This is a genomic window from Thauera aminoaromatica (genome assembly GCF_000021765.1).
GTDB classification, from domain to species: domain Bacteria; phylum Pseudomonadota; class Gammaproteobacteria; order Burkholderiales; family Rhodocyclaceae; genus Thauera; species Thauera aminoaromatica.
On the sequence record NC_011662.2, the window covers coordinates 114497 to 229839 of the forward strand.

Annotated in this window: 94 protein-coding genes and 1 pseudogene; 47 read left to right on the forward strand and 48 right to left on the reverse strand. The window is 69.0% G+C overall.

Annotated elements, in window-relative coordinates; genetic code table 11:
- Positions 1-26: 26 nt before the first annotated feature.
- Entirely contained in the window at positions 27-548 is a 522-nt protein-coding gene (locus tag TMZ1T_RS00455; protein WP_004302896.1) for an Lrp/AsnC family transcriptional regulator, read from the reverse strand.
- Positions 549-667: 119 nt separating this feature from the next.
- On the opposite strand from TMZ1T_RS00455, the gene ipdC reads away from it, so the two are divergent.
- The gene (ipdC, locus tag TMZ1T_RS00460; protein ID WP_012584242.1) at positions 668-2296 is read left to right on the forward strand and encodes an indolepyruvate/phenylpyruvate decarboxylase; all 1629 of its coding nucleotides are present in this window, start codon (positions 668-670) and stop codon (positions 2294-2296) included.
- Between the two features lie 600 nt (positions 2297-2896).
- On the opposite strand, the gene TMZ1T_RS00465 is transcribed toward ipdC, so the two are convergent.
- Together TMZ1T_RS00465 and TMZ1T_RS00470 are read right to left on the reverse strand one after the other, a co-directional pair.
- Positions 2897-3367: a Dps family protein gene (locus tag TMZ1T_RS00465; RefSeq protein WP_004302900.1), complete on the reverse strand. Its 471-nt coding sequence runs from the start codon at positions 3365-3367 to the stop codon at positions 2897-2899.
- A 116-nt stretch (positions 3368-3483) separates the two neighbouring features.
- Positions 3484-4440, reverse strand: a complete 957-nt coding sequence (locus TMZ1T_RS00470) for a hydrogen peroxide-inducible genes activator (protein ID WP_004302901.1) — start codon at positions 4438-4440, stop codon at positions 3484-3486.
- 129 nt (positions 4441-4569) lie between these two features.
- On the opposite strand from TMZ1T_RS00470, the gene TMZ1T_RS00475 reads away from it, so the two are divergent.
- Positions 4570-6606: a TonB-dependent receptor plug domain-containing protein gene (locus TMZ1T_RS00475; protein WP_012584243.1), complete on the forward strand. Its 2037-nt coding sequence runs from the start codon at positions 4570-4572 to the stop codon at positions 6604-6606.
- 148 nt (positions 6607-6754) lie between these two features.
- Positions 6755-8224: a DegQ family serine endoprotease gene (locus TMZ1T_RS00480; RefSeq protein ID WP_012584244.1), complete on the forward strand. Its 1470-nt coding sequence runs from the start codon at positions 6755-6757 to the stop codon at positions 8222-8224.
- Between the two features lie 81 nt (positions 8225-8305).
- Here TMZ1T_RS00480 and TMZ1T_RS00485 read toward each other — a convergent pair whose 3' ends face one another.
- Positions 8306-9928, reverse strand: coding sequence for a methyl-accepting chemotaxis protein (locus tag TMZ1T_RS00485; RefSeq protein ID WP_004304667.1), 1623 nt, complete (start codon positions 9926-9928; stop codon positions 8306-8308).
- Between the two features lie 271 nt (positions 9929-10199).
- Here TMZ1T_RS00485 and TMZ1T_RS00490 point away from each other — a divergent pair, with 271 nt between their 5' ends.
- On the forward strand, positions 10200-10652 hold the full coding sequence (locus TMZ1T_RS00490; RefSeq protein ID WP_004304669.1) for a c-type cytochrome: 453 nt from the start codon (positions 10200-10202) through the stop codon (positions 10650-10652).
- Positions 10653-11020: 368 nt separating this feature from the next.
- Positions 11021-16657, forward strand: a complete 5637-nt coding sequence (locus TMZ1T_RS00495; RefSeq protein ID WP_012584245.1) for a CHAT domain-containing protein — start codon at positions 11021-11023, stop codon at positions 16655-16657.
- A gap of 51 nt (positions 16658-16708) precedes the next feature.
- On the opposite strand, the gene TMZ1T_RS00500 is transcribed toward TMZ1T_RS00495, so the two are convergent.
- On the reverse strand, positions 16709-17389 hold the full coding sequence (locus TMZ1T_RS00500; protein ID WP_012584246.1) for a cytochrome b/b6 domain-containing protein: 681 nt from the start codon (positions 17387-17389) through the stop codon (positions 16709-16711).
- Positions 17390-17457: 68 nt separating this feature from the next.
- Positions 17458-23511 carry an excinuclease ABC subunit UvrA gene (locus tag TMZ1T_RS00505; protein WP_012584247.1) on the reverse strand — a complete coding sequence of 2018 codons (6054 nt, stop codon included), beginning with the start codon at positions 23509-23511 and terminating at the stop codon, positions 17458-17460.
- Between the two features lie 376 nt (positions 23512-23887).
- Between TMZ1T_RS00505 and TMZ1T_RS00510 the strand changes: the two genes are divergently transcribed.
- Entirely contained in the window at positions 23888-25075 is a 1188-nt protein-coding gene (locus TMZ1T_RS00510) for an ATP-binding protein (protein WP_004304677.1), read from the forward strand.
- 420 nt (positions 25076-25495) lie between these two features.
- Here TMZ1T_RS00510 and TMZ1T_RS00515 read toward each other — a convergent pair whose 3' ends face one another.
- From TMZ1T_RS00515 to TMZ1T_RS00550, 10 genes are all read right to left on the reverse strand, one after another.
- On the reverse strand, positions 25496-26020 hold the full coding sequence (locus TMZ1T_RS00515) for a hypothetical protein (protein ID WP_222702380.1): 525 nt from the start codon (positions 26018-26020) through the stop codon (positions 25496-25498).
- A 157-nt stretch (positions 26021-26177) separates the two neighbouring features.
- Positions 26178-26954, reverse strand: coding sequence for a sensor histidine kinase (locus TMZ1T_RS20375; RefSeq protein WP_012584249.1), 777 nt, complete (start codon positions 26952-26954; stop codon positions 26178-26180).
- Positions 26955-27629, reverse strand: coding sequence for a hypothetical protein (locus TMZ1T_RS20935; RefSeq protein WP_012584250.1), 675 nt, complete (start codon positions 27627-27629; stop codon positions 26955-26957).
- A 70-nt stretch (positions 27630-27699) separates the two neighbouring features.
- Positions 27700-28587 carry a hypothetical protein gene (locus TMZ1T_RS00520; protein WP_012584251.1) on the reverse strand — a complete coding sequence of 296 codons (888 nt, stop codon included), beginning with the start codon at positions 28585-28587 and terminating at the stop codon, positions 27700-27702.
- A gap of 363 nt (positions 28588-28950) precedes the next feature.
- Positions 28951-29574: a glutathione S-transferase gene (locus tag TMZ1T_RS00525; protein ID WP_012584252.1), complete on the reverse strand. Its 624-nt coding sequence runs from the start codon at positions 29572-29574 to the stop codon at positions 28951-28953.
- An 82-nt stretch (positions 29575-29656) separates the two neighbouring features.
- Positions 29657-30091 (reverse strand): Fic family protein, encoded by a 435-nt coding sequence (locus TMZ1T_RS00530; RefSeq protein ID WP_261789120.1) that lies wholly within the window; start codon positions 30089-30091, stop codon positions 29657-29659.
- Between the two features lie 448 nt (positions 30092-30539).
- Complete coding sequence (gene istB / locus TMZ1T_RS00535) at positions 30540-31316, reverse strand: IS21-like element helper ATPase IstB (protein WP_012584253.1); 777 nt, start codon at positions 31314-31316, stop codon at positions 30540-30542.
- Complete coding sequence (gene istA, locus TMZ1T_RS21450) at positions 31313-32662, reverse strand: IS21 family transposase (protein WP_012584254.1); 1350 nt, start codon at positions 32660-32662, stop codon at positions 31313-31315. The genes istB and istA overlap by 4 nt, the downstream gene beginning before the upstream one ends.
- 264 nt (positions 32663-32926) lie before the next feature.
- Positions 32927-33577, reverse strand: coding sequence for a hemerythrin domain-containing protein (locus tag TMZ1T_RS00545; protein ID WP_012584255.1), 651 nt, complete (start codon positions 33575-33577; stop codon positions 32927-32929).
- Positions 33578-33944: 367 nt separating this feature from the next.
- The gene (locus TMZ1T_RS00550) at positions 33945-34859 is read right to left on the reverse strand and encodes a LysR family transcriptional regulator (protein WP_012584256.1); all 915 of its coding nucleotides are present in this window, start codon (positions 34857-34859) and stop codon (positions 33945-33947) included.
- Between the two features lie 64 nt (positions 34860-34923).
- Between TMZ1T_RS00550 and TMZ1T_RS00555 the strand changes: the two genes are divergently transcribed.
- From TMZ1T_RS00555 to TMZ1T_RS00570, 4 genes are all read left to right on the forward strand, one after another.
- Positions 34924-36132, forward strand: a complete 1209-nt coding sequence (locus TMZ1T_RS00555; RefSeq protein ID WP_012584257.1) for a YbfB/YjiJ family MFS transporter — start codon at positions 34924-34926, stop codon at positions 36130-36132.
- A gap of 164 nt (positions 36133-36296) precedes the next feature.
- On the forward strand, positions 36297-36683 hold the full coding sequence (gene sdhC, locus TMZ1T_RS00560; protein ID WP_004304692.1) for a succinate dehydrogenase, cytochrome b556 subunit: 387 nt from the start codon (positions 36297-36299) through the stop codon (positions 36681-36683).
- Positions 36680-37021 (forward strand): succinate dehydrogenase, hydrophobic membrane anchor protein, encoded by a 342-nt coding sequence (gene sdhD, locus TMZ1T_RS00565; protein ID WP_012584258.1) that lies wholly within the window; start codon positions 36680-36682, stop codon positions 37019-37021. The genes sdhC and sdhD overlap by 4 nt, the downstream gene beginning before the upstream one ends.
- Before the next feature lie 17 nt (positions 37022-37038).
- Positions 37039-37734, forward strand: coding sequence for a succinate dehydrogenase iron-sulfur subunit (locus TMZ1T_RS00570; RefSeq protein ID WP_012584259.1), 696 nt, complete (start codon positions 37039-37041; stop codon positions 37732-37734).
- Positions 37735-37791: 57 nt separating this feature from the next.
- Here TMZ1T_RS00570 and TMZ1T_RS00575 read toward each other — a convergent pair whose 3' ends face one another.
- Together TMZ1T_RS00575 and TMZ1T_RS00580 are read right to left on the reverse strand one after the other, a co-directional pair.
- On the reverse strand, positions 37792-38367 hold the full coding sequence (locus tag TMZ1T_RS00575) for a DUF1282 family protein (RefSeq protein ID WP_004304698.1): 576 nt from the start codon (positions 38365-38367) through the stop codon (positions 37792-37794).
- Between the two features lie 182 nt (positions 38368-38549).
- Positions 38550-38987 (reverse strand): Rrf2 family transcriptional regulator, encoded by a 438-nt coding sequence (locus tag TMZ1T_RS00580; protein WP_231570591.1) that lies wholly within the window; start codon positions 38985-38987, stop codon positions 38550-38552.
- Between the two features lie 324 nt (positions 38988-39311).
- Between TMZ1T_RS00580 and TMZ1T_RS00585 the strand changes: the two genes are divergently transcribed.
- The gene (locus TMZ1T_RS00585; RefSeq protein WP_004304702.1) at positions 39312-40988 is read left to right on the forward strand and encodes a hypothetical protein; all 1677 of its coding nucleotides are present in this window, start codon (positions 39312-39314) and stop codon (positions 40986-40988) included.
- 9 nt (positions 40989-40997) lie between these two features.
- On the opposite strand, the gene TMZ1T_RS00590 is transcribed toward TMZ1T_RS00585, so the two are convergent.
- Both TMZ1T_RS00590 and TMZ1T_RS00595 read right to left on the reverse strand, forming a co-directional pair.
- Entirely contained in the window at positions 40998-42146 is a 1149-nt protein-coding gene (locus TMZ1T_RS00590; RefSeq protein WP_012584260.1) for a glutaredoxin family protein, read from the reverse strand.
- A 29-nt stretch (positions 42147-42175) separates the two neighbouring features.
- Complete coding sequence (locus TMZ1T_RS00595; protein WP_012584261.1) at positions 42176-42748, reverse strand: hypothetical protein; 573 nt, start codon at positions 42746-42748, stop codon at positions 42176-42178.
- On the opposite strand from TMZ1T_RS00595, the gene TMZ1T_RS21250 reads away from it, so the two are divergent.
- Positions 42747-42899 carry a hypothetical protein gene (locus TMZ1T_RS21250; RefSeq protein ID WP_156147754.1) on the forward strand — a complete coding sequence of 51 codons (153 nt, stop codon included), beginning with the start codon at positions 42747-42749 and terminating at the stop codon, positions 42897-42899. The genes TMZ1T_RS00595 and TMZ1T_RS21250 overlap by 2 nt on opposite strands.
- On the opposite strand, the gene efp is transcribed toward TMZ1T_RS21250, so the two are convergent.
- Both efp and earP read right to left on the reverse strand, forming a co-directional pair.
- The gene (efp, locus tag TMZ1T_RS00600) at positions 42892-43449 is read right to left on the reverse strand and encodes an elongation factor P (RefSeq protein WP_004311867.1); all 558 of its coding nucleotides are present in this window, start codon (positions 43447-43449) and stop codon (positions 42892-42894) included. The genes TMZ1T_RS21250 and efp overlap by 8 nt on opposite strands.
- A 65-nt stretch (positions 43450-43514) precedes the next feature.
- Complete coding sequence (gene earP, locus TMZ1T_RS00605; protein ID WP_012584262.1) at positions 43515-44702, reverse strand: elongation factor P maturation arginine rhamnosyltransferase EarP; 1188 nt, start codon at positions 44700-44702, stop codon at positions 43515-43517.
- Positions 44703-45069: 367 nt separating this feature from the next.
- Between earP and TMZ1T_RS00610 the strand changes: the two genes are divergently transcribed.
- The gene (locus TMZ1T_RS00610) at positions 45070-46032 is read left to right on the forward strand and encodes a hypothetical protein (protein ID WP_004311863.1); all 963 of its coding nucleotides are present in this window, start codon (positions 45070-45072) and stop codon (positions 46030-46032) included.
- 263 nt (positions 46033-46295) lie between these two features.
- Here TMZ1T_RS00610 and TMZ1T_RS00615 read toward each other — a convergent pair whose 3' ends face one another.
- Positions 46296-47042: a 16S rRNA pseudouridine(516) synthase gene (locus tag TMZ1T_RS00615; RefSeq protein WP_004311861.1), complete on the reverse strand. Its 747-nt coding sequence runs from the start codon at positions 47040-47042 to the stop codon at positions 46296-46298.
- A gap of 126 nt (positions 47043-47168) precedes the next feature.
- Here TMZ1T_RS00615 and TMZ1T_RS00620 point away from each other — a divergent pair, with 126 nt between their 5' ends.
- The 7 genes from TMZ1T_RS00620 to TMZ1T_RS00655 all read left to right on the forward strand — a co-directional run bounded on the left by TMZ1T_RS00620 (position 47169) and on the right by TMZ1T_RS00655 (position 51856).
- Positions 47169-47636: an SRPBCC family protein gene (locus TMZ1T_RS00620; protein ID WP_004311859.1), complete on the forward strand. Its 468-nt coding sequence runs from the start codon at positions 47169-47171 to the stop codon at positions 47634-47636.
- Positions 47637-47828: 192 nt separating this feature from the next.
- Entirely contained in the window at positions 47829-48824 is a 996-nt protein-coding gene (locus TMZ1T_RS00625) for a recombination-associated protein RdgC (protein ID WP_012584264.1), read from the forward strand.
- Positions 48825-49316: 492 nt separating this feature from the next.
- A complete protein-coding gene (locus TMZ1T_RS00635; RefSeq protein WP_004311856.1) occupies positions 49317-49772 on the forward strand; it encodes an NfeD family protein in 456 nt (151 codons plus the stop codon).
- 20 nt (positions 49773-49792) lie between these two features.
- Positions 49793-50662 (forward strand): SPFH domain-containing protein, encoded by an 870-nt coding sequence (locus tag TMZ1T_RS00640; protein ID WP_004311854.1) that lies wholly within the window; start codon positions 49793-49795, stop codon positions 50660-50662.
- Between the two features lie 67 nt (positions 50663-50729).
- Complete coding sequence (locus TMZ1T_RS00645; protein WP_012584265.1) at positions 50730-51110, forward strand: hypothetical protein; 381 nt, start codon at positions 50730-50732, stop codon at positions 51108-51110.
- A 20-nt stretch (positions 51111-51130) separates the two neighbouring features.
- Complete coding sequence (hemG, locus tag TMZ1T_RS00650) at positions 51131-51652, forward strand: menaquinone-dependent protoporphyrinogen IX dehydrogenase (RefSeq protein ID WP_012584266.1); 522 nt, start codon at positions 51131-51133, stop codon at positions 51650-51652.
- A 24-nt stretch (positions 51653-51676) separates the two neighbouring features.
- A complete protein-coding gene (locus TMZ1T_RS00655) occupies positions 51677-51856 on the forward strand; it encodes a hypothetical protein (RefSeq protein ID WP_261789131.1) in 180 nt (59 codons plus the stop codon).
- 275 nt (positions 51857-52131) lie between these two features.
- On the opposite strand, the gene TMZ1T_RS00660 is transcribed toward TMZ1T_RS00655, so the two are convergent.
- Together TMZ1T_RS00660 and TMZ1T_RS00665 are read right to left on the reverse strand one after the other, a co-directional pair.
- Positions 52132-53289 (reverse strand): M20 aminoacylase family protein, encoded by a 1158-nt coding sequence (locus TMZ1T_RS00660; RefSeq protein WP_012584268.1) that lies wholly within the window; start codon positions 53287-53289, stop codon positions 52132-52134.
- Between the two features lie 144 nt (positions 53290-53433).
- Positions 53434-54902: pseudogene (locus TMZ1T_RS00665) on the reverse strand (MFS transporter).
- A 196-nt stretch (positions 54903-55098) separates the two neighbouring features.
- Between TMZ1T_RS00665 and TMZ1T_RS00670 the strand changes: the two are divergent.
- Positions 55099-55989, forward strand: a complete 891-nt coding sequence (locus TMZ1T_RS00670) for a LysR substrate-binding domain-containing protein (protein ID WP_012584269.1) — start codon at positions 55099-55101, stop codon at positions 55987-55989.
- Positions 55990-56049: 60 nt separating this feature from the next.
- Here the strand turns inward: TMZ1T_RS00670 and TMZ1T_RS00675 are convergent, their stop codons facing one another.
- From TMZ1T_RS00675 to TMZ1T_RS00685, 3 genes are all read right to left on the reverse strand, one after another.
- Complete coding sequence (locus TMZ1T_RS00675; protein WP_004311843.1) at positions 56050-57657, reverse strand: peptide chain release factor 3; 1608 nt, start codon at positions 57655-57657, stop codon at positions 56050-56052.
- Between the two features lie 136 nt (positions 57658-57793).
- Positions 57794-58012, reverse strand: coding sequence for a glycine zipper 2TM domain-containing protein (locus TMZ1T_RS00680; protein WP_012584270.1), 219 nt, complete (start codon positions 58010-58012; stop codon positions 57794-57796).
- A 236-nt stretch (positions 58013-58248) separates the two neighbouring features.
- Positions 58249-59631 (reverse strand): class II fumarate hydratase, encoded by a 1383-nt coding sequence (locus TMZ1T_RS00685; RefSeq protein WP_012584271.1) that lies wholly within the window; start codon positions 59629-59631, stop codon positions 58249-58251.
- A gap of 137 nt (positions 59632-59768) precedes the next feature.
- Here TMZ1T_RS00685 and TMZ1T_RS00690 point away from each other — a divergent pair, with 137 nt between their 5' ends.
- The 7 genes from TMZ1T_RS00690 (at position 59769) to TMZ1T_RS00720 (ending at position 67397) form a co-directional block, all read left to right on the forward strand.
- Complete coding sequence (locus tag TMZ1T_RS00690) at positions 59769-60923, forward strand: sugar diacid recognition domain-containing protein (RefSeq protein ID WP_012584272.1); 1155 nt, start codon at positions 59769-59771, stop codon at positions 60921-60923.
- Positions 60924-61035: 112 nt separating this feature from the next.
- A complete protein-coding gene (locus TMZ1T_RS00695; RefSeq protein ID WP_012584273.1) occupies positions 61036-62181 on the forward strand; it encodes a glycerate kinase in 1146 nt (381 codons plus the stop codon).
- 184 nt (positions 62182-62365) lie between these two features.
- Entirely contained in the window at positions 62366-63301 is a 936-nt protein-coding gene (locus TMZ1T_RS00700; protein WP_004316073.1) for an AEC family transporter, read from the forward strand.
- Positions 63301-64251, forward strand: a complete 951-nt coding sequence (locus tag TMZ1T_RS00705; protein WP_012584274.1) for an AEC family transporter — start codon at positions 63301-63303, stop codon at positions 64249-64251. Before TMZ1T_RS00700 ends, TMZ1T_RS00705 begins: the two co-directional genes overlap by 1 nt.
- A 138-nt stretch (positions 64252-64389) precedes the next feature.
- Entirely contained in the window at positions 64390-65370 is a 981-nt protein-coding gene (locus TMZ1T_RS00710; protein WP_012584275.1) for a Bug family tripartite tricarboxylate transporter substrate binding protein, read from the forward strand.
- Positions 65371-65447: 77 nt separating this feature from the next.
- The gene (locus TMZ1T_RS00715; protein WP_004316079.1) at positions 65448-65891 is read left to right on the forward strand and encodes a tripartite tricarboxylate transporter TctB family protein; all 444 of its coding nucleotides are present in this window, start codon (positions 65448-65450) and stop codon (positions 65889-65891) included.
- A 3-nt stretch (positions 65892-65894) separates the two neighbouring features.
- Positions 65895-67397, forward strand: coding sequence for a tripartite tricarboxylate transporter permease (locus TMZ1T_RS00720; protein WP_012584276.1), 1503 nt, complete (start codon positions 65895-65897; stop codon positions 67395-67397).
- A gap of 138 nt (positions 67398-67535) precedes the next feature.
- Here TMZ1T_RS00720 and TMZ1T_RS00725 read toward each other — a convergent pair whose 3' ends face one another.
- The 4 genes from TMZ1T_RS00725 to TMZ1T_RS00740 all read right to left on the reverse strand — a co-directional run bounded on the left by TMZ1T_RS00725 (position 67536) and on the right by TMZ1T_RS00740 (position 71500).
- Positions 67536-67952, reverse strand: coding sequence for an acyl-CoA thioesterase (locus tag TMZ1T_RS00725; RefSeq protein ID WP_004316083.1), 417 nt, complete (start codon positions 67950-67952; stop codon positions 67536-67538).
- A 200-nt stretch (positions 67953-68152) separates the two neighbouring features.
- Complete coding sequence (locus TMZ1T_RS00730) at positions 68153-69196, reverse strand: porin (RefSeq protein ID WP_012584277.1); 1044 nt, start codon at positions 69194-69196, stop codon at positions 68153-68155.
- Positions 69197-69318: 122 nt separating this feature from the next.
- Positions 69319-70809, reverse strand: a complete 1491-nt coding sequence (locus TMZ1T_RS00735) for a sensor histidine kinase (protein WP_012584278.1) — start codon at positions 70807-70809, stop codon at positions 69319-69321.
- Between the two features lies 1 nt (position 70810).
- Positions 70811-71500 carry a response regulator gene (locus tag TMZ1T_RS00740; protein WP_012584279.1) on the reverse strand — a complete coding sequence of 230 codons (690 nt, stop codon included), beginning with the start codon at positions 71498-71500 and terminating at the stop codon, positions 70811-70813.
- A gap of 143 nt (positions 71501-71643) precedes the next feature.
- Between TMZ1T_RS00740 and TMZ1T_RS00745 the strand changes: the two genes are divergently transcribed.
- Both TMZ1T_RS00745 and TMZ1T_RS00750 read left to right on the forward strand, forming a co-directional pair.
- Positions 71644-72750, forward strand: a complete 1107-nt coding sequence (locus TMZ1T_RS00745) for an ABC transporter substrate-binding protein (RefSeq protein WP_012584280.1) — start codon at positions 71644-71646, stop codon at positions 72748-72750.
- 125 nt (positions 72751-72875) lie between these two features.
- Complete coding sequence (locus tag TMZ1T_RS00750) at positions 72876-73934, forward strand: AbrB family transcriptional regulator (protein WP_004316095.1); 1059 nt, start codon at positions 72876-72878, stop codon at positions 73932-73934.
- Positions 73935-73973: 39 nt separating this feature from the next.
- Here the strand turns inward: TMZ1T_RS00750 and TMZ1T_RS00755 are convergent, their stop codons facing one another.
- From TMZ1T_RS00755 to TMZ1T_RS00770, 4 genes are read right to left on the reverse strand one after another with little or no spacing between them, the layout of a single operon-like run.
- Positions 73974-75050 carry an alkene reductase gene (locus TMZ1T_RS00755; RefSeq protein ID WP_004316096.1) on the reverse strand — a complete coding sequence of 359 codons (1077 nt, stop codon included), beginning with the start codon at positions 75048-75050 and terminating at the stop codon, positions 73974-73976.
- Entirely contained in the window at positions 75047-76390 is a 1344-nt protein-coding gene (locus TMZ1T_RS00760) for a polysaccharide pyruvyl transferase family protein (RefSeq protein ID WP_012584281.1), read from the reverse strand. The genes TMZ1T_RS00755 and TMZ1T_RS00760 overlap by 4 nt, the downstream gene beginning before the upstream one ends.
- A gap of 13 nt (positions 76391-76403) precedes the next feature.
- Complete coding sequence (locus TMZ1T_RS00765; protein ID WP_004325594.1) at positions 76404-77204, reverse strand: ABC transporter permease; 801 nt, start codon at positions 77202-77204, stop codon at positions 76404-76406.
- Positions 77198-77875, reverse strand: a complete 678-nt coding sequence (locus TMZ1T_RS00770; protein ID WP_012584282.1) for an ABC transporter ATP-binding protein — start codon at positions 77873-77875, stop codon at positions 77198-77200. The genes TMZ1T_RS00765 and TMZ1T_RS00770 overlap by 7 nt, the downstream gene beginning before the upstream one ends.
- Before the next feature lie 193 nt (positions 77876-78068).
- Between TMZ1T_RS00770 and TMZ1T_RS00775 the strand changes: the two genes are divergently transcribed.
- Positions 78069-78455 (forward strand): hypothetical protein, encoded by a 387-nt coding sequence (locus TMZ1T_RS00775; RefSeq protein ID WP_004325598.1) that lies wholly within the window; start codon positions 78069-78071, stop codon positions 78453-78455.
- A gap of 38 nt (positions 78456-78493) precedes the next feature.
- Here the strand turns inward: TMZ1T_RS00775 and mscK are convergent, their stop codons facing one another.
- Positions 78494-81826, reverse strand: coding sequence for a mechanosensitive channel MscK (mscK, locus tag TMZ1T_RS00780; protein WP_012584283.1), 3333 nt, complete (start codon positions 81824-81826; stop codon positions 78494-78496).
- Between the two features lie 216 nt (positions 81827-82042).
- Here mscK and TMZ1T_RS00785 point away from each other — a divergent pair, with 216 nt between their 5' ends.
- On the forward strand, positions 82043-83236 hold the full coding sequence (locus TMZ1T_RS00785) for a YbfB/YjiJ family MFS transporter (protein WP_012584284.1): 1194 nt from the start codon (positions 82043-82045) through the stop codon (positions 83234-83236).
- Here TMZ1T_RS00785 and nudC read toward each other — a convergent pair.
- Positions 83212-84063: an NAD(+) diphosphatase gene (gene nudC / locus TMZ1T_RS00790; protein WP_012584285.1), complete on the reverse strand. Its 852-nt coding sequence runs from the start codon at positions 84061-84063 to the stop codon at positions 83212-83214. The two genes, TMZ1T_RS00785 and nudC, sit on opposite strands and share 25 nt — an antisense overlap.
- 301 nt (positions 84064-84364) lie before the next feature.
- Here nudC and TMZ1T_RS00795 point away from each other — a divergent pair, with 301 nt between their 5' ends.
- The 3 genes from TMZ1T_RS00795 (at position 84365) to TMZ1T_RS00805 (ending at position 88503) form a co-directional block, all read left to right on the forward strand.
- Positions 84365-86605, forward strand: a complete 2241-nt coding sequence (locus tag TMZ1T_RS00795; protein WP_004323643.1) for an NADP-dependent isocitrate dehydrogenase — start codon at positions 84365-84367, stop codon at positions 86603-86605.
- Between the two features lie 168 nt (positions 86606-86773).
- A complete protein-coding gene (locus TMZ1T_RS00800) occupies positions 86774-87910 on the forward strand; it encodes a hypothetical protein (protein WP_004323642.1) in 1137 nt (378 codons plus the stop codon).
- Between the two features lie 23 nt (positions 87911-87933).
- Positions 87934-88503: a hypothetical protein gene (locus tag TMZ1T_RS00805; RefSeq protein ID WP_261789144.1), complete on the forward strand. Its 570-nt coding sequence runs from the start codon at positions 87934-87936 to the stop codon at positions 88501-88503.
- A 28-nt stretch (positions 88504-88531) separates the two neighbouring features.
- Here TMZ1T_RS00805 and TMZ1T_RS00810 read toward each other — a convergent pair whose 3' ends face one another.
- From TMZ1T_RS00810 to TMZ1T_RS00820, 3 genes are all read right to left on the reverse strand, one after another.
- On the reverse strand, positions 88532-90895 hold the full coding sequence (locus tag TMZ1T_RS00810) for an nSTAND1 domain-containing NTPase (protein ID WP_012584287.1): 2364 nt from the start codon (positions 90893-90895) through the stop codon (positions 88532-88534).
- On the reverse strand, positions 90892-91992 hold the full coding sequence (locus TMZ1T_RS00815; RefSeq protein ID WP_012584288.1) for a toll/interleukin-1 receptor domain-containing protein: 1101 nt from the start codon (positions 91990-91992) through the stop codon (positions 90892-90894). The genes TMZ1T_RS00810 and TMZ1T_RS00815 overlap by 4 nt, the downstream gene beginning before the upstream one ends.
- A 138-nt stretch (positions 91993-92130) precedes the next feature.
- Entirely contained in the window at positions 92131-93258 is a 1128-nt protein-coding gene (locus TMZ1T_RS00820; RefSeq protein WP_012584289.1) for an extracellular catalytic domain type 2 short-chain-length polyhydroxyalkanoate depolymerase, read from the reverse strand.
- A gap of 209 nt (positions 93259-93467) precedes the next feature.
- Between TMZ1T_RS00820 and menA the strand changes: the two genes are divergently transcribed.
- The 5 genes from menA to TMZ1T_RS00845 all read left to right on the forward strand — a co-directional run bounded on the left by menA (position 93468) and on the right by TMZ1T_RS00845 (position 100032).
- Positions 93468-94385, forward strand: a complete 918-nt coding sequence (gene menA, locus TMZ1T_RS00825) for a 1,4-dihydroxy-2-naphthoate octaprenyltransferase (RefSeq protein ID WP_012584290.1) — start codon at positions 93468-93470, stop codon at positions 94383-94385.
- Between the two features lie 9 nt (positions 94386-94394).
- Entirely contained in the window at positions 94395-95342 is a 948-nt protein-coding gene (locus TMZ1T_RS00830; protein WP_004314873.1) for a bile acid:sodium symporter family protein, read from the forward strand.
- Positions 95343-95491: 149 nt separating this feature from the next.
- A complete protein-coding gene (locus tag TMZ1T_RS21455) occupies positions 95492-96748 on the forward strand; it encodes a sensor histidine kinase (protein ID WP_012584291.1) in 1257 nt (418 codons plus the stop codon).
- The gene (locus TMZ1T_RS00840; protein WP_012584292.1) at positions 96745-97386 is read left to right on the forward strand and encodes a response regulator; all 642 of its coding nucleotides are present in this window, start codon (positions 96745-96747) and stop codon (positions 97384-97386) included. Before TMZ1T_RS21455 ends, TMZ1T_RS00840 begins: the two co-directional genes overlap by 4 nt.
- A gap of 432 nt (positions 97387-97818) precedes the next feature.
- Entirely contained in the window at positions 97819-100032 is a 2214-nt protein-coding gene (locus TMZ1T_RS00845; protein WP_012584293.1) for an EAL domain-containing protein, read from the forward strand.
- A 42-nt stretch (positions 100033-100074) separates the two neighbouring features.
- Here TMZ1T_RS00845 and TMZ1T_RS00850 read toward each other — a convergent pair whose 3' ends face one another.
- The gene (locus TMZ1T_RS00850; protein WP_004314868.1) at positions 100075-100614 is read right to left on the reverse strand and encodes a CYTH domain-containing protein; all 540 of its coding nucleotides are present in this window, start codon (positions 100612-100614) and stop codon (positions 100075-100077) included.
- Positions 100615-100853: 239 nt separating this feature from the next.
- Between TMZ1T_RS00850 and parA the strand changes: the two genes are divergently transcribed.
- Both parA and TMZ1T_RS00860 read left to right on the forward strand, forming a co-directional pair.
- Entirely contained in the window at positions 100854-101519 is a 666-nt protein-coding gene (parA, locus tag TMZ1T_RS00855) for a ParA family partition ATPase (protein WP_004314867.1), read from the forward strand.
- A complete protein-coding gene (locus tag TMZ1T_RS00860; protein WP_004314866.1) occupies positions 101516-102013 on the forward strand; it encodes a hypothetical protein in 498 nt (165 codons plus the stop codon). Before parA ends, TMZ1T_RS00860 begins: the two co-directional genes overlap by 4 nt.
- Positions 102014-102171: 158 nt before the next feature.
- Here TMZ1T_RS00860 and TMZ1T_RS00865 read toward each other — a convergent pair whose 3' ends face one another.
- The 4 genes from TMZ1T_RS00865 to TMZ1T_RS00880 form a co-directional block, all read right to left on the reverse strand.
- Positions 102172-103689, reverse strand: coding sequence for an AarF/UbiB family protein (locus TMZ1T_RS00865; protein WP_004314865.1), 1518 nt, complete (start codon positions 103687-103689; stop codon positions 102172-102174).
- A 29-nt stretch (positions 103690-103718) separates the two neighbouring features.
- The gene (locus TMZ1T_RS00870) at positions 103719-104150 is read right to left on the reverse strand and encodes a hypothetical protein (RefSeq protein WP_004314863.1); all 432 of its coding nucleotides are present in this window, start codon (positions 104148-104150) and stop codon (positions 103719-103721) included.
- 84 nt (positions 104151-104234) lie between these two features.
- Complete coding sequence (locus TMZ1T_RS00875) at positions 104235-104444, reverse strand: hypothetical protein (RefSeq protein WP_004314862.1); 210 nt, start codon at positions 104442-104444, stop codon at positions 104235-104237.
- 77 nt (positions 104445-104521) lie between these two features.
- Positions 104522-106261 carry a PHA/PHB synthase family protein gene (locus TMZ1T_RS00880; RefSeq protein ID WP_004314860.1) on the reverse strand — a complete coding sequence of 580 codons (1740 nt, stop codon included), beginning with the start codon at positions 106259-106261 and terminating at the stop codon, positions 104522-104524.
- Between the two features lie 329 nt (positions 106262-106590).
- Between TMZ1T_RS00880 and TMZ1T_RS00885 the strand changes: the two genes are divergently transcribed.
- From TMZ1T_RS00885 to TMZ1T_RS00895, 3 genes are read left to right on the forward strand one after another with little or no spacing between them, the layout of a single operon-like run.
- On the forward strand, positions 106591-108519 hold the full coding sequence (locus TMZ1T_RS00885) for a DUF47 family protein (protein ID WP_012584295.1): 1929 nt from the start codon (positions 106591-106593) through the stop codon (positions 108517-108519).
- On the forward strand, positions 108516-110201 hold the full coding sequence (locus TMZ1T_RS00890; RefSeq protein ID WP_261789156.1) for a PEP/pyruvate-binding domain-containing protein: 1686 nt from the start codon (positions 108516-108518) through the stop codon (positions 110199-110201). Before TMZ1T_RS00885 ends, TMZ1T_RS00890 begins: the two co-directional genes overlap by 4 nt.
- A gap of 26 nt (positions 110202-110227) precedes the next feature.
- On the forward strand, positions 110228-110476 hold the full coding sequence (locus TMZ1T_RS00895; RefSeq protein WP_004324820.1) for a hypothetical protein: 249 nt from the start codon (positions 110228-110230) through the stop codon (positions 110474-110476).
- 22 nt (positions 110477-110498) lie between these two features.
- Here the strand turns inward: TMZ1T_RS00895 and leuA are convergent, their stop codons facing one another.
- Positions 110499-112211, reverse strand: coding sequence for a 2-isopropylmalate synthase (gene leuA, locus TMZ1T_RS00900; protein WP_012584297.1), 1713 nt, complete (start codon positions 112209-112211; stop codon positions 110499-110501).
- 170 nt (positions 112212-112381) lie between these two features.
- Between leuA and TMZ1T_RS00905 the strand changes: the two genes are divergently transcribed.
- Together TMZ1T_RS00905 and hmpA are read left to right on the forward strand one after the other, a co-directional pair.
- A complete protein-coding gene (locus tag TMZ1T_RS00905) occupies positions 112382-112852 on the forward strand; it encodes an Lrp/AsnC family transcriptional regulator (protein ID WP_231570607.1) in 471 nt (156 codons plus the stop codon).
- A 154-nt stretch (positions 112853-113006) separates the two neighbouring features.
- A complete protein-coding gene (hmpA, locus tag TMZ1T_RS00910) occupies positions 113007-114206 on the forward strand; it encodes an NO-inducible flavohemoprotein (RefSeq protein WP_004324814.1) in 1200 nt (399 codons plus the stop codon).
- Between the two features lie 198 nt (positions 114207-114404).
- On the opposite strand, the gene TMZ1T_RS00915 is transcribed toward hmpA, so the two are convergent.
- Entirely contained in the window at positions 114405-115241 is an 837-nt protein-coding gene (locus tag TMZ1T_RS00915) for an extracellular solute-binding protein (RefSeq protein ID WP_004324812.1), read from the reverse strand.
- Positions 115242-115343: the final 102 nt, after the last annotated feature.

Here is a 115343-nt window from a genome sequence, read left to right on the forward strand (position 1 = left end):
CGACGCCCGTCTCTCCTGCGAAAGCTTCAGCTCACAGTGAAGCGCACGCCGCGGCGGGGCCGGCCGGGGCGGGCGATGTGCTCGAGCGGCAGCACGTGGGTCTGCTTGACCTTGCCGAGCACGATATCGGTCTTGATGTTGGCGATGCCGGGCAGGCGCAGCACGCGCTTCATCATCAGCTCGGAGAAGGCGGCGAGGTCGGGCGCGACGATGCGCAGCACGTAGTCCGCATTGCCGCTCACCGAAAAACACTCCAGCACCTCCGGCAAGGCCGCGACCCCGTCCTCGAAGGCCTCGGTGCGCACGCCGCCGTGGCGCTCGAGCACCACATGGGCGAACGCCATCACGTCCAGCCCGAGCGCGGCAGGGTCGAGCAGCGCCGCGTAGCCGGTGATCAGCCCGGCCTCCTGCAGGCGCTGCAGACGACGGCTGACCTGCGAGGCGGACAGGTGCACCGCCTCGCCGAGCGTGGCGTTGGTCGCGTCGCCGCTGCGCTGCAGTGCGTCGAGAAGCGCAAGATCGTGGCGGTCTATGCTCAGGGTGCTCATCATCCGGCCTCAGAATGCACGAAACGTGCGTATCGGCAGAGTTTATACCCGCATGATGCGCACACGGTGCGGAGCAGGCCAACCATAATGCCCGTCACCAGACCAAGGAGGAGACGAGCATGAACCTGACCGAATCGCTGCTGCACGCGCTGGTCGACCACGGCGCACGCCAGATCTTCGGCATCCCGGGCGACTTCGCCTTGCCGTATTTCCGCATCATCGAGCAGACCGGCATCCTGCCGCTGCACACGCTGTCGCACGAGCCCGGCGTGGGCTTCGCCGCCGACGCGGCCGCGCGCGTCCAGGGTGGCATCGGGGTGGCGGCGGTCACCTACGGCGCCGGCGCGCTCAACATGGTCAACGCGGTCGCCGCCGCGTATGCCGAGAAGTCGCCGCTGGTGGTCATCTCGGGCGGACCGGGGCTGGGCGAATCGCAATCCGGCCTGCTGCTGCACCACCAGGCCAAGACGCTGGACTCGCAGTTGCGCATCTTCCAGGAGATCACCTGCGACCAGGTGCGGCTCGACGACGCGGCACGCGCGCCGGCCGACATCGCGCGCGTGCTCGGCAACTGCGTGCGCAATTCACTGCCGGTGTACATCGAGATCCCGCGCGACATGGTCGCCCGGCCATGCGCGCCGGTAGTGCGCGAGGCGCCGCGCGCGGTCGATGCCGACGCGCTCGCGGCCTGTGTGGACGAGATCCTCGCACGCCTGCGCGCGGCCCGTGCCCCGGTGCTGATGGCCGGCGTCGAGGTGCGCCGCTTCGGGCTGGAGGACAAGGTCGCAGAGCTGTCGCGCCGGCTCGGCATCCCGGTGGTGACCAGCTTCATGGGCCGCGGCCTGCTCGCCGACCAGGACGCCCCGCTGATGGGCACCTACATGGGGCTCGCCGGCCTGCCCGAGGTGAGCGCGCTGGTGGAGGATTCCGACGGACTGTTCCTGGTCGGGGTGATCATCTCCGACACCAACTTCGCCGTCTCCGGCAAGCACATCGACCTGCGCCACACCATCCAGGCGCTCGAGGCCCGGGTCACGATGGGCTACCACACCTATGCCGACATCCCGCTCGACGCCCTGATCGACGGGCTTCTCGCGCGCGTTCCGCACGCCGACGCGCACTTCACGGTCGACCGCCCCGCCTTTCCGCACGGCCTGCAGGCGGACGAAGCGACGATCGCGCCCGCCGACATCGCCTGCGCGGTAAACGACCTGATGGCGGCCCACGGCAAGCTGCCGATCGCCTCCGACATGGGCGACTGCCTGTTCACCGCGATGGACATCGAGCACACCGCGCTGGTCGCGCCCGGCTACTACGCCACCATGGGCTTCGGCGTGCCCGCCGGTCTCGGTGTGCAGGCCGCCACCGGGCAGCGGCCGCTGATCCTGGTCGGCGACGGCGCCTTCCAGATGACCGGCTGGGAGCTCGGCAACTGCCGGCGCTACGGCTGGGATCCGATCGTGCTGTTGTTCAATAACGCGAGCTGGGAGATGCTGCGCACCTTCCAGCCCGAGTCAGGCTTCAACGACCTCGACGACTGGGGCTTCGCGCAGATGGCCGCGGGCCTGGGTGGCGACGGCGTGCGCGTGCACACGCGCGCGCAGCTGAAGGCTGCGCTCGACAAGGCGATCGCCACGCGCGGACGCTTCCAGCTCATCGAGGTGATGATCCCGCGCGGCGTGCTGTCGGAGTCGCTGTCGCGCTTCGTCAACGCGGTCAAGCGCCTCAACGCCGCCAAGGCCGCCTGAGTCCGCTGTAATCGCGACTTGCGTCGCTCCTCCGAGAACCACTGCGCTCTGGGAGACGTGCGTAGGAGCGACGCGAGTCGCGATCGGGCGGTTCCGATGCGTCAGCGCGGGTCTTGTGCGCCGCAATCGCGACTTGCGTCGCTCCTACGAGAACCACTGCGCTCTGGAAGACGTGCGTAGGAGCGACGCGAGTCGCGATCGGGCGGTCCCGATGCGTCAGCGCGGGTCTTGTGCGCCGCAATCGCGACTTGCGTCGCTCCTACGAGAACCACTGCGCTCTGGAAGACGTGCGTAGGAGCGACGCGAGTCGCGATCGGGCGGTTCCGATGCGTCAGCGCGAGTTTTGTGCGCCGCAATCGCGACTTGCGTCGCTCCTGCGAGAATCACTGCGCTCTGGGAGACGTCCGTAGGGGCGACGCGAGTCGCGACCGGGCGGTTCCGATGCGTCAGCGCGAGTTTTGTGCGCTGTAATCGCGACTTACGTCGCTCCTGCGAGAATCACTGCGCTCTCGGAGGCGTCCGTAGGAGCGACGCGAGTCGCCACAGATACAGGAACGGGCCCCGCGGGCCCGTTCATTTGCTGCACAAGCGCGGCGGGAATCAGCCTTCGAGCAGGCTGCGCAGCATCCAGGCCGTCTTCTCGTGCACCTGCATACGCTGGGTGAGCAGGTCGAGCGTGGGCTCGTCGCTCGCCTTGTCGGCGATCGGGGCGATGCTGCGGGCGGTCTTGACAACCGCTTCCTGACCCTGCACCAGCAGGCGGATCATCTCCTGCGCGTTCGGCACACCTTCCGGCTCGGCCATGCTGGTGAGCTTCTGGAATTCCTTGTAGGTGCCCGGCGCCGGGAAGCCGAGCGCGCGGATGCGTTCGGCGATCTCGTCCACCGCGAGCGCGAGTTCGTTGTACTGCGTCTCGAACATCAGATGCAGCGTGTTGAACATCGGCCCGGTCACGTTCCAGTGGAAGTTGTGCGTGGTCAGGTAAAGCGTGTAGCTGTCGGCGAGCAGACGCGACAGGCCCTCCGCGATCTTCGCGCGGTCCTTTTCCTTGATGCCGATGTCGATTTCCATGCTGGTTCTCCTGTGTATGCAGGCTTCACACCGCCCGCAGGGGTTTGCGCTTCATGTTAGCGCCTGAGGGATGCATTGATCAAACCGATTACCCTGATGGATTCGATCAAGAATTTTCATCGCGAATCCACCCACGGCACCTGCCCGGGCGGCACGGCGCGGCCCACCGGACGCACGCCCGGCAGGGCGCTGTCGAGGATCGCCGCGCGCAGCACGTCGATCGCCCCGTTGCGCGGATAGGTCACCCGCCAGGCGAGCGCGACGCGACGCGAGGGCTCCGGCATGGTGAAAGGCCGCACCGCGACCAGCGGATTCTGCGTCGCCATCTCGTCCGCTGCCGAGCTCGGCAGCACGGTCACGCCTAGGCCGGTGGCCACCATGTGGCGGATGGTCTCGAGCGAGCTGCCCTCGAGGGTGCGCTGCAGCCCGCCGATGTTGCGGCAGCTCGGGCACACCTCCAGCACCTGGTCGCGGAAGCAGTTGCCGGCACCGAGCAGCAGGAGCTGGTCGTCGGCGAGATGCTGGGGGTCGATCTCGCTTTCCGCATTCCACGGATGGTCGGCCGGGATCAGCACGCGGAAGGGCTCGTCATACACGGGCTGCGCCACCACGCCCGCCTCGTCGAAGGGCAGGCTGATGATGATCACGTCGAGTTCGCCGCGCTTGAGCGCCTCGGCCAGACGCGCGGTGAAGTTCTCCTGGATGATCAGCGGCATCCGGGGCGCGAGCTGATGCACGCGCGGAATCAGCCGCGGCAGCAGGTAGGGTCCGATGGTGTAGATCACGCCCACACGCAGCGGCCCGGCGAGCGGGTCCTTGCCTGCGGCGGCGATCTCCTGGATCTGGCTCGCCTCCATCAGCACCCGCTCGGCCTGGGCGACGATCCGGCGCCCGGTCTCGGTGATCTTGACCTCCGAGGCGCTGCGCTCGAAGAGCTGGATGCCGAGTTCCTCCTCGACCTTCTTCACCGCCACCGACAGCGTGGGCTGCGACACGTGGCACTTCTCGGCGGCGCGGCCGAAATGACGCTCGTGGGCGAGCGCGACGAGATAACGGAGATCGGTCAGGGTCATGGCTTCGACACGATGGAAGGGCGTGCACCCGGAGTCGACGGTGCCCGATGTTACCCCGACTGATCGTTGCTGCGCGCCCCGAAAGCGCACTGGGTATACTCGCGCATTCTGCGCAGCCGCCCGCTTCCGATGCACCTCCACCGCCCCCCCACCGCTCTCGCCCTGCTGTCGCTGCTGGCTGCCGGCACCGTCGAAGCGTCGTCCGCAGATGCCTTCTTCGAGCCCCTGCCGGTGGTGCTGAGCGCCTCGCGTCTGGCGCAGCCGTTGCAGGACAGCCCGGGCGCGGTCACCGTGATCGATGCGGACCTGATCGCCGCGACCGGCTACCGCGAGCTCGCGCGCGTGCTGCGCCTGGTGCCCGGATTCCAGGTCGGCCAGGAGCGCGGCAATCTGCAGTGGGTGACCTACCACGGCCTCGGCATGGACTCGCCGATGCAGATCCAGCTGCTGGTCGACGGACGCGCGTCGCTGACGCCATCCTTCACCGCCAGCGCCGAGCGTGCCCTGCCCGGAGACATCGAACGCATCGAGGTGGTACGCGGCTCGAACTCGGCCGCCTACGGGTCCAACGCCTTCCTCGGCATCGTCAACATCATCACCGACGACGCCAGCCGACATCCCGGCACCCGGCTGAAGCTCGCCACCGGCGCACCCGGCATCCGCGACGCGAGCCTGCGACACGCCGTGCAGAGCGGGCCCCTCAGCGTGCGCATCGGCGCGCATCATGAAGAAGACGAAGGGTTTGCCGACCTGTACGACGGTCGCCGCACCGACGTCCTGAACCTTCGCGCCGACCTGCAGGTGGGCGAACACGATGCGGTCGCCCTCAACGCGGGGGTCGCCGAGAGCACCCACGAACTCGGATACGCCGGCTCGATCTTCGACATCGCGGCCCAGCGCGAAGGGCGCGACACCAACCGATCCCTGCATCTGCGGTGGCGGCACGGCCCCGAGGACGACGCGATACGCGTGTCGGCCTACTGGAGCCGGCAGAGTCGCGACGACCTCTGGCGCTACGATTCCGCGGCAAACAGCCGGACCCTGGCGAACGCCTTCCCCGAGCGCCTGCGCGGCACGGTCGGCAACAGCGCCACCTTCGTCCAGCACAACCTGGAGATCGAGCGGCGCGAGCGCGTGGACGAGGCCACGCGGCTGATGTGGGGCGCGGAATGGAAGCGCATCGAGCACGACTCGCCCTTCTGGTATCACGAGCGCCGCAACCATGCGCGGGACGAACACCGCCTGTTCGCCAATCTCGAGCTGCGAACGGGCACCGCCTTCCTGTGGAACGCGGGCGGCATGCTGGAGCAGTTGCAAGGCGACGAGGCGCGGCTCGCGCCACGCGTGTTCCTGAACTGGCAGGCCGCTCCACGGATCACCTGGCGCATCGGCCACTCGCGCGCATGGCGACAGCCGGACCTTTTCGAGCGCAACGTCGACATACGGATCACCGACGACAAGGGCGAGCTGGTCCAGCGCCGGCAATACCCCAATCCGGACCTGCGCCCCCAGCGCATCGACGCCAGCGAGATCGGCTTTCTCGGCGTTTTCGGCGACAGCCGCAGCACGCTCGACGTCCGCCTGTTCCGCGAGCGCATCGAAGACCTGATCGTGCGCAACGCCGTTCCCTCCGACTGGCCGATCGAGGGCAAGCTCCCCGAGGCGATCTCGCGAGGGCTGGGCAGCACGCGCTGGGAGAACCACAGCGGCCGCGTACAACTCAACGGCATCGAAACCCAGCTCCACCTGAAGCCCTGGCGCGGCACCGAGTTCCTCCTCGCGCACAGCCTCATCGACCGCGACGTCGACGACCCACGCATCCGCCGCAACGTCGCCCCCTACACGGCCAGCCTGAGCTGGCTGCAGCGTGCAGGGGCGTGGCGCTCGCTGCTCAGCGTGCTGCGCATGGGGCCGATCGACGCCGGCTTCAGCTACGTTCCCGGCTTCGACTACACCGTGCCGTCCTACACCACGGTGGACTGGAGCGTCTCGCGCAACCTGCGGCTGTTCGACATGGCGGTGGAGCTCCGCCTGACCGGCATCAACCTGCTCGGCCGCCACCAGGAACTCGCCAATCGCCCCCTGCAGGCCCAGCCCGAGTTCGCCGGCCGACCCGCCAACGAGGTGAGCCGCCAGGCCTGGCTCGCGCTCGAAACCACTTTCTGAACGCAGCCTCTTGAAGCGCCCGCGCCCGACCCGATTTGAAAACGCAGGTTTCGTCGGGAACGGCGCACGCCAGGCCGCGTCCACGACAGGTGGCCGCCGGGACTCCGGCGCCGAATCTTTCCGTTGCCGAACAAGGATGCCCGACAACATGCGCAAACTCCTGACCGTCACCGCCGTCGCGCTCGCGCTCGGCACCCTCTTTCCCCAAGCCTCGGCGCTGAGCGCCGCGCACGCCCAGGCGGCCGCCCCGTCGATGGTCTCGCCCAACCGCTTCGGCCTGCCCGACTTCGGCGACCTGGTCGAGCAGGTGGGCCCGGCGGTGGTCAATATCCGCGTGGTGCAGCGCGCGGCCCAGGGCACGGCGGGCGAGAACCCGCTCGCCAACGACCCCTTCTACGACTTCCTGCGCCGCTTCGGCGTGCCCATGCCGGGCTTCCCCGGCCAGCCCGGCATGGGGCCGCGCGCGCGCCAGGGCATCGGCTCGGGCTTCATCGTCAGCAAGGACGGCTACGTGCTCACCAACGCCCACGTGGTCGCCGGCGAGGATGGCGACGCCGCGCTCTCCGAGGTCACCGTCACCCTGATCGACAAGCGCGAGTTCAAGGCCAAGGTGGTCGGCATCGACCGTCGTACCGACGTCGCCCTGCTCAAGCTCGACGCCAGCGGCCTGCCCGCGGTGAAGATCGGCAACCCCGACCAGGCCCGCGTGGGCGAATGGGTGGTGGCGATGGGCTCGCCCTTCGGCTTCGACAACACGGTCACCGCCGGCATCATCTCGGCCAAGGCGCGCCGCCTGCCCGACGAGACCTACGTGCCTTTCATCCAGACCGACGTGGCGATCAACCCGGGCAACTCCGGCGGTCCGCTGTTCAACCTCGCCGGCGAGGTGATCGGCATCAACTCGCAGATCTACTCGCGCTCGGGCGGCTTCATGGGGATCTCGTTCGCGATCCCGATCGACGTCGCGATGAACATCAAGGACCAGCTCGTCAGCCACGGCCGCGTGCAGCGCGGCCGCCTCGGCATCGCCATCCAGAACGTCGACAAGGACCTCGCCCAATCCTTCGGCCTCACCGATCCGCGCGGCGCGCTGGTCGCCAGCGTCGAGCCGGGCAGCGCCGCCGACAAGGCCGGGCTGCAGGCGGGCGACGTGGTGCTCGCGGTCGATGGCCGCCGCATCGACGACTCTGCCGAGCTGCCGCGGGTGATCGGCGAGAAACGCCCGGGCACGCGCGTGAAGCTGGAGCTGTGGCGCGACGGCCGCAGCCGCGAGGTCGCCGCCACGCTGGACGAGCTCAAGGCCGAGACCGTGGCCGGCAGCGCACCGGCGCCCAGCCAGGTGGAGCGTATCGGCGAGCAGTTCGGACTGAGCGCGCGTGCGCTCACCGCGGAAGAGACCGCCCGCCTGCAGCTGCGCGGCGGGGTGGTGGTGGAGGGCGCCGACGGCGCCGCGGCCCGCGCCGGCCTGCAGCGCGGCGACGTCATCCTGGCGATCAACAACCAGCCGGTCGCCAGCGTCGCAGACCTGCGCGCCCAGCTCGAGCGCGCCGGCAAGCGCTTCGCGCTGCTGATCCAGCGTGGCGAGGCACGCATCTTCGTGCCGGTACGCCTGGAGTGATGGCAGCGCGCTGAAGGGCGAGCGGGCAAGAGGGCGGGACCGGCGACGGTTCCCGCCCTTTCCACGTCCGCCTGGGCGCACTCAGAAACGGAAGCGCGACACGGATTCCTGCAGGCGCAGGGCGAGTTCGCCGAGCTCGCGCGCCGAACGCACGGTGTGGGCGAGCGCGTCGTTGTTGCTGCGCGCCATGCCGGCGATCTCGCCGATGCGCGCGGTGACCGACTCGCTCGCACTGCGCTGCGCACCCGTGGCGCCGGCGATGCGGTCGAGGCCTTCGCCCACCTCGACCACGAGCGAATTCGCCGCGGTCAGCACCTGCATCACCGCGTCGGCCATCTGCCGGCTGGAGGCGAGGTGACCGAGGCCGTCGTCGAGCGCGCCGCGCACCGAGCTCGAACGCCGGGCCACCTCGCGGGTGATCTGGTCGATCTCGCCCGCCGAGCGCGCGGATTTCTCCGCCAGCTTGCGCACCTCGTCGGCCACCACCGCGAAGCCGCGGCCCTGCTCGCCGGCGCGCGCGGCCTCGATCGCAGCGTTGAGCGCGAGCAGGTTGGTCTGCTCGGCGATCTCGCGCACCTCGCTGGTCATGCGCGAGATCGCCTGGGTGGAGTCGACGAAGGCGACCACCGCGTCGGCCATCTGGCGCACCGCGGCCTCGACCTCGCCGACCTCGCCGACCAGACGCTCCAGGCTGCGCTGGCCCTCGCGCGAGCGTTCCAGGCTGTCGTGCGAGCGCTCGCGCACCGCCTCGGCGTGCTCGGCGATCGCGGAGATGCTGCCGACCATCTCGTCCACCGCGTCGGCCGCGCCCACCGAGCTCTCGTTCTGGCGCTGCGAGCTCGCGGCGACCGCCTCGGCGTCGGCGGCCAGCCGGCTCGCCGCCTCGGTCACCGCGCTCGCCGAGTCGCCGACCTGGCGCACCAGCCCGCCGAGCGTGCCCATCATGTCGTTGAAGGTGCGCGCGCTGCGGCCGATCTCGTCGCGGCCGCGCACCGGCAGTTGCAGGCGCAGGTCGCCGCCACCCTCGGCGATCCGCCCCAGGCCCCGGTTGAGGCCGTCGAGCGGACGGGTGACGAAGCGGGTGATGAAGAGGTAGATGAACAGGATCAGCGGGATCGACACCAGCGCGGCGAACATCGCGCTCTGGTTGCGGAACGCATTCACCGCGGCATTCGCCTTGTCGAGCGAGATGCGCATCGACACCGCGCCGAGCGGCGTGCCCTGTGGCACCTGATGGCAGGCGATGCAGTCCTTGCCGAGCCAGGCGGGCGAGGCCAGCGAGGGAATCACCACGCGCAGATGCTCGCCATGCTCGGCGTCGTGGTCGACCCGCATCGTGGCGCGGCCCTCGACCAGGGCCAGGCGCTCGTCGGCGTCGCGCGCCGCGTCGCGCGCACCGCCCGCCCCGAACACCCGGCTCACCGCCTCGCCGCGGATCACCTCGAGGTCCTGCACCACGCTGAGCTCCTTGATCTGGTCGAGGAAGACGTCGCGCTGCGCCACCGTGCCGGTGATCATCATGCCGGTGAGTCCGGCCATCGTCATCTCATTGACCGTGCCGGCGAAGTCCTTCGCCTGCTCGATCGCCATGTCGCGGTTCACCCGGGTTTCCCAGACGATCATGCTGCCGAACGCGGCCACCATCATCAGCCAGATCGCGCCGGTGAGACGCAGCCATATCGGGGTGTCGGAAAATCGGATCATGTCGGTTCTCGCGGTCCTGCGGACGGTCGGCGGCGTGGGGACAGGCAGCCTCTACTCCTTCCTTACGGCCGCGCACGGCCCGGCTTGAGCGCACTTCTTCCGCGCCGCAACACGAGCGGACGAAGGAATATCGACCGAATTTGTTATAAGTCGGGTGCCGGCAGGCGGATCCCGGCATGCAACACGATGGAACTGGCGCGGCGCATCCTGGTCTGCGCAGTTCCCCGCAAGGTTTGTTCCTTCCTTCAACCCCCGACTCAGGAGGCTCACGATGAAAAAAGCGATCGCCCTCGGCATCCTCTCCCTTACCCTCGCCACCGCGGCTTCGGCCCAGGTCAAGCCCGAGGACCAGATCAAGTTCCGCCAGGCCGGCTACAGCTTCATGAGCTGGAACATGGGCAAGATCAAGGCCAACCTCGAGGGCGAGTACAACCCCCAGCAGGTCCAGGCCGCCGCCACCGCGATCGCCGGCATCGCCGGCTCGGGCATGGGCGCGCTCTACGGCCCGGGCACCGAGAAGGACATCGGCAACCTCAAGACCCGCGTCAAGCCGGAGTTCTTCCAGGAGATGCCGAACGTCGGCAAGCTCGCCACCGACTTCAACAACGCCGCCGCCAACCTCGCCAAGGTCGCCGCCACCGGCGACAAGGCCGCGGTGCAGAAGGCCTTCGCCGACACCGGCAGCACCTGCAAGGCCTGTCACGACAAATACCGGATGGAGTGAGGCGTCAGATATCGAACGACAAAGCCACCTGCGGGTGGCTTTGTCGTTCCTGACACGGATGCGCGCCTAGGCCGGCATCGAGCCGCCGCCGGCAGGCCGGCGGGATCGCCACACTCCCCGCCATCGAACATCCCCGAATGCCGGCTGCAAATACGCCGCGGATTCACAGCGGACAACGCTACCCGCATCGTCTATATGTGAATCAGGATTCGTCGCCATGGGTCGAGGCGGGTGCTTCTCTTCAGGGACTGCACACGCCGCACCCGGGTATCTGCCTCGACCCGCGGCCTGCGCGCGCGGGCTGCCGTGGCAGCGGCCGACGACGAGCATCTGTTCAACGCTTGAAGATCGGAGCGGGAGCCCATTCCATGAGCAATCAGCCCAAAGTCACCATCGTCCGCATACCGGGTCGGGTGCGGCCCGACGAACCGCTTCGGCTTGCGAGCTGGATCGGGGGTGATTCGCCCTTGTTCGCCGGTGTGGCGCCGGCGCGTTCCTTTCGCCTCGGCGCGACCGGCAGTCGCGGCACGGCCGAAGACACGGTCGCCGAGGCGATTCCCGAGGACGCCCTGGTCGAGATCGAGTTCGAAGGCGGCGCATGTTTCTGGACCGTGGGCGCGGATCTGCGCAAGCGCCTGCAGGAGGCGGGCGGCGCCAGCGCACGGGGTGGAAGCGGCGCGGACGATGGCGCCTGGGATCTGCCGTCCAGCATCGCCGCGCCGGTCACGGGTACGCGCGGGCTCGCCGGGAAACTGACCATCCGGGCCCTGCGCTGGATGGGCTTCGATCCGGTGAAGGCGGGTCTGGACAAGATCGTCGACCTGGCCGAGACACGCTCGGTGCCGCGCGAAGGGGTGTTTCTCGTGGGCGACGACGGCATCCGGGGCGAACCCCTGAAAACGCCGATTCCCGATGGCGAGCGCACCCTCATCCTGCTTCACGGCACGGCATCGAACACGCGCGGCAGCTTCTCCAAGCTGTGGCTGCGCCAGCCCAAACAGTGGGCGCGCCTGCGCGCATGCTACGGCGAGCGCATCTTCGCGCTCGAGCACTGCACCCTGACCCGCAGCCCGATCGAGAACGCGCTCAAGCTCGCGCGCCTGCTGCCACGCAGCGGTTCGCTGCGCCTCCTGTCGCATTCCCGTGGTGGCCTGGTCGGCGAACTGCTCGCGCTGGATCCGGCTCGCGTCGATCGCGCCGGCATCACCGCGGTGCTGGCTGCAGCGCAGCGGGAGAATCCGCCTGCGGCGGAGGCGCTGATGCAGCAGGAGGCACAGCTCTTCGCGCTGCTGCGCGAACTCGAGGCGCGCCCGGCGCTGCAGATCGAGCGTTTCGTGCGCGTGGCCTGCCCGGTCATCGGCACCTCCCTCGCCGGGGAGAAGCTCGACCAGTGGTTCTCGCTGCTGGTGCTGGCCGCGATCGCCGACGAGATGCGCCGCAGCAACAGCCGCGGCATGATCACGAGCGGGCTCGCCTCCCTCGCCAGCCATGGGCTGGACATGCTGGCGGAAACCGCGGCGGCCATCATCGGCAGCCGCAAGCGGGCCGACCAGTTGCCCGGCCTCGAGGCGCAGATGCCCGGCTCCGCGCTGGTCCGCATCCTCAACGGAAACCCGGGACGCGGAGAACTGTTCGTCGTCGCGGGCGACGCCGCCCCCCGGGAACAGGACTGGCTGGCCGAGCTGCGCTTCTGCCTGATCGACCGCTACTTCGAGCAGGACCACGACCTCGTGGTCGACACGCGCGCCATGCTGGACGGCCCCGACCGCCCGGTACGCAAGGTGTTCTTCCGCGCCGGCCCGACCGTCAATCACTTCAGCTACTTCGGTAACGAGGACAGCGCAGCCGCGGTCGCCGCCGCGCTGACCGACGCCGTCGACACCGCCACGCTGTTCCACGACTACGCAGGGGAATGGCCCCTGCCCGCCGAGACCGCGCGCGGCCTCTTCGCACCGCGTGCGCTCGCCGACCCCCCGCTCCAGGGCGCGCGAGGCATCGTGGTGCTCGTACCCGGCCTGTGCGGCTCCGAACTCCAGGTCGCCGGCCGCGAAGTGTGGGCGAGCGTGCCGGCCCTGGCCTGCGGCGGCTTCCGCAAGACGCTGCGCATCGACAATCCGGCGGTCGAGCCGGGCGATCCGCTGGCCGGCAGCTACCTCGCGCTGGCCAATGCGCTGCGCAGCAGCGGCTATGTCGTACGCATGCATGGCTACGACTGGCGCAAGTCCGTCGTCGACTCGATCAAGGGGCTCGGCGACACCCTGTCCACCGCGCTGGGCGATGCCACGGCGGGCAAGCTGCCGGTGCACGCGATCGTCCATTCGATGGGCGGCGTGCTGATCCGCGCCGCCTTCGCCCAGGACCGCGGGCTCTGGAAGCGCTGGAAGGAACAGCCGCGCCCCGAGGCGCGCGTCATCATGCTCGGCACGCCCAACCAGGGCTCGCACGCGGTGACGCTGCTGCTGACCAAGCGCGACGAGTTCTTCGCCAAGCTGGCGATGCTCGACCTGCACAACTCCGAGCGCGAGCTTCTCGAGATCGCCCAGCACTTCCCCGGTGTGCTCGAGCTGCTGCCGAACGCCGCCGATGAAAACGGCGAGGAGATCCGCCTGCCCGCGACCTGGCAGCGCTACTGCACCGCCGACGGCCAACGCTGGCCCGTTCCGCCGGAGGCTGCGCTCACCCAGTCCGGAGAACTGTGGCGGACGCTGCTCGCAGGCGATCCCCTGATCGACGACGAGCGCCTGATCTATGTCGCCGGCACGGCGAAGGAAACGCCCCGCCTCGCCGAGATCGCCGAGGACGGACGGTTCCGCCTGCTCAAGACGGCCGACGGCGATGGCCGCGTCACCTGGGCAAGCGGAATCCCCGCGAAGTGCCGGGAAGGCGGACGGCTCTACTACATGAACGCGGTGCATGGCGACATGCCGGCGCACACGCCGGCCTTCCCGGCATTGCAGGAGCTGCTGGAGAAGGGCGAGACCGGGCGCTCCGCGCTGACGCGCAAGCCCGTCCCCATCCAGGCCCGCGGCGCCGTCGAAGCCCCCGGGGAATATGCCCCCGTCAGCCCGGCCATGCTTTCACACTACCCGACGCGCTCCGACCTGCTGGCCGCGGCGACCGGCGCCACGCTCCGCGCCCCCCGCACCGAGCGCGAGGAGGAGATGCGGACGCGGGTCCGGGTCATTCACGGCGACCTGATCTTCGTCGACGCACCGGTTCTGGTCGGCCACATACAGGGCACCAACAATCTCGAGCAGGCGGAATACATCCTCGACCGCGCCCTCAACGGTCGCATGCAGAACCGCCTGGATGCCGGCATCTATGCGGGCCCGCTGGGCAGCTATGCCCTCTTCCCACCCCAGCCCGAGGAGCGCTTCGCCGCCGGCGCCATCGTCATCGGCATCGGCCGCGTCGGCGAGCTCTCGCCGGGAAGCCTGTGCGACGGCGTGGCGCGCGCGCTGGTCGCCTATGCGATCACGCGGCACGAGGAGCGCAAGCGCACACACGACCGGCAGGCCGCCACCGCCGGCAAACCGCTGCAGTTGCCGGTGTGTGCGCTGTTGATCGGTGCGGCGATCGGCGAGCTGAGCCTGCGCGATTCGGTCACCGCCATCCTGCGCGGCCATCGCAAGGCGCGCGAACGCCTCGCCGACGCGAAGCTCGACGACCGCATCGAGTTGACGCAGCTGGATTTCGTCGAGCTGCTGGAGGACCGTGCGATCCAGGCGCTCAACGCGGCACGCGACGCGGTGACGCTCGACGGCGAGCTGCGCAGGCATTTCTGCATCGAGGACACGCTGGCGAAGAACGAGGGCGGGCGCCAGCGTGCCTACGCCGAGCTCGGCGAAGATGCATGGACCCGGATCGCGATCAGCGCCGTCAGGATCGCCGACGGCAGCGGCACCCAGCTGCTGTTCAATGTCCATGGCGACCTTGCGCGGACCGAGCAGCTCTACAACGGCATTGCGCTCGGCAGCATCGAGCGCTTCACCCGCCAGCTGATCGACACGGAAAGCGACAACGAGGAAGTCGGCCGCACCCTGTTCGAACTGCTTCTGCCCAACTGGCTGAAGGACCAGGCACCGGACCGCCGCCGCGCCCAGCTCATCATCGATTCGGCCGTCGCCGGCATTCCCTGGGAGTTGCTGCGCGATCGCATGGAAGACGACCGCAGCGATCGCGGCGGCGCCCCGCTGTCGGTGCGCAGCGGCCTCGTACGCCAACTCTCGACGGGCCGCTTCCGCCAGCGCATCCAGCGCGCGGACGGCTTTCACGCGCTGGTCGTGGGCGATCCGGACCTCGGGCGTCTGGGCGACTACTTTCCGCAGCTGGCCGGTGCGCGCGAAGAAGCCGCCGAGGTGGCCCAGCTGCTCAAGGACGGCGGCTTCGACACGCCGCCCGCGCTGCTCGGTGGCAGTGCCGAGCAGATCCAGATCGCGCTCTACCAGCGCGACTGGCGCATCCTTCACCTGTCGGGCCATGGCATCTATCGTGAAACCCTGCCGACGATCGATGCCGACCACAGCGCCAAGCCGGCCGACGAGGCCGTCACTGCGACCGGCATGCTGATCGGCGAGAACAGCGTGCTCACCACCGCGCACATCGAGCAGATGCGGGTGGTACCCGATTTCGTGTTCATCAACTGCTGCTCCCTCGGTCGCATCGAGGCCGAGCGCGCGATGCTCGGCGAGAACCGGCCCGGCAATCCGATGCTCGCCGCCAACCTCGCGACCCAGTTGATCGAGATGGGCGTCCGTGGCGTCATCGCCGCCGGATGGCGGGTACTGGACGACGCGGCGAAGCTGTTCGCCAGCACCTTCTACGAAGCCTTCCTTGCCGGCGAGACCTTCGGCGAGGCGGTGCTCGCCGCCCGCCGGGCCACTTTCGACCGCTTCCCCACCACCAACACCTGGGGCGCCTACCAATGCTACGGCGACCCCAGCCTGCTGCTGCGGCGGCCGCCAAGCAGCCACGAGCGCCGCCGCCATGCCGCACGCTACGACTTCGTCGCACCGCGGGAGGTGATCGCCGAACTGGAGCGCCTGACCCAGCAGAGTCGCTACCAGGCCATGGAATCCGCCGACGACCGCAAGCGTCGCGAGGAGCGCATCGACGCGCTCGCGAGGCTGTGCGAGCGGCGCGGATGGTCGGGGCATGGCGACATCCAGGAGGCCTTCGGGCAGCTGTGGGCGGAATTCGGCGACCATGATCGCGCCATCGCCTGCTACCGGGCAGCCCAGGGGGCCGGGGACGGCAGCGCCTCGATGAAGGCCACCGAGCAACTCATAAACATGCTCGCGCGACGGGGCAGCGGCCTGCTCGCGGCGGGCGGGCCCGAGGCCATGGCAAAGGGCAAGGCCCTGCTCGGCGAGGCCGAGCAGCTCATCACCGGAGTGCTCGCCGTCGCTCCGAATGCCGAACGTCACTGCCTGCTCGGCAGCATCTGGAAGCGCAAGCTGAAACTCACCGCCGACAACCAGCTGGATGCAGCGCTGAAGAGCATGGCACAGGCCTACCGCAACGCCGAAAACTGTGCCCTCGAGGCGGGCGGGCGGCTCTACTACCCGGCGCTCAGCGTCCTCCATGCGGACCTGCTGCGCCAGCTGCTCGGCACCCTCACCCCGGACGAGGGCAAGGCGGCACGGCAACGCATCGCCGCCGTGCGCAAGGAGATCGAGGACCCGGCATTCCAGGCGCGCGACTTCTGGGATCGTGTCGCACCCCTCGACCTCGCCCTGAGCGAAGCCTTGTTCGACACCGCCTGCGAAGAAAATGCGGATCGCCAGGCGAATGATGCGAGCTTCAGCAAGGCACAGGAGGAGTACCAGGCCTTGCTCGCCTACAGCTCACGCCGCGAACGGGAGTCGGTCGTCGGTACGCTGGACGCGCTCAAGACCTTCCTGGAACGCCTGCCAGCGCAGCGAAAAGGCGCTCATTTCGCCCGCGCGAGGGAGCTGGTCGGTCGCCTGAACACCCTGGCCGACGCCTTGCGAAAGTTGCTGTGAGGCATGTCTGGCGCGCACCGACCACCGTCCATCGGTGCGCGCTGTCGCCCCTCACCAGGCGGCGGGCGGCGGAGGCGGAGGCGGCTCGATGAAGCTGCCGGTGGCGAAGTAGAGCACCGCAGCGGTGATCGCCAGCGCGATCGCGAAGGCCAGCGCGCCGCCGCCCTGCGCGGGCTGGGCGTCGGCTTCGTCGACTTCCTTCATGCCGGTGACCATCGGCCGCAGCAGGTTGTCCTTCTTGAACAGCGCGTAGAACAGCACGGCCGACACGTGCAGGCCCACCAGCACGATGATCGCCCAGTAGTTCTGCCGGTGCAGCCCGGACAGCCAGTCGCTGGTCTCGCTGCTCACCAGCGCACGCAGCGGACCGGAGAAGGCGATCTCGTCATTGGAAAACAGCCCGGTGACGGCCTGATAGAGCATGACCCCGAGCAGGGCAAGCACCGACAAGGCGCCGAGCGGGTTGTGCCCCAGCCCGCTCCAGTGCCCGCGCAGGTGCGCCCACAGGTGGGCCGGGCCGGGCACGAAGTCGGCGAAGCGGGCGTAGGTCGAGCCGATCACCCCCCACACCAGGCGGAAGGCGAGCAGCCCGGTGATGGCGATGCCGACGCGGCCGTGCCATTCGATGAGGCTGCCGCCGATCTGGGCGGTGACGTAGGCGGCCACCACCAGGATGGCGAGCAGCCAGTGAAAAAGACGAGTGGGCAGATCCCAGACTCTGACCTTGCGCATGCTGTATTCCTTCCCTGAGATTCAGCCTGACTGACTGCGCCATCCGGCACAGGTTCCGCTGCACTGCATCATTCCGTCTTGCGCTGCGCCAGGAACTCGCGCAGATGGCGGCCGGTGTGGGATTCCGGCGTCGCCATCGCGACCTCGGGCGGGCCTTCTGCCACCACCCGGCCACCGCCCTCGCCGCCCTCCGGGCCGAGGTCGATCAGCCAGTCGGCCTCGGCCATCACGTCGAGGTCGTGCTCGATCACCAGCACGGTGTGGCCGGCATCCGTCAGGCGGTGCAGCACCCGGATCAGCTTGTCCACGTCGGCCATGTGCAGGCCCACGGTGGGCTCGTCGAGCACGTACAGGCTGTGCTTGTCGGCGGGCAGCGGCACGCCGCCGGTGTCCTCCGCATCGCCCGGGCGGCGGCGCACCTTGGCGAGTTCGGTGACGAGCTTGATGCGCTGCGCCTCGCCGCCCGACAGCGTCGGGCTGGGCTGGCCCAGGGTCAGGTAGCCGAGGCCGACGTCCTGCAGCAGCTGCAGCGGGTGGGCGATCGCGGGATGCGCGGAGAAGAAATCCACCGCCTCGTCCACCGGCATCGCCAGCACCTCGGCCACCGTCCTGTCCTTCCAGCGCACCGACAGGGTCTCGGGGTTGAAGCGCGCGCCGCCGCAGGCCTCGCACGGCGTCTTGACGTCGGGCAGGAAGCTCATCTCGACGGTGGTCTGGCCGGCGCCGTCGCATACCGGGCAGCGCCCGGCGCCGGTGTTGAAGGAGAAGCGCGAGGCGTTCCAGCCGCGCGTGCGGGCGTCGAAGGTGTCGGCGAAGAGCTTGCGGATCGCGTCCCAGAAGCCGACGTAGGTCGCCGGGCAGGAGCGCGGCGTCTTGCCGATCGGCGTCTGGTCGACCTCCAGCACGCGGCCGACCTGGTGCCAGCCGGGCATCGCCGCGCAGCCGACCAGGGGCTGGTCGACCGCCTCCGGCTGCGCCTGGCCGCGGCGGCGGGCGCGGGTCGCCTCAGGGTCGCCGAGGCGGGCGCGCAGGTTGGCGTGGATGACGTCGCGCGCCAGGCTGGACTTGCCCGAGCCGGACACGCCGGTCACCACCGTGAGGCGGGCGAGCGGGATGCGCACGTCGATGTCACGCAGGTTGTGCAGGTTGGCGCCCTCGATGCGGATCGCCGGGTTCTCCAGCGCCACCGCGCGGCGCGGGCGCAGCGGGTGCTGCAACGGGTGGCGGAAGCATTCGCCGGTGGCCGATTCGGGCGCCGCCAGCAGGTCGGCGATCGTGCCCTCGGCCACCACCCGGCCGCCGCGCACGCCGGCGCCGGGGCCGAGGTCGATGACGTGGTCGGCGCGGCGGATGGTGTCCTCGTCGTGCTCCACCACCAGCAAGGTGTTGCCGCGGTCGCGCAGGGCCTCGAGGGTGTCGAGCAGCAGGCGGTTGTCGCGCGGGTGCAGGCCGATCGTGGGTTCGTCGAGGATGTAGCACACGCCGCGCAGGTTGGAGCCGAGCTGCGCCGCCAGGCGGATGCGCTGCGCCTCGCCGCCCGACAGCGTGGGCGCGGCGCGGTCCAGCGCCAGGTAGCCGAGGCCCACGTGCTGCAGGAAGGCGAGGCGACCGCGGATCTCGCTCACCAGGTCGCGGGCGATGTCGGTCTCGCGCTCGTTCAATGCCAGGTCGGCGAAGAAGCCGGCCGCCCGGTCCACCGGCTGTGCCGCGAGCTGGTGCAGGCCGAGGTCGCGGAAGCGCACCGCGCGCGCCACCGGGTTGAGGCGCGCGCCGTCGCAGGCCGGGCAGGGTTCGTCGCTGACGATGACTTCTTCCGCGTCGCCGAGGTCGAGCGCGTCCGGGTCCTCGATGCGCGCCGCGGTCTTCAGCCCGGTGCCGTAGCACTTGGGGCACCAGCCGTGCTTGGCGTTGTACGAGAACAGGCGCGGATCCGGCTCGGGGAAGCCGGTGCCGCAGCTCGGGCAGGCGCGCAGCGTGGAGAAGGTGATCGGCACCGCACCGAGCTTGCCGATCTCCAGCACCTTGATCACGCCCTTGCCGATCTCCAGCGCCTGGCGCACGAACTCGCGCAGCGTGGCTTCGCTCTCGGGCTGCACCACCACCATGCCGGTGGGCAGCTCGATGTTGTGCTCCTTGTAGCGGTCCAATCGCGGCCACTTGGCGGTGGGCAGGTATTCGCCATCGACGCGCAGCTGCGCATGGCCCTTGCCGCGCGCCCACTTGGCGAGATCGGTGTACAGGCCCTTGCGGTTGACCACCAGCGGCGCCAGCACTTCGACCGAGGCGCCGCGCAGCTCGCGCTGGAGCTGCGCGACGATGGCCTCGAAGCTCTGCGGCGTCACCGGCACGTTGCAGTCGGGGCAGAACTGCGTGCCCAGCTTCACGTACATCAGGCGCAGGAAGGGGTGGATCTCGGTCAGCGTCGCCACCGTGCTCTTGCGCCCGCCGCGGCTGGTGCGCTGCTCGATCGCCACCGTGGGCGGAATGCCGAAGAGGCCGTCGACGTCGGGCCGGCTGGCCGGCTGCACGAACTGGCGGGCGTAGGCGTTGAGCGATTCCAGATAGCGGCGCTGGCCCTCGCCGAAGACGATGTCGAAGGCCAGCGTGGACTTGCCCGAGCCGGACAGGCCGGTGATCACGGTGAACTGGTCGCGCGGAATCTGCAGGCTGACGTTCTTGAGATTGTGCTCGCGGGCGTGGCGGATTTCGATCGCGGGGGCGGCGACGGGGCGGTATTCCACCCGCGGCTCGGCGGCGACGAGCGACCGATCTCCCGTAGGAGCGGCGCAAGCCGCGATTGCGCTTTCCGTGGCGACGGCGCGGCCGGAACCGCCGTGATCGCGGCTTGCGCCGCTCCTACGGGAACCCGGGGCCTCCGCATCCGCAGAAACAGGGGACAGACCCCGATTTCCTGCACGGGTGCGAGCAAGCGCCTCAGCGTAGTCGCGCAGCGCGGCACCGGTGTGCGAGCTCGCGTGCGCGCGCACCGCCTCCGGCGGGCCTTCGACCACGATCGCGCCGCCGTCTTCGCCGCCCTCGGGGCCGAGGTCGATGATCCAGTCGGAAGCAGCGATCACGTCGAGGTTGTGCTCGATCACGATCAGCGAATGGCCCGCCTGCAGCAGCTTGTCGAAGGCGCCGAGCAGCTTGGCGACGTCCTCGAAGTGCAGGCCGGTGGTGGGCTCGTCGAAGAGGAAGAGCAGGCCGGGTTCGGTCTTGTCCCCAGCCTTGTCCCCAAACTTATCCACAACACTGGCTTTGCGTACAGGCTTCTTCTGCGCGGCCTCGGCGAGGTGGCCGGCGAGCTTGAGGCGCTGCGCCTCGCCACCCGACAGCGTCGGCACGGGCTGGCCGAGGCGCAGGTAATCCAGGCCGACGTCGGCGAGCGGCGCGAGCGCGGCGAGCACCTTGGGATGCTCGCGGAACACATCCAGCGCCTCATGCACGGTGAGCTCCAGCACGTCGGCCACCGACAGCCCGTTCCATTGCAATTCAAGCACTTCCGGCCGATAACGCTTGCCGTCGCAGTCCGGGCAGCGCAGCCACACGTCGGACAGGAATTGCATCTCGACGTGCTCGAAGCCCGAGCCGGTGCAGGTCGGGCAGCGGCCGTGGCCGGCGTTGAAGCTGAAGGTGCCGGGGGTATAGCCGCGCTGCTTCGCCTCCGGCAGGGCGGCGAAGAGGGCACGGATCGGGTCCCAGGCGCCGACGTAGCTCACCGGGTTGGAGCGCGAGCTCTTGCCGATCGGCGACTGGTCCACCATGACCACGCCGCGCAAGTTATCCACATTCTCGAGACGATCGAAGACCCCCGGCGATTCCGCCGCTTCCCCGAAATGCTTGGCCAGCGCCGGGAACAGCACGTCCTGGATCAGCGTCGATTTTCCCGAGCCGGACACGCCGGTCAGGCAGGTCAGGCGCCGCAGCGGGAAACCGACCGTGAGATCGCGCAGGTTGTGCTGGCGCGCGCCGACCAGCTTCAGCCGCGGTGTGGCGGCGTCCACCGGGCGCGGCGGACGGTCGACGTCGATGCGCTTCGTGCCCGCCAGCCAGGGGCCGGTCACAGAATCGGGATTCGCCGCGATCTCGGCCGGCGTGCCGCGCGCGACGATGTCGCCGCCGCGCTCGCCCGGGCCGGGGCCGATCTCGAGCAGCTCGTCGGCGGCGACCATCACCTGCGGGTCGTGCTCGACCACCACCAGCGTGTTGCCGGCGTCGCGCAGCCGCGTCATCACCCCGAGGATGCGGCCGATGTCGCGCGGATGCAGGCCGATCGAGGGCTCGTCGAGCACGAACAGGGTATTCACCAGCGAGGTGCCGAGCGCGGTGGTCAGGTTGATGCGCTGCACCTCGCCGCCCGACAGCGTGCGCGACTGGCGGTCCAGCGTCAGGTAGCCGAGGCCGACGTCGGCCAGGTAGGTGAGTCGGCTGCGGATCTCGCCGAGCACCAGCTCGGTGGCCTCGTCCGCCACGCCGGGCAGCGCGAGCGCGGCGATGGCGTCGCGGATGCGATCGACCGGCAGCGCCATCAGCTCGTGGATGGCGAGGCCCTGCACCCCCGCGAGCGCAATCCCCGCCGCCGCGGCTGCCTCGCCGACAGCGGGCGCAGTCCCGACGGTCGATACGCCGGCTGCCGCGTTCGCCCCGCCGACGGTGACCACCCCCCCGGCGGTCGGTGACTCGCCGGCGGTCGGCGCACTCCCCGTAGGAGCGGCGCAAGCCGCGATCGGGGGTTCAGCGGCGCCAACACTCGATGAAACGTGGTGATCGCGGCTTGCGCCGCTCCTACATGAAGCCTGAGCGCGGGTCGGCAAGCGCCACAACAAGGCGTCGGGTTTCAACCGCGCCCCATGGCACGCCGGGCATTCCGTGTAGCTGCGGTAGCGCGACAGCAGCACGCGGATGTGCATCTTGTAAGCCTTGGTCTCCAGCCAGTCGAAGAAATGCCGCACGCCGTACCAGTAACGCGGCCACGAGCTGTCCCAGTTCTTCCATTTCGGGTCGCCCTCGAACAGCCACTGGCGATGCTCCGGCGGCAGATCCCGCACCGGGATGTCCATCGCCACGCCGTACTTCTTCGCCATCTTCTCGAGGTCCTGCTGGCACTCGCGATAGCTCTCGGTCTGCCAGGGCTTGATCGCGCCCTCGGCCAGCGTCTTCGATTCGTCCGGCACCACCAGGCCGAAATCCACCCCGATCACCCGTCCGAAGCCGCGACAGGTCTCGCAGGCGCCGATCGGCGAGTTGAACGAGAACAGGCCGGGCGTGGCCTCCGAATAGTGGATGTCGCAGTCGGCGCAATGCAGGCCGGACGAATAGCGCCACACCGCCTCGCCCGGCGTCCCCGCCGACTTCTCCGCCCTCACCCCCTCGCCCGAGGCGTAGACGGCAAGCCGCCCGTGTCCGCGCTGCAGCGCCGCCTCCAGCGCCTCCGCCAGGCGTGAATCCTCGGCATTCGACGCGCGGAAGCGGTCCTGCACCACCTGCAGCACGTCCTGCCCCTCCGCGCCAACGCCCGCGAGGCGTTCCTGGATGCGCGTGTAGCCCTGCGCGGCGAGCAGTCCGGTCACTTCCTCCTCGCTGAAGCTCGACGGCACGGTCACCGGAAAGCACACCACCAGGCGCGGATCGCCCGCCGCCGCTGCGCGCGCGCGCAGGTCGGCGGCGATACTCACCGCCGAATCCCGCCGCACCGGCTTGCCGCAGCAACGACAGTGCAGATGCGCGGCGCGCGCGTAGAGCAGCTTGAAGTGGTCGGCGAGCTCGGTCATCGTGCCCACCGTCGAGCGCGAGGTACGCACCGGGTTGGTCTGGTCGATCGCGATCGCCGGCGGCACGCCCTCGATGCGATCCACCTGCGGCTTGTCCATGCGGTCGAGAAACTGCCGCGCGTAGGGCGAGAAGGTCTCGACATAGCGGCGCTGGCCCTCGGCATACAGCGTGTCGAATACCAGCGAGGACTTGCCCGAGCCGGACACCCCGGTCACCACCGTCAGGCGGTTCAGCGGCAGGTCGAGCGAGAGGTTGCGCAGGTTGTTCTGGCGCGCACCGCGGATGCGGATGGCGTCGGAGATCGAGGCGGGGGCGTCGATCGGGGTGTAGCGGGTGGCGGAAACGGACATGGGGCGGGAGGCGGAGACGTGAGCCGCCATTTTAGTGGGCAGGGGTGCGTCTCGGACTCATGACGCGGGGGGAAAGGTTCCCGCGCGGGGTGCCAGAACGAACCAGTCAGGCGGCAGCGTCGTGCTCGGCCAAGTGCGCGCCGGGACGCCAGCCAGTCCGCAGCAGCCCGCTCAAGGTGCTGCGCTGCAACGACGGAAATGAGGATATGGTCCGTCACGGCGGCCATCCCTACGGACCTCTTCACGCACAGTGCACCGTCGGGCCAGCAGACACTCCAAAGCGCACATGCGACCACATTCAGCGACCATCTATAGGAAACTTTGTTAAGTTATACATGCGTTGTAACTTTTCAAATCTTTATATAAACTGCACCGCATGGACCCTATCCGCAATCCCTTCTCCCCCGGTGCGGGCACTCCGCCCCCCGAACTTGCCGGCCGCGACGACCTGCGCGAGTCCTTGCGCATCGCGCTCGAGCGCGCGAGGATCGGTCGCCCGGCGAAGAGCGCCATGCTGGTTGGCCTGCGCGGTGTCGGCAAGACGGTCTTGCTGGACCGCATCAGGATGGATGCCGAGGCGGCCGGAATCCACACGGTCCGCATCGAGGCGCCCGAGGGGCGTTCGCTGCCTGCCCTGCTTGCACCGCAGTTGCGTCAGGCCCTGCTGCGCCTGAGCCAGATCGCGGCCGCGAAGGACTACGCCGTCCGCGGTCTGCGCGCGCTGGCGGGCTTCGTCGGCAAGCTCAAGGTCACTTTCGGCGACATCGAGGTAGGGATCGACTACGAGCCCGAGCCGGGCCTGGCCGACAACGGCGACCTTGAGCACGACCTGCAAGCACTGTTCGAGCAAGTTGGCCTGGCGGCCAAATCGGCCAGCACGGCCTTGGCGATCTTCGTCGACGAGCTGCAGTACGTGGAGGAGGCGCAACTGGCAGCCCTCATCACGGCGATGCATCGGACCGAGCAGCGGCAGTTGCCCGTCGTGCTGGTCGGTGCTGGTCTGCCACAACTGCGCGGGCAGATGGGGAACGCCAAGTCGTATGCCGAACGCCTGTTCGATTTCCCCATGATCGGACCGCTGCCACCCGCCGCGGCCCGCCTTGCAATCGAGAAGCCCATCGAGAACGAGGGCGTGGCGATCACCGAACGAGCCGTGAGCCAGATCCTGCAGGTCACTCAGGGCTACGCTTACTTCCTGCAGCAGTGGGGTAGTCACACGTGGCAGGCAGCGCACGCATCGCCGATCGATATCGACGCCGTCAATGCAGCGTCCGTCACCGCCGTGGCGGCGCTCGACGAGAGCTTCTTCCGCGTGCGCTTCGACCGCCTCACCCCAAAAGAGAAGCGGTATCTCCGCGCAATGGCCGAGTTGGGCGAGGGCCCCCACAGATCGGGCGACATCGCCAACTGCTTCAGCGCGCCCGTGTCTTCACTGGCTCCGACACGCAGCTCCCTGATCACCAAGGGCATGATCTGGAGCCCCAATCACGGCGACACCGCCTTCACGGTGCCGATGTTCAATGAGTTCATGAAGCGGATCATGCCGGGGGACGACTGGCGATGATCGCCCTTGCTGCTTTCGATGCACACGCTCTCGGCAGGAGCCAGTGCTGGCTTGGGGGGAAGTCTGGTCAAGTTGCAGGATGCATCCGCCTATCCTCGGGGGATTCGCGTTGAATGATGGCACCCACTCCTGGTTCAACGAGCATGAATTGCTCAACCCGACAGCGCTCTGAGTGCTCCGGCCCTCCGAGTGGCTGTTCAGCAGGAATGGCGGCGGTCCGCAACGGGCCGGACTGAGACCTCCGTGCGCGGGTCCGCGAACTGTTCGTGGGGGTCTCGAACCGACCCGTTGCTGCAGTTGAGCTTTTTGGGGAAGCTGTCATTCAACTTGCTAATAGGCCGTGCCGGAAGCAGGTCCTGGAACGGTGCAGCCTGAACGAGTGGTTGGGCGCCGAGCGCATCAACACCACGGCTTCAACCTTTAGAACCGAAGTTGGGGATGCTTCTCACGCACCTTTTGAAGAACTCGGTTCAAGAAACAATCGACCAAGCCGAAGAGGCTGATCGTGACTTCAGGAAAGCGATCCGTCGATACCTTGATGTACGTGGCGATCAGGTTCGACTCCGCTGCAAGGAAGATTCGTCGATGATCGGCGTGCACGTGTCCGATAGAGAATGTCTGCATGTGCATGAGCGCGTTCAAGGCATTCCGATAGTTCGTTTCCCAGATTCCGGGGTCGCCTTCCGAGATTTTTACGATCCTCACGTCGATTGGTCCAAACTCCTCGTCCATCAAGCCGCAAAACTCGTTCACCTTTCTGGCGTGGAAGCCGAACTCGAGCAGATCTGGAACGATGGCTTCGTTCCATTGCACACTCCACTCGCCAGGAAATACCGCGCCAGTAAACGCAACGAGGCGAAGCGCACGAAGCCTTGCTTGGGTGATGTGAATTTCAATGAGTCTATTAGAGCTGCTCATGAGAGTCTGCGGGGTCAGTTCTTTCACTTGCTCATTCATACCTTATTGGTTTCGACCCAATGCCGCCGTAGATTTTTGAGGAAAGCGGCCGCTCAACGTAGAGCTAACCGACGCCCTACAGCAAGCGAGGCTTGCTGTAGGGCGCTGGTGTTGAGCGTCATGTTATGGCGCAAGCGGTTTACCCTTAGAATCGCACTTGAATTAAAAATTCAGAGTATTCAATACCATTAAAAATGAATTTTTTTCTGTTGCGAACTTCAGCAAAAATTGATATTCCATGAAAATCGCAGACCCGTTTGGCAAGAAACAAGCCTAAGCCTTCGCCAGGCATTGTCTTGGTTAAAGCTCCACGAAATCCCTTCTCAAAAAGTCTTGGCAACTCGTCATCTTCTACATCTGGACCGTACGATTTGACAGTAACCTGTTGTCTTCCAGAAAAACTCTCGAATATGATTTCGATTGTTTGATTCTGTGGAGAATACTTTACCGCATTCTCTAAAATCACGAAGGGTAGCAATTCAAATACGGGCAAAGCATCAATTTCGGTGCGCGACTCCCCGAATAGGCTTATGGTGACATTGCGGTTTTTGGCCTCTTCCGCAAGAATCCTCTTTGTTTTGTCAAACTTCTTAAAGATACCGGACCGTAAAGGCGTCTGGCTTTCAATCGCCTTGGGATTGAGCTCGATGTCTGTATACGCAAGTCGAGATGAAATCATGCCTGCCGTATAGAATGCCGAAAGTGCGGCTTGGTTCAGGCCGGGGTCGCTCTGTGTATCTCGGCTAATGCGCTCGCAGAACTTCGATAGTTGAGCACTAAACCTTCTTATTTCGTGTAGGGTGTTGTTCAAAATTTCCCGTGTTGAGTCGACCTCCTTTTTCAGAGCTGCGTTTTGTCTAATTAAATCGGTTACCTGCTGGCTAAGGTTTTCGATTCTCTTGTTTTGTTTGTCGTATCTCATTTATATTCCCAGTGCACTACTAATAAGTGTGGCCAGTGCGGTTGCTGAGAATTTAATGACCAGGTCTTTTGCCTCGGCGCTAATCTCGGCACTTGTGGCTTTGTTATTTAATATTTCTGGTTTCCTTGCGTGAACGGCTTTAATTAACGCCTGCTCCAGATTGAATACATGATGTAACTCGACCCCTCTTGATAGTAGGGCAGTGCGCAACCGAATCCATCTGTTCCTTGGGTTGGATACTTCATTTAAGCCTGACTCAAGTGTTTTTATCCACACATCAATGCTGTCGTCTTTCGCCAACCTCTTGTCTGCGGCTGCTAGAGCGTTGGTTAACGGTAGGCTATAGGTCTCGCCCGTATACGAGACAATATATTTATCAGGATAGTCTTTGCGAATCTCGGAAACGAGGTGAGCGCCTTCTAAAGAACTTCCAAATGCTTTGCCAACTCCACGCACATCACAAATAACAATCGGATATGCGGATATCATGTCTATTGATCTGATATCAGGGCCGAGTTCCCTAATTCTGAAACCATGCGAAACTAGCGAATCTTTTGGAGCGAATGGTTTGTCGTCTAGGACGGCAATTTCTATTCTTGATTTTGCTTCCTTCAGGTCAATGGTTTCTTGACCTATTGAGTTTAACCTCTCCGGGGTTCCAAGCTGAATAAACATTGAGATGACTCTTTATATGCTGATGGTTGCGATATTGCAGCTACCCGGTAAGTAGCCCTTCAACGACCTGCTAGAGGGCATGCTGCGTCAAACGGGGTAGGTGCTGAAAGACCTCAACAATCTCGTACCTGACGTTTACGTAGATCCCCGAGTCTGGCTTCTTTTCTTGGACGATGCGAAGAGCGACTTCAAGCGAGTCCCCGGGCGCGATCATGATCTCGTGTGCGAAGAATCTGTCAAAAAACTTTTGATCGAGCACGGGCGCGGCAATTCTTACCCCTCGCCAGAAAAATTCCCAACGTCGCTTGCCACGTTCAAGAATTGCACGGGAGATCTCAACGTGTGTGATCTCCACGATTTCACGGGTGGATTCGTCCACGGGCTGCTCGGTCTGAAAAAGCGCGAACTTCTCTCGTGGAACGATTAGTGGAGGACGCTGGGGTCCGGTACCGTCGACTATGGCAATGCCTTCGACATTCGGGTCAGATGCTGCCGCATCGAACACCTTTCCCAATGCATTGTTGAAGCGTTCAGAGCGTTCGACTTGCTTCTTTGCCTCGTATACGTCCTTTGGAACAATGATCTTCTCGTTTCCAATCTCGATTGTGACGAGGGTGTCCGTCACCGTGATATTTGGAGGAACTTCGGTCTTTATGGCCTTCTCGTAGATGTGGGTCGCGACGATGCCCCAAATCACAGCTTGTACGGCCTGGTGCGAGAAGAGATTCTTGGCTTTGGTGAAGATCGTCCGGACCGTGGCTTTGAAGCTGCCGTCTGACAGCGCCTCCACGACAACTTCAACGACATAGCCAGGATTGACTATCGCGTTCGCTTCCCGGACCGCGTCAGCCAACCCCACAAGGGCTGTCGCAAGGGCATAAGCGCTGATCTCTCTGCGCGGGGTATCGAAGTAGAGGACGAAGCGGTCGACCTCATGGCGGATTTCTAGTGTTGCCAAAGGACCTGCCCTCTAGCATGTTCATGAAGTTATAGGCAGCTAGCATACCGCGTCGCCCGGATGACCGCTATCCGAATGGGGTGGCCAGTGACGGCTCCTGGCCGAATGTGTGAGTTCGGGCTGAGTGCCCCGTAGCGGCCGGTGCCGATCGGGCGGCGGTCGCCCTCAATAGCTGCAAAGGCAGGAAGCGACCGAAACGAACAGTCCCCTGCCGAACGCATTCCAATCGAAACACATCCCCGGTGCCCGAGTGCCAACCGTGACGCGCCAGCTCAATTGGGCGATCACCGGGCTATTGGGTTCTCACGATCCGCCCCCAATGCCCGCCCACGCATCGGCGGCGGGATCGACAACGATCCGGGATCACGACCCGCCGCGCAACTTGTAATACTCGGCGATGGCAGGAATCCCCGCGATCCGGTCGACGAAGGCCGCGAGCTTCGGCGCCACGGTCTCGACCAGATCGGCTGGAATGTGGTCCAGCTTGCCGGAGCCAAGCCAGCGCAGGATGACGAAGGTCTTGAGGTCGGCGATGGTCAGGCGATGGTCCGCAAGGAATTCGCCGCCGTGGGCTTCGAGTTGGTTCTGCAGCCAGCGCAGATACCGCGGCAATACTTCCGCCGCCAGCGCGTCGCGGGCGTGCTTGAGCGCATCGCCGGTCATTCCGAAAGTCGCCACGATCTTCGTGTTGATGTCTTCCAGCGCGCCCATCACTTCGTCGCAGAACAAGGCCTGAAGGTCGTCTTCGGGGTAGAGCCCGGCCAGCTTTCCGGCATAGCGCGTGATTGCGTCGCTCTGGGTGACCTGCACGTCATTGACGTGAAGCGTCGGCACCTGGTCCAGCGGTGTGGTCTTGCGAACCTCGGCAAAATCACCGAACGCAAAACGCTTGTCCTCGAATGGAATGCCGCCGATGTGCAGAGCCAGGCGTGCGGGCTCTGCCCGTCCGCCGGAAACGTCGAAATAGGTAAGCTTGAGTTTGTCCATGGGTCCGTGTCCTGCCAGCGTGCGGCGTTGTCGGTGTCACCTGCAATGCGCTCCCGGTCACTGATCTGTCCAGGCGGCCATGTCAGGCTACGGAAAGTGCTTGAATTAGGTGCGGGTTGATGAAGAGTTTCTCGTGTCCTGCCTTCATCTCGCGCAGGAGGCCGATGTCGACGAGTTGCTTCAGATAGACCGATGCCGTCTGGCGTTGGGCAATGTCGGCGTCGACGACGTTGGCGATGCGGCAATAGGGTTGTACGAAGATCAGCTCGGTCAGCTCGCGCGAGTAGATGCCGGGCGCATCGCGCTTCATCCGTTCGGCTATGTCGTCGATGAGCGCTCTGATGGCCTTGATCCGGGACGTCGTCCATTGCGCGGTACTGCGGACCGCGTCGAGCATGAACAGTATCCACGGCTCCCAGGCGGCATCCCGGCTGACGTTCAGCAGGAGGCGGTAGTAGTCCTGCCTGGCTTCGATGATGGCTTTGGACAGGTAGAGCATCGGGATGTCGAGCTGCAAGCCTTCAGGATGGCCCGCGACTCGACTTCCGCCTGAGGGGGAAGGGCAGGGAGGTCGTTGTATGGCTTGCGCGGGTCGAAGAGCATGTGTCGATATCTGGATGATTCATCGGCACGTCGATGGGACGTGTCGACGGAATCGACATGATATCGGGTCGTGTCGAAAAATGACGATATTCTCTACAAGTGTGGGGGTGATGATCCCCGCGCTTCGGTGGTGAGCGCCTGCTTTACATCTGCGCTTTGCAGCGCAGGGCGCCTACCGCATGTCCTCAGTGCCTTGCGCACCTGCTGGTCGCGGCCAACGAAGCCGACGCGATCGCCGATGGCGACCTCATTGCGCCCCAGGCCCTGGCGCGGCTTCTCGCGGATGTCGACGTCGGCGCCGTCGGGTGTCAAGGGGAACCCAATTTTCCCCACCCATGGGAATCGAAAATTCCCCACCCTGTTCAAGCCTCAGCCTCTTCCGGACGGACGAGGCCGGCTTTCAACTTCTCTTTCAGCCGGTACGAGTTACCGCGAATGTTCAACGTGACGGCGTGATGCAGTAGCCGGTCGAGGATCGCGGTGGCGATGACGCGGTCGCCGAACACCTCGCCCCAGGCGCCGAAGCTCTGGTTGCTGGTCAGGATCATCGGTCCGCGCTCGTAACGGCGGCTGATCAACTGGAAGAACAGGTTTGCGCCCTGACGCTCGATCGGCAGGTAGCCGATCTCGTCGATGATCAGCAGACGGGGCGTGGTGTAGATCTTGAGCTTCTCGTCGAGGCGCCCCTCGGCATGGGCCTTGGTAAGTGCCGCGATCAGGCTGGCGGCGGTGGTGAAGAGCACACGGTAGCCGGCCTCGATCGCTTTCAGGCCGAGCGCGACCGCCAGATGCGTCTTACCCACGCCCGGCGGTCCGAGCACGAGCACGTTGTCGCCGTGCTCGATGAAGTGGCACATGGCCAGCGTGTGCACCTGCTTCTTGTCGATCGAGGGCTGGTAGGCGAAGTCGAAGGTCTCCAGCGGCTTGACGAAGGGAAAGCGCGCCATCGCCGTGCGCATGGTGACGTTCTTGCTGGTCTTGGCGGCAACCTCCTCGGCGAGCACCTGCTCGAGGAAATCGGCATAAGCCATGTCCTCGGCGGCGGCCTGCTGCAGCAAGGCCTCGAGCCGCTCACGGCTCTTGAACAGGCGCAGCTTGGTCAGGTGATCGGCCAGGCGTTCGAGTTGGGCGGGATTCATGCGGCCTCCAGCATCTGCTCGTAGATCGACAGATCGCGCACCTCGACCCAGTCGTCGTGCTGCACGGAGCTCTGCGCTGGCGCGGGGGCCGTGCCGTAGCGCTGACGGGCATTGCGGGCCGCCGCGCCCGGGCCGTGTTCAGGCTCGATGCTCAGTTGATGGCGACCGGCCAGCACCGCGTGCTCGGCCACCAGCTCGCCGCGATAGCGGATCTGCCACAGGCCGCCGGCGCGCACGACCTGTACGGTCTTGCCGATCAGCCGGCACGGCACCGAATAGCGATTGGCATCGATCGACACCAGCCAGTCATCGGCTACCACCCGGTCGCGCACCATCGCCTGCAGGAAGCTCGCCTGGCTGGCGGTCGGCACCAGTGCCGCCGCTTCCTCGGCAAAGCGCTCGATCGGGCGCTGGTGGGTGGTGCCATGCACGCGTACATCGGCCACCTCCTGCACCCACTGCAGCAGTTGCGCGTTGAAGTCGTCCAGGTCATGGAAGCTGCGCCCTGGCACGAAGTTGCGCTTGACGTACTTCACGCCGGATTCGACTTTGCCCTTGGTCTGCGCCCGATACGGCTTGCACAGCCGGGGCTCGAAGCCCCAGTGACGCGCAAAGGCCTCGAAGGTCGGGTTCCAGCGGATGCGGCCGGCCTCGCTGCCGAGCACCACGGTGCGCATGCGATCGTAGAGCAGTTGCGCCGTGCGCCCGCCGAAGTGGGCAAAGGCATGCTCGTGGGCCGCCAGCAGGCTGGTCAGTCGTTCGTTCTCGAAGCCCTCGACCCAGCACCGCCGCGAGTACCCCAGGGTCATCACGAACACGTGAACGGTCCTGGTCTCGTCGCCCAAGCGTACCTTCACCTGCCCCCAATCGACCTGGGCCTGTTCGCCGGGTCCGGTCTCGAAGCGCCGCTGCGTCAACGCCGCGAGTGTCGCCTCCTTGCGCAGCGGTCGCACCGCGTTCTTGACCGTGTCGTAGCCGCCCCGGTAGCCGTGCCGAGCTCGAAGCTCCTGGTACAGGATCCGTGCCGAGTAGCCAACTTGCGGCGCCCGCTCGAGCAGCCACGGCCGATGTGCATCCAGCAGGCACACGGCCGACGCCTCACGCCGGTACGGCGACCACGCCGGCTGGCGCAGACAGCGTCGAACCGTCTTGCGATCGAGATCGAGCCCGCGTGCGATGGCCGACACGCTCAGCCCGCCTGCACGCAAACGATGGACCTCTTCCCAGCGTTCCCTGGTGAGCATACGCGCCTCCTCGGACTGACCCGATACGGGCACAGTAGCCGAGGCGCCGCCGACGATGTCGCCCCTCGGGGCGACATCGTCGAACACTTCCTTCCCTTCCATTTCTGAACTCCTCTTCAAAAATGGGTGGGGAAAATTCAATTCCCACAACTGGGGATTATTGGGTTCCTACTGACATCGGGATTGATCGCAGCGTAGGGGATCAGCCAGCGCTGGCCGGTGGCGGTGTCGAGCACCAGGGCCTGTTTGCGCCTCAGCTCCAGAAGCTGGCCGCTGCGCGCGGTGTTGGCCCGGGTGTCGAAGTACTCGAGGGCTTGCCCGCGCAGCAGCTCGGGTCATTGCGGACGAGGCGTTTCAGTACTGGCGTCAGCCGAGGTAAAACTCCTCCCACTCGATCTCGGTCCACCACTCGGCCTCCAGTCCGTCGCAGGTCTCGCCATGGGCCCGGCACATGAAGCAACCGTCACCGCGCGTGAGCGCGAAGTCCTCGACCGGCGGGTAACGGACGAGCAGGGCCGCGGCGCCCTCACGCGCGGCCGCCTCTGCCTCGCTCATCGGCCGATCCGGCAATTCGGCAACGCCGCTGCGACGAAGCCGCTTGACGCCCTCCGGGTAGAGGACGGAATTCTCCGCGTCGATATGACGCCAGAGCGCGTGCGAGTAGCGAGTTGCCAGCGCGCGCAGCCGAACACGGTCGTCCTCGGACGGCGGCCGCTGTTCGAGAATCGGCAGCATCTCGCACAGCCACGCCGCCATCTCGGCGTGCTCGTGCAGCACGGCGTACACCGGTCCGCGGTCGCCCGGGAGTTCCGCGTCGGTGACGAGCGCATTGAGGAACACCCGCTCCTCGCGATCGTGATGGAAATGGCCGGCGAACTCGGTGAAAAACGCGGCGAAGCGTCCGCCGTCGTCCGGGTCCGCGGTGCCATCGATGAATCCGTCTACGAACGCGCGAAACGATCCGAGCACCTGATCGATCAGCACGTGTTCGTCCTGCAATGTTTCGATCAGCTTCATCGTCGATTCATCCTCCCGTATCCGTGTTCCTATCCGCCCGCATTCGCCGTCGAGGGCACCGGCGGCGCGATCACTTCCCTCGTCGACACCCCCGCCGCTACCTTGCCGGCCCGAGGATCTCGACCCCGTCCATCATCACCGGGTCGGCATCGACCACGCGGTAGGGCAGGCTGTACGCCACGCGCCATTGCTGCCCCGCGCAATCGAGGGTGACGGTCTTGTCGTTAAGGCGGATGACGCAGCCGCTGCGCTCCTGGTGGTCGCGGCCGACGAAGCCAACCCGGTCGCCGATGGCGAGCTCGTTGCGGCCGAGGCCCTGGCGCGGCCTCTCGCGGAGGTCGACGTCGGCGGGGATGCCGGGCGGGCCTCAAGGCATCGACTTGCTTGTTCGACCATGGCGCCCGCAGGCACCAGCCTGGGCGCCGACCCGCAGCAGCTCCAGCAGCGCGCTCAGTGGCCCGCCGGGCTCGCCCGCCCAGACCAGGTTCGTCCGGTTCGTCCGCATCGCCTCCGGCAGTTCGTGGCGTTGGATCGAATCGCCCATGACGGCATTGTCGAGGACGCTCGCCGGCATGATGGCGACGCCGGTTCCGGCCGCGACGCAGGCCACGATAGCATGGTAGGAGCCGAGGTCGAGGAACCGGCGCGGGGTGACGCCGGCCGCGGCGAACCAGTCGACCAGCAGGCGCCGGTATGAGCAGCCATGCGGAAAGGCGACGACCGTCTGGTCGGCGAGATCCTGCGCACCGCCGATGCGGGGGCCGCCTCGCGCGGTGATGAGGACCAGCTCTTCCGCGAAGACGGCCACGGCCGAGAGGCTTCCCTTGTCAAAGGGTTCGGAGACGAAGGCGGCGTCGATCTGGTGATTGTCGAGTCGCCGCAGCAGCGCCGCGGTCGTTCCGGTCTGCAGCTCCACGTGCGTTCGGGGATGCGCGGCGTGGTACCGCGAGAGGATGGGCGGCAGGCGCACGCTGGCCGCACTCTCCAGCGAGCCCAGGCGCAGCGAGCCCGCGACTACCCCGCTGCAGAGGTCCTCCTCGGCTTCGTCGGCCAGCCGCAACAGGCGCTCGGCGTGCCCGAGCAGGCGATGACCCGCATCGGTGAGCACCACGTTCCGTCCTTGCCGCCGAAAGAGTTGCGTACCCAGTCGGGACTCGAACTGCTTGATGCGGGTCGTGACGTTGGAAGGCACGCGATTGAGCCGGGCCGCCGCACGCAGCACACCGCCTTCCACCGCCACACATCGGAAGATGTGCAGGTCTTCCAGGCTGATCCTTCTCATATCGAGAACGTTATTTCTTAAAAATTCACTATTCGATTCTATCCGACGAGCGTCTAATCCCGCCATGGAAAAAAATCCTCCGTCGTCTCTGTCGCCCGGCACCACCGTCTTCATCGGCCTCCTTGCGCTGGCCATCGCGATGGGCATCGGTCGCTTCGCATTTACGCCGCTGATGCCGCTCATGGTGCGCGATGGCAGCCTGAATACCGTCACCGGGACGGAATGGGCGACGGCGAACTACGTCGGCTACCTGCTCGGTGCGATCAGCGCCTCGTGGTTCGCGCGCAGTCCCCGGCTGGGCTTGCAGGTCGGGTTGCTCGGCGTCGCCGCGACCACCCTGGCGATGGCTTGGGGTAACGCCGCCTTGCCGTGGCTCGGCTTGGCCCTGCGGGCGAGTGCGGGTGTCTTCAGCGCCTGGGTGCTGGTGTGCGCCAGCAGTTGGTGCCTGCCCGAACTGGCGCGGCGGAGTTCGACCTCGCTGGGCGGATGGATCTACACCGGGGTGGGCGTGGGCATCGCGGCCACGGGTGTGCTGACCTGGCTGGGCGGCGCACAGGCGGCCGCGGTGCTGTGGGTGGAGCTCGGGCTGCTCGCCGTCGTCGGCGCCGTCCATGTCATGTGGCGTCTGCGCGGGCAATCCGCCGCGGCGAGCCCTGCCGGCACGCCCGACGCGCCGAAGCCCCCACCGCCGGCGGTCGCGAGCGGGAACCTGGGCATCGTGCTGTGCTACAGCGCGTTCGGCTTCGGCTACATCATTCCCGCGACCTTCCTGCCCACCATGGCGCGGCAGCTGGTGTCCGACCCGCTCGTGTTCGGGCTCACCTGGCCGATCTTCGGCGGGGCGGCGGCGCTGTCCGTGGCCTTCGCCGCGCACCGTCTGCACGGCTGGCCGCGCAGGAAGGTGTGGGCGATCGCCCAGGGGGTGATGGCGGCAGGCACCCTGCTGCCGTTGCTGCAGCCGGCATTGTGGGTACTGGCCGCCTCGGCGGTGCTGGTCGGCGGCACCTTCATGGTGACCACCATGGCAGGCCTTCAGCTGGCGCGCGAACGCGCGCCCGCGAACCCGACGGCGCTGCTGGCCCGCATGACCACCGGCTTCGCTGCCGGACAGATCGCCGGTCCGCTGCTCGTGCGCCTGGTCGGCGATACGCGCATTGCCGGCCTCGACGCGCTGGGCCTGGCGAGCGCGACCGCCGGCCTCCTGCTGGCGATGACCGCCATCTGGCTCTGGCGCGACGACATCGCGGCCGCAACGAAGCCGCGATCCGCTTGAGACGCGGACGAACGCCCGAGCACGATCGCGGCGTCGGATTCCGCCGGGCCCGGCACCCCTTGCTTCAGCACGCATCACGCCTGCGCTGCGCCGGGCTTTGGTCTATGGTTCCGGTACGAGCCGCTCCGGCGCCGCCGGCGGGCTCGTACTGCCCAAGAGCCCGCATGGACAAGCCGCCTCATCGCTTGCCGGTATTCCTGAATCTGGCACAGATCCGCTTTCCGATCGGTGCGATCGCCTCGATTGCGCACCGGGTGTCGGGGGTCTTGCTGTTCATCGCCCTGCCCGTCCTCGCGGCGCTGCTCCACGCCTCGCTGCGCAGCGAAGCGGATTTCGCCTCGGTGCGCGGTCTGCTCTCGTCGCCGCTCTCGCTCGTGGTGGCCGGTGTGCTGGCGTGGGCGCTCGCGCATCACGTGCTGGCCGGGATCCGCCACCTGTTGATGGACGTCGGCATCGGCAGCGAGCTCGAGCGTGCGCGCGCCAGCGCACGCCTCATTCTGGTCGCCGCGCCCGCGCTGGCCCTGCTCCTTCTCGTGTGGGGGCTGTCATGAGGTTGTTCACAGGGCAACGGGCATGGGTGGTGCAACGCCTCAGCGCCTTGCTGTTGCTGGTGCTGATCCTGCTCGCCATGCTCGCGCTGCCTTTCGCGTCGCCGCTCGATTTCTCCGCGTGGCGCGCCTTGGCCGGCGGCGCGCTGGGGGGGCCGCTGATCGCGCTGCTGTTCGGCGCCTTGTGCGCGCACGCCTGGGTAGGCATGCGCGACATCGTGCTCGACTACCTCCAGCCGCGCGGACTGCGGCTGGCGGTGCTGGGCCTGATCACGGTCGTGCTGCTCGGCGTGCTGGCACGCGTGCTGCTGAGCCTGGCCATGGTGGCGCTCGCCGCCTGAGCGGCGCAGGGGCGGACATGAGACTGAACATCTATCGCTACGACCCGGAGCGCGGCGATCCGCCGCGGATGCAGGCCTACGATGTGCAGCCGGAGGCGGGCGACAAGAAGCTGCTCGACCTGCTGATGAGGCTGCGCGTGCAGGACGACAGCCTGTCGTTCCGGCGCTCGTGCCGCGAGGGAGTGTGCGGCTCGGACGCGATGAACATCAACGGCCGCAACGGCCTCGCCTGCCTGACCGCGCTCGACGGGCTGAAGGAGCCGATCGTGCTGCGCCCGCTACCCGGCTTTCCGGTAATCCGCGACCTCGTCGTAGACATGACGCAGTTCTTCGCCCACTACCACTCGATCCGGCCCTGGCTGATCAACGACGAGCCCCTGCCCGAGCGCGAGCGGCTGCAGACCCCGCCCGAGCGCGAGCGCCTGGACGGCCTGTACGAATGCATCCTGTGCGCCTGCTGCAGCGCGTTCTGCCCGTCCTACTGGTGGAATCCGGACAAGTTCATCGGGCCGTCGGGCCTGCTGCAGGCCTATCGCTTCATCGCCGACAGCCGCGACACCGCCTCCGCCGAGCGGCTGGACTTCCTCGACGACGTCTATCGCCTCTACCGCTGCCGCACGATCATGAACTGCACCGAGGTCTGCCCGAAGGGACTGAGCCCCTCGCACGCCATCGAACGGATCCGCCTGGCCTTGCTGCAGCGTTCATCCTGAAAAGGCAGGGCGGGAGCGCGCCATTCGCCCCGGGGGCCGGACCGCGTTCTTTCCGCGTCAAAGCGCCGGGAGGCCCGGGACGAGGAACACCGCCATCGTTGCGGCCCAGGCCAGCACACCGCAGTGGATCGCGACGATGCCGATCTCCAGGGCCACGATCTCTTCACGAACCCCGAGCATGCAGCGGACACCCCGCTTCAGCAGCGCGACCGAAGCGCCGATCGCCAGCACCGGCAGTACCAGGACGGCGAGCGTCCCGTCCTGCAGGAGCGCGAACGACGATAGCCAGAGCGGGAGCAGGGATACCGTCGCGAGCAGACAAGCGTCGCGTGCGCTCGCCCGCACCCCATGGGTCGCCGCGACGGCGCCGATCAGCCAGCGGATCATCAGGAAGCCGACGAGCTGCGCGGCGAACAGCGCGAACTCCACGAACTGCCAGGCGGAAGCGGAGAGGGCGGGCAGATAGTGGGCCGATCCGACATCGGTCGCATGGGACAACATCGCGGGGGGCAACATGGCGGCCGGCAGGGCGACCCCGAAGACCAGGGTGGCCAGCGAGGGCGGACGGCGGGAGAGTTCGGTCCAGGCGGCGTCCGAGGACCACAGCATGGGCGGCAGATGGAGGGAAGACATGATCGATCTCTGCTGGCGTGTTTGGGCGGCTCGAGGAATTTATATCACAACATGATATAAACTAGCATGGCCCGCCCCCCGACAGCGAATACGTTGCGACCAGCGCGCGGAGAACCCGCCCGCAGCTTTGCGCGGCCACGAAGCACAGGCAGACCGTCATCCGGTGGCGCAGCGCGCCCCGACTATCGCCGCTCCCGGCCGGCGGGCGGGCGCACGATCGTGATCGGCGCGATGGCGCGCGCCGCCGCTTGCAGGCCGAGTGCCTCGTGCAGCCGTGCGTCGCTGCCGACGAGGTCGGCAAGCGAAACGCGGTCGAGTGCAGCCAGGAAGGCCTGCAGGGCACCGTCCAGCGCGCCCTTGAGCCGGCACGCCGGATCCAGCAGGCAGTGCGACTGCGTTCCGAAGCACTCGACGAGCGCGAGGCTCGGTTCGAGCTGGCGGACCACGTTGCCGAGACCGATCTCGCTGCTTGCACGCGCGAGCCTCAAACCCCCTCCCTTGCCGCGTGCGCCGTCGACGAAGCCCTTCGCCACCAGTTCGGTGACGATCTTCATGAGGTGGCTGCGCGAGATGTCGAAACGCTCGGCGACCTCCTTGATGGTGATGCGCCGCTCGGGGATGGCCCCGAGCTACATGAGTACCCGGAGCGCGTAATCGGTGTGTTGCGTGATGTTCATCGGCAGGGCGTGCAGAGGAGTCGTTGTCGGCTCCATGCTAGCAACAATAGATTCATACAGGTTGACTCTTCAAGGAGGAACGGCCATGGCCCACGTCCTTACCGAAGCCTGCATCCGCTGCAAATACACGGACTGCGTAAGCATGTGCCCAGTCGAGACCCATCCGGCGCTGCCCGCCACCGCCCCCTGGCACGCTCGCAGCCCGCCTGCCCTCGCCTGTCGCTACACTGCCCGCACGAGAACCCGCGAAGCGAAGGGAGACAGGTCATGGCCGAGCACGCTGCCGAGCCGACGGTGAAGCATTTCCGCCTCGCCCTGCTGTGGCCGCTGCGGCTGCTGACCGCGACGGGCGCGCTGGGGCCGCAGCAGCGGCCGTGGCAGGTGCTGCGCGACCTGGGCGAGGCCTCGCCGTGGCGCGAGGTCGAGCACGACCTGGAGGTCGAAGGCAGCGTCTTCCAGGAGCGGCACTACAACGAGTTCGTGACCTTCCTGCCCTACGTGCAGCAGTTCCTCTACGGCGAGGGCCGTGCGCAGCGCGGCGACTCGGCGGACGCGGGGCCGGCGATGCGCGTGTTCCGTCGCCGCGATATCGCGAAACTGCGCGTGGCCGCACGCGACGGCGACGCGCCGGTGACGCTCGACGTCGTCCATGTGCATCTGTATTTCTTCTTCGACGTCGATGTGGTGATCCTCAACGTCGAGGTCGCCGGCGGCGACCTGCCCTTGTCCGCGGTGCAGGAGCTGATGTATCGCATCGGCCGCGCCTACCCGTCGGGCTGGGACGAGCACGGCCGCGCGCTGCACAGCCTCGCCGTCGCCGAGCTGATCGGGCGCGACGGGTCGGTGCTGGCGCGCACCGACGCGCACGAGCGCGAGGCCTTCCTGACCCACGTCAGCCGCCATCGCGCACCGCGCATCGCCGCGCACTGGGCCTGGCTGATGCAGCCGCTGGCGAGCGCCTACTCGGCCCAGCCCGGCACGCTGCGCTATCGCCAGATCGAGTATCACCGCATGCCGCTGACGGCCTATCTCGCCCTCGACGACCCGCAGGCGCTGACGCGCAGGGATTTCGTCCGCCTCGGCCTGGTGACCGGCGCGGGACCGCACACGGCACAAGCCGAACGCGAGGGCGGCGGCAACGCCCTGCCCTACGCCGAACCGCATCTGGACGACTTCGAGCGCCGCCACTGCTACGACCGCTTCTGGTCCGCGAGCGGCGCGGCGCCCTGGACCCGCTACCTGTGCAGCGGCCACGCGCTGGTGGTGGTGGGCGATGCGAAGTCGGCCTATTTCACCGACCGCGAGCGCGGCGTGCTGGCGCAGTTCCGCCACCAGCACTTCCTGCTGTTCCTGATCGCGCACTTCCAGAAGTCGGCGCTGCTGATGTTCTCCGAGCGCCTGGTCGAGGCGCTCAAGCGCCTGCACGTCACCGACCCGGAGAGCGTGCGGCGCTTCAAGCGCGCGATCCGCGCCAGCTTCGAGGGCTTCCTGCGTTTCACGCATCGCTACTGGTTCCACGACATCGCCGAGCAGGCGCAGACACGCGCGCTGTTCCGCATGACCAGCGCGCATCTGGGCACCGACGCGCTGTACGCCGAGATCAAGGAGCGCACCGCGGACATGAACGGCTACCTCGAGGCCGACAGCCTGCGCCGCCAGGCCAACACCGTGGTGCGCCTGACCGTGGTGACGATCTTCGGCCTCATCGGCACCATCACCACCGGTTTCCTGGGCATGAACCTGCTCGCCGAGGCGGAATCGCCGCTCGCCGAGCGCCTGGCCTACTTCGCGCTGGTGTTCGGCGTGTCGACGGCGCTCACGCTGTACACGATGGTCAAGTCCAAGCGCCTGTCGGACTTCCTCGACGCGGTGTCGGACGAGCGCCTGTCGACCTGGAACAAGCTCCGCGCGCTCGCCGCCGTGTGGCGTCGCGGCGCGGACTGAACGGCCCCGCTACATCAGCCACTCCGGCCGCAGCAGCATCACCGCACCGAGCGCCAGCATCACCACGCCCGCAAGCAGCTTGAGCATGCGGCCGCCGCGCTCGCCGAGCTTGCCGCTGCCGAGGGCGAGCACCGCGGTGCCGACCATCAGCGCGTCGTCGGCGATGTAGGCGAGGATGTAGAGGCCGAGGTAGCCGTAGTGGGCGAGCGGGGAGAGGTCCTGGCCGGTGAGCACCGCGGTGTAGATCGCCGGCAGGCCGGCGGTGCATAGCAGCTCGACGAAGTTCACCACCACCGCCAGCACCGCGACCGCGGCGAGCGAGGCGGGCAGGGATTCGGCCTTCAGGATGGCGCGGGCACGCGCATAGATGCCCGGCTTGGCGGACTCCGGGATGGACAGCGAGACGCCGCGGCGGAAGGCGAAGAAGTCCTTCACGTTGATCAGGCCGATGAGCATGGCCAGCACGGCGAGGCCGACGCGCAGCGCGGCCGTCATGCCGACGAGCAGGAAGACGTTGAGCCAGGCCGCCATGAAGGCGTAGTACACCGCGCCGCTGGCGAGCACGAAGGTGCCGGCGACCATCGCCATGCGGCGGCGGTCCTGCAGCCTCACCAGCAGCGACAGCAGGAACAGCAGTACCCACATCGCGCAGGGGTTGAAGCCGTCGAGCAGGCCGAGCGCCAGGGTGAACAGCGGCAGGCCGAGCTCGCTCGCGCTCAGGGTGCCGAACAGGCCCGACTCCACCCGGTCGCGCGGCGGCGGCGGGGCCTCGTCGAGCAGGCGCAGCAGCTCGGCGCCGACGTGCTCGGCGTCGTCGAAGCCGACCAGCACCCGGCCGCCATAGACGAAGGTGGGCACGCCCGGCGGCCACGCCCCGACTGCCTCGCTGATCGCCACCAGGGCGTCGCGCGCGACGGGGTCACGATCGACCTCGCGCAGCACGACCTGCAGCCCGGGGCGAGCGTCGGCGAGACCGGCGAGAAAGCGCTTGGCCTCCGCGCAATGCGGGCAGCCTTCGCGCACATAGACGTGGAGCTGGCCCGGCGCGGGGAGATCGAGCGCCGGCGCGGCGGTGCCGGCATCGGCGCCCGGGCTCGCATGGGCGAACAGCAGGCATGCCAGCAGCAACAGGGTACGAAGAACCGCCGCGATCGCCATGGATGCGCCCCTCGCCGGCGCCGTGCCGCTCAGCGGCCGGCGGGCTCCTTGCCGCCTCCGGGCGGAACGGCGGCGCGCTCCTCGACCGGCGCGGCCTCCTGCGTCGTCGGCTCGGTGCGTGCGCGCATGCTCTCGAGCGCCCCCTTGCCGACCTCGCGCAGGCGCTCCGCGACGTCGCGGGTGGCCTCGGCGATGCGGTGCGCCGCCTGCTCGGCGGCTTCCTTGGCGTCGCGCGCGGTCTCGGGCGAGCGGCCATCACCGCCACGGTCTTCGTCGGGCGCCTGATTTAGCGCTCCCGCGTCGGATGATGCGCGCGAAGCGTCCTTGGCGAATTCGCTCGCGGCCTTCTCCGCCGCCGTGCGCACCGCCGCTTCCACCGCGGCGCTGCCCGCCTCGCCGATCTTGCGCGCGGCCTCGCCGGCCTTCTGCATCGCCTCGCGTGCCGCCTCGGCGGCTTCGCGCCGGGCCTCGGCAGCCTCGCCACGCGGCGCCTCGGGCGCCGGAGCGGCTTGTTCGACCTTGGGCGCCGGCGCGGGCTCGGGTGCGCAGGCGACGACGAGCACGGAGGCGGCGAGGGCGAGGAGCAGGCGGGACGCGTTCATGAAGGACGAGAGCGGATTCGACGGCGACAGCCTGCAGGGTACGCAATCCCGTCGCGAAGAAGAACTGCAAGATGCACGCCGCAACAAGCGGAAAAACGATGGGGCCCACATGGGCCCCATCGTATCCGTCACACCGGAACCGCTTACTTGACGCGGTTCTTGTACTCGTCGGTGCGGGTGTCGATCTCGATCTTGTCGCCGATCTCGACGAAGGCCGGCACGGGCAGCTCGAAGCCGGTGCTGATCTTGGCCGGCTTCATGACCTTGCCCGAGGTGTCGCCCTTGACGGCGGGCTCGGTGTAGACGACCTCGCGCACCACGCTGTTGGGCAACTCGACCGAGATCGCCTTGCCGTTGTAGAACACCACCTCGCACTGCAGGCCGTCCTCGAGGTACTTGAGCGCGTCGGTCATGTTGTCCGCTTCGACTTCGTACTGCTCGTAGTCGGCATCCATGAACACGTACATCGGGTCCGCGAAGTAGGAGTAGGTGACTTCCTTGTGGTCGAGGACGACGACCTCGAACTTGTCGTCGGCCTTGTAGACCGACTCCGACGGCGCACCGGTGAGCAGGTTCTTGAACTTCATCTTCACGACCGCGGAGTTGCGGCCGGACTTGTTGTATTCGGCCTTCTGCACCACCAACGGGTCGCTGCCGACCATGATGACGTTGCCCGAGCGGAGTTCCTGAGCGGTTTTCATGCTGTTTCCTGAATGGTTCGACGCGACTCGTGGTCGCATGTCCTTGAAAAAATTAGCGCGCGATTCTACCGCGCGGCGTGCGCGATGTGGGAACAGAATGTATCGAGTGCGGTCGCGAGATCGGGCAGCTCCGCCTGCACATCGCACCAGCGGCGAGCATGGACATCGAGCCCGGGCAGCGCCGCGGCGAGGGCCGGCCAGGCCTCGGCCGGCGTCGCGCGATCCGGCGCGCAGCCGTTCCAGGCGCGCCAGAAGCGGGCGAGCGCATCCGCCTCGGCCGCCGGCAGCCCCTGCAGGTAGCGCGCCAGGAAAGCCTCGAGCTTGTCGTGATGGGCGGCATCCGCCTGCGGATAGATCTGCCACACGAAGGGCCGCGCCGCCCACTGCGCGCGCACGAAGGAGTCCTCGCCGCGCACGAAATTCAGCTCGCAGGCCCACAGCAGCTCGTCGTAGCCCGCCTGGTCGGTGAAGGGCAGCACGCAGGCGGTGAGCGCGCCGCGCACCACCCGATCGCCCGCCTGCAGGCGCTCGCGACCGAGCGCACGTTGCACGTCGCCGAGCACGCGCGACTCGGGCACCAGCACCAGCATCTCGCGACCGCTGCCGGCCCAGGCGTCGAACAGGGCGGGGAGCTCCGGCTGCTCGTAGGCGAACAGCGACACCCGCAGCGCATCCGGGCCGCTCGCGATGCCGCGCGCGGCCAGCCAGGCGGCGCGTCCCTCGGGACGGGCTCGCCAGGCGTCGCGGCGCGCGAGCAGGTCGGCCTCGCGCAGCAATCCGCCAGTGCCCGCATCGAAGCCCGGAAAAAAGAAATGCTTCACCAGCGGCAGGCGCGGATGCGGCGAGGCCATGCCGTGACAGCCCGCCACCCAGGCCTCGGCCGACAGGTACTCGAGGTTGATCCACAACGGCGCCTGCCGCAGCGCCGCCATGGCCTCGAGCTGGGCGGCCGGCAGCTCGCAGGCGAAGGCCTCGACGACGATCTCGCCCGGCACGAGCGGAACGAACGCGCTCGTCCAGCGCCGCAACTCCACCCCTTGCACGCTTCCGCCCGCCCGCTCATCCACCGCGGCGGCGGCCGGACAGATGCGCCGCAAGGCCTCCCATTCATCCACCCAGAGCCGCACCGCTCCACCTCCACGGCGTGCCAGATCGGTCGCCAGCCGCCAGCACACGCCGATATCCCCAAAATTATCCACAACCTGACAGAAGATCTCCCAGCGGGGACGGGCGGGCGACCGGAATCGATGCATGGTGGGGACAATCCTGGATAAACAATGGGGACAGCTTGTGAACAAGCCGACTTCACTCGATCGGCCGGAAAAGGCTCAACAAAACGCGCACAGCCGACCAAGGGGCTTCTCAACCGCCTTTTGAAGAACACGAACGCTTTGCCGGCAAGGTCTCCGGGTACTTATCCACAAGAAACGCGCCACTGTTAACTTCTTTGTTATTTAAATCAATAGAAAAACAGAAGAACAAACCCGCAGCCGCCACGGCCGGGCCACCAAGCTTGCCCAGCGCACGAGAGTGCCGGCATGATGCCGGCCATGGGTGGTCGCTTCCCCGACCATGAACCACCCGAGAGGCCGCCAGGCCCATGAATCAGGATCCTTCCCCATGCATGGCCGCAAACTTCTTCCGCTCGCCCTGATCCTCGCCTTTCCCGCGCTCGCAATCGCCCAATCGGCGCAACAGCAAGGACTTCCCTCCCCCGAGGCGGCGCAGGAACAGGCTCTGCTGGAGCAGAGCCGCACGCAGGTGCGCGGTTTCTCGGTATGGCTGGGGGAAACGGTGAATGACTGGTTCGGCGATCGTCCCTTCGAGGAGGGCGGCAAGGTGACCAATGGGCGTCTGGGGCTACGCAACCTGTGGCGTCAGGACGAAGGCTGGAATACCAACGTGCGTTTCCGTGCGCGTTTCGATCTCCCCAACCTGCGCGACAAGGCCTACGTTTTCATCGGCCGGCAGAACGAGCGCGAACTCGTGACCGACCAATCCGAAGCCTTTACGCGCGAACAGCTCCTGCTCGAAGAACGCCGCAAGGAAGACCAGACCGGTTTTGCCGGCGTGGGGGTGGCCTTGCGCAAGAACCTCGATTTCCGTGTCGGTGTGCGCGGCGGAATGAAGTTCTACACCCAGGCACGTTATCGCAAGCAGTGGGCGCTGACCGAACTGGACCGGATCGAATTCCGCGAAACGGTGTTCTGGAACAACAAGGACAAGTTCGGCTCGACCACCGCGCTGGACTACGAGCACGCCTTCACGCCCTCGCTCTCGCTGAATTGGCAGAATGCGACGACGATTTCGGAAAAGACCGACGATTTCGCCTGGGGTAGCAGCCTGGGGCTGTTCAAGCGCTTCGGTGACGATCGGATCCTGTCGGGCGAGATGCTGGTGACCGGAGAAACCGGTGCCGAAGAAAACGTGGATGAATACGGCGTGCGGATGAAATGGACCCAACCGGTCTATCGCGACTGGTTGATCGGCGAGTTCATCGTCGGCCACTACTGGCCGCAGCGCGAGGACCGCGAGCGCGAGCGCGCCTGGGGGGTCGGGGTGAACCTCGAGATGCGCTTCTGAGCTTCCGAGGCCTCGTAGGAGCGACGCAAGTCGCGATCGGCGCGCCGGTTCGTGCGGCACTCGTCTCGCCACCGCAATCGCGACTTGCGTCGCTCCCACGGGAGACAGCGCGGCGTATCGGCGCCGTAGGAGCGACGCAAGTCGCGATCGGGCCTCGATAGCACCGTCCGCTCGAGGGCGAGCGTCCAATCGCGACTTGCGTCGCTCCTACGGAAACCGGTGCGGAGGCCGGCGCATGCGGCGGAGCGCGATGGCAGGCAGGCTCAGGAAGTCGCGTCGGCGTAGTCGGCCAGGCGGGCCAGGTCCTCGGCCTCGAGCCAGCGCCACTGCCCGGGCGCCAGCCCGGCCGGCAGGTCGAGCCCGCCCACGCGGCTGCGGTGCAGCACCTCGACACGGTTGCCGGCGGCGCCGACCATGCGCTTGACCTGATGATACTTGCCCTCGCAGATCGTCAGCCGCAGCGTGGTCGGACTGAGCAGCTCGCACGCCGCAGCCGCGATCGGAACGGGCTCGTCGTTCAGTTCGACGCCGGCGACCAGCCGGTCGGCGAAGTCCTGTTCCACCGCATGCTTGAGCGTCACCTCATAGACCTTGGGCGTACGCTTCTTTCCCGAGCTCCACTGGTGGATGAACTGGCCGTCGTCGGAGAGCAGCAGCAGGCCGGTCGTGTCCTGGTCGAGCCGGCCCACGCACTGCACGCCGCGGGCGAGCAGCTGCGGTGGCAGTAGGGTGAACACCGAGGGATGGAAGGTCGGCTTCTGCGAGCATTCGTAGCCTGCAGGCTTGTGCAGGACCACGTAGGCCTGGGCGCGGAAGCGCCAGGGTTGATCATCGACGGTGAATTCGAGCCCGGGCGAACCATCGCGGCTGCCGGGGTCGAACTCCTCGGTGGGGTCGTCGCAGACTTCGCCGGCGACGCTGACGTAGCCGGCACGGATGAGGGCACGGCAATCCTTGCGGCTGCCGAAGCCCTGGGCGTGGAGGAGGCGTTCGAGTTGCATGGGACGCATGTTAGCAGGGCGAGCGCCGCGGCAAGATCGATGCCCCGGCTCACCGTGCAGGATGGGGGCGACCGAGGTCGTGCCGTGCGCGGGCCGAGCGGGTAAACTGCCGCCCTGCCCGCTCGGGAGAAGCACTTGAAATTCGAACACCTGATCGAGGTCAATGATCTCGCCGACCCGCTGCTGACCCCGCTCACCCGCGAAGAGCTGTGGTTCGGCCTGCTCTGCCGCGCCGAGGACGCGCGCGCCTTCCTGCCCGGCCTGGAGGCCTGCCGCATCGTCGAGCGCGGCGCGGGCAGCCTGGTCCGCGATCTGCACTTCGGTCACGCCGTGATCCGCGACCGGGTGAACTTCGACACCTTGCGCTGGATCCGCTTCGAAACCGAGGCCAACGCACAGCATGCCGGCGGCAGCCTCACGATCACGATCGAGGAACCCGAGCCTGGCGCCCTCTTCCTGCGTTTCGCCTACCACACCTCGCTGCCCGACCAGGGCGAGGACGCGCGCTACGCGGAATTCGTGCGCTCGGCCTACCACCAGTCCGACCTCGACACCGTGCGCATCATCCGCATGATCGCCGCGTCCGGCGGGCTCGAACAGTAGGGCCCCCAAGGACTCCCGACGGCGCTGCGGCGGCCGGCTTGCCATGGCAGCGTGCTGCCGTGCGCGAGTGGCCTGGCCAGCGAACTTCCCGTGCGGTGGCGTTGCATGTGCGGGCCGGACGGCTCGCACAGCCGTTTTTCGCTCCCGAGCGTCGTCTCATCTTCCCTCTCACCAACAGGAAACCCCTTCGTCATGTGGTTCAAGAATCTGCAGGTCTATCGCCTTCCCGCCAACTGGGACATGAGCGCCGAGCGCCTCGAGGAACAGCTCGCGAAGAAGCCCTTCCACCCCTGCGGCAGCCAGGACATGGAGAGTCGCGGCTGGCTGTCGCCGCTGGGCAACGAGGTGCTGGTGCACGCCGTGGGCGGCCAGTGGCTGGTCTGCCTCGGCTTCGAGCACCGCCTGCTGCCCTCCGCGGTGGTCAAGCAGGAGGCCGACGAGCGCGCCGAGGAGCTGGCCGAGCAACAGGGCTACAAGCTCGGTCGCAAGCAGTTGAAGGAGCTGCGCGAGCAGGTGACGCAGGAACTGATGCCGCGCGCCTTCACCCGCCGCCGCCGCATGTTCGCCTGGATCGACCCGATCAATGGCTGGCTGGTGGTGGATGCCGCCAGCCAGAGCAAGGCCGAGGACATGCTCGAGCAGCTGCGCCACACCCTCGACAGCTTCCCGCTGACCTTGCTGCGCACCGAGCGCTCGCCGATGTCGGCGATGGCCGACTGGCTGGCCGGTGGCGAGGCCCCGGACGGCTTCACCATCGACCAGGACTGCGAGCTGCGCTCGGTGGCCGAGGACAAGGCCGCGGTGCGCTATGCGCGTCACCCGCTCGAAGGCGACGACGTCAAGGGCCACCTGGAAGCCGGCAAGCTGCCGACCCGGCTGGCGCTGACCTTCGACGACCGCATCAGCTTCGTGCTGACCGAGAAGCTCGAGATCAAGCGTCTCGATTTCCTCGACATCGTGCGCGATCAGGTGGGCGAAGCCGACAAGGACGACGCCGAGGCGCTGTTCAACGCCGAATTCGCGCTCATGACCGGCGAACTCGCCCACCTGCTGCCGGCGGTCGTGGCCGCGCTCGGCGGCGAGCTTGCAGGCGCCGCGGTGGAAACCGGCGTGAGCGCCGAGCTGCCGCGTGTGCAGAAGGAAATGGCCGCCGCGCAGACCGTCGCCGCGGACGATCCGCCGTTCTGAGTCTCGCAGCACCTGGCCGGATTGGCACGGGCGCACGGGCCGGGCTGCTGCATCGCGACTTGCGTCGCTCCCACGGTACGGCTCCAGAAGAGCGGTGGATTCTCTAGGAGCGACGCAAGTCGCGATACAGGCCGTCGAGATGGAAATGCTGCACCGATGGGGGGTTCGAGCCGCAAGCAGGGGTCCGCTTCTTGGTGTACACAGAATTTAAAGATTTAAAAGATCATAAAGATCATGTACCGCCCGATTCTGTGGACAACCCGGTTTTTCATGGCTGAATCAGCGTCTTGCATCAAGCAAAACCCGGTGCACGATGGCCGCGGGAAACGAGTACGGTTTGTGGATGAAAAACCCGCCGTCGCCGCCTTCACGACTTATCCACAATTTCCGATCCCCTTCGGTCACAGCTTTCCCACTGCCCGAAAAACGCCACACGGGAACCGATCCTCACCCGCGAACCCGTTCCCCGGCGAGCTGCGCTAAAGTCTGCCCATGAACGACACGATGTTCCTCGAATGGTGGCACTGGGAGATCGCCGGCATCGCGCTGGTGCTGCTCGAGCTTGCCCTGCCCTCCTTCTTCATCATCTGGTTCGGGCTCGGTGCGATGCTCACCGGATTCGTGCTGCTCGCGATGCCGGACCTGGCGCTGTCGCAGCAGATCGCGGTCTGGATCATCGCCTCGATGGCGATGACCGTGCTGTGGTTCAGCTTCGCGAAGCGCGCGCGCGTCAGGACCCTGATCGGCACCGCCGCCGGCGAGGTGATCGGGGAAGTGGGCCTGCTGGTGAGCGCGGTCGCGCCCTTCGAGCGCGGCAAGGTGCGCTTCCAGCGCCCGGTGCTCGGCGCCGACGAATGGGCCTGTGTGGCCGAGAGCGCGATCGCGGCCGGCGAGCGCGTGAAGGTGGTGAGCGTGGAGGGCAGCTACGTCAAGGTGACGAAGGCCTGAGCAACAAGGAAAGCAAGGAAATGATCATGTCGGAAGGACTCGCGATCGCGATCGCGGTGCTGGTGTTCGTGGTGATCACGATCGCCAAGGGGGTGCGTCTGGTGGCGCAGGGCGAGGAATGGGTGGTCGAGCGCCTGGGCAAGTACCACGCCACGCTGCGCCCCGGGCTCAACATCCTCATCCCCTACCTCGACCGCGTCGCCTACAAGCTGGTGACCAAGGACATCATCCTCGACGTGCAGGAGCAGGAGGTCATCACCCGCGACAATGCGGTGATCCTGACCAACGCGATCGCCTTCGTGAAGGTCACCGACCCGGTCAAGGCGGTGTATGGCGTGACCGACTTCTCCGAGGCGATCCGCAACCTGATCATGACCACGCTGCGCTCGATCGTCGGCGAGATGGAGCTCGACGAGGCGCTGTCCTCGCGCGACAAGATCAAGGCGCGCCTGCGCGAGAGCATCGCCGACGAGGCGGTCGACTGGGGCCTCACGGTGAAGTCGGTCGAGATCCAGGACATCAAGCCCTCCGAATCCATGCAGCGCGCGATGGAGCTGCAGGCTGCCGCCGAGCGCGAGCGCAAGGCCGCGGTGACCAAGGCCGAGGGCGCCAAGCAGGCCGCCATCCTCGAGGCCGAGGCGCGGCTCGAATCCGCCAAGCGCGACGCCAACGCCCAGGTCATGCTCGCCGAGGCCTCGGCCGAGTCGATCCGCCGCGTCACCGCCGGAATCGGCGACCAGGCGGGCCCGATGATGTACCTGCTCGGCGAGAAGTACATCGCCGCGCTCGAGAAGCTCGGCGACTCCGGCAGCGCCAAGATCGTGGTGATGCCCGCCGACCTCCAGGAGACCTTGCGCGGCCTCGTCGGCCGGCTGGGCGCGCGCGGCTGAATCCGCTCCAGCCCGGCGTCTCCGATCGCTTTCCCCGGATCCGTACCCGCAACAAAGGAAGACAACGATGCGCAAATCCTCGAAACCCGTCCGCAGCCTGATTGCCGCCGTCGCACTGGTCACGGTCTCCACTGGCGCGCTGGCGCAGAACTTCATGAAGGACAAGGCCGAGGTCGAGAAGCTGCTCACCGGCGCCACCTTCATCGGTGTGTATCTGCGCACCGAATCGGCCTACACGCTCCAGTTCGGCACCGACGGTACGCTCACCGACACCACCGGCGCCAAGGCGCGCTGGTGGGTGGACGAGCAGGCGCGCTATTGCCGCGAATGGCTCGACGGCAAGCTCAAGGGCAACACCGGCTGCATGAACCTCGAGCTCGAGGAAGGCCAGGTAGCGCTCTACTCCGAAGGCAAGAAGGTGGTCGAGGGCATCGTCACCCGAAAATGACCGGCGCGACCGGAGCGGGCATGCGACTGCTGATCGTCTATTCCACCATCGACGGCCATACGCTCGAGATCTGCGAGCGCATCGCCGCGATCGCGCGTGCGACCGGTCACGAGGTCGAGCTGGCCGAGGTGGAGTCGGCCAGCGCTGAACAGCTCGAGGCCTGCGACCGCGTCGTGATCGGCGCCAGCATCCGCTACGGTCACCATCGTCCCGCGGTGAAGGCCTTCATCGACCGCCACCAGGCGGCACTCGAGGCGCGCCCGAACGCCTTCTTCTCGGTCAACGCGGTCGGCCGCAAGCCGCACAAGCGCCAGGCCGACACCAACCCCTACGTGCGCAAGTTCCTCGGCCAGCTGCGCTGGAAGCCGCAGCAGGTGGAGGCCTTCGGCGGCAAGATCGAATACCCGCGCTACGGCTTCTTCGACCGCAACATGATCCGCCTGATCATGTGGGTCACCGGCGGCCCCACCGACCCGCGCTCGGTCACGGATTTCACCGACTGGACGCAGGTCGAGGCCTTCGCGCACCAGCTTCTCGCCTGACTGGTGACGGAAAACGCGCGCGCCGTGGAGCCGATCGCGGGCTGGGCACTGTGGCGGCTCGACGACAACGGCAACCGCTTCGTCGTCGCGGTGTTCGCGCACCGCGAAGAGGCCGAGGCGGCCGTACGCGCCTTCGAGGCGCACGGACACAAGCAGACCTACTGGGTGGAGGCGGCCGGCGATCGCGGTTGCCCACCCGTTTGACGGGACTTCCTACACCGGCGCCTGGATGGCGGCGAGGGTGTGCTCGAGATGCTCGCAGCAGCGCATCCAGACCATCGCGACGGGCGATGGCGAGCGGTGGTGTGGATGGTCTGGGGGGTACTTCGGCCGCGGCCAGGTGGACAGCCCATTGCTTGCGGAGGCCGCGGCGGACGAATCGCCGCGATTTGCGGAAACTTCCGTGCGCCACGAGCCTGCAAGGCCTCGGCGACCGGCTCGTCGAGGCTGCAGACGTTTCCAGCGCCTGGTTGCCGCGCTTACTTCAGGTGGTGCTGGGTCAGCGCCACCCAGTACGCGGCGCCCACGGGCAGGTTGTCGTCGTCGAAGTCGTACTTGGGATGGTGAACCATGGCGGTGTCGCCGTTGCCGATGATGCAGTAGGTGCTCGGCTTGAGCTGGGCGAAAAAGGCGAAATCCTCGCTGCCCATGTAGGTCGGTCCGGGCATCACCACCTGATCCTCGCCGAGCAGCTTGCGGGCGATGTCGGCACACTCCTCGGTCAGCGCGGGATCATTGACCAGCACGGCACCCGGCGAACCTTCGCGGATTTCGTAGCGGACCCCGAAGGCCTCGGCCTGTGCCGCGGTGATGGACTTGATCTTGGCGAGCACCAGCTGACGCGTTTCCGGCTTGCTGGTGCGGGTGCTCAGGCGCAGGGTCGCGGTCTGCGGAATGACGTTGCCGGCATCGCCCGCCAGGAAGGCGCCGACGCTCACCACGGCCGAATCCTTGGCCGCGACGTTGCGCGAGACGATGGTCTGCAGCGCCATGACCAGGGAAGCTCCCGCCACCACCGGGTCGATGCTTTTCTCGGGCATCGAGCCGTGGCTGCCGACACCGGTCAGCACGATTTCCCAGTTATCCACCGCGGCGAACAGCGGGCCGGAGGTGAAGTACATCTTGCCCTGCTCCAGCGCGGGCATGTTGTGCATGCCGAAGACCGCATCCATCGGGAAGCGCTCGAACAGACCGTCCTGGATCATGGCGACCGCGCCGCCCATGATTTCTTCGGCGGGCTGGAAGATCAGGTTCACCGTGCCGTTGAACGCACGAGTACGCGCCAGGTGCTGCGCAGCCCCCAGCAGCATGGCGCTATGACCGTCATGACCGCAGGTATGCGACTTGCCTTCGATGGTGCTCTTGTGGTCGCTGTCATTCGCCTCCTGCACGGCGAGGGCGTCGGTATCGGCACGCAGGCCGATCGACTTCTTGCTGTCGCCGCAGCGCATCCTGGCCACCACGCCCGTCTTGCCGACGCCTTCGGTGACCTCGTATCCCCACTCCCGCAGCAGCCGGGCGATGTAGCTGGCCGTCTTGTGCTCGTCGAACGCGACCTCCGGGTGGCGGTGCATGTGGTGACGCCAGGTCTTCATCGCTTCCTGATTCGTCGACAACTCTTGCAAAAGCGTGCTCATGATGACTCCCGATCGAAATCTGAAACCGGTTGATGAAACGCCCGGGCCGTGCGGACCGATGCGATCGGCCCGGGCTGACTGTGCGCACGCGCCATGCTGGAATCCATTGCGCACGGCGCGGAGAGGGTTTGCCCTGGAAACGGGTCAGTTCTTCTTGCCGACGAACTTCGGCACGGTGAGCATGATCGACATGATCGCCACCACCACCATGAAGACGTTGAACATCAGCGCGATGATCGCTGCCTCGCGCACGGCCAGGTTGTCCTGGCGTCCGGCGAAGGTGATCACGCCTTCGAGCCACGCGATGCTCTCGGGGTTGGCACTGAGCGCGGTGAAGATCGCAGCGGAGATCGCCACACCGAAGGCGGCGCCCAGCGAGGAAGCCATCTTGTAGATGCCCGCGCCCGAACCGGCCTGGGCGGCCGGTAGCGCGGACAGCGCGGCGTCGGTCGAAGGCGTGGCGTAGAAGGCCAGACCGACCCCGAACAGGGTGTAGCCGATGATGGCGAGGGTGTTGTAGTCCTCGAGCAGCAGGTTGGCCGGGGACAGCATCACGATCGACACGCCCACGATCAGGCAACCCCAGATCATCGGCTTGCGGGCGCCGAAGCGTTGCAGCAGCTTTTCACCGACACGGATGAAGGCGATGATTGCGATCGCATAACCCAGGGTCAGGCCACCGGCTTGCTGCGCCGTCATGTTGCCGCCCAGTTGAACCAGTTGCAGCGAAACCAGCAGGGTGCCGGCCACACCGTTGAGCAGGAAGTTGGACAGGGTGGCGCCGGTATAGGTCGGGTTCTGGAACAGCTTGAAATCGACGAAGGGCTGGCCGCTGGTGTTTTCGATACGGAAGAACAGGGTGCCGAAGATCACCACGACGGCGATCAGACCCATGATCAGCGGGCTGGTCCAGCCCATCTTGTTGCCTTGAGTGACGACGATCTGCAGGGCCACCATGCTGATCATGAAGGTCAGCACGCCCGGCAGGTCGAACTTGTAGGCGCCTTTGGTTTCGGCCTTGCTTTCCGGTGTGCCCTTGACCATCAGCATGCCGATCACGGCGACGACGATCGAGGCGAAGAAGATGTAACGCCAGCCGAGGTTCTCCGCGACCAGGCCGCCGAACAGCGAACAGACACCCGACCCCCCCAGGAGCCGATGGACCACAGGCTCACCGCGCGCTGACGGGCCGGACCGTCCCAGTACGTCTTCACCAGCGCGAGACTGGCTGGCATGATGCAGGCTGCCGAAACCCCCTGCAGGGCACGACCTACCAGCAGGAAGGTGGTCGCCAGGCTGCCGGTGGGGGCGAGGGCGATCAGCAGGGAACCGACGATGCTGAGCAGGAAGCCGATCTGAACGGTCTTCACGCGGCCGATACGGTCTGCAAGCCCGCCGATGACGACGATGAAGATGCCGGAAAAGAGTGCGGTGATGGCCACCGCATTGTTCATCATGCTGGCATCGAGACCGAGGTCCTTTTGCATGTCCGGCGCAATGTTGAGGACCGTCTGTGCAAAAAGCCAGAATGTGATGACGCCTAAGATGATGCCATACAGCAGCTTGTCATTGCCTTGGTAGGCAGTACTTGGTGTACCCACGACGGCTGTCATGTCGATCTCCTGAATGAAGGGCTCTGGATGGAATTCACGCGGCCATGTTAGTCATTCGCTCGAGCGGCAAAAGGCATTTCATTGACTGTGGTGAAGACCGTTTGGAATCACCCCGGACGGTTTATCGGCTTATGATTCCGGCAATAAGACTCAGTCGATTGTTTGGACGGAATCCAAAGCATTCCGAACGAAACCGATGAAAGAGCATCAACTTCGAGCGCTGGTGCAGGTCGCGGAATGCAGTTCGATTCGTGCAGCGGCCCGTTCGATGCACCTGAGCCAGAGCGCCCTGACCAAGTCGCTGCGCGAACTGGAAGAAGACGTGGGTGAGGAACTCATGACCCGCAGCTACAAGGGCATCGAGTTCACCCCGGCGGGCAGCATGCTGCTCAGCCATGCACGGCTGGCGTTGTCGATTCTGGACAAGGCGGCGAGGGAAATCCGCCTGCTGCGGGGCGGTGCAGGCGCACGCGTGGTCCTCGCCGTCACGCCCATGGCGGGGGCGGTAGCCCTGCCGCGCGTGTTGCGCGAGTACGAAAAATTGTGTCCGGACGCCGAGGTGCACCTGACCGAAGGCTTGCTGAGCCAGGTTCTGCCCGACCTGATCGAGGGGCGCCTCGACTTTGCGATCGCGGTCGCCGATCCCGCCGAGCTGCCCTACGAAGTCATCTTCGAGCCGCTCGGACCCGCCAATGCCGTGCTGGAAGGACGGGAAGGCCACCCACTGGCCGCAGCCACGACCTGGGCGGAACTCCGCGACGCCAAGTTCGTGATGAACCTGAGCCCCGGCAGTCTCGGACGTGCCTTGATGAGCTGGATGGAGCAGCAGGGTCTGCCGACGCCCAGGCACGTGATCCACTGTTCATCGACCCTGCTCATGCTCGAGCTCATGCAGCGCACGGACTGCATCGGCATCGGTCCGGGCCGTCTGTTCGACGACAAGTTCGTCGGCTATGGCCTGCAGCGCATCGACGTGACGCCCATGCCGCCGCCGATGTGTTTCGGCCTGCTGCGCCTGCGCGCCTTGCCGCTGTCGACTGCAGCCAAACCGATGGCGACCCTGTTTTCGCGTTATCTGAGCACCTGAGCGGGGACGCAGCCCGGCCTGGGCTGCGCGATGAATGGCAGCGATGCTCGGTTGCCTCGCTCAGCCCAGCACTTCCCCATGCTCGCGCGTGGCGTGGAAGGTCACCTTGGGCCACTTCTCCGCGGTCACTGCCAGGTTGTAGCGACTGGTGGCCAGATACACCGGGTTGCCGTCGATGTCCTTGCCCAGGCGCAGCGCCTGTTCGCGCTCGAAGTTGCGCCGGGTGACGTCATCGGGGAAGGTGAGCCAGCGTGCGGTGTGGATGTCGGCCGGTTCGAAGATCGCATCGACCTTGTACTCGTCCTTCAGGCGCTGGGCGACGATCTCGAACTGCAGCACGCCGACCGCGCCGAGCAGCATCTGGCCGCCCTCGAGCTCGAAGACCTGGATCGCGCCTTCCTCGCCGAGCTCCTGCAGGCCCTTCTGCAGCTGCTTGGACTTGAGCGGATCGCGCAGGCGGGCGGCGCGGAACATTTCGGGCGAGAAGTAGGGAATGCCCTTGAAGCCGAGGTTCTCGCCTTCGGTCAGGGTGTCGCCGATCTGCAGCTGGCCATGGTTGTGGATGCCGACGATGTCGCCGGCGACGCCGTCCTCCATGATCACGCGCTCGTTGGCCATGAAGGTGAGCACGTTGGCCAGCTTCATCTCGCGCCCGGCGCGCACGTGGCGCACCTTCATGCCGGCGCTGTAGCGGCCGGAGCAGATGCGGAAGAAGGCGATGCGGTCGCGGTGCTTCGGGTCCATGTTGGCCTGGATCTTGAACACGAAGCCGGTGAACGCGGGCTCGGCCGGCTGCACCATGCGGCTGCCGCCATCGCGCGCCTGCGGCGGCGGCGCCCAGTCGATCAGCGACTGCAGGATCTCCTGCACGCCGAAGTTGTTGATGCCCGAGCCGAAGAACACCGGGCTCTGCTTGCCGGCGAGGAAGTCGTCGAGGTCGAAGGGCGGGGAGGCGCCGTCGATCAGCTCGACGTCCTCGCGCAACTGGCCGACCTCCATCGGGAAGCGCTTGTCGAGCTCGGGGTTGTCGAGACCCTTGATGATCTCGCCGTCGCTGCGGCGCTCCTCGCCCGGAGTGAAGGTCAGCACCTGGTGCTGCAGCAGGTGATACACGCCGCGGAAGGCCTTGCCCATGCCCAGCGGCCAGGTCACCGGCGCGCAGGTGATCTTGAGTACATCCTCGATCTCGGCGAGCAGCTCGAAGGGTTCGCGCACCTCGCGGTCGAGCTTGTTGACGAAGGTGATGATCGGCGTGTTGCGCAGGCGGCAGACCTCGAGCAGCTTGATCGTCTGCGCTTCCACGCCCTTGGCGGCGTCGATCACCATCACCGCGGCGTCCACCGCGGTCAGCACGCGGTAGGTGTCTTCCGAGAAGTCCTCGTGGCCCGGGGTGTCGAGCAGGTTGATGGTGTGGCCCTGGTACTCGAACTGCATGACCGAACTCGTCACCGAAATGCCGCGCTGCTTCTCGACTTCCATCCAGTCCGAGGTGGCGTGGCGGGCCGACTTCCTCGCCTTCACCGTGCCGGCGAGCTGGATCGCGCCGCCGAACAGCAGCAGCTTTTCGGTGAGCGTGGTCTTGCCCGCGTCGGGGTGGGAGATGATGGCGAAGGTGCGGCGCTTCTCGACGTCGCGCAGCAGTTCGGGCGGGAAGGGGGTGGTGGTCATCGGGGCTCGTCGGCAGGAAAGCAGAAACCGCCCGCCCGGGGTCGGGCGCGGCGGGACGAGCGGGATTCTACCAAGCAATCAGGGGGATGCCGCGCCGCGGGACGCACCCGCGGCGGCACCCTGCGGCGACGCGGGCTTACTTCTTCTTGCCGACCTGGTCGCCGATGACACCACCGATCGCGGCACCGCCCACGGTGCCGAGGATGCCGCCGTCGGTGATCACGGCACCGGCCACGCCGCCGACCGCGGCGCCGGTGGCCGCGCTTTTCTCGCGCGAGGACATGTTGTCCCAGGTCGCGCAGCCGGTGGTGGCGGCGGCGAGAAGCAGGGCGGGGACGAGGGTACGGATCTTCATGATGGCCTCCTTGTGATGGTCGGTGCGCGGAACACAGAGACATTGCCGCGCCGTCGCGGGTGTGCAGTATGAGTGCGCATCCGACGCAGGGATCCGGTCGCGAAGTTTCGACTTGTTTCGGACTTCCCGGTTCATGCGACAGCGCGGCAAGCGCCGATTTCCGGCCTTTCCGGCGCGCCGGTGCGCCGCCTGCAGGCCTGCGGGGCGGTCGCGTCGATCACATCCGGATGCAGGTCTCACCTGCCGAGCATGTCCTGCGGGCGCACCCAGGCATCGAACTCCTCCGCGCTGGTGAAGCCTAGCGCAAGCGCCGCGGTACGCAGCGTGGTGCCTTCCGCCCAGGCCTTCTTGGCGATCTGCGCGGCCTTGTCGTAGCCGATGTGCGGGTTGAGCGCGGTGACCAGCATCAGGCTGCGCTCGAGGTGCTCGGACATGCGCGCGCGGTCCGCCTCCAGGCCGGCCACGCAATGGCGCTGGAAGTTGCGGCAACCGTCGGCGAGCAGGCGGATCGACTGCAGCAGGTTGTAGGCGATGACCGGCTTGAACACGTTGAGCTGCAGATGTCCCTGGCTGGCGGCGAAGGCGATCGTGGCATCGTTGCCGAGCACCTGGCAGGCGATCATCGACAAGGCCTCGCACTGCGTCGGGTTGACCTTGCCGGGCATGATCGAGCTGCCCGGCTCGTTGGCCGGCAGCTTCAGCTCGGCGAGGCCGGCGCGCGGGCCCGAGCCGAGCAGGCGCAGGTCGTTGGCGAGCTTCATCAGCGCCACCGCGAGCGTCTTCAGCGCGCCCGACAAGGCCACCAGCGGTTCGTGGCCGGCGAGCGCGGCGAACTTGTCGGGCGCACTGACCAGGGGCAGGCCGGTCAGCGCCGCCAGTTCGGCGGTGATTTCCACGCCGAAACCCGGTGGTGCGTTCAAGCCGGTGCCTACCGCAGTGCCGCCCTGGGCGAGCTCGCACACCGCGGGCAGCGCGGCGCGGATGGCATGCGCGGCGGTGTTCAACTGGGCGACGAAGGCCGACAGTTCCTGGCCGAAGGTGATCGGCGTGGCGTCCATGAGGTGCGTGCGTCCGGTCTTGAGCACCCCGGCATGGCGTTCGGCCTGGATGGCCAGCCCGTTCGACAGCTCGGTGATCGCGGGCAGCAGCTCGTCGTGCACCGCGCGCGCGGCGGCGATGTGCATCGCGGTCGGGAAACAGTCGTTCGAGCTCTGCGCGCGATTGACGTGGTCGTTCGGATGCACCGGTGCCTTGCCGCCGCGGCCCTGCCCGGCGAGTTCGTTGGCGCGCCCGGCGACGACCTCGTTGACGTTCATGTTGGTCTGCGTGCCGCTGCCGGTCTGCCACACCACGAGCGGAAACTGCGCATCGTGGCGTCCGGCGAGGATCTCGTCGGCCGCCTGTTCGATCAGGCGGGCGATTTCTGCGGGCAGTTCGCCGCTGCGGGCATGCACGCGCGCCGCCGCCTTCTTGATCAGCGCGAGCGCATGCACGATGGCGATCGGCATGCGCTCCTCGCCGATGGCGAAGTGGTGCAGCGAGCGCTGGGTCTGAGCACCCCAATAGGCTTCGGCAGGGACATCGATCGGGCCGAGGCTGTCGGTTTCGCTGCGGGTCATGTTCGGCCTCCACGGGCGGGCAGACGGAAAACTCCGTTCCTACGTCGTCGGACGCCATCGGTGCCGCGCTTGTTCCGCAGCACGCCGCGCGGCAGCATGTGGCCGGTGTATGTCCAATCCGCCACCGGTGCACCGCCATGTTCCTGCTCGATGCCTCGCTCGCCCAGTCCATCGTCGATCGCGCGATGCAGATCCTGCGCACCAACGTCAATGTGATGGACGAGCGCGGCCTGATCATCGCCAGCGGCGATCGCGCGCGCATCGGCAGCCGCCACGAGGGTGCGCTGCTGGTGCTGGCGCAGGGGCGGGCGGTGGAGGTGGACGCGGCGGTCGCGCAGCGCCTGCACGACACCCGGCCGGGCATCAACCTGCCCCTGCGCGCGGAAGGCCGGGTGGTGGGCGTGGTGGGCCTGAGCGGCGAACCCGACGCGGTCCGCCAGCAGGCCGAGCTGGTCCGTCTCGCGGCCGAGACCATGCTCGAGCAGGCGCAGTGGATGCAGATGCTCGCGCGCGACCAGCGCCTGCGCGAGGAGCTGGTGCTGCAGTTGATCGGCGTCTCCCCGCCGGGCGCCGGGCTGGACGACTGGGCAAGCCGGCTCGGCGTCGATCTCGCCCGACCCTGCGTCGCCTTGCTGATCGAGATCGCCGACGCATCGCTGGCGGCCGATGCCGTCCTCGCCGCGCAGCAGCGCCTGCGCCGGCTGCTCGCCGAGCAGGAGCCCGGCCTTGCCTGCGCGCCGGTGACGTTGCGCGAGCTTGCCGTGCTGATGCCCTTGCCGGCGGCGGAATCCGATCTGCGGAGCCGCCTCCAGGCCCTGCATGGACGCCTGGGTGGCGAGGGCAGCGGGCAGCCATGTCTTGCCCTCGGTGGCCGTTTCGGTGGCGACGATGGCCTGGCTCGTTCCTGGCAGTCCGCGCGCGCCACGCTGCAGGCCGGGCGACGCCATCGCCCGCAGGCGGCGATCCACTGCTACGACGAACTCACCCTGCCGGTGCTGCTCGCAGGCCTGGGCGAGGGCTGGCGGGCCGACGAGCTGCGTCGCCCGTTGCGGCGCCTCGCGCAGCAAGACCGCGACGGCCAGTTGCGCTGCACGCTGGCGGCGTGGTTCGCGCACGACATGAAGGCGGCGCCGAGTGCCGGCGCGCTCCACGTGCACCGCAACACCCTCGAGTACCGCCTGCGCCGCATCGGCGAGATCACCGGGCTGGATCTCGCCCGTCTGAACGACTGCCTGCTGCTGTTCATCGGCCTCGAACTGGATGTCGCGGAAAACAGGGAAATTCCACAATAAACTGTCAATTAAAGTTTATTTTTTTGTGATATCCGACGATTGATTGTCGGCTCCCAGGGACTAAGCTCCTCTGCAGCGGGCATTCGACCCGCAGCGACCGGAGACCCTGCCCATGAAGAAGATCGTCATCGCCCCCGATTCCTACAAGGAGAGCCTGTCCGCGCTGGAGGTCGCGCAGGCGATCGCGGCCGGCTTCCGCCAGGTCTTCCCCGTCGCGGAGTACGTGCTGGTGCCGGTGGCCGACGGCGGCGAGGGCACGGTCGACGCCATGGTCGCCGCCACCGGTGGCCGCAAGGAGATCGTCACGGTGAGTGGTCCGCTTGGCGAGCCCGTCGAGGCCTTCTACGGCCTCACCGGCGACGGCGCGACCGCGGTGATCGAGATGGCGGCCGCCAGCGGCCTGGCGCTGGTGCCGCCGGACCGGCGCAACCCGCTCGTCACCAGCTCGCGCGGCACCGGCGAGCTGATCCGTGCCGCGCTCGACGCCGGTGCGCGCCGCTTCATTCTCGGCATCGGCGGCAGCGCCACCAACGACGGCGGCGCCGGCATGGTGCAGGCGCTCGGCGCCCGCCTGCTCGACGCGCAGGGCGGCGAGCTCGGCCCCGGCGGCGGTGCGCTCGCCGCCCTCGAGCGCATCGACGTCTCCGCGCTCGATCCGCGCCTGGCGCAATGCCGCATCGAGGTCGCCTGCGATGTGGACAACCCGCTCACCGGGCCACGCGGCGCCTCGGCGGTGTTCGGCCCGCAGAAGGGTGCGAGCGTCGAGATGGTGCAGGCGCTCGATGCCAATCTCGCCCGCTTCGCCCGCATCGTCGAGCGCGACCTCGGCGTCGCGGTCGAGGCGGTAGCGGGCGCCGGTGCGGCCGGCGGCATGGGCGCGGCGATGCTGGCCTTCTTCGGCGCCGCGCTGAAACCGGGCATCGAGATCGTCACCGCCGCCGTGGGGCTGGACGCCCACGTGCGCGACGCCGACCTGGTGATCACCGGCGAGGGCCGCATCGACTTCCAGACCGTGCATGGCAAGACCCCGATCGGCGTTGCCCGCGTCGCCAAGCGCCACGGCATTCCGGTGATCGGCATCGCCGGCTCGCTCGGCGCGGACGTCGGCGTGGTGCACGCGCACGGCATCGACGCGGTGTTCAGCGTGCTGGGCAAGCCCTGCACGCTGGACGAGGCCTTGCACGATGCCGCGGCCAACGTCGAACTGACCGCGCGCAACGTGGCGGCGGTGCTGCGCATCGGGCTGGCGCGACGCTGATCCGGTAGTCTCCACTCGAGGCCGGACGCAGGCCGGGGCGGTGCAGGCGGGCGAACGCCCTCATCCGTGTTGCTACGACTGCACGGTGCCACGGTGTGCGGGCATCATGCGGGTTCGCATGTGGCTCCCGAGAGCCGCCCGATCCTTCCAGCGCGTCCGTCGCGCGCCCCGCACGAAGGCCTGTATGGACATCATCTTCGGCATCATCCTGCCGGTCTTCGGCACGCTTGGCCTCGGCTACGTCGCGGCGCGCTCCGGCGTGTTCGACGAGGCGGCCAACCGCGGGCTGTCCGTGTTCGTGTTCAACTTCGCGCTGCCCTTGATGCTGTTCCGCGCGATCGCGCAGGCCGAGCTGCCCGACGCGATGCCCTGGGGCTATCTGCTGTCCTACTACATCGGCGCCTTCGGGGTGTATGCGCTGGCGATGCTGGGCGGGCGGGTGCTGTTCGGGCGCCGGCTCGGCGAGCAGGCGGTGCTCGGGCTGGGGGCGGGCTTCTCCAACACCGGGATGCTCGGCATTCCGCTGGTGATGACCGCTTACGGCCCGCCGGCGGCGCTGCCGCTGTTCGTGATGATCGCCTGCCACAGCCTGCTGATGCTGCCGCCCACCACCGCGCTGATCGAGGCCGCGCAGGGCGCGCGCGAGGGGCTGGGGCCGATGTTGCTCAAGCTCACGAAGAGCGTGCTCGGCACGCCGATCATCTGGGGCCTGTCCTGCGGGCTGGCGTTCGCGCTGCTCGGCATCGACATCCCCGGTCCGCTCGACGCCGTCGCGAAGGGCCTGGGCAGCGCGGCGACGCCGTGCGCGCTGTTCGCGCTCGGCGCCTCGCTGACGCGCTACAGCCTGGGCGGCAACCTGCGCGAGCCGGCGCTGCTGGTGGCGCTGAAGGCGGTGGTGCATCCGGCGATCGTGTGGCTGCTCGCCACCCAGGTGTTCGCCGTGCCGCCGCTGTGGGTGGCCACCGGCGTGCTGCTGGCGGCGCTGCCGGCGGGCATCACGCCCTATCTGTTCGCGCAGCGCTACGGCGCCTGCCAGTCCACCGTGGCCTCGGCGGTGTTCCTGTCGACCCTGGTGTCGGTGGGCACGCTGTCTGTGCTGCTCTTCGTGTTGCGGCCCTGATGTCCGTATTCCTCGAACTGCTCGACTTCTCCCTCGGGGTCACCGGGCCGATCTTCACGCTGCTCGGCCTCGGCGTGCTGCTGCGTCGGGTCGGGCTGATCACCGAGGGCTTCATCGCGGCGGGCTCGCGGCTGGTGTTCGTGGTCGGCCTGCCGACCATGCTCTTCGTCAACATCGCGCGCACGCGCCTGGAGGACTCGGCGAGCGCCGGCATGCTGGTGTATGGCCTGGCGGCGACGGTGGCGATCTGGCTGCTGATGGAGTGGGTGGCGAGCTTCGTCGTGCAGCCCGAGCGCGACCGCGGCGTGGTGGTGCAGGGCGCCTTCCGCTCCAATTTCGGCGTGGTCGGCCTGGCCTACTGCGGCAACGCCTACGGCGAGGCGGGGCTGGCGATGGCCTCGCTCTACGTCGGCGTGCTCACCATCCTGGTGAACATCCTCGGCGTGATCACGCTCAGCCGTTCGCGGCACAGCAGCCAGGGCCCGGGCAAGGTCCTGCGCGGCATCGCCACCAATCCGCTGATCCTCGGCATCCTGCTCGCGCTGCCGGTGTCGGCCTTCGCCCTCCCGCTGCCGGCGGTGGCGATGAAGTCGGCCGCCTACATCGCCGACATGACGCTGCCGCTCGCGCTGCTGTGCACCGGCGCGACGCTGGATTTCCGCAGCCTGCGCAGCGAAGCCGGCAACACCGCGCTGGCCACCTTCGGCAAGCTGGTGGCGATGCCGCTCGTGTTCACGCTCGGCGCATGGGCGGCGGGATTCCGCGCCATGGAACTCGGCGTGCTGATGCTGATGGCGTCCTCGCCTTCGGCGGCGGCGAGCTATTCGATGGTGCGGGCGATGGGCGGCAACGCCACGCTGGCCGCCAACATCATCGCGCTGACCACGCTCGGCTCGCTCTTCACCACCAGCGTCGGCGTCTCGCTCCTGCGTGGTGTCGGGCTGATGTGATCCTGCTTGCCCGGCACTTCTGCCGAGCGGTTTCACTGAAAGGCATTCGAAAGCCCTCCTCCGTATCGTCCGCCTCACCCTGCGAGGCGGCACGTGTCCGCCGCGCAGCGAACATATTCCGATATGGAGGAGATCGCCATGCTGCTCAAGAAGACCCTGTTCGCCGCCGCCACCGCGGTGCTTGCCACGCTCGCCGCCGGTGTCGTCCACGCCGCCCCCGAGAAGCCCGAATGCATCGCGCCCGCCAAGCCCGGCGGCGGCTTCGACCTCACCTGCAAGCTCGTGCAGAGCGCGCTGCAGAACGGCTACCTCGAGGCGCCGATGCGCGTCACCTACATGCCCGGCGGCATCGGCGCGGTGGCCTACAACACCGTGATCGCCAACCGCCCGGCCGAGGCCGGCACGGTGGTGGCCTTCTCCGGCGGCTCCTTCCTGAACCTGGCGATCGGCAAGTTCGGCAAGTACACCGAGGATGACGTGAAGTGGGTCGCCGCGGTGGGTGCCGACTACGGCGCGATCATCGTGCGCGCGGACTCGCCCTTCCAGAGCCTCAAGGACCTGATCGAGGCCACCCGCGCCAACCCGGGCAAGGTGGTGTACGGCGCGGGCGGTTCGGTCGGCAGCCAGGACTGGATGAAGTCGGCCCTGGTGGCGCGCGAGGCGGGCGTGGATCCCAAGTCGATGCGCTACGTCGCCTTCGAGGGCGGTGGCGAGGCGATGACCGCGCTGATGGGCGGCCATGTGCAGGTTTACTCGGGCGACGCCTCCGAGGTGGCGGCGCACCTGAAGGGCGGCCGCGTGCGCGTGCTCGCGGTGCTCGCTCCCGAGCGCCTGCCGGGCGAGCTGGCGGCGATCCCGACCGCGATCGAGCAGGGCTACAAGGTCGACTGGACCATCGCCCGCGGCTACTACGTCGGTCCCAAGGTCGCCGATGCGGACTACGCCTGGTGGGTGGCGACCTTCGACAAGATGCTGGCCTCGCCGGAGTTCGACAAGCTGCGCGCCGAGCGCGGCCTGTTCCCCTTCGCCCGCACCGGCGCGGCGGCGACCGAGTACGTGAAGCAGGAAGTGCAGCGCTTCAGGAAGCTCGCCGTCGAGCTCGGCCTCACCGCGCAGTAATCCTCCTCCGCAAACCCTGCCCGCCTGCTGCGACGCCCGAGGGGGCACCGCAGCAGGCGGCACACGGGAGTTCGACCATGAGTGAAAGAATCTTCGGCGGCGTGCTGCTGCTGGTGAGCCTGGCCGGCATCTGGATCGGCTGGGACCTGCAGGCGCCGATGTCCTACGAGCCGGTGGGGCCGCGCGCCTTCCCGCTGCTGGTGCTGTTCCTGCTCGGCCTGTGCGCGATCGCGCTGATGCTGGAGAAGACGAGCGAGACGGTGTGGGCACCGCCCCCGGTGCTCAAGCGCATCGGCCTGCTGTTCCTGATCGTGCTCGCCTATGCCCTGCTCTTCGACAAGCTCGGCTTCACGATCGCGACCGCGCTGATGACCGTCCCGGTGGCGCGCTTCTTCGGCGGCAGCTGGAAACAGGGCGTCGTCGGCGGCATCGGTCTGGGCGTGGGCATGTTCTTCTTCTTCGACCGTCTGCTCGACGTCGCATTGCCCACCGGGCTGTGGCTGAACGGCATCCTGGGGTAAACCATGGAAACCTTGTCGCTTCTGATGGACGGCTTCGCCGTCGCCGGCACGCCGGAAAACCTGATGATCGCGCTGATCGGCTGCTTCATCGGCACCGTGGTCGGCCTGCTGCCCGGCCTGGGGCCGATCAACGGCGTCGCCATCCTGCTGCCGATCGCGTTCGCGATGAAGCTGCCGCCCGAGTCCGCGCTGATCCTGCTGTGCGCGGTGTATGCGGGTTGCGAGTATGGCGGCCGGATCTCCGCCATCCTGATCAACGTGCCCGGCGACGCCGGCGCGGTGATGACCACGCTCGACGGCTACCCGATGGCGAAGAAGGGCCTCGCCGGCCCCGCGCTGTCGATGTCGGCGCTCGCTTCCTTCACCGGCGCGCTGCTCGCCACCATCGGCATCGTAGCCTTCGCGCCGCTGCTCGCCGAGTGGGCGATCGCCTTCGGCCCGGCGGAGTACTTCGCGCTGATGGTGCTGGCGCTGTCCTGCCTCGGCGGCCTGGTCGGCGACTCGCTGCCCAAGGCGATGACCGCCTGCCTGATCGGCCTGCTGCTGTCGACCGTGGGCATCGACGCCAACAGCGGCGTCTATCGCTACACCTTCGACATGCTGCACCTGCAGGACGGCATCCCCTTCATCGTCATCGTGATCGGCCTGTTCGCGGTCAGCGAGCTGATGCTGATGCTGCAGAACGAGCACACCGCGAGCGAGCCGATCACCATCACCGGCCGCATCCTGTTCAACATGAAGGAGCTGATGCTGGCGAAGTGGACGATGCTGCGCTCGGCCTTCTCCGGCTTCTTCATCGGCGTGCTGCCGGGTGCCGGCGCCACCATCGCCTCGGCGATGTGCTACGCGATGGAGCGCCGCATGGCGGGCAAGGACCACCAGTTCGGCAACGGTGACATCCGCGGCGTGGCCGCGCCGGAGGCGGCCAACAACGCCTCGGCCAACGGCTCGCTGGTGCCGATGCTGACCCTGGGCGTGCCGGGCTCGGGCACCACCGCGGTGATGATCGGCGCGCTCACGCTGTACAACATCACGCCGGGGCCCACCCTGTTCCAGGACCAGCCGGTGATCGTGTGGGGCCTCATCGCCTCGCTCTTCATCGCCAACGTGATGCTGCTGGTGCTCAACATCCCGCTGATCCGCGTGTTCGTGAAGTTCCTCTCGATCCCCAACTGGCTGCTGGTGCCGGGCGTGGCGGCGATCTCGCTGGTGGGCGTGTATGCGGTGCATGGCACGACCTTCGACCTCATCCTCGGCACCCTGATCGGTGGCGTCGGCTACCTGCTGCGGGTGATGAATTTCCCGATCGCGCCCTTCATCCTCGGCTTCGTGCTCGGCGACATGATGGAGCAGAACCTGCGCCGCGCCCTGTCGATCAGCGATGGCGACGTCGGCGTGCTGTTCGCCAGCCCGATCTCGATCGGCCTGTGGGTGGCGGCGGCGGCGATGCTGCTCGGCCCGCGCCTGATGCGCATGATGGAGCAGCGCAAGGCGGTGACCGCCTGAGCGCGAAGATCACCTTCCGGGATTCCGGGATTCATCCTCCGATGACCGGAATCCGCGAGCGCGGCGGGCCCCTCCCGGCCCGCCGCCTTTCGAAGAGCGCCCCAAGGGCGCTCTTTTTTTGTGCCGGAGGGTGCGCGCTCAGTGCTCCGCCTGCGGGCCGGACACGGGGTCGATCACCCGCGGCCGGCCGCCCTGGTCGAGGGCGACGAAGACGAAGCTCGCGTCGGTGACCTTGACCTGTTCCTCGCCGTCGCGCGAGCGGCGCCAGGCCTCGACCTGGATGGTCATCGAGCTGCGTCCGACGCGCACGATGTCGGCGTACAGGCTGACCTCGTCGCCGATATACACCGGGCGCAGGAAGGTGATGCGGTCCACCGAGACCGTCGCGCAGCGGCTGCGGGCGCGGCGGGCGGCGACGTTGCCGGCGGCGAGGTCCATCTGGGCCATCAGCCAGCCGCCGAAGATGTCGCCGGCGGGGTTGGCGTCGGCCGGCATGGCGATGGTGCGGATGGCGGGTTCGCCGCGGGGTTGGGAGGGGGTCTCATGCGGGTTCATGGCAGGGCTCGCTGATTGGGAAAGGGAATGGAGACAGGAAGCGGAGACAGGAAACGGAGACAGCCGCAGCGCAAGGCGGCTGCGGTCGAGGTCGCCGTGCACCGTAGCGCAGAAGGCCGCGCGTCGACGCAAAAGGCAGGTGCAGCGGAAGATTTCCGCGTGCACCTGCCCTGCGTGAAAGCGTCGCCCTGGCGGATGGATCAGAAGCGGTGGCGCATGCCCGCCATCATCACCTGGTGCTTGTCGCCGGCGGCCGGCGTCAGGTTGCCGATCGCGTAGTTGGCGCCGACCTCGTTGTCGAGCTGCGAGTAGCCGGCGTACAGCGTGGTGCGCTTGGACAGCGCGTGCAGGTAGTAGGCCGACCAGCCGCTGGCGTCCTCGCTCGCGGCGCCGTCGGATTCGTCGCGGTCGGCGTAGCTGATCGCCACCGTGTTCGCCGGATCGAGGCGGATCTCCGCGCTGAGGTCCCAGCTGCGCGCCTTGCCGTTGCCCACGCTGCCGCGCTCCTTGTCCTGCGACCAGGCGAAATAGGGCTTCACGATGCCGAAGTCGTAGGACAGGGCGAAGCCGTCGGTGCGCACCTTGCCGCCGCTGGCGTCGCGCTGCACGGTCTGCGTGACCAGGGAGCCGGCGAGCGCGCCGTTGGCGTAGAGCATCGCGATGCCATGGCCGTCGCCCTCCTGGCGCGCGGTCGAGTCGGTTCCGCTCTCCTTGCCGAACCAGTAGCCGCCCTCGAGCTCGAAGCCGGCGAGTTTCGCCGAGCGGACCTTGATCATGTTGTCGAAGCGCGTCTCGTAGGCGGGCTTGACCGCGCCCGCCTTGCGGATCAGCAGGCCGGCGCTGCGGTCGGCGTTGCCCGTGGCGTCGAAGGGATCGAGCGCGTCGAAGGCCGGGGAATACTGGCGGCCCAGGGTCACGCGGCCGAGGCCGTTTTCCAGGCCGACGAAGGATTGGCGGCCGAACAGCCGCCCGCCTTGCTCGGCCACGCCGGTCGAGGGGTCGAAGCCGCTCTCGAGCACGAACAGGGCCTTGTTGCCGTTGCCGAGATCCTCCGTGCCGCGGAAGCCGAGCCGCGAGCCGTTGAGCTCGCCGTGGCCGATGCCCTCGTAGCGCTGCGAGCCGGATTTCTCGTAGCCGAGGTTGAGGTCGATCAGGCCGTAGAGGGTGACGTTCGATTGGGCCAGCGCGAGCGATGGCAGGGCGAGGGCGGCGGCCACCAGGGCCGGCGCGGAAAGGCGTTGCATGGGAGTCTCCTCGATCGTTCGGATGTGCGCGCCGGATGGATCGGGCGCGTGGCGCGCATTGCAGCGCCGACGCCTTTCGATCGGCTTTCAGCGCGATCCGGAGACGAGGAGAAGAGCGACGTTCAGGCGCTTGGCGTGCTGCCGAGCGGAAGTTCGACCTCCACGCACAGCCCGCGGCCGCCGGCACCGTCGCGCAGCGTCACCCGTCCGCCGTGGGCGAGCGCGATCTCGCGCACGATCGCCAGCCCCAGCCCGCTGCCTTCGCTGTCGCCCTGGCCGAGGATGCGGTAGAAGCGCTGGAACACGCGCTCGCGCTCGGCGGTGGGGATGCCGGGTCCCTGGTCGCAGACGCTCACCACCGCGTCCTCGCCGAAGGCGGCGACGGCGACGGTCACCGCCGAGCCGGGCGGGCTGTAGCGGATGGCATTGTCGATCAGGTTGGAGACCATCTCGCGCAGCATCGGGGCGTTGCCCTGCATCGTCAGGGCGTGTCCGATGCCCTCGTAGGCGAGGTCGATGTCGCGCTTCAGCGCGAGCGGGGCGAGTTCCATCGCCACCTCCTTCACCAGGCCGGCGAGGTCGAGCGCGGCGCGTTCGCCGATCAGGCCGTTGACCGCTTCGGCGCGCGACAGGGTCAGCATCTGGTTGGCCAGCCGGCGCGCCGCGCGGGTGCTGCGCAGCAGGCTGGCGAAGGTCGCCAGCATCTCCTCGGGGTCGGTCTGACGCAGCCCGTATTCGGCCTGCGTGGTGAGCACCGCGAGCGGGGTGCGGATCTGGTGGGCGGCGTCGGCGAGGAAGCGCCGGCGCGCGGCGAGCATTGCCGAAAGGCGTTCCATGTGGTGGTTGATCGCGTCGATCAGCGGCGCGATCTCGCTCGGCACGCGTTCCATGCGCACCGGGGTGAGATCCTCCTCGTCGCGCGCGCGCATGTGGTCGCGCACGCGCAGCAGGGGGCGGAAGGCGGTGCCGAGCGCGGCCAGCACCAGGATCGCCCCCACCGCGACCAGCAGCGACTGGCGCTGCAGGCTGGCGACGAACAGGTCGCGTGCCAGCGCCCGGCGTGCACCGGTGGTCTCGGCGAACACGATCAGCACCGCGTCGCCGCCGCGCAGCGCGGGGTCGTAGAGACGCTTGCGCATCGCCGCCAGGCGCACCGTCTCGCCGGCATAGGGCAGGTCGAAGATGCGCACGCCGCCGTCGTCTGCCGGCAGCTCCGGTGGGCGCAGGTCGGCATAACCGGTGACCAGCCCGCCGGCAGGGTCGAACACGGCATGGAAGATGCGCTCGGCGGCATCGGCCTCGAAGCCTTCGAAGGCGGCGTAGGGGATGTCCACCTGGATCTGGCCGCCGAGCGAGTGGGTGCGTTCGCCAATCGCGCGCACCGAGGCGGTGAGCGTGCGGTCGTAGGCCTGGTTCACCGCGTCGAGCGCGCTGCGATGGGTGAAGAAGGCGTTGATCAGCAGCAGCACGGCCAGGGGCGGCAGCAGCCAGACGAGCACGCGCTGACGCAGGCTGCCGCCGTGTCCGGGCGCAGCTACCGCCCTGGCAGCCGCGCCGTGCTCGCGATCGTCCGTGCCCGGGTTTGCCGGTCTGGACCCGGAGGTGCCGTCCATGTCAGGCTGCCGGCTTCTCGGCGAGCAGGTAGCCGAGCCCGCGCAGCGTGTTGATCGCCACGCCCGCGCCTTCGAGCTTCTTGCGCAGGCGCGAGACGTAGATCTCGATCGCCTCCACGCGTGCGTCGGCATCGAACTCGAACACCTTCTCGAACAGGGCCTCGCGGGCGACCGGGCGACCGACCCGTGCGAGCAGCGCTTCCAGCACGGCCAGCTCGCGCGGAGTCAGTGCCAGCGCCTGTCCGTCCACCGCCGCCATGCGGGTGGTGGTGTCGAACTCGAGCCGGCCCAGGCGCACCAGCGGCACCTGGTTGCCGGCGCGGCGCAGCAGCGCCTTGATGCGTGCCTCGAGTTCGGCGAGCTCGAAGGGTTTGGGCAGATAATCGTCGGCGCCGAGGTTGAGCCCGTGCACCCGCTCCTCGGTGCTGCCGCGCGCGGTGAGCACCAGCACCGGTGTGGGAGCAGGCTTGTCGGGGCCGCTCTCGCGGTTGCGCAGGCGGCGCAGCACTTCGAGGCCGTCCAGCCCCGGCAGGGACAGGTCGAGGATCACCAGGTCGTAGCGTTCCGTGCGCAAGGACTGATCGGCATGGTCGCCACGATTGAGCACATCCAGCACGAAACCGGCATGCCGAAGCGAGCGCGCCACCCATTCGGCGAGTTCGGCGTGGTCCTCGACCAGCAACAGGCGCATCGGTGTTCCCGCTGAAAGTGAATCGAAAGGCGTGTGCGGGATTATCGGCGCAAAGCCGGGGTGCGTCCAAGGCGGCACATGCCGGGCATTCCCCGCATGGCGGTGCGGGCGCGGGGGCACGCGGAGCACGAGGAGGAGGGGTGATGAGGATCAGGGGTGGGAGGGCCGCGCTGAAGACGGTGCTGGCGGTCGTGGCGGCGGTGGCGATCGCCCCGGCGCGGGCCGAGCCGATCGCCGATCGCTTCGATCAGGCACGCCTGGAGGGCGTGGTGGTCGTCTATGCGGCGACCGACCTCGCGGTGGTCAAGCCGGTCATCGACGACTTCGAGGCCCTCCATCCCGGCGTTCGGGTGCAGTACCACGACATGCACTCGGCCGAACTCCATGCGCGCGTGGTCGACGAGGCCCGGCGCGGGCTGGCCGGTGCCGACGTGGTGTGGAGCTCGGCGATGGACCTGCAGGTGAAGCTGGTCAACGACGGCCACGCCCAGCCGCACCGCTCCGCCGAGACCGCGGCGCTGCCGCGCTGGGCGGTGTGGAAGGACGAGGCCTTCGGCACCACCTACGAGCCGGCGGTGATCGTCTACAACAAGCATCTGCTCGGCACGACCGAGGTGCCCGACAGCCATGCGGAGCTGATCCGCCTGCTCGATCGCGACCCGGCGCCGTTGCGCGGGCGCATCGCCACCTACGACCCCGAGCGCTCCGGCCTCGGCCTGCTGCTGCACACGCAGGACGCGCAGGCCAACCCGATCGTGTTCTGGCAGCTCGCGCGCGGCATGGGCCGGCAGGGCCTGGAGCAGCACGCGGCGAGCAGCGAGATGCTCGACCGCGTCGCCGCGGGCAAGCTGGTGCTCGCCTACAACGTGCTGGGCTCGTACGCGCACCGGCGGGCGCGCAGCGATCCGGCGCTCGGGGTGGCGCTGCCGCGGGACTACACGCTGGTGCTGAGCCGGGTCGCCTTCATCGTGCGTGGCGCGCGTCATCCGGCGGCGGCGCGCCTGTGGCTCGATCATCTGCTGTCGACCCGAGGCCAGGCCCTGCTCGCCGCCAACCTCGGCCTGCTGCCGGTGCGCACCGACGCCGGCACCGCGGGCGCGGACAGCGCTGCCGCGCTGCTCCACCACAACCTGCAGCATGCCTTCCGCCCGATCCGCATCGGCTCCGGGCTGCTCGCCTACCAGGACCAGGCCAAGAAGCAGGCCTTCCTGCGCCAGTGGGATGCGGCGACGCGGCCGGCTTCCGAGTGAGGCCCGCCCGGCCGACCGGATCCCCGGCCCTCTCCCCCACCGCCGCGCAGCGTGGTCCCGGATCGCGGTGCGTCCCCAGCGGCCCTTTCTCCGTTTCGTCCCGATCTCTCGCCGATCTCCTGCCGATGTCCGCCCTCTCCACGCTCCGTCTCGCCGCCTGGCGCCAGATCCTTCCCACGCTCGCGCTCGCCACGCTCGCCGGCTGGCTGGCCGAACGCCTGCACCTGCCGCTGCCGTGGATGATCGGCCCGCTGTTCGCCGTGGCCGGCGCACGCATGGCCGACCGGGACCTGCGCCCGCTCCCCGGTGGACGGCAGACGGGACAATGGGCGATCGGCGCCGCGCTCGGGCTGTACTTCAGTCCGGAGGTGGTGGCGCAACTGAGCCTGCATGCGCCGCTGGTGATCGCGGCCGCGCTGGGCTCGCTGGTGCTCGGCATGGCCTACGCCTTCATTCTGCTGCGGCTGGGGGGCGTGGATGCGCCGACCGCGTTCTTCGCCGCCCTGCCGGGCGGGGCCTCGGAGATGGCCAACCTCGCCGATCGCCACGGCGGTGCGGTGGACCGCATCGCCGCGGCGCACGCCATCCGGGTCATGATGGTGGTGTCGGTGCTGCCCTTCGCGCTCACCTTCGCCGGGGTGCAGGGCAGCGACGTCTACGTGCCCCTGGCGCGGGATGTGGACGCGCAGCACTTCCCGCTGCTGGTGGGCGCGAGCCTGCTCGGGGTGGGGGCGTTCAAGCTGCTGCGCATCGCCAATGCGTGGGTGCTCGGGCCGCTGCTCGGCGTGGCGCTGGCGACGCTGGCCGGCGTGCCGCTGTCGGCGCTGCCGCCCTGGGTCGTCAATGGCGGTCAGCTGCTGATCGGCTGTGCCCTCGGCTGTCGCTTCTCGCGTGCCTTCTTCCGCGCCGCGCCACGCTTCATGAGCGTCGCGGCGCTCACCGGGGCGATGTCGATCGTGCTTGCGTTCGCCCTCGCGACCCTGCTCGGCCTGGTCGCGGAGGTGCCGCTGTCGACGCTGGCGCTGGCGACCGCTCCCGGCGGAGTGTCGGAGATGTGCATCACCGCCAAGGTGCTGCAGCTGGGCGTACCCCTGGTCACCGTGTGCCATGTGTTGCGCGTGGTGGTGTTGACCGTGGGTGCGCAGTGGAGCTTCGGCATCTTCCGCCGCCTGGTGGCCGTCTGAGCGGCGCCGGTACGCCCGCGCGGGCGTACCGGCGCGGGATCAGGCGCCGTCCGCCAGCGTCGGGTAATCGGTGTATCCCTTCGGCCCGGGGGTGTAGAAGGTCGCCGGATCGGGCGCGTTGAGCGCGGCCTTGCGGCGGATGCGTTCGGGCAGGTCGGGGTTGGCGAGGAAGGCGGTGCCGAAGGCGACCGCGTCGAGCTTGCCGGCGGCGATCGCGGCGTTCGCTTCGTCCGCCGAGTAGCCCATGTTGCCGATCAGCACGCCACGGTAGGCGGCGCGCACCGGTGTCACCACGTCGCCGTGCTGCTGGCCGAAGAAATCGCCGCGCATCAGGTGCAGGTAAGCGAGCCGCCAGTCGTTCAGGCAGCCGGCGAGCCAGCTTGCCAACCCGATCGGGTCGCTGTCGATCATGTCGTTGTAGCTGTTGAGCGGCGACAGGCGCACGCCGACGCGGCCGCCGCCCCACACCTTGCACACCGCGTCGAGCACCTCGAAGAGCAGGCGGGCGCGGTTCTCGCGCGGTCCGCCGTAGGGACCGCCGCGCTGGTTGCTGCCGTCGCGCAGGAACTCGTCGAGCAGGTAGCCGTTGGCGCCGTGCACTTCCACGCCGTCGAAGCCGGCGGCACGGGCGTTCTCGGCGGCGCGCGCGAAGCCGGCGACGATGTCCGGCAGCTCGTCGTCGCGCAGTTCGCGCGGCACGACGTAGGGCTGCTTGCCCTGGGGCGTGTGCACCTCGTCGCCGGTGATCGCGAGCGCGCTGGGCGCAACCGGCTGGCGGCCGTCGTTGAGCAGCGGGTGGCAGGCGCGGCCGCCGTGCCAGATCTGCAATACGATGCGCCCGCCGGCGGCATGCACCGCGTCGGTGACCTTCTTCCAGCCTGCGACCTGGGCCTCGGAGTGGATGCCGGGCTCGTGCCAGAAGGCGGAGTTGCCCTCCATCGCCATCGTCGCCTCGGCGATCAGCAGGCCGGCGCTGGCGCGCTGGGCGTAGTGGGTGGCCATCAGCGCGCCGGGCACGTGGCCGTCCTCGGCGCGGCAGCGCGTGAGCGGGGCCATCAGGACGCGGTTGGGCAGGGCGAGATCGCCCGCCTGCAGCGGGGTGAAGAGATCGGTCATGGGGTCTTGTCCTCGGGGTCGATCGGATCGAAAAGTCGGGCGAAGGCTGCGCGCGCCGCCGTCTCGGCGAGGTCGGCGAGACGCACGGCCTGCGCCTTGCGCTCGGCGGGCGCTTCGTCCAGCACGGAGCGCGCGAGCGCGCGGAGGTTCCCCGACGCAGCCAGGTGATGGCGTCGTGGCGGGTGCCAGGTGTCGAGCCAGGCGCGCAGCTTCGCGGCCTGCGGTGCCCCGCCTGGAAGGAGGCCGATCGCGGGACGCGCGAAGGCGTCGGCGACGATGCGTGCGTGCAGGCTGCTCGCGCAGCATAGCGCGGCGTTGGCGATCAACGCGCACAGATCCATGACGTGGGGGGAGGCGGCGATGACGGCCGCCTCCGGATCGGGCAGGCGGCGGCGCAGGCGCTGCAGTACGTCGGGGTCGTCGTGCCAGGGCGCACGCCCGGCGCAGAACAGCACGATGCCCAGGTCGCGCTCGCGCTGGATCGCCGCAAGCTCGCCCGCGAGCGTGGCGAGGGTGGCGTCGTCGCCGAACTCTGCCGCGAGCTGCACCGCCACGTAGCCTCGCGCGAAGCGTGCCCGCAGCGCCGCGACCTCGCCCGTCGCGGCGTGGTGCGCCACCTCGGCGCCGAGCAGGCGTTCGACCAGCACCGCGGGGTCGGGGACCAGCGCCGCGTCGAGGCCCGCGGCGGCGAGGGCGTCGCGGGTGCAGCGGTCGCGCACCTGCACCCCTGCGGCCGCGCGCAGCTCGGCAAGCGCCTCGGCACGCAGCGCCGCGGGCAGGGCCGCGAAGCCGACCCCGCCGATGCCGGTGTGCACGCTGCGCGTGCCGGGCGGCAGCGCGGCATGCGCAGCGAGGTAGGGCAGACCACGCGGAACCCCGAGCGCGTGCCGTGCCCAGGCCGCGCGCGCGGCGGGGTCGTGGTCGTATAGCGCGATCGCGCGTGCGGCGCCGGCGTTGTCGAGCAGCATCACTGCCGCCTCCCAGGCGCTGCAGTCGAGGATCTCGCCACCCACCTGCAGCAGCCCCGGCGGGGGCGTGTCGCGACGGGGCGGCTTCCATTCCGCGGCGAGTTCGGCGAGCGCTTCCACGCGGGCACCGCCGTCCGCACGCAGATCGCGCACGGCGAGGCCGGCGAAGCGCAGCTCCCGTCCGGGCAGGAGGCGCGCGGCCAGTTCCGCTGCGATGCGGCCGAGCAGCAGGTCGCCGAGGTTGTGGCGGTCGAAGGCACCGAACAGGATCAGCGGCGAGGGCTGCCCGACCCGGGGCGTGGCGCCGGCCGCCGCCTGCGCGGGCGAGAGGGGGCGGAGGGATGTCGCGGTGCGCGCGCCGGGCCCGTTCATCGCCCCCCCTGCCTCAATCCGCGCCGGTGCGCAGGCGGTCGAGGCGCAGGCGCTGGCGCTCGTCGAAGAGCCGGCGCGCGCCCAGGCTCACCGCCACCACGGTACCGAAGCCGGTGCCACCGGCGATCAGGAACATCACCAGGATCTGGTATTTCACCGCCTCCACCGGCGCGGTGCCGGCGAGGATCTGGCCGGTCATCATGCCGGGCAGGCTGACGATGCCGGCGGCGGCCATGGCGTTGATGATCGGGATCATGCCGACGCGGATCGCCTCGCGCCGGGTGTCGGCGATGGTCTCGTTCCAGTTCTGGCCGAGGGCGAGCCGGGTCTCGAGCACCATGCGCCGCGCGCTCGCCTCCTGGGTCAGGCGGTCCAGCCCGAGGGCGATGCCGTTCATGGTGTTGCCGAGCACCATGCCGAGCAGCGGGATCGCGTACTGGGGCGCATACCACGGCGTGTTGCCGATCACCACCAGCAGCGCCAGCACGCTGACGGTGAAGGAGGACACGAACATCGACAGCGTGCCCAGGCCGAAGCCCCACCACCCGACGAAGCGGCGCTTCTGCCGCGCCATCACCTCGCGCCCGGCGGCGGTGATCATCACCGCGGCCATCGCCGCCACCCACAGGAAGTGCGCGTTGTCGAACAGCAGCTTCAGCACCAGACCGATCAGCAGCAACTGGATCGTGGTGCGCGCGGCCGCCACCACCAGGCGCTGCTCGATGCCCAGGCCCAGGCGCAGCGACAGCCCGGCCAGCGCCAGGATCAGCAGCGCGGCGAGCGCAAGGTCGAGGACCGAGAGCTCCATCACCATGCCGCGCCCTCGGTGTCGGGGGGCCTGTCCGCGCCTGCAGCCTTTCCTTTGTCCGCGGCCGCCTTCCCGCCTTCCTCTTCCTCCACCAGCTTGCCGTCCTCGAGCAGGAAGCGGCGCCGCGCCACCCGTGCGGCCTGGCGCGGGTCGTGGCTGACCCACAGCAGCGCGGCGGCGTGCTCGCGCCGGTAGTCGTCGAGCACGGCCTCGACGCGCGCGGTGCTGTCCTCGTCGAGGTTGCCGGTGGGTTCGTCGAGCAGCAGCACCGCCGGCCCCTGCATCAGCGTGCGCAGCAGCGCCAGGCGCTGGCGCTCGCCCGTGGAGCAGCGCGCCACCTGCCAGTCGAGCGCCCCGGCGGGCAGGCCCACGCGGTCCAGCCAGGTGGGCGTGCAGCCGGCGGGAAAGTGCTCGCCGACCGTATCGGCCCACCACTGGCCCTCGGCCATCACCAGCGCCACCCGGCGCCGCCAGGCCGGGCCCGGCATGGACGAGCACGCGCGCCCATCCAGCAGGGCCTCGCCCGCGTGCGGGTCGAGATCGGCGATCGCGCGCAGCAGCAGGGACTTGCCGCTGCCCGAGGCGCCGCGGATGCAGACACATTCGCCGGCGGCGACGTCGAGATCGACCGGGCCGATGTGGCGGGTGCGGAGCTGGTGCAGGGCGAGGGCGGGCATGGACGGATGTTCGCGTGTCCGGGCGGGGTTTTCAATGCGGGTGGCTCGCCGCGCTCGGCAAGCGCGCTCCGATTGGGCGAGAATGTGTAAGCAATCCATGCACATCTTCGCCTGCATGGAATCTTTTTTCCGCCAGGGGCTCACACCCCCGCATGCGGCGCGGACGGTCCGCGCCGCCCGACAGGACCGACTCATGTACAGGGATCCCCGATTCTCCGGCATCTTCCAGACCCTCGGCGGGCCGGCCGCCAAGCCGCCCACGCTGCTGCAGAAGGTGGTGGGCGCGGTGGTCATGGCGGGCGTCTTCATGCTCGCGCTGACCTTCTCGGTCGCCTTCTTCGCGGTGCTGCTGACCGCCGGCGTGGCGATCTGGGGCTGGGTGTGGTGGAAGACGCGTGCCCTGCGCAAGGCGATGCGGGCGCAGATGGACGCGCAGGCGGCCGCAGGCGGTGCTCGTGCGGGCGGCTACGGTCCCGCCGCTGGCAATCGCGGGCTGATCATCGAGGGCGAGGTGATCCGCGAGGTGGAGATCGAGGAGGATCCGCGCAGGGACGGCCCCGGCGGCCGCACCCCGTCGTGACGCCAGTCGCCCCACGCCCGGCGCAGCCGCGTTCCCATCTATCCTTGTTGACCCGGTGAACCGGCGGGCGGAGTCACCGCCGTTTGCTGCAGCAAGGCCTCGCGGCCGTCGGCGATGCTGCGGATGTGCACATCCATCTGGTTGAAGGCGATCTCGATTCCCGCTTCACGGAAGCGGCGGTCGATCTCGCGGTTGATCTCGTCGATCGCGGCGTTGCGGTCGCCGAGTTCGCGCACGTGCACCCGGAGCTCGTGGTCGAGCGTGCTGGGGCCGAAGTTGAGGAAGAACACCAGCGGTTCCGGATCCTTCAGCACGCGCGCGTTTTCGGCCGCGATCGCGAGCAGCAGGCGCCGCGTCGTCTCCAGGTCGGCGCCGTAGGCCACGCCGAGCTTGATCGTCACCCGCGTCACCGTGTCGGTCAGCGACCAGTTGGTGAGCTGGCCGGTGATGAAGGCCTTGTTGGGCACGATCATCTCCTTGCGGTCGAAGTCGGTGATCGTGGTGGCGCGGATCTGGATGCGGCTCACCGTCCCCGAGACGTTGCCGATCGTCACCACGTCGCCGATGCGCAGCGGGCGCTCGAACAGGATGATCAGACCGGAGACGAAGTTGGCGAAGATCTCCTGCAGGCCGAAGCCCAGGCCCACCGACAGCGCCGCCACCAGCCACTGCAGCTTGTCCCAGCTCACCCCCAGGGTGCCCAGCGTGGAAGCGATGCCGACGCCGACGATGACGTAGGAGAGCAGCGTGGTGATCGCATACGCGCTGCCCTGGGCGAGCTGGAGCCGCGACAGCACCAGCACCTCGAGCAGGCCCGGCAGGTTGGTGGCGAGCATGAAGGCGATCGCCGCGATCGCCAGCGCGCCGAGCAGGTCGGCGAGACTGATCGGCACCACGCCGGCGGTCTCGCCACTGCCGCTGGCGTACTCGTACAGGGTGATGTTGTCGAGGTAGGACACCACCGTCAGCAGGTCGGCCCACACCCAGTAAAGCGCCACCGCGAGGCCGGACAGCAGGGCCAGGTGGAGCAGGCGCAGCGACTGCTGGTTGATGCGGGCGATGTCGAGCATCGGCGCCTCGGCCACCGCAGCCGGCTCGCTGTCGGCGCCGGCGCGGCCCTCGCGCTCGGCGGCCTCGCGGCGCGCGACCGCGCGCTGATGGTCGATGCGGTGCGCGGCGACGCCGAGCGCGCGCACCAGCAGGCCTTCGGCGAGTCGCCACAGGATCAGCACGTACAGGGTGTCCACCAGGCGGCCGGTGAGCTTGAGCGCGGTGTAGTAGTAGCCCATCACCAGCGCGCCGATCAGCGCGAGCGGCATGAGGCCGAGCGCCAGCCCCACGAACACGCGCAACGGGGAGGGGCGGTCTTCCAGGCGCGTGTGCAGCAGGCCGCGCACCAGCAGCCAGGCCATGGTGGCGTAGCCGACGAGCAGGATCAGGATGCCCAGCACGTCGATGCCCAGGCTCTCGGGCTGGCGCTCCGCGATCGCCACCACCGCGACCACCGCCACCACCACCAGACCGAGCTTGTTCAGGTTGCGGTGCAGTGCGCGCACGCGCTCGACGGGCCACTGGAAGTGGCGTTCGGCCACCCCGCCCGGCGTGAGTAGGCGATGGGCGGTGCGGAACACCAGCCAGGCCTGTGCCATGTCCATCAGCGCCGCGCCCAGGGCCGCGTTCTGGCCGCGCGCGTCCATCTGCAGGGCGATGCCGCCGAGCGCCAGCAGCAGGCTTACCGGCAAGGTCAGCAGCATGTTGAGCAGGATCGCGCGCGGGGTGTGGAGCTGGCTGTCGCGGCGCACGTAGCCGATGTCCGCATGCAGGCTGTCGAGCTGCGCGCGCAGCCAGCGCCGGCGCGCGAACAGGCCGACGCTCAACAGCAACACCGGCAGGAACAGGAAGGGCCGCGCCTGCAGGCCCGCCCACAGCTCGCCGACGGCCGAGCCCCACGGGATCGCGGCGAACTGCTTGGCGAGCGCGGCCGGCACCGCCTGCAGCCAGGCGAGGTCGAGCGGGCGGTTGCTCGGGATCCAGAACATCTGCTTGTCGAGCGTGGCGCGCAGGCGGTCGGCGCTCACCAGCAGCTGGCGCTCGGCGAGCTGCAGCGTGATCGACTGGGCGAGCACCGCGTTGAGCTCGCGGTTGAGGCGCTCGAGCAGCTCGCTGCGGGTGGCGAGCAGCGCCAGCAGCGGTTCGCGCACGGCCGGGTCGGCCTCGCCGGCGTCGGCGAGCAGGCGTTCGGCGTGGGCGGCCGGGATGGAGAGCTGTTCGCGCTGCTTGTTGATCTCGAACTGGTACAGGCGGATGTCGGCGATCTGGTCGGCGAGGCCGGCGTCGGTCGTCGGGGCGGGCAGCGCCCGGCGCTGCTCGAGCAGGATGCGCGAGAGCAGGACGCTGCCCTGAAGCACGCCGATCTGCTCGTCGATCAGCGTGGTGCTGCGGTTGAGCATGTCGAGTTGCTGGCTTACCGCCTGGTTGCGCCGGGTGAGGGCGTCGAGCTTCTCGGTGGCGCCCAGCAGGTATTCGGACAGCTGCTGGTTGATCGCCGCCTCGCGGGCGAGGAGGTCGTCGTGGCTCGCGTCGGCACTTACGTCGGCGAGCGCCTGCACGGTCTGCTCGGCCTGGCTGGCGCGCTGGCGGCTGATCGCGTCCTGCAGCGCGCGTGCCGCCTCCTCGAGGCGGGCGAGCTGCAGGCGCGCGAGCTCCTGGCGGGCGAGGCCGAGGTCGATCAGGCCGCTGTTGCCGGCGAGCTCCTGGCGGCGCAGCGCGAGCTGGGCGTCGAGCGCATGCCATTCGGCGGCGAGCGCGTCGCGGCGCTCCGGGCTGAGCGCGCGGCTGTCGCGCCCGGCTTCGCGTCCGCTCGCGAGCATGGCCTCGATCGCCGCCATGCGCACCTGGCCGGTGCTGATCTCGGTCTGTGCGCGCTCGGGGCCGGTGCGCGCGGCGACGAGCAGGCTGTCGGCCTCGTCGAGGCGGCGGCGCCAGTCGGCGAGCGCGGCCTCCTGTTCGGCGAGGCGCTCCTCGAGGCGGGCGAGCGGGGTGTCGGCGGCGGGCGCCGCGACCGGCGCGGCCGCGGGCAGCGCGGCGAGCTGGCGACGCGCCTCGGCGATCTGTGCCGGTGCGTCGGCGAGTGTCTGCTTGAGCGAATCGAGCCGGCGGCGATGGTCATCGGCGCTGGCGAGGCTGGCCTGGGCCTGTTCCAGCGCCTGCTGCGCGGCGCGTTGCTCGGCCTCGGGCAGCTTGCGGTCCGCGAGCGCCTGCGCGCGCGCGCGCAGCTCGTCCGGCTGCGGCCGTGGCGGCGCTTCGGCGGCGGCCCAGGGGGCCAGCAGCGTAAACAGGAGCAGGAGGAAGACTCGGATCAGCGGGCGCATCGGGAGGATTCTGTGGACGTGGCAGGAGATGGGCCTGCGGGAGGCGTGGGGCGGATCGGCGTGCACGGCAGCACCGGGTCCAGGGGCCGAAGTTTAGCCGGTCGCCAGGAGCCGGGGGCGCGTGGCCGGATGAAAGCTTCGTGTCGAAACATTTGCTTGAACGGATACGACTCCCCGTCTATCGTGTCGCGTCCGGAGGAGATGGAAAACGACAAGATGGACTACCAGATCCAGCGTCTGAAGGTGCTCGGTGCGGGCATCTTCAGCCTGATGCTCGCGCTCGGCGTGGCGCGCTTCGCCTATACCCCGCTGCTGCCGCTGATGCAGGCCCAGGCCGGGCTCGGTTTGGCCGAGGGCGGCTGGCTCGCGGCAATCAATTACACCGGTTACCTGAGCGGCGCGCTGCTCGCCGCCTCGATCAGCGACCTCGTGCTCAAGGACCGCCTCTACCGCATCGGCATGGTGGTCGCGGTGCTGACCACGCTGATGATGGGGCTCACCACCGATTTCACGGTGTGGGCGGTGTCGCGCTACCTGGCCGGACTTTCGAGTGCGGCGGCGATGTTGCTCGGCACGGGCCTGATCCTGAACTGGCTGATCCGTCACAACCATCGCCACGAGCTCGGCATCCACTTCGCCGGCATCGGTCTGGGCATCGCCGGCTGCTCGGTGGCCGTGGCGCTGATGAGCCTGTGGCTGGACTGGCGTGCGCAGTGGTTCGTGTTCACCGCGATTGCCTGCGTGCTGCTGGTGCCGGCGCTGCGCTGGCTGCCGGCACCCGACACCAGCGGGCTGACGCGCAGCGGCGCGCCGATGCACGACGACCCGCCCAGCCCGCTCTTCCTGCGCATCTTCATGGCGTCCTACTTCTGTGCCGGCGTCGGCTTCGTGGTCAGCGCGACCTTCATCGTCGCCATCGTCAATCGCCTGCCCGGGTTGGAGGGCCAGGGGAGCTGGAGCTTTCTCGCCATCGGCCTGGCGGCGATGCCGGCCTGCATCGTGTGGGATTTCATCGCCCGCCGTACCGGCGCGCTGAACGCGCTGATCCTCGCCGCGGTGCTGCAGATCGTCGGCATCCTGCTGCCGGTGGTGGTCGGTGGCAGCCTGGGGGCGATCGCCGGCGCCCTGCTCTTCGGCGGCACCTTCGTCGGCATGGTCAGCCTGGTGCTGACCATGGCCGGGCGTTACTACCCGACGCGGCCGGCCAAGATGATGGGCAAGATGACCATCTCCTATGGCGTCGCGCAGATCCTCGGCCCGGCGGTGACCGGCTGGCTGGGCGAGACCTTCGGCAGCTACGCAGGCGGGCTGTGGTTCGCCGCGGCGATGATGGGCGTGGGCACCGTGTTGCTGGTGCTGCTGAAGATCGTGGACCGGCGCGACGCTCAGGCCGCGGCAGGCGTCGCCTGAGCGGGCGGCCACGGTCGCCCGTGGCGCAGGCAGAAGTCGCGCAGCAGCTGGTTGGCCATCGCGTAGCGGATCGGGAACAGCGGCGGCAGCGCGTCGACATGGAAGAAGCGCGCATCCTCGATCTCGCCCGGAGCGCAGACGATGTCCCCGCCGGCGTACTCGGCCTGGTAGCCGAGCATCAGCGCATGCGGGAAGGGCCACGCCTGGCTGGAGAAATAGCGTGGCGCGCGGATGCGCAGGCCGGTCTCCTCGAAGATCTCGCGATGCACCGCCTGCTCGGCCGATTCGCCCGCGTCCACGAAGCCGGCGAGCGTGCTGTAGAGGCCGGGCGGGAAGTGCGGCGAGCGCCCGAGCAGGATCTCGGCACCGCGCTCGACCGCCACGATCACCACCGGCGAGACGCGCGGAAAGTGCTCGCGACCGCAGTCCGGCGCGCTGCAGCGCCGCGCCGGCGGATCCGTCCGCAGTGTGGTGGGCGCGCCGCAGGCGCCGCAGAAGCGGTGCGCGCGGTCGAACTCGAGCAGCTCGAGGGCGCGCGCGGCGAGGGCGAGCGTCTCCCCGTCAAGCGTGTCGAGCAGCGACTTGAGATGCTGGAACGCATGTCCGTCGGGTGCCTCGATCGTGCGCTCGACCTCGACCACCGTCCATGCCTCGCCCGTGGTCACGGGGAAGTCGAGGGTGCGCAGCGCGACGAGACCGGCCCGCCAGGAATCCGGGCCGGCCGTGGGCGTCGCCGCGAGGTCCACGAGCAACTGGTGGTCGCGGAACACGAGCGTGCGTGCCGGCCGCGGATCGCCGGATGGGGGCAGTGAAGAAGGAAGGCTCATGATCGTGGGACCGGGGTCGGGCGGAGCGTCGGCGCAAGGAGGAAGGCGAGGGCGGCAGCATCGGGCAGATCGCCCGTGCTGTCGAGTCTGTGGCGCGGGTCGTGACCGCGGGGCTCGTTTCCAGGCCCGGCAAGGCTTGCCGCGGTTTATTTCGCGATGTGAAAGAAGGTTTCGATGCCCGACAGGTCGATAAGTGGTATTTTTCCGGGCGACTGCGATCGTGCGGCGGCCTTGCCGCGCCGGCGACAGTGGGTCGCCATCGGGTAGTCGGGACAAGATCTAAAACATATAGGGGAAATCAATGTCTGCAGGCAAATCCAAGATCATCTACACGCTCACGGACGAAGCGCCGCTGCTGGCGACGTGCGCCTTCCTCCCGATCATCCGCACCTTCACCGGTCCTGCAGGCGTCGAGGTCGAGAAGGCCGACATCTCCGTGTCGGCGCGCGTGCTCGCCGAGTTCCCCGAATACCTGAGCGAAGACCAGCGCGTCCCCGACACGCTCGCCGAACTGGGCCGCCTGACCCTCGAGCCCGACACCAACATCATCAAGCTGCCCAACATCAGCGCCTCGGTCGCCCAGCTCAAGGCTTGCGTCAAGGAACTGCAGGAGAAGGGCTACAAGATCCCCGACTACCCCGAGGACCCCAAGACCGACGAGGAAAAGGCGCTCCGCGTCCGCTTCGGCAAGTGCCTCGGCTCGGCCGTCAACCCGGTGCTGCGCGAGGGCAACTCCGACCGTCGCGCGCCCGCCGCAGTCAAGAACTACGCCAAGAAGCACCCGCACTCCATGGGCGAGTGGAAGCAGTGGTCGCAGACCCACGTCTCCCACATGCACCACGGCGACTTCTACCACGGCGAGAAGTCGATGACGCTCGACCGCGCGCGCGACGTCAAGATGGAGCTGATCACCAAGTCGGGCAAGACCATCGTGCTCAAGCCCAAGGTCTCGCTGCTCGAAGGCGAGATCATCGACTCGATGTTCATGAGCAAGAAGGCGCTGTGCGAGTTCTACGAGAAGGAACTCGAGGACTGCCGCGAGGCCGGCATCCTGTTCTCGCTGCACGTCAAGGCGACGATGATGAAGGTCTCGCACCCGATCGTCTTCGGCCACTGCGTGAAGATCTACTACAAGGACGCCTTCGAGAAGCACGGCAAGCTGTTCGAAGAGCTCGGCATCAACGTCAATAACGGCATGGTCGACCTGTACGAGAAGATCAAGACCCTGCCCGAGTCCAAGCGCGACGAGATCATCCGCGACCTGCACGCCTGCCAGGAGCACCGCCCGGCGCTCGCCATGGTCGATTCGGCCAAGGGCATCACCAACTTCCATTCGCCCAACGACATCATCGTCGACGCCTCGATGCCGGCGATGATCCGCCAGGGCGGCAAGATGTGGGGGGCCGACGGCAAGCAGTACGACAGCAAGTGCGTGATGCCGGAGTCGACCTTCGCCCGCATCTACCAGGAGATGATCAACTTCTGCAAATGGCACGGCAACTTCGACCCGCGCACGATGGGCACGGTGCCGAACGTCGGCCTGATGGCGCAGAAGGCCGAGGAATACGGCTCGCACGACAAGACCTTCGAGATCGCCGAGGACGGCGTGGCCAACATCACCGACCTCGCCACCGGCGAGGTGCTGCTGTCGCAGAACGTCGAGGCCGGCGACATCTGGCGCATGTGCCAGGTCAAGGACGCGCCGATCCGCGACTGGGTCAAGCTCGCCGTCACCCGCGCGCGCAACTCCGGCATGCCGGCGATCTTCTGGCTCGACCCCTATCGTCCGCACGAGAACGAGCTGATCAAGAAGGTCAAGACCTACCTCAAGGATCACGACACCAGCGGCCTCGACATCCAGATCATGTCGCAGGTGCGCGCGATGCGCGTGACCCTCGAGCGTGTCGCGCGCGGCCTGGACACCATCTCGGTGACCGGCAACATCCTGCGCGACTACCTCACCGACCTGTTCCCGATCATGGAGCTGGGCACCAGCGCCAAGATGCTGTCGATCGTGCCGCTGATGAACGGCGGCGGCATGTACGAGACCGGTGCCGGCGGCTCGGCGCCCAAGCACGTGCAGCAGCTCGTGCAGGAGAACCACCTGCGCTGGGATTCGCTCGGCGAGTTTCTCGCCCTGGCGGTGTCGCTGGAGGACCTCGGCATCAAGACCGGCAACGCCCGCGCCAAGCTGCTCGCCAAGACCCTGGACGAGGCCACCGGCCGCCTGCTCGACGAGAACAAGTCGCCCTCGCCCAAGACCGGCCAGCTCGACAACCGCGGCAGCCAGTACTACCTCGCCCGCTTCTGGGCCGAGCGCCTCGCCGGACAGGCGGAAGACGCCGAGCTGGCGGGCAAGTTCGCCCCGCTCGCCAAGGCCTTGGCCGAGAACGAGCAGAAGATCGTCGCCGAGCTCGCCGAGGTGCAGGGCAAGGCGGTGGACATCGGCGGCTACTACAAGGCCGACGCCGAGAAGTGCAAGGCGGTGATGCGTCCGAGCGCCACGCTCAACGCCATCCTGAAGGGCGCGCGCGCCGCCTGAGGCGGTTGATGTGCCGCCGGCCAGCGCCCGGCGGCCGGCGAACCCGAAAAGGGGCAGATCGACGAATGCGTCGACCTGCCCCTTTTTCGCGTCCCCACGCAAGGCAAGGGTATGCACGATCGCCGCCGGGTGCCTAACATGACAGCCTCGCCTTACGAGGACAGGCCGATGGCCGATTTCCGCAAGCTCCGCGTGATGATCTCCAGCCGCTGCGCGTCCACGGTGCGCCGTGGGGATTCACGGGTTTCGATGACCGTCGTCCGCACGCGGCTGAAGCGCGAACTCGAAGCGGAAAGCCTCTGCGGCGAGCGGCTTTTCGAGGTGTGGATCTCCGACAATGCGCCGGATCAATCGCAGGGCGATCTGGAGACCGCGTGGGAGAAATCGCTCGAGGAGGTGCGCAAGGCCGACATTGTCCTGGTGCTTTACACCGGCGAGGCGGGCTGGGCGCCCGCTCGCGGCCTCGGCGTGTGCCATGCGGAGTTTCAGCAGGCTTGGAACGATGGGCCGGCGCGGCTCAAGGTGGTGCGCATCGGCGACGTGGGCACGGCGCCCAAGGACGCCGCCGAGTTGAAGCGCGATCAGGCCTTCCAGGCCTATTTCGACGACCTCAATCCCACCTCGCCGGCCGCTTCCGACGTCGACGCCATCGTCGCACGCAGCCGCGAGGCCTTGCGCGAGGCGGTGGCCGGGCTGGTCAAGCTGGGTGGACGCGAGGCACGCAAGGGGCGTTTCGCCTACGGTGCCCCGCTCGACTGGAGCCGGCTCGATTTCGGCCACCGCAAGAAGGCGATGGAAGACGCGCTCGGTGGGGGGCTCGCCGAGTTCGGCGCGGTCGAATCCAGCGGGGGCTGGTTGTGGCCTCTGGGCGAAACCTCGCTGCTCACCATCTGTCATGGTCTGCCAGGGGGCTTCGGCGTGGCGGCCGCCCGGGAAATGGTGGGCCAGCCCTTTCTCCACGACCATCTGTTCCTCGCCAGGGCACTCGGCGAACGGGAAGCACCGGCCGGTCCGCTGCATCTGGTCGCCTGCCTGAAAGGCATTACCGAGAGCCAGGCGATGCGCCAGCTGGGCTTCCCGGATGCGACCATCGTCGCGGCACCCTTCGGTGTCTATGTGTCCGACCCAGTGCAGAAGATCCAGATGATCTTCCTCGCCAACTGCCGCGATCTGACCACGACCCGCAATGCCCTCTGTCGCCTGGCCGAGTGGCTGAACGCCACCGGCGAGGCGGCGAACCTGGCGCGCCGTGCGCTTGGTCGGCGCAGGGTCGTGCAGGCCATCCTCGATGTGCAGGGCGACTGAGATCGCCCGAACGATAGGAAAGCATGATGTCGTCCGCGCTTGCCGGCCTGTATGAACGCAGCGGTCGCAGCCCGCCGGCCGCGCTGGCGGACTGGGAGGCCCGCGTCGATGGCTGGTGCGATGCCTATCTCCGGGTCTTCCCCGATGCCGAGCTGTCGGAGATCAACCTCGATCTCGCCGTGTTCCAGTTCGATCATGTGAGCGAACGGGTCACGCTCGCCTATGCGCTGTCGGTCGAGCCGCTCATGCGTCGCGACAGCGGGCGCATGCGCGGCTTTCCCGACGTCAATGCCTCGGTGCGCCGCGTCCTCGGGGATCGAGCCTTCGTCGCGGACAAGGGGCATTTCCTCGGTCACGCCAGCGGAGGCATCCTGGACATCAACCTGTTCCCGCAGCGGCGCGAGCTGAACCGCGGCTGGTCCGAGGAAGGCAAGCGCTTCCGCAGCATGGAGCGGTACGTCGCCGAGCACCCCGGGACCTTCTTTTACCATCGCCCTTCGTATCGCGATCAGACCTGGATACCCGCCACGCTGGAATACGGCGTCCTGGTCGATGGGGAGCGTTGGTGGGTGGATCGGTTCAGGAACGTCTGAGCGCTGCGCCTGGCATGCAGGCTCCGCGCTAGCGTGCCGACAGCACGATCGCCCCGGGGGCGAACCAGAGCTCGTAATGGCGTGCGCGGACCGAACCGCTGCTGCCGTAGAGCGCGCTGAAATCCTCCAGGCTCGGCGTGGGCGACTGCAGCAGCGCGGCGAGCGCACGCGCGAGGGCCTCGCCGTCCTGGCGGCATTCCTCGGTACGGAAGCAGCGCAGCATGCTGCGCGCGGGGGCGGCCTTGACCAGCACGATGCCGGGGAGCTCGAGCGCGGCGTCGCCGATGCGCACACTGCGCAGGCGCGCCTCCAGCGCCTCGGCGGTCGGGCGCTGGCCCTCCTCGGCGATGTAGATCCACAGCCGCGGTGCCACGCCGCCGGACGCCGGAGCGGGCGCCGCGGAGACCGGCGGCGCGGCCTGCTGCGCCGAGAGATTGGAGAGATTGCTCACCTGGGCGCGCAGCTCCGACTTGGCCTCGGTGAGGCTGCGCTGCACAGCCTGTCCGTCGCCGCTCGCAGGGGCGTTCGCGGCGGTGGTGGCGCGTTCGAGTTCGTCGACCACGCTGGCGAGCGCGGTGGCGGATTGCCGCGCCTCCTGCGCCACCGCCTCGGCCGCAGCGCGTGCGGCGGCCTCGGCCTCGCGCGCCTCGACCAGGGCCTCGAGCTGGCGCACCACCTCGTCGCGTGCGGTGAGGGCGAGCTCGCGCTCGCCTTCGGCGAACCGGCGCGCCGCCTCGGCGATCCGCGACTGCTGCCAGGCGAGTCCGCCAAGCGCGCTGGTGAAGGCGAGCACGCTGAGGCCCACGGCGAGCGCGCGGCTGCGCCGGCGCAGGCGGCGTGCCTCCTGGCGCTGCTTTTCGGCGACCTCGCGCTCGGCCGCGCGCAGGGCGCGCGCCTCGACGCTGGCGGCGATCAGGCGCTGCACGCGCTCCCAGCCGCCACCGTAGCGTTCCGCCCAGGCGGCGTTGCGCCGGCGCAGCCAGCGTTCGCGCTCGTCGGTGGTGGTGGCGCCGAGCACGTTGCCCGGGTCGCGCTCGAAGCTGTCGGCCTGCACCAGCAGCGCGCGCCACACCAGGCCGTTGCGGAACTCGCGCGCCAGCCAGCCCTCGCGCGGCTCGGCGATGCGCCGCCAGCAGCGGATCAGGGCCTCATGGCTGATGTCGATGAGCTCGTCGGCGGGGAGCGCCTCGTGCCCGTAGGGCTCGAGGAAGGACACGCCGTCGGCACGGAAAGTGTCCACCACGCAGCGCAGTACGGACTCCTCGGCGCCGGTCACCGCCACCAGGCGTGCGAGCGGGCAGGGCCGGCGGATGGCCTGGCCCTCGGCGTTGATGTCGGTGAGCGCGCGGAAGAGGTCTTCCACCACCCGCGTCGCCTCGCCGCCGAGGCATTGCTGCTCGGCGCGCGCCTGCACGGCGTCGGCGTGTGCCGAGAGCAGGCCGGCGAGGCCGTGCTCGGCGTGGTAATGCTCCACCCCGAGCCGCCACGCCGGCGCGCCCGGGGTCGGTCCGGCAAGGGCCAGGCCCGCGGCACGCGCACGCTCGTCGTGGAGCAGCATCAGCCCGTGCTGGATCAGCGGCAGCTGGTCCTGTCCGCCGCCGCCGTCCACGATCAGGCGCTCGGCGAGCTCGCGCGTCACCTCTCCGTCGTAGAGCACCGCCGGCTCGCGGATCGCCCGCATGAGGTCGTCGTGCTCCATGCGCGGCAGCAGGTATTGCGTGCGATTGACCGCCTCGGCGAAGCCCTCGTAGCGCGAGCATGCGCCGAGAAACTCCGAGCGCATGGTCAGCACCGCGTACAGCCCGGCCGGCGGCGCATCGAGCAGGCCGACCAGGCAGGCGGCCAGCAGGGTCGCTTCTTCCGCACCATGGCGGCGGGCGTGCTCGAAGAGCTCCTCGAACTGGTCGATGAGGATGCAGACCTGGCTGCGCGGGCCGCAGCCGAGCAGCTCGGCGAGCGCCGCCGGGGCTTCGCGGCCGAAGTTGAGCGCGCGGCGGAAGGCGATCGTGCGCAGCTCCAGCCCGTGCCCGTCGCCGCCGGGCGTGTCGAGCGCGGCGAGCGCACGCGCGAGGTTCCACAGCGGCGCAGCGCGCGGCAGTGTGGTGCAGGTACGCCAGCGCACGCCGCCGCGCGCGCTCTCCTGCTCCAGCCGCGGCAGCACGCCGGCGCGCACCAGCGAGCTCTTGCCGCAGCCCGAGTCGCCATGGACCACGAGCAGGCGATGGCCGAGCAGGCGGTCGACGATCTCGTCGGTCATGCGCTCGCGGCCGAAGAAGATCGGCCACTCATGTTGCTCGAAGGGGCGCAGGCCGGGATAGGGGCGGGGCGGCAGGCGGATCGCGAAGACCGCGTCGAAGGCGTCGTCGGCGGGGGCGGGCGCGCCGGGGTTCATGGTGCGCCCCCGGCCTGCAAGCCCTTGCCGCCCAGCCAGTCGCGCACCGCGACCGGCCAGCCTGCGTCGGTGCCGTCGATCCAGTCCGCCTGCACGATGCGCGCGGTGGCGCGGCGCACGTTGGTGGCGATGGTGGCGCCGGCGGTGTCGAGCAGGCCGCAGGGCAGCAGTCGGTGAGAGCGTGCGCGCGCCGACTGGCGATCGTGCTTGCCCACCACCACGAGGTCGGCATCGAGGGCGCGCCCGTCCTCGGTGCCGAGCAGCAGCAGGGCGTCGCAGCCGCTCAGGGTCTCCACCCTGCGCTCGCGCACGGCCTGCAGGCGCAGCGGATCGCTGTCGACGCGGTCGGGCTCGCCCGGCACCACCGCGAAGCCCTTGTCGACCAGCTTGAGCGCCGCCTCTTCCCAAGCCGCGGCGTGGTCGCTGCGGCCGTGCAGGTAGAGCAGCTGGCCGCCGTCGCGGACCAGGCGCTCGGCCTCCTCGCGCTGGCGGCGCAGCTCCTCGGTGCGCGCGCGCATCGCCTCGAGCTTGGGGTAGAGCCGGCCGACCATGTCGAGCAGGGCCTTGCGGAACTCGCTGCCGAAGGCGCCCGGCAGGTCGGTCCAGCCGAGCGGGCGCGGCGGCACGCCGTCGGCCGGGTAGAAGGCGAAGCCGACCAGCGGCTCGCCGCGCGCATCGCACAACGCCGCCGGCCACGGTGTGTCGGTGGGCCAGATGCGCACCACCGCGATACGCTCCTCGTGCGGCAGGCCGAGCGCGGCCTGGCGCTGCAACCACCAGTCGCGCTCGTCGGCGCACCACTTCGACGCGAGGTAGTCGGGCGACATCAGCACCACCAGCAGCGCCGCGCCGGCGATCTGCTCCTGCAGCTGGGCGGTGAGCGGTGCCATCGGGTCGAGGCTCTGCGCCGGGCGGTGGTCCTGGTCGCGGAACACGCTCAGGCTGGTGCGGAAGCGGCGGTCGGCACGCAGCTCGCGCTCGAGCTCGTGCGCGAACGCGGCCGACCACGGCGCGAGGCAGGCGCCGCCGCTACCGTCGTCGCCGTGGCTGTAGCTCACGAAGAGGTCGTGGCGGAAGGGCTCTCCGACATAGGACATGGGGACTCCCTCGCGCGGGCCCGTGCATCGCCGCAGCCCGTCCCGCGTGGGTGGGCCGCCGGGCGGCGGCCCCTGCTTTCCTTATAGTCCACGCGCCGGGGCTGGGCCACACGGGCTGCGCCCGCGCCACCGCGGCGCTCAGTCGTGGCGACCCGAGGCCAGCCGCTCGATCATCGCGCGCACGCTGCGGATCTGGATGCCGTCGCGGGTGGCGTAGTGCGCGTCGGTGTAGCCCCACCAGTCCCAGCAACCGTTGGGGTTCTTCCACGGGATCGACACCGCCTGCGGGAACAGCACCACCAGGCGGTTGGTGTCGGCCCAGCGGTCGTAGCCCGTGTTGCGCACGAAGGTGGTGCCGTTGTACAGCCCGCCATCGGGCGGCCGCCGCAAGGGCAGGAAGCTCTGCCCCTGCTTGCAGCCGTGGAACACCACGTGCAGCCGACAGCGCTCGCCCGCCGCGCAGGCGGGCGGGATGTAGACCCAGCCGGTCTTGTCCAGGCCGGTGCCCCACAGATGGCTGAAGAAGCCGGTCGCGGGGATGTAGGCGCGCTGGTCGAACTCGACGAAGCGGCCCGCCGGCGTGGGCGTGGTGCGCGGCGGAGCGACGTCGGGGCCGTAGATCCAGTCGAGGATCGCGTGCGCAGCCTCGAAGCCGCAGCTGCCGATGTAGGGCTCGTCGGTCGTGCCGCAGGCGCCGCCGTAGGCGGTGGTGGGCATGGTGTGGCCGGCGGCGTCGAGCGTCACCGGCTTGAGTGCGGCCGCGGGCAGGCCGAAGGCGTCGTAGTAGCCGTGCAGCTGGCGGGTGATCGCGGCCGGCACCAGGGCATCCTTTCCGCCCACCACGGTCACCACGCGCTGGCGGGCGATCTGCGCCGGGTCGTCGATGCGGCCCTCGGCCCGGAAGGCGCGCGTGGCCGCGACCAGCTCGGGCACCGCCGTGCTGGCCTCGCCGACCTTGCACGACAGCGTCGGCGCGCCGGTGCAGGAGCATTCGGTCGTGGCCTTGAGCACGCTGTCCTGCGCACAGTAGTAGGGCCCGCCGGCGACCACCCCCGCGCCGCGGACGATCCCGGAGTGGGCGACCTGCATCTGCACCGACATGAAGCCGCCCGAAGAGATGCCCGACACCGAGGTGTCCTCGATGGCGATGTTGAGCGCCGGCAGCGCTCCGGGGGGCGCGGCGAGGGCGATGGCGGCGAGGGCGGCCGCGGCGAGGCTGACCGCGGCGCGGAGGAGGGAGGAAAGAGAGTGCAGGCGCTTGCTCATGGCGGACCTCCGGCAGGCGGCGTGGGGGTGGATTCGTGTCCAGCATAGTCGAGCGCGGCGCATCCGCGGGAGCTGCGCGGCGGCTATGCGATAATCCGCGGTCTTCCCGCTTGTCCCGCCATGTCCGTTTCCCTGCCCTTCGCCCCGCACGCCTTTCCGTCCTCACGGCTCGCCCCCATCGGCGCCGCTCCCGCCCGTCGAGGCGGGGCGTGACGCCGCCGCATCCCGCGCCATCCCGCCCGGGCACGCTCGCGGTTTGGTGGGCGGCGATCAGGCCGCGCACCCTGGGCATGGCGCTCGCCCCGGTCATGCTCGGCACCGCGCTCGCCGTCGCCGACGGCGCCGAGCTGGCGTGGGCGGTGCTGTTCGCCACCGTGTCCTGCGCGCTGCTGATCCAGATCGGCACCAACCTCTACAACGATGCGATCGACTTCGAGCGCGGCACCGATCGTCCCGAGCGCCTCGGGCCGCTGCGGGTCACCCTCGCCGGCTGGGCGAGCGCCGCCGAGGTCAAGCGCGGCGCCCTGCTCTGCCTGCTGCTCGCGCTCCTGCTCGGCGCCTGGCTCTGTGTCGTCGGCGGCGCCCTGATCCTCGCGATCGGGCTGGCCTCGCTGATCGCCGGCTGGGCCTATTCCGGCGGGCCACGGCCGATCTCGCACTCGCCGCTCGGCGAGTTCTTCGTGCTGCTCTTCTTCGGCGTGTTCGCGGTGCTCGGCAGCCACTGGCTGCAGTCGCGCGCGCTCGGCCACCTCGACCTGCTCGCCGGGCTGGCGGTGGGTGCGCCCGCCGCCGCGGTGCTGCTGGTCAACAACTATCGCGACCTCGCCGGCGACCTGCGCGCCGGGCGTCGCACCCTCGCCGCGCTGCTCGGCGCGGAGGGCGCGCGCCGCGCCTTCGCGCTGCTGGTGCTGCTGCCCATCCCGACGCTGATCCTGATCGCCGCGAGCGGCGCGCCGGGCGCGATCCTCGGCCTCGTCGGCGCGCCCGCGCTGGCGCCGCTGGTGTGGCGCTTCGGTCGTGCCGAGGGCGGGCCGGCGCTCAACGCCCTGCTGGTCGACACCGCGCGTGCCGGTACGCGCACCGGCTTGCTCGCCGCGGCCGGCATCGTCTTCGTCTCCAGCCTGTAGATCGCACCGATGAGCATCGACGTCCTGCTCCCCGCCGCCCTCGCCTTCATCATGTTCTCGGTCGGGCTGGCGCTGCAGGGGGCGGATTTCCACCGCGTGTTCGCACGCCCGCGCGCGCTGCTGATCGGCCTCCTCGGCCAGCTCGTGCTGGTGCCGCTGGCCGCGCTCGCGGTGGTGCTGGCCTTCGACCTGCCGGTGCTCCTCGGCATGGGCCTGATGGTGCTGGCGGCCTGCCCGGGCGGGGCGAGCTCGGGCTTCCTGACCCACCTCGCGCGCGCCAACGCGGCGCTGTCCTTGAGCCTTACCGTGATCAGCAGCCTGGCCGCGCTGCTGACCTTCCCGCTGCTGGTCAAGGCGGTGCTCGCCGCATTCGGCGAGGGCGTCTTCGGTGCGGACGGCAGCGTGCTGGCCGCGCTGCCGGTCGGCCGCCTGATCGGCAGCGTGCTCGTGGTGACGACAGTGCCGATCGTCGCCGGGATGCTGCTGCGGCGCCGGGCGCCCGCGCTCACGGCGCGCGCCGAGCCGCTCGTCGCCCGCGTCGCCACGCTGTTCTTCGCCGCCATCGTGGTTGCCACCTTCGTGTCGCATCGGCACACCATCCTCGCCAACCTGCTGTCGGTCGGACCGGCGACCCTGGTGCTCAACTTCGTCGTCATGGGCCTGGGCTACGGCCTGGTGATGCTGGCGGGCGCCGAGCGTCGGGACGCGGTCGCGGTGGCGATGGAGTGCGGGCTGCAGAACGCGGGGCTGGCGATCTTCGTCGCCATCGTGCTGTTGCGTCAGCCCGAGCTCGCCGTCGGCGCGGTGGTGTATGCGCTGACGATGAACTTCGGCGCGCTCGGCTTGGTGTTCGTGGCGCGCCGGCGCGAGGGCGCGCTCGCGCACGACGCCAAACGAGTCCTGCGGCTGCCCCCGGGGCCTCCGACGGGCTCTCGCGCCACGCCGCCGCGGCGTTGAACACCCACGTTCCGCGCCGGCGCCGGCTCTGCGGAGTGCGATACGGCCTCGATCGGGGCGCGCGTGCATCTGCACGCCGTATTCCGCTAACATCGGGCCGATGATGACCGGCGGCTGAGATCCGCCGCCCCGACCGGCCCTCGATGTCGATGAGCGATCTGCCCCGCAAGCCGACCGGCGTGCTTGCCGCAACCCTGTTGATCCTGTTCGGCCTGGCGCTTTTTGTCGCGCTGGCCTGGTCCAGCCACGCCAGCCTGCGCGAACTCGAAGCGGTCACCGATGCGCGCTCGCGCTCGCGCAACGGGCTGCTGCTGGCCGCCGAGGCGCTGCGCCGGACGCTCGACGACCTGCCGCAGGCCCGCCTCGAGACCCTGTGGACCCTCGTCGAGCATCGCGTCGCGCTCGCCGAACGCAACATCGCCGACCGCCGCGCCTACGCGGAAGAAAATTCGCCGTGGAAGCAGCGCCTCGACGAGGGCCGCGACACCATGGATCGCATCCGCGCGCGCTTTGCCGGCATCGAGGCCATGCTGCGCGCCGAGATCGAGGCGCGCGATCGCAGCTTGTCGGCACTGCGGGCGCACGCGCTGCTTCTCAACGTGCTGCTGCCGGCAATCGGTGGCGCGCTGATTCTCGCCGCGTGGGGGCTGCTGCAGCGCGAGCGGCGCCGGCGCGTCGATGCGGAGGCGGCGCTGCTCGCCGCGAACGCCCGCCTGGAGGACACGGTCGCGCAGCGCACCGTTGAGTTGCAGAGGGCGCTCGGCGAGATCGAGGCGTTCGCGCACGGCCTCGACCGCAGCATCGAGGACGAGCGCAGGCGGCTCGCGCGCGAGGTGCATGACCAGCTCGGGCAGCTGCTTACCGCGCTCAAGATGATGGTGCACCGCGCCCTCCAGGGCGCGCCCGGACGGGAGCAGGACTGGCCGCAGATCGAGGCCGTGCTCGGCGAGGGCATCGCCACCGTGCGGCGGATCTCGGCGGCGCTGCGCCCGCCGCTGCTCGACGACCTTGGCCTGGAGGCGGCGCTCGGCCTCGCCGGCCGCCAGTTCGCCGAGCGCACCGGCCTGGCCTGCGAGGTCGCGCTCGTCGATGCCGGGCAGCTGAGCGCCGACCAGGCCAATCAGCTCTACCGCATCGCACAGGAAGCGCTCACCAACGTCGCCCGCCACGCGCAGGCCCGTCGGGTGCGGGTCGAGGGCGTGGCGGTCGACGGCGAGTATCGCCTGGCGGTCGAGGACGACGGCGTCGGCATGGCGCCGCAGGCGCGCTCCTCGCTCGGGCTGCTGAGCATGCGCGAGCGCGCGGCGCTCGCCGGCGGCGAGCTGCACGTCGGCTCCGGCGCCGGGGGCGGGGTGAGGATCGAGGCGAGGGTGCCGCTGATCGCGACCGGGGGGGAAGGAGGATGAAGCTGCTGATCGTCGACGATCATCCGGTGATGCGCTTCGGCGTGCGCCAGCTCGTGACCCAACGCTGGCCCGACGCCGTGATCGGCGAGGCCTCCTGCCTGGCGCAGGCGCTCGAACAGGTGCGGGCGGCGGAATGGGAGCTCGCCGTGCTCGACCTGTCGATGCCCGACACCAGCGGGCTGGAGGGGCTCGTGCGGCTGCACCGTGCCGCACCGCTCACCCGGCTGCTGGTGCTGAGCATGCACGACGAGGCGGCTTATGCGGCGCGTGCGCTGCAGCTCGGTGCCGCCGGCTACCTGACCAAGGAGCACGCGACCACCGAGCTGGTCGCCGCGATCGAGCGCGTGCGCAGCGGCCAGCGCTACATCAGCTCCGACCTCGCCGCCCGCCTCGCCGATCTGCTCTCGGGCGAGGCGCCGGCGCGTGCGCCGCACGAAACGCTGTCGGCGCAGGAATACCGCGTGCTGCTGCTGATCGCCGCCGGGCACGGCGCGAGCGAGATCGCCGAGATCATGCATCTGTCGGTGAAGACGGTGGGCACCTACCGCAGCCGCATCATCGACAAGACCGGACTCGCCAATACGGCGGAGATGGCGCGCTACTGTTCCGAGCACGGGCTGGTGGATCGGGGGGGCTGAGGGCGCGCGGGGGGAGGTTTTTCGGGCGAGGTGTCGCGAGCGAACCGGCGGTGGGGCGGGACTTGCGGTCGCCGCCTGCACTCGCGGCCCGTCGCTTTCGCGCCGGGCTGCCCTCGGCGGAGCACGTCGCGGGGGCGGCGACGCAAACTCGTCGCTGCGCTCCTCGGACATGCGTCGCCTTGTCTCCCCCGCGACGCCCTCCGCCTCGGCGCTCCTGAAGTTGGCGACCGCAAGTCCCGCCCCGCCGCCTGCGGCGTGCAGGCTGCGGTGTCGTCGGGTGAGGCTGCGGTGCCCCGCTGCCGATGTTGTAGGTGTTCGCCCTACAGCATGATCGGCGGGCCGCCGACCCCTGCATCGGCGAGGCGCCGCTGGGGGCGAGCGGCGCGGACGCGGAACATGGATGACGTCCGATCCCTCCGTGGAACCGCCATCATGCGCATCGTCATCGTCGAAGATTCCCCGCTCCTGCGGGACAACCTGATCCGCCTCTTTGCCGACCATCCCGAGCTGAGCGTGCTCGGCAGCGCGGCCGGCGAGGACGCGGCCGTCGCGCTGATCGCGGCGCAGCGCCCCGACACCGTGCTGCTCGACCTCTCGCTCTCCCAGGGCAGCGGCCTTGGCGTGCTGCGCCGGCTGCGCGCCACCCCGGGCCTGGCGCCGCGTGTGCTGGTGCTGAGCAGCCGGCCTGCCGACCCCTGGGAGGCGCTGTGTCTCGACGCCGGCGCGGATGCCTTCCTGGACAAGGCCGGCGACCCCAGCGTGCTGCTCGCCCAGCTCGCGAGCTGGATGCCGCCGCTGCCGCTCGATGAGCTGCGCCGCCGTCGCCGGCTGCAGCAGCTGCAGGTGCTCGATACCCGGGCCGAGCCCGCGCTGGACGCGATCGCCCGCCTCGCCGCACGCATCGCGGAGGCGCCGGTCGGGGTGATCAGCCTGGTGGACACCCACCGCCAGTGGTTCAAGGCGCGCGTGGGCGTCGAAGTGCAGACGACCTCGCGTTCGGTGAGTTTCTGCGCCCATGCGCTGCTGGGTGACGGCCTCTTCGAGGTCGAGGACGCCACCCTGGACCCGCGCTTCGCCGACAACCCGCTGGTGCGCGGCGACCCGGGGATCCGCTTTTATGCCGGCATGCCGCTGGTGATGCCGGGCGGCGAGGTGGTGGGGACGCTGTGCGTGATCGACTCCCGGCCGCGCCGCCTGGGTGCGACGGCGCGCGAGGCGCTGGCGGTGCTGGCGCGCAGCGTCACCGACGAGCTCGAGCTGCGCCAGCGTGTGGGCGAGCTCGAGGAGGAGGTCGCCCGCCGCCACGAGGCCGAGGCGCGCATCATGCAACTCGCCACCCGCGATGCGCTTACCGGGCTGCCCAACCGCGCCGCGTTGATGGACCGGCTGCACCAGGGGGTACGGGCCGCGCAGCGCAGCGGTAACCTGCTCGCTGTGCTCTTCCTCGATCTCGATCGCTTCAAGTGGATCAACGACACGCTCGGCCACGACCTCGGCGACGCCCTGTTGCAGGAGATGGCGCTGCGCCTGAGCCGGGCGGTGCGCGAGTGCGACACCGTCGCCCGCCTCGGCGGCGACGAGTTCGCGATCGTGCTCGGCGATCTCTGGCAGGTCGCGGATGCGGAGGCGGTGGCGGCCAAGATCGTGGACGTCATCACCCGGCCGCTGGAGGTGCGCGGGCATGCCCTGCGCGTGGGCGGCAGCGTGGGCGTGGCGGTGTACCCGTTCCAGGCCCACGACGAGGAGTCGCTGCTGCGCCACGCCGACCTGGCGATGTACCACGCCAAGGAGTCGGGCGGGAACCGCCACCAGCTCTTCTCCGAGCAGATGAACGCGCGCGCGGTCGAGCGCATGACCGTCGAGTCGGAGCTGCGCGCCGCCATCGCCGCCGGCCAGCTCGAGCTGCACTACCAGCCGCAGCTGTGCCTCGAAGACGGCCGGCTTGCCGGCATGGAGGCGCTGGTGCGCTGGCGCCATCCGCGCCTCGGCCTGCTCGCACCCGGCCGCTTCGTGCCGCTCGCCGAGGACTGCGGGCTGATCTGGGAGCTCGGTCTCGCGGTCCTGGAACTCGCGCTGGCGCAACTCGCGGCCTGGGACCGGGCCGGGCTGGAGGTGCCGCGCATCGCGGTGAATGTGTCCCCGGCGCAGCTGCGTCCGGAGCTGGTCGAGCGCATCGTGGAGATCCTCGACCGACACGGCGTCGCCGCGCGCCGGCTGGAGATCGAGCTCACCGAGAGCGCGCTCACCGCCGACGGACCGGCCGCCAACGGCCTGTTGCAGGCGCTGCGCCGCATGGGCGCCTCGATCGCGATCGACGATTTCGGCGTGGGCTACTCCTCGCTGACCCTGCTGCGCCGGCTGCCGATCTCGGCGCTCAAGATCGACCGCAGCTTCGTCGCCGAGCTCGCCACCAACCGCCAGGACGCGGCCATCGTCGAGGCGATCCTGCGCATGGCGCACAGCGTGGGCCTGCGCACCGTGGCCGAGGGCGTGGAGCATGCCGAACAGCAGGCGGCGCTCGGGGAGCTCGGCTGCCAGGAGGTCCAGGGCTATCTGTGCGCGCGCCCGCTCGAGGCGAAGGCGGCAAGCGCCTGGCTCGCCGGGCAGCATGCGGGTGGGTTGGTGCCGAGCGCCGCGGCGGCGTGAGGGGGCGCCGGCTTGCGTCGGAACGCGGCTGCGGCCGCCGGTTCAGTGCGCTGCAGGCAGGCTGCGGGGGGCGACGACGACCGGGGTGGGCGCCGCGTGCGTGCGGTGCGGCGTACCGTGGAGCAGGGCGGCCTGTTCGGCGAGGGTGAAGTTGCCGTACTGCGAGTCGTGGGTGATCTCGTCGCCGATCCAGTGCGGCAGGCAGAGCGGGGTTTCCTCGTGCGGCAGTTCGACCTCGGCGACCACGAGGCCGGCGTGATGGCCCTGGAAGACATCGACCTCGAACACGTGGTGGGCGTGGTCGACCAGGTAGCGGGTCTTGCGCACCACCCGCCCGGCGCAGTGCCGCACGATCATCTGGTGGGCGTCGTCCACCGGGATCGGGTACTCGAATTCGTCGCGGCTGAAGCCCTGCTTGGGCGACTTCAGCGTCAGGAAGGCGCGCTCGCCGCGGATGCGGACTCGCGTCGACATGGAGCCGACCTCCTTGGCGAGGTAGCCCTGGATGATGGGCTCGCCTCTGCGTCCGTCGAGGATCCGGACGTCGCGGACGAGGAACCTGCGCTCGATCTCTTGCGCCATGGCTGGAAACCCTGTTGCAGAAGGTTCGAATTGTAGCAAAGGATTGCGGCGTGATTGTTGCGGTGCAATATTTCTCGGGGCCTCGATTGCGGACCTTCCCGTGCAGGACGTTGTTGCGGCCCAGGGCGGTCGCATGACCGGACGCCGGCTCCCACCACGCGTTCACGGGACGCCTCTGGCGGGCCACGGCGGGCGGCCGATTGGCTAGACTGTCGGCCATCACCTCCACGGGATGGACCATGAGCGCACCCACCCTGATCGCATTGATTTCCCAGAAGGGCGGCTCGGGCAAGACCACGGTCGCCATGCAGCTCGCCGCCGGCCTCGCCCTCGAGGGCTACCGCGTCGCGCTGGCCGACCTCGATCCGCAGGAGAGCGCCTCGCGCTGGGCCGAGTCCGCGCCCGCCGATGCACCCTTCCCCGCCCGCGTGGTGCGCCTGTCCGGCAGTGCCGACGAGATGGGCAAGACCTTGAGACCGGTTGCCAACAAGGTCGATGTGGTGGTCATGGACTGCCCGCCGTCGATCGAGCATGCGCACACGATGAGCGCGCTCGCGCTGTGCGACATCGCCCTGGTGCCGGTGGTGCCGGGCCCGACCGACCTGTGGGCGACGCGCGGCATCGAGCGCCTGATCCTCGAGCGCAAGCGCAGCCGCCCCGGCCTGCGCGGCGCGCTGCTGCCCAACCGCGTGACGCGTACCGCGCTGTCGGCGGACGTGCTCGAGGTGCTGCGCGACTTCACCCTGCCGGTGCTCGACGCCGCGCTGTCGCAGCGCAGCGCCTATGCGCTGGGCGCGGTGCGCGGGACCTCGGTGTTCGGCCTGGGGCGGTCCGCCGCGCCCGCGCAGGAAGAGGTGGCGCGCCTGGTCGCGGCGGTCGTCAAGTTGATCGAGGAGCGAGGATGAGCGCCACCAGCAGCGGACTGAAGTCGAAGCTGCGCGAGACCCTGAAGCAGGAGGACGCCGCGCTCGCCGAGCGCAGCCGGGCGGTCGCGAAGCCGGCTGCGGCGCAGCCTCGTGTGGGCAAGCCGGACGCCGCGGAGCCTGCCGCCACCGCGACGCCGACGACCGCCGCGCAGGCGCTGCAGCCGACGGTGGGTGGATCCGCTGCGGCGGAGAAGCGTGCCACGGCAACGCTGCTCGAGCTTGCCGCGCCCGCCGCGGCCGGGCGCCGCGACAAGGGCGAGAAGGTCGAGCGCGATTCGTTCTCGATGCCGGCGCGCGAGCACAAGCGCATCAAGGCGTTGCGCGAGGCGCTCGGCGAGCACGGTGTGCTCGTGAGCAAGTCCGCGCTGCTGCGCGCCGGCCTCGCGCTGCTGGCCGAGCGCGACACCGGCGAGATCGCCCGCCTGGTCGCGGCCCTGCCCAAGGTGGCGAAGGGCAAGCGCAAGAGGCGCTGACGCGGGAACCGCGATGGTGCCCAGGGAGCAGCGCCGCAAGGCGCGAACCGGGCTCCCGGGAGACTTCGGGCCTGGGCTCGGGCGGGAGCGCGGTGGTCGCAGCGCAGCGGATTTGCGCACACGCCTGCGCAAGCGCGGTATCGCGACTCGCGTCGCTCCTACAGGCCCTGCGGAAGCCGCGTCGGTTTTCCGTCGGCGCGACGCGCGTCGCGATTTTCGGCGCCTGCGAATCCGAGCAGCCGCAACCAGTAGCGCAGTCCGGCCGGCCAGGTGTCCGCGGCCGCGCGCAGCAGGTCGGCGGTCGACACGTGGGTGGAGAAGGCGCGCGAGTCGGGCTCGGCGAGCAGGCGTGCCGGCCACTCGGCGGCGAAGCGCTGCAGGCCGAGGCCGAGCAGCGGCAGGTCGGTGTCGTGACCGGCGCCGAGGTCGCCGAGCACGCCGGCGAGCGACAGCCAGCTCTTGCGGAACACCGCGAGTTGCTCGCCGAAGCCGCCCGCGCCCTGCAGCGCCAGCGCATCGAGCAGCCCGACCAGCCAGTCGAAGCCGAGCGGCCGGCCGCTGCGCACCAGGGTATCGAGCGCGTGCTCGACGGTGGCGCCGATCGGGGCGGCGCGGGTGTCGCGCAGGCCCAGCCCGGCGAGGCCGGCCATGATGCGTGATGCGTCGAGTGCGAGAGCGGCGAGAGCGACTTCCACCAGGGCCTCGCGCTCGGCCTTGCTCAGGCGCGCGGTGAGGCTCCAGTCGAGCACCGCCACGCGGCCGTCGGGGGCGAGCAGCAGGTTGCCGCCGTGCAGGTCGCCATGGAAGGGCGCGTCCTCGCCGCACGACCAGAAGGGGCGGGCGAGCAGGCCGCCGACGAGGGCGCGGCCGAGGCGGCGGGATTCGTGCGCGGACAGCGCGGCGTCGGCGAGCTTGGGGCCGTCGATGCGCTCCATCGCGGTCAGCGCGGGCGTGCACCAGGGCAGCAGCGCCGGCACGAAGACGTCGGCGTCGGCGGCGAACAGCGCCGCGGCGGCGCGCAGGTTGGCCTGCTCGCGGTCGAGACGGATCTCCTGCACGAGCAGGCGGCTGGCGGCGGCGAGGTGGCTGCGGTAGTCGATGGCGGGCAGGCCGAACTCCGCCCCCCGGCGTTCGAGGAAGTCGCCGAGCGCGGGCAGGATGGCGAGCTCCTCGGCCAGCCGTTCGCCGATGCCGGGCTTGAGCGCCTTGAACACGCCCTCATGGCTGCGCCCGTCCTGCCGCCACGAGAAGGGCAGCACCACGGCCACGCTGCCTTCGGCGAGCGCGCGGTCGGCGAGGTGGAGGCCGTGGCCAGCGCCGAGCTCGGCGCGGATGCGGGCGTGCAGGGCGCCGTCGTCCGTGCTCGCGGGGAGGGATTCGAGCGCCTGCAGGTGGCGGCGCAGTTCCGCGTCGAGGCCGGGCTGGCGCGCGACGACCTGGCCGAGCTTGTGCAGTGTGGGACAGCGCGCGAGCAGGGCGGTGGCGCGCGCGGCGGAGACGCTCGCGGCGAGCGCGAGCTGCTCGGCGACGATCGCCCCGAGGCGGGCTTCCGGCAGCCGATCGAGGAAGAAGGCCATTCCCTCGAGCAGCAGCGGACGCCAGGCGGAGAGGGACTCGGGCAGCAGGGCGTCGAGGCCGAGCGACTCGAACAGTTCGGTGCCGAGGTCGGGATCCATGGCGGAGAATCTGCGGAAGCGCGCCGGGCTCAGCGCTTGCGGGCCGCAGCCTTGCGCTGCGAGGATTTCTTCTTGCCGGCCCGGGCCTTCTCATCATCCTTCGCGGCGGTGCGCTTCAACGGCGGCAGCGCATCGAGCAGAGCGATCGTTTCCGCATGGTCGAGGGCCGCGAGCGCCGCAAGGCCGGCGCGCACCAGCTCGGACTTGCGCGCCGGCCGGCCGGCGGCCTTCATCGTGCTGCGCAGGGCATCGAGGCGGCGCAGGTCGCTGGCGACCAGAGCGAAGGATTCGCGCTTGCGCTTCTCGGGTTTCGCCTTGGCGGGCTCTGCCGGCAGGGGTGGGGCCTCGGTTTCCGGGCGGGTTGGGGGCCGTGTTCCGGCGATTTCGGGCAGACGCTCGTCGAGCGCGACATCTTCCTGCTTCAGGCTGGCGCGCAAGGCGCTGCGGGTGTGGGTGCTCACGGTGCGCTCCTCGGGGGCTTCAGCGCCGCATTCTAGGCTGCGCTTGCGCGCTCATGCACGTGCGCACGGGCGCGCGCAAGGAGATCAGCCGTGCTCGCCGCGGCGCAGGCGCTCCAGGTTGCGATGCCAGTCGGCGAGCGCGTCGGCGTCGTCGAGCAGGTCGGCGACGTGCTTCCTCGTTCGCGATTGCCAGCGCGCGGTGAGCTGCGCACCGAGGCTCTCGAGGCCTGCATGGAGGCCGAGGCGGTCGCCCGTCGGCGTGCCGGGGGCGGTGAGATGAGCGTGCGTCTGCATGATGCTTCCTCCTGTCGAATCGAAACCAAGCAAAAAATCCGCGCTGCGCCCGCAATTCACACTCGACCCCTCGCGGCTCACGCTTCCAGCACATACGTCCCCGGTGCATCCCCCAGCGCGGGATGGCGTTCGTCGGCGGCGGGGCGTGCGGCTACGAGCTCGCCGGCGCGCGGCTTCAGCCAGGCCATCCAGTCCTCCCACCAGCTGCCTTCGCGCAGCGCGGCGCGCTCGCGCCAGAGTGGCGCGCGGTCGGCGCGATGGGCGGTGGCGACACGGTAGTGGCGCCTGGGCGGCGTCACCGGCGGGTTGACGATGCCGAGGATGTGGCCGGAGCTCGACAGCACGAAGCGCTTGTCGGCGGCGACGTGGTGCATGGTGTGGAAGGTCTGCGCCCACGGCGCGATGTGGTCGTCTTCCGCGGCCACCGCGTAGAGCGGCTGGCGGATGCGGCGCAGGTCGATCGGCTCGCCCGCGACGACGAGGGCGTCGGGCTGGACGAGGCGGTTGTTCAGGTAGAGCTCGCGCAGGTACCAGGCGTGCATCGCGGCGGGCATGCGCGTGGTGTCCATGTTCCAGTACAGCACGTCGAAGGGCGCGGGCGACTCGCCATAGAGCCAGCCGTGCACCACGTAGTGCCAGATCAGGCTGTTCGAGCGCAGCAGGCGGAAGGAGGCGGCCATGTCCTTGCCATCGAGGTAGCCCTTCTCCTTCATCTGTTCGCTCAGGTGGGCGACGCTCTCCTCGTCGATGAAGACCTCGATGTCGCCCGGCTTGTGGAAGTCCACCAGGGTGGTGAACAGCGTCCAGTCGCGCACCGGCACGGCGTCCTCGCCGTAATGGCGCGCCGCCCAGGCCATCCAGGTGGCGAGCGCGGTGCCGCCGATGCAGTAACCGACCGCGTGCACCCGCTCGGCCCCGCTGCATTCGCGCGCCACCCGCACGATCGCGGAGATGCCCTCGACGAGGTAGTCGTCGAAGCGGACCTCGCGCATCGATGCGTCGGGGTTCTTCCAGCTCGTGATGTAGACGTCCAGACCCTGGTCGAGCAGGTAGCGCACCATGCTCTTCCTGGGGTTGAGATCGAGGATGTAGAACTTGTTGATCCAGGGGGTGACGATGACCACCGGCTCGGCATGCACCTGCGGCTGCGTGGGCGCGTAGTGGATGACCTCGAGCAGGCGGTTGCGGAAGATCACCGCGCCCGGCGTGGTGCCGAGGTTGTCGCCGACGTGGAAGCCGTCGGGATCCGTCATGCGCACGTTGCCCGCCTGCAGGTCGGCGAGCATGTTCTGCCAGCCCTGCCACAGGCTGTGGCCGCGGGTGTCGATGAAGCGTCGCAGCGCGATCGGGTTGGACCAGAGATAGTTGGTCGGCGCCACCGCGTTGAGCCACTTGCGCCACCAGAACGCCGCGCGCCGGCGCTCCTTGCCGGACAGCCCGGGGGTCTCGTAGAGCATGTCCTGGACGTGGTGGGTGAAGGCGAGATACCACTCCTTCACCAGGTCCCAGGTGGCCGAGTCGGTCCATACGGGGTCGGCGAAGCGTGGATCGTCGGCGTGCGGCTTGACCGGGTCGGCGCTGGGCAGGCCGAGCGCGCGCCGCCAGGTGTGCCACTGCAGCTGCCAGAGGTCGGTGCCGAGGCCGGCGAGGCGCTCGCCGAGCTCCTGCGGATGCATCAGCCAGGCCATCTGCGCATGCAGGATGGGTGCGGCGATGCCGAAGGGGTCGGCGCGTGCGGTCAGGCCCTCGCCGATCGCGGCGATGTGGCGGTAAACCGCCCGTCCGTCGGGGAGGCCGTTGCGGCCATTGGAGACCATGCGGCCATTGTGGCCGTTCGAGTCGGGCGGGGCCGGGTGCGCGCCCCGGTCCGGTTGCTGCTTGGCAGAAGGGGCCGTCGCCGGCCGTTTGCCGCCCCGTCGTGAAGCTGGCATGAGAAATCGCCTCCGTGCGCATCCCGTGCGGAGGGGGCCGCTACCCCGCCCGACGATCGCGCGCTGGTCGTTGAACATAATCTGCGCCCGGCGCTTGACAGCCGTATTGCGCTTTCGTGAAGCGTGTCTTGCGCAGCGCAGCAAGGTGCGGATTCATCGTGACATGACTGTCACATTTCACCCACAGAATCCTTCACGAATACCGGGAGGATGTCATGGAGAAGATCGAGGCCGTCGCCAGCCTGGGACAGGCGGAACTGCTCAGGCCGGCGCGCGTGCGTGCGGCGCTGGCCGCCAACGATCGACTGAAGCTCTATCTCAGCGTGCTGCAGGCGGCGCACGACTGCGCGCAGCGCGGCGACGCCCGCGCGCTCGACCTCGCGCGCGAGTTCGCCGTCGCCGGAGTCGATGCGCCCTGGCTGGCGCAGCTGCCGGCCACCGCCTACCGCGAGGGCAAGGAGCTGCATGTGGCCGGGCTCGACCGGCTGGCCGGCCTGCTCGCCGAGGACCTGTGCACCATGGCGCGCCCGCTCGAAGGCGATGCGGACTTCGCCGCGCGCTGTGCGCACTGGTGCGCCTGGCTCGAAGCGCTCGCGCCGGACACGCTGTCGTCGGCCCAGCTCCACGCGCTCACCAGCGGCAAGCGCGGCAAGGACGACAGCCTGCACCTGCTGGTGATGGACCTGCACAAGGCGCTCAACCGGCTCGCTTCGGAGCTCTCCAGCGAGACCATCGACGGCGCCCACGTATGGCAGGTGGATGCGACCGATCGCTCGCGCATCGCCGCCTTCATGCGCGGGCTCAACGCCACCCGTGCGCTCAAGCTCGATCATCCCGGGCTGGACACCGCCGCCACCCGCGACGGTGCGCGCCTGCTGCTGCAGAACGACATCGGCACCAACGACGCCCACGTGCTGGTGATTCAGGTCGAGGGTCTGCGCGTCGTGCTCACCTACTCCGATCTCCACCGTCGCCGCTTCGCCTTCTTCCAGTCGCTGCTGTGCGAGGTCGGCGCCAACTGGAGCGAGCCGCAGGCGCGCACCAGCGCCGGGCTCAACTTCGGCGCCACCTATTACGTCGGCACCGCGACCTTCGACTGTGCGGACGAGGAGGCGCTGTGCGGGGTGCTGGAGGGCATCGGCACGCGCATCGTGTTCCTCATCGACTGGAACCGCGCGCGCAAGCGGCTCGAACAGTTCGTCGGCAAGACCGACGCGGTGGCGATCCTCGCCGAGGCCGCACGCCGGCGCGTCGGTCACATGGCCTGGCTGGCCGCCGGCGGCGAGCAGCTGGTGTTCGGCGCGATGCAGGCGCTAGGGCCGGAGTACTTCCGCATCGGCGACCGCCTCGACGGCGTGCTCGGCACCGAGAAGGCCCGCGCCTTCGTACTCGAGAGCATGGCGCTGGCGAGCGCGGCGATGCAGCAGCGCCAGCCGCTCGCGCTGGTCGCGGACGACACCCGCCTGCTGCTCGCGCGCTACCTGCACCGGCACGACGAGTTCGACCTGCTCGCCGAACACGCGGCCTACTGCCATGCGCTCGCCGAGGGTCTGCGCGACGGCCTCGCCCACGGCCACGAGCGCGACCGCAAGGCGGCGCGCGAATTCTCCGAGCGCGCCAAGGACTGGGAGCGCCGCGCCGACCAGCTGGTGATGGACGCACGTGCGCGCGCCGAGGCGCGACCGCGCTGGGAGGCCTTCGCCGAGCTGGTGGAGACCGCCGACGACGTCGCCGACGCGCTCGAGGAGGCCGCCTTCCTGCTCTCGCTGATCGCCGCCGATCACCACCAGGGCTGGCGCGGCGAGGTGCACCAGACCATGCAGCTGCTCGCCGACGCGGTGCTCGGTGCGGCGCAGGACCACGTGCGCGCGCTCGAGATTGCGCGCGGATTCGGCGAGGACAGCAGCGCCGAGGACCACGAGGCGTTCGTCGCCGCGCTGTGGCGGGTGCTCAACGCCGAGCGCCAGTGCGACGTGCTGCTGCGCGACGTGCGCCGCGCGCTCGCCGAGCACGTCAGCGACGCGGCGACGCTGAACCTGAGCACGGACTTCGCCCAAGCGCTCGAGTCGGCCACCGACTGGCTGCTGGCGACCGGCTACGGCCTGCGCCGGCTGGTCTTCAGCCGCGCGGGGGTGGGGCGATGAGCGCGCAACACAACGAGGAGAGTCCGATGATGGCGCATCCCGATGCGGCGTCCGCCGCCGCGCCGGCCGACGCCCGTCGTGTCGTCCGCCTGATCCACGCCGACGCGCCCCTGCCCGCCGATTGCAGCGCCGAGGCGCTCGGCTCCAAGGCGTGGAACCTCGCGCGCATGGCCGCGCTCGGCCTGCCGGTGCCCCCGGCCTTCGTGATCGGTACCGGATGGTGTGCCGAACCCGGCGCGCTCGCCGAGGCCGCGTGGCGGCCGGCGCTCGCCGAGCTGGAGCGCCTGAGCGGGCTGCGCCTCGGCGACACGCGCCATCCGCTGCTGCTTTCGGTGCGCTCCGGTGCGCCGGTGTCGATGCCGGGGATGATGGAGACCCTGCTCGACATCGGCCTCACCGAGACCACGCTGTCCGGCCTGCTGCGCGTCAGCGGCCATCCACGCCTGACCTGGGATGCCTACCGGCGCCTGATCGCCGGCTATGGCGAGGTGGTCGCCGGGATCGACGCGCAGCATTTCGACGCCGACCTCGAGGCCGTGCGCGGCGAGTGTGGCGAGTGCGGCCAGGGCGACGAGCGCGTGCTCGACTTCGCGGCGCTGCGCGAGCTCGCCGCCCGCCACCTCGACACCTACCGGCGCGAAGCCGGCGAGGCCTTCCCGCAGGATGCGCACGAGCAGCTGCGCCAGGCCATCGCCGCGGTGTTCGCGTCCTGGCATGCGGACAAGGCGCGCGCCTACCGCGCGATGCACGGTCTGGCCGACGACATGGGCACCGCGGTCACGGTGCAGCGCATGGTGTTCGGCAACGCCGGCGGGCTGTCGGGCGCGGGCGTGGGCTTCACGCGCGACCCGAGCAGCGGCGAGCCGCGGCCATGGGTGGATTTCCTCTTCAACGCGCAGGGCGAGGACGTGGTCAGCGGCCGGCGCAGCGCGCACGGCCACGACGAGCTCGCCGCGGTCGCCCCCGCGGTGTGGCAGGCCGTGCTCGACGTGACCGCCCGCCTGGAGCGCGCCTTCGGCGACATGCAGGACTTCGAGTTCACCGTGCAGCAGGGCGTGCTCCACCTGCTGCAGACGCGTGCCGGCAAGCGCACGCCGCAAGCGGCGGCGCGGATCGCGCTCGACCTGCTCGACGAGGGCGTGATCGATGCGGAAACCGCGCGTGTCCGCACCGCCGCGCTGGATGTGCGCGCGCTCGCCGAGCACCGCATCGTGCGCGCCGACGGTGCCGCGCTCGTGCCGCTCGGCCGCGCCGCGAGCGCGGCGAGCGGGGTGGCCTGTGGCGAGATCGTCTTCGACGAGGCGCGCGCCCGTGCCCGCCACGCCGCGGGGGCGAAGCTGATCCTGGTGCGCCAGGACGCCGAGACGCGCGATCTCGCCGCGCTCGAACTCGCCGAGGGCCTGCTCACCTGCCGTGGCGCGCGCACTGCGCACGCCGCGGTGGTCGCGCGCCAGCTCGGCAAGGTCTGCCTGGTCGGCTGCGAGGCCTTGCGTCTCGACGAGGCGGGGCGCACGCTCGAACTCGGCGGTCACATCCTGCGCGAGGGCGAGCTGCTGACTCTGGACGGCAACGAGGGCGCGATCCATGCAGGCGCCGCGGCGGTTGTCGAAGTCGTGCCGCAGGCGCTGCTCGCGCGCCTCGACGCGCTGCACGGACGCGAGGTCGCGGCGCTGCAGTCCTGAAGATTTTCCGGCGGGAGGGTTGTTCGATGAGCTTCAGATCCAGCTACGGCCACAAGTGCGCGATCGAACTGTATCGCGACGCCACCGAGCGCCAGGCCAAGCTGGCCGGCGTGACCATTCCCACCTTCATGTGCCGGCGCTGCGGCAAGCGCCAGTCGGTGAGCGGACGCCGCCAGGTGGTGCGCGGCAGCTCGCGCTACGGCTATCACTGCGCGAGCTGCAGCACTGCGCGGCCGGCTGGCGCGGGTTGCGAAAGCCGGCCGTCCCAGGTGTAGCGGCAGCGGGTGCCGTCGCTGCTCAGGCTGCGCGCGCCGCGGGTGCGCGGGCGCAGTCCGGCTGCAGGCGATTGACCCCGCTGAGGATTGCGCGGATCGAGGCGGTGACGATGTTGGCATCGATACCCACGCCGTAGCGATCGCCGCCCTGTCCGCCTGCCTCGGTGAGCTCGAGGAAGGCGCAGGCCTGGGCGTTGCCGCCGTTCTCGCTGGGCGCCACCGAGCGCTCCTCGAAGCTGCGCACCTGGACGTCGATGCCGGCGCCGCGCAAGGCGTGGATGGCGGCGTCGATCGGGCCGTTGCCCTCGCCGACCAACAGGTGGCGGGTGCCGCCGAACTCGACCACGAGGCGGATGCCCTGCGCCGCGCCATGCTCGAAGAGGTGGTGCTCGACGTAGCGCACCGGCTCGACGTTGTCGAGGTAGGTGCTGCGGAACAGATCCCAGATCGCTGCCGCCGACATCTCACCGCCGCTGGCGTCGGTGACCTGCTGCACCTCGCGCGAGAACTCCACCTGCAGGCGGCGCGGCATCACGATGCCGTATTCGGTCTCGAGCAGGTAGGCGATCCCGCCCTTGCCGGACTGGCTATTCACCCGGATCACGGAGTCGTAGCTGCGGCCGACGTCGGCGGGGTCGATCGGGAGGTAGGGCACGTTCCACGGCTGGCCAGCCTTTTGAGCGGCGAATCCCTTCTTGATGGCGTCCTGGTGGGAGCCGGAGAAGGCCGTGAACACGAGATCCCCCACATAGGGGTGGCGTGGGTGGATGGGAAGCTGGTTGCAGTACTCGACGGTGCGCGCGACCGCGTTGATGTCGGAGAAGTCGAGCCCGGGCGACACCCCCTGGGTGTACATGTTCAGGGCGAGGGTGACGATGTCGACGTTGCCGGTGCGCTCGCCGTTGCCGAACAGGCAGCCCTCGACGCGGTCGGCGCCCGCCATCAGGCCGAGCTCGGCGGCGGCGACGCCGCTGCCGCGGTCGTTGTGCGGGTGCAACGAAAGCACCACGCTGTCGCGGCGGGCGAGGTTGCGGTGCATCCACTCGACCTGGTCGGCATAGACGTTGGGCGTGGCGACCTCGACCGTGGCGGGGAGGTTGAGGATGACCTTGTTCTCGGGCGTGGCGCCCCACTCGGCGGTGACGGCGTCGCAGACCTCCCGGGCGAAGTCGAGTTCGGTGGCGGAGAAGGTCTCCGGGCTGTATTCGAGGCGGATCTCGGTGCCGCACTCCTTCTCCATTTCCGCGCCGATCTGCTTGATCAGCCGTACGGCGGAGACCGCGAGCGCGAGTACCTGCGGCTTCTCCATGCCGAACACGAGCTCGCGGAAGGTGGGCGAGGTGGCGTTGTAGACGTGGATGATCGCGCGCGGCGCGCCGCGTACCGACTCCATGGTGCGGCGGATGAGGTCCTCGCGCGCCTGGGTGAGCACCTGGATGGTCACGTCGGCCGGGATGTGGCCGCCCTCGATGAGCGCGCGCACGAAGTCGAAGTCGGTCTGCGAGGCCGACGGGAAGCCGACCTCGATCTCCTTGAAGCCGATCTCGCACACGGTGCGGAACATGCGCATCTTGCGCTCGACGTTCATCGGCTCGAACAGCGCCTGGTTGCCGTCGCGCAGGTCGGTGCTCATCCAGATCGGGGCGCGCTCGATGAGCGTGTTCGGCCACTGGCGGTCGGCGAGCGCGATCGGGGCGAAGGGACGGTACTTGGCGGCGGGGTTCTGCAACATCATGGCGCGGTCCTCGTGGGCATGGCGTGATTCGATGGACGAAAGTCTACGCGCCGTGCGGCGGCAGACGATTGCGTTGTTGCGGTGCGAGCGCGCTTATTTGTGCAGGAACATGCGTACTTACGAACTTGAATGAAATAATCTGCCTTTCGGAAAGAATGGAGCGCCCGATCGTGCAACTCGACCGCTACGACCGCCAGATCCTGGAGCTGCTCCAGCAGGATGGCCGCATCAGCAACCAGGAGCTCGCCGACCGCATCGCGCTGTCGCCCTCGGCCTGCCTGCGCCGGCTGCGTGCGCTGGAAGAGTCCGGTCTGATCCGCGGCTACCGCGCCCTGCTCGACGCCAGGAAGCTCGGCCTGTCGCTGATGGCGCTGATCCACATCTCGATGGACCGCCACACGCCCGAGCGCTTCTCGCACTTCGAGGCCGAGGTGGAGAAGATCCCGCAGGTGCTCGAATGCCTGCTGATCACCGGCCAGGACGCCGATTACCAGCTCAAGGTGGTGGTCACGGACATGGACGGCTACCAGGCGCTGCTGCTCGAGCGCATCACCCGCATCCCCGGCGTCACCGGCGTGCATTCGAGCTTCGTGCTGCGGCGGGTGATCGACAAGACGGCGCTGCCATTGCCGGGGGCCTGAGCGCCGGGTGTGCACAAACTGGATATATGTCACGTTGTGAGCGGATAGCGGGGGCGGGTGTCTGCGTCCAAGATCTCCGGGCTGCGTGGCCCTTGCGCCGCGCTCGAGTTCATCCAAATGAAGTCCGCCGTGTGCGGACCCCCAAGGAGACGACATGGACGCCCGCGTTCGCGAACTGGTCAAGGCCACGATCCCTGTGCTCAAGGAGCACGGCGTTGCCCTGACGACGTATTTCTATCAGCGCATGTTCCGCCACAACCCGGAACTGAAGAACATCTTCAACCAGTCGCACAACGAGACCGGCAAGCAGCCGGTGGCGCTGGCGATGGCGGTGCTGGCCTACGCCGAGAACATCGACGACCCTTCGGTGCTGGCGCCGGTGATCACCCTGATCGCCAACAAGCACGCCAGCGTGGGCATCCGCGCCGAGCACTACCCGATCGTCGGCAAGCACCTGCTGGCCTCGATCCGCGAGGTCCTGGGCGACGCCGCCAGCGACGAGCTGATCGCAGCCTGGGGGGTGGCCTATGGCGCGCTTGCCGACGTCTTCATCGACGCCGAGAGCAAGCTCTACAACCAGGCCTGCAACGCCGATGGCGGCTGGAGCGGCTGGCGCAGCTTCCGCATCATCGACAAGGTGCGCGAGAGCGAGGAGATCACGTCCCTCCACCTCGTGCCCTGCGACGGCGGCCCGCTGCCGGCCTACCGCGCCGGCCAGTACACCACCGCGCGGGTGTTCGTGCCCGAGCTCGGCGTGATGCAGTTGCGCCAATACACGCTTTCGATCGCGCCGGGGGCCATGCACTTCCGCATCTCGGTGAAGCGCGAGCCGGCGGGCGCGACCACGCCGGCCGGTCGGGTGTCGAACCGCCTGCACGACTTCTACAAGGTGGGCGACATGCTCGAGCTGGCGCCGCCCTTCGGCGAGTTCTTCCTCGACGAGACCCACGACGGCCCGGTGGTGCTGATCAGCGGCGGGGTCGGCATCACGCCGATGATCTCCATGCTCGACCGCCTGGTAGCGGCGGCGCCGTCGCGTCCGGTGCAGTTCGTGCATGCCTGCCGCAATGCCGCGGTGTTCGCCTTCGGTGCGCATCTGGCGAAGGTGGCGGAGCGCAACCCGCAGGTGAGGCTGCATCTGTTCCACGACGAAGGCGCGGTTTCGGCACCGGTGCAGGCGGGCCGTGTCGATCTGCGCGCGCTGGCGGGCGAGGTGCTGGCAGAGGGGGCCGACTACTACCTGTGCGGCCCGGTCGGCTTCCTGGAGGCGCAGATCGCGACCCTGCACGAGCTGGGGGTCGAGTCGGCGCGCATCCATGCCGAGGTGTTCGACACCGGCGGCATCGCGACCTGAGGCCGGGGCCGGCTCGTCCGGCTTCGATCCGGCCGCGGGGCCGGGGCCTCGCGTGTGCGCAGCCCGGCCGCCCGGGGTCGGCGCCGGTCCGGTGTTTTTCGGTAGGAGCGACGCAAGTCGCGATTGCAGTGCCTGGAGTCCGCGCCTTCGCTTCGGCACCAGCCGATCGCGTGTCGCGTCGCTCCTGCCCCGTTCGCCTTACTGCCCGGCGTTCGGGAAGAAGAGCTGCTCGCCCTCGATCTTGTACGCGGCGATGGCCTCCTGGCCGGCGGGCGAAACCACCCATTCGACGAACTTGCGCGCCTCGGCCTGTTTCACGTGCGGGTGGCGCTCGGGGTTCACCACCATCACGCCGTACTGATTGAAGAGGCGGGTGTCGCCTTCGACCAGCACCGCGAGGTCGGCGCGGTTCTTGAAGCTGAGCCAGGTGCCGCGGTCGGCGAGCACGTAGGCGCCGCTCGATGCCGCCATGTTGAGTGCCGGGCCCATGCCGCAGCCGCATTCCTTGTATCCGCTCCCCTTGTTGTCGACCCCGGCGGCCTTCCAGTAGCGCAGCTCGGCGGCGTGGGTGCCGCTCTTGTCGCCGCGCGACACGAAGTTGCCGTTGGCGGCGGCGAGCTTCTGCAGCGCGCCGGTGATGTCCTTGCCCTTGGCGGCGGCCGGATCGTCCTTCGGCCCGATCAGCACGAAGTCGTTGTACATGACCTTGCGGTGCTCGATGCCGTGGCCTTCATCGACGAACTTCCGCTCTGCGTCGGCGTCGTGCACGAACACCACGTCGGCGTCGCCGCGGCGGCCGACGTCGAGGGCCTGGCCGGTGCCGAGCGCGACCACCTTCACGTCGATGCCGGTCGCCTGTTTGAACTGCGGCAGAATGTGGCCGAAGAGACCGGACTGCTCGGTGGAGGTCGTCGACGCGACGACGATCGATGCGGGCTGCTGGGCGATCGCCTGGGCGGCGAAGAGGCCGATCGTCACGGTGGCGATTCCGGCGAGGCTGCGGCGGATGCGCGCGATGCGGGTGTTGCGGGTCATGCGGAGTCTCCTCGATTGGGGGTGGGCTCGCGGGGTGGGCGGTGTCGTGGCCGTCGCGGCGGCTGCGGCGACGGATGAGCCTCGGGCAATCTAGGCAGGCGG

Coding starts and splice junctions, on each gene's coding strand:
- TMZ1T_RS00455 (WP_004302896.1), bottom strand. CDS start 548: ATGAGCACCCTGAGCATAGACCGCCACGATCTTGCGCTTCTCGACGCA.
- ipdC (WP_012584242.1), top strand. CDS start 668: ATGAACCTGACCGAATCGCTGCTGCACGCGCTGGTCGACCACGGCGCA.
- TMZ1T_RS00465 (WP_004302900.1), bottom strand. CDS start 3,367: ATGGAAATCGACATCGGCATCAAGGAAAAGGACCGCGCGAAGATCGCG.
- TMZ1T_RS00470 (WP_004302901.1), bottom strand. CDS start 4,440: ATGACCCTGACCGATCTCCGTTATCTCGTCGCGCTCGCCCACGAGCGT.
- TMZ1T_RS00475 (WP_012584243.1), top strand. CDS start 4,570: ATGCACCTCCACCGCCCCCCCACCGCTCTCGCCCTGCTGTCGCTGCTG.
- TMZ1T_RS00480 (WP_012584244.1), top strand. CDS start 6,755: ATGCGCAAACTCCTGACCGTCACCGCCGTCGCGCTCGCGCTCGGCACC.
- TMZ1T_RS00485 (WP_004304667.1), bottom strand. CDS start 9,928: ATGATCCGATTTTCCGACACCCCGATATGGCTGCGTCTCACCGGCGCG.
- TMZ1T_RS00490 (WP_004304669.1), top strand. CDS start 10,200: ATGAAAAAAGCGATCGCCCTCGGCATCCTCTCCCTTACCCTCGCCACC.
- TMZ1T_RS00495 (WP_012584245.1), top strand. CDS start 11,021: ATGAGCAATCAGCCCAAAGTCACCATCGTCCGCATACCGGGTCGGGTG.
- TMZ1T_RS00500 (WP_012584246.1), bottom strand. CDS start 17,389: ATGCGCAAGGTCAGAGTCTGGGATCTGCCCACTCGTCTTTTTCACTGG.
- TMZ1T_RS00505 (WP_012584247.1), bottom strand. CDS start 23,511: ATGTCCGTTTCCGCCACCCGCTACACCCCGATCGACGCCCCCGCCTCG.
- TMZ1T_RS00510 (WP_004304677.1), top strand. CDS start 23,888: ATGGACCCTATCCGCAATCCCTTCTCCCCCGGTGCGGGCACTCCGCCC.
- TMZ1T_RS20375 (WP_012584249.1), bottom strand. CDS start 26,954: ATGAGATACGACAAACAAAACAAGAGAATCGAAAACCTTAGCCAGCAG.
- TMZ1T_RS20935 (WP_012584250.1), bottom strand. CDS start 27,629: ATGTTTATTCAGCTTGGAACCCCGGAGAGGTTAAACTCAATAGGTCAA.
- TMZ1T_RS00525 (WP_012584252.1), bottom strand. CDS start 29,574: ATGGACAAACTCAAGCTTACCTATTTCGACGTTTCCGGCGGACGGGCA.
- istB (WP_012584253.1), bottom strand. CDS start 31,316: ATGAATCCCGCCCAACTCGAACGCCTGGCCGATCACCTGACCAAGCTG.
- istA (WP_012584254.1), bottom strand. CDS start 32,662: ATGGAAGGGAAGGAAGTGTTCGACGATGTCGCCCCGAGGGGCGACATC.
- TMZ1T_RS00545 (WP_012584255.1), bottom strand. CDS start 33,577: ATGAAGCTGATCGAAACATTGCAGGACGAACACGTGCTGATCGATCAG.
- TMZ1T_RS00550 (WP_012584256.1), bottom strand. CDS start 34,859: ATGAGAAGGATCAGCCTGGAAGACCTGCACATCTTCCGATGTGTGGCG.
- TMZ1T_RS00555 (WP_012584257.1), top strand. CDS start 34,924: ATGGAAAAAAATCCTCCGTCGTCTCTGTCGCCCGGCACCACCGTCTTC.
- sdhC (WP_004304692.1), top strand. CDS start 36,297: ATGGACAAGCCGCCTCATCGCTTGCCGGTATTCCTGAATCTGGCACAG.
- sdhD (WP_012584258.1), top strand. CDS start 36,680: ATGAGGTTGTTCACAGGGCAACGGGCATGGGTGGTGCAACGCCTCAGC.
- TMZ1T_RS00570 (WP_012584259.1), top strand. CDS start 37,039: ATGAGACTGAACATCTATCGCTACGACCCGGAGCGCGGCGATCCGCCG.
- TMZ1T_RS00575 (WP_004304698.1), bottom strand. CDS start 38,367: ATGTCTTCCCTCCATCTGCCGCCCATGCTGTGGTCCTCGGACGCCGCC.
- TMZ1T_RS00585 (WP_004304702.1), top strand. CDS start 39,312: ATGGCCGAGCACGCTGCCGAGCCGACGGTGAAGCATTTCCGCCTCGCC.
- TMZ1T_RS00590 (WP_012584260.1), bottom strand. CDS start 42,146: ATGGCGATCGCGGCGGTTCTTCGTACCCTGTTGCTGCTGGCATGCCTG.
- TMZ1T_RS21250 (WP_156147754.1), top strand. CDS start 42,747: ATGAAGGACGAGAGCGGATTCGACGGCGACAGCCTGCAGGGTACGCAA.
- TMZ1T_RS00595 (WP_012584261.1), bottom strand. CDS start 42,748: ATGAACGCGTCCCGCCTGCTCCTCGCCCTCGCCGCCTCCGTGCTCGTC.
- efp (WP_004311867.1), bottom strand. CDS start 43,449: ATGAAAACCGCTCAGGAACTCCGCTCGGGCAACGTCATCATGGTCGGC.
- earP (WP_012584262.1), bottom strand. CDS start 44,702: ATGCATCGATTCCGGTCGCCCGCCCGTCCCCGCTGGGAGATCTTCTGT.
- TMZ1T_RS00610 (WP_004311863.1), top strand. CDS start 45,070: ATGCATGGCCGCAAACTTCTTCCGCTCGCCCTGATCCTCGCCTTTCCC.
- TMZ1T_RS00615 (WP_004311861.1), bottom strand. CDS start 47,042: ATGCGTCCCATGCAACTCGAACGCCTCCTCCACGCCCAGGGCTTCGGC.
- TMZ1T_RS00625 (WP_012584264.1), top strand. CDS start 47,829: ATGTGGTTCAAGAATCTGCAGGTCTATCGCCTTCCCGCCAACTGGGAC.
- TMZ1T_RS00635 (WP_004311856.1), top strand. CDS start 49,317: ATGAACGACACGATGTTCCTCGAATGGTGGCACTGGGAGATCGCCGGC.
- TMZ1T_RS00640 (WP_004311854.1), top strand. CDS start 49,793: ATGATCATGTCGGAAGGACTCGCGATCGCGATCGCGGTGCTGGTGTTC.
- TMZ1T_RS00645 (WP_012584265.1), top strand. CDS start 50,730: ATGCGCAAATCCTCGAAACCCGTCCGCAGCCTGATTGCCGCCGTCGCA.
- hemG (WP_012584266.1), top strand. CDS start 51,131: ATGCGACTGCTGATCGTCTATTCCACCATCGACGGCCATACGCTCGAG.
- TMZ1T_RS00660 (WP_012584268.1), bottom strand. CDS start 53,289: ATGAGCACGCTTTTGCAAGAGTTGTCGACGAATCAGGAAGCGATGAAG.
- TMZ1T_RS00670 (WP_012584269.1), top strand. CDS start 55,099: ATGAAAGAGCATCAACTTCGAGCGCTGGTGCAGGTCGCGGAATGCAGT.
- TMZ1T_RS00675 (WP_004311843.1), bottom strand. CDS start 57,657: ATGACCACCACCCCCTTCCCGCCCGAACTGCTGCGCGACGTCGAGAAG.
- TMZ1T_RS00680 (WP_012584270.1), bottom strand. CDS start 58,012: ATGAAGATCCGTACCCTCGTCCCCGCCCTGCTTCTCGCCGCCGCCACC.
- TMZ1T_RS00685 (WP_012584271.1), bottom strand. CDS start 59,631: ATGACCCGCAGCGAAACCGACAGCCTCGGCCCGATCGATGTCCCTGCC.
- TMZ1T_RS00690 (WP_012584272.1), top strand. CDS start 59,769: ATGTTCCTGCTCGATGCCTCGCTCGCCCAGTCCATCGTCGATCGCGCG.
- TMZ1T_RS00695 (WP_012584273.1), top strand. CDS start 61,036: ATGAAGAAGATCGTCATCGCCCCCGATTCCTACAAGGAGAGCCTGTCC.
- TMZ1T_RS00700 (WP_004316073.1), top strand. CDS start 62,366: ATGGACATCATCTTCGGCATCATCCTGCCGGTCTTCGGCACGCTTGGC.
- TMZ1T_RS00705 (WP_012584274.1), top strand. CDS start 63,301: ATGTCCGTATTCCTCGAACTGCTCGACTTCTCCCTCGGGGTCACCGGG.
- TMZ1T_RS00710 (WP_012584275.1), top strand. CDS start 64,390: ATGCTGCTCAAGAAGACCCTGTTCGCCGCCGCCACCGCGGTGCTTGCC.
- TMZ1T_RS00715 (WP_004316079.1), top strand. CDS start 65,448: ATGAGTGAAAGAATCTTCGGCGGCGTGCTGCTGCTGGTGAGCCTGGCC.
- TMZ1T_RS00720 (WP_012584276.1), top strand. CDS start 65,895: ATGGAAACCTTGTCGCTTCTGATGGACGGCTTCGCCGTCGCCGGCACG.
- TMZ1T_RS00725 (WP_004316083.1), bottom strand. CDS start 67,952: ATGAACCCGCATGAGACCCCCTCCCAACCCCGCGGCGAACCCGCCATC.
- TMZ1T_RS00730 (WP_012584277.1), bottom strand. CDS start 69,196: ATGCAACGCCTTTCCGCGCCGGCCCTGGTGGCCGCCGCCCTCGCCCTG.
- TMZ1T_RS00735 (WP_012584278.1), bottom strand. CDS start 70,809: ATGGACGGCACCTCCGGGTCCAGACCGGCAAACCCGGGCACGGACGAT.
- TMZ1T_RS00740 (WP_012584279.1), bottom strand. CDS start 71,500: ATGCGCCTGTTGCTGGTCGAGGACCACGCCGAACTCGCCGAATGGGTG.
- TMZ1T_RS00745 (WP_012584280.1), top strand. CDS start 71,644: ATGAGGATCAGGGGTGGGAGGGCCGCGCTGAAGACGGTGCTGGCGGTC.
- TMZ1T_RS00750 (WP_004316095.1), top strand. CDS start 72,876: ATGTCCGCCCTCTCCACGCTCCGTCTCGCCGCCTGGCGCCAGATCCTT.
- TMZ1T_RS00755 (WP_004316096.1), bottom strand. CDS start 75,050: ATGACCGATCTCTTCACCCCGCTGCAGGCGGGCGATCTCGCCCTGCCC.
- TMZ1T_RS00760 (WP_012584281.1), bottom strand. CDS start 76,390: ATGAACGGGCCCGGCGCGCGCACCGCGACATCCCTCCGCCCCCTCTCG.
- TMZ1T_RS00765 (WP_004325594.1), bottom strand. CDS start 77,204: ATGGTGATGGAGCTCTCGGTCCTCGACCTTGCGCTCGCCGCGCTGCTG.
- TMZ1T_RS00770 (WP_012584282.1), bottom strand. CDS start 77,875: ATGCCCGCCCTCGCCCTGCACCAGCTCCGCACCCGCCACATCGGCCCG.
- TMZ1T_RS00775 (WP_004325598.1), top strand. CDS start 78,069: ATGTACAGGGATCCCCGATTCTCCGGCATCTTCCAGACCCTCGGCGGG.
- mscK (WP_012584283.1), bottom strand. CDS start 81,826: ATGCGCCCGCTGATCCGAGTCTTCCTCCTGCTCCTGTTTACGCTGCTG.
- TMZ1T_RS00785 (WP_012584284.1), top strand. CDS start 82,043: ATGGACTACCAGATCCAGCGTCTGAAGGTGCTCGGTGCGGGCATCTTC.
- nudC (WP_012584285.1), bottom strand. CDS start 84,063: ATGAGCCTTCCTTCTTCACTGCCCCCATCCGGCGATCCGCGGCCGGCA.
- TMZ1T_RS00795 (WP_004323643.1), top strand. CDS start 84,365: ATGTCTGCAGGCAAATCCAAGATCATCTACACGCTCACGGACGAAGCG.
- TMZ1T_RS00800 (WP_004323642.1), top strand. CDS start 86,774: ATGGCCGATTTCCGCAAGCTCCGCGTGATGATCTCCAGCCGCTGCGCG.
- TMZ1T_RS00805 (WP_261789144.1), top strand. CDS start 87,934: ATGATGTCGTCCGCGCTTGCCGGCCTGTATGAACGCAGCGGTCGCAGC.
- TMZ1T_RS00810 (WP_012584287.1), bottom strand. CDS start 90,895: ATGAACCCCGGCGCGCCCGCCCCCGCCGACGACGCCTTCGACGCGGTC.
- TMZ1T_RS00815 (WP_012584288.1), bottom strand. CDS start 91,992: ATGTCCTATGTCGGAGAGCCCTTCCGCCACGACCTCTTCGTGAGCTAC.
- TMZ1T_RS00820 (WP_012584289.1), bottom strand. CDS start 93,258: ATGAGCAAGCGCCTGCACTCTCTTTCCTCCCTCCTCCGCGCCGCGGTC.
- TMZ1T_RS00830 (WP_004314873.1), top strand. CDS start 94,395: ATGAGCATCGACGTCCTGCTCCCCGCCGCCCTCGCCTTCATCATGTTC.
- TMZ1T_RS21455 (WP_012584291.1), top strand. CDS start 95,492: ATGAGCGATCTGCCCCGCAAGCCGACCGGCGTGCTTGCCGCAACCCTG.
- TMZ1T_RS00840 (WP_012584292.1), top strand. CDS start 96,745: ATGAAGCTGCTGATCGTCGACGATCATCCGGTGATGCGCTTCGGCGTG.
- TMZ1T_RS00845 (WP_012584293.1), top strand. CDS start 97,819: ATGCGCATCGTCATCGTCGAAGATTCCCCGCTCCTGCGGGACAACCTG.
- TMZ1T_RS00850 (WP_004314868.1), bottom strand. CDS start 100,614: ATGGCGCAAGAGATCGAGCGCAGGTTCCTCGTCCGCGACGTCCGGATC.
- parA (WP_004314867.1), top strand. CDS start 100,854: ATGAGCGCACCCACCCTGATCGCATTGATTTCCCAGAAGGGCGGCTCG.
- TMZ1T_RS00860 (WP_004314866.1), top strand. CDS start 101,516: ATGAGCGCCACCAGCAGCGGACTGAAGTCGAAGCTGCGCGAGACCCTG.
- TMZ1T_RS00865 (WP_004314865.1), bottom strand. CDS start 103,689: ATGGATCCCGACCTCGGCACCGAACTGTTCGAGTCGCTCGGCCTCGAC.
- TMZ1T_RS00875 (WP_004314862.1), bottom strand. CDS start 104,444: ATGCAGACGCACGCTCATCTCACCGCCCCCGGCACGCCGACGGGCGAC.
- TMZ1T_RS00880 (WP_004314860.1), bottom strand. CDS start 106,261: ATGGTCTCCAATGGCCGCAACGGCCTCCCCGACGGACGGGCGGTTTAC.
- TMZ1T_RS00885 (WP_012584295.1), top strand. CDS start 106,591: ATGGAGAAGATCGAGGCCGTCGCCAGCCTGGGACAGGCGGAACTGCTC.
- TMZ1T_RS00890 (WP_261789156.1), top strand. CDS start 108,516: ATGAGCGCGCAACACAACGAGGAGAGTCCGATGATGGCGCATCCCGAT.
- TMZ1T_RS00895 (WP_004324820.1), top strand. CDS start 110,228: ATGAGCTTCAGATCCAGCTACGGCCACAAGTGCGCGATCGAACTGTAT.
- leuA (WP_012584297.1), bottom strand. CDS start 112,211: ATGATGTTGCAGAACCCCGCCGCCAAGTACCGTCCCTTCGCCCCGATC.
- hmpA (WP_004324814.1), top strand. CDS start 113,007: ATGGACGCCCGCGTTCGCGAACTGGTCAAGGCCACGATCCCTGTGCTC.
- TMZ1T_RS00915 (WP_004324812.1), bottom strand. CDS start 115,241: ATGACCCGCAACACCCGCATCGCGCGCATCCGCCGCAGCCTCGCCGGA.